The sequence below is a fragment of the Arthrobacter silvisoli genome, assembly GCF_003369445.1.
Classification (GTDB): domain Bacteria; phylum Actinomycetota; class Actinomycetes; order Actinomycetales; family Micrococcaceae; genus Arthrobacter; species Arthrobacter silvisoli.
On the sequence record NZ_QRCU01000018.1, the window covers coordinates 1 to 115,343 of the forward strand.

A 115,343-nucleotide genomic window follows, 5' to 3' on the forward strand; every position below is an offset into this window, starting at 1 on the left:
CGGGCCGGTGGTGATCTCCACCCCCGGAGTGTGCTTGTACTCCGGGTGGCCCGGGGTCAGCGCGCCCCAGGTACGCAGCGCCTGCAGGTCCTTCAGCTCCAGGCCGTAGCCGGAGAGGAACAGCTGGATGTACAGGGTCAGCGAGCTGTGGCCGGGGGAGAGGATGAAACGGTCGCGGCCGATCCAGTCCGGGTCCTTGGGGTCGTGGCGCATCAGCTTCTGGAACAGCAGGTATGCCGCCGGTGCCAGGCTCATCGCCGTGCCGGGGTGGCCATTGCCCACCTTCTCCACGGCGTCGGCGGCCAGGACACGCACGGTGTCCACTGCACGCTGGTCCAGGCTGGTCCAAGTCAGTTCTTGCTCTTCCAAATGTGGCACGACGGGCTCTCTCTCTATTGGTTGGCTGGTTGGCGCCATGGGCGCCGGGACGATGTTGGTGGTTAGTCGATTAGAAGGGGACGTCGCGGCACAGTGCGGCGTTGGATTTTGGTTTGGAATTCGTGGCCATTGGCCACTCATTCTCACTTTTCATGTTAGGAACGCGTTGACGGTAAGGTGATGCTCCGACCTGCGCATGCATCGCACCTGTGGTTGGATTTGGAGGACTTTCGGGAGTCCGTGAAGGATATTTTGCTCACTGCATTGACAGTGTCCTGCATCACAGCTAACTTGATTTATAACACAGCTAGGCCACAAGATCACATATTGATTGGCACGTGGTACAGCTATCTCAAATCCATCCAGAGCATGGCATCGGGCCCGACTGCGGCCCTGCCTTCAGTCCGAACAGGAGCGTCAACGCTGATGCGCGCAATTGTTTTCGAAGAGCCCGGAAAGCTCGCCCTGACAGAACTTCCCGACCCTACTCCGGGGCCGAAAGACGTTGTGATTGAGGTCGCGGCCGTGGGTATCTGCGGCACAGACACGCACGTCTTTGACGGTGAATTCGAAGGCACCGTTTTTCCTCTGATCCCCGGCCATGAGGCCTCCGGAACTGTAGTCGCCGTCGGCCGGGACGTGACGAAGTTCAGCGTCGGCGATCACGTCGCGGTGAATCCGAGCACGACGTGCGGCGAGTGTGAGTTTTGCCTCAATGGCAAGGGCAACCTCTGCCGGGAGTGGAACGGCCTCGGTGTCGTGGCGAGCGACGGTGCAGCGGCTCAATTCCTCAAGGCGCCTGTCGGTAACGTGTACAAGCTGCGTCCGGAGACGGATCTGCACCAGGCTGCTCTCATCGAGCCTCTGGCGTGCGCGATCCGCGGCTACGACATCATGCCCCGCAAGATGGGTGAGCATTACCTGGTGTACGGGTCAGGGACCATGGGACTGCTCATGGCCCAGTTGGCTCCGAGGGCAGGGGCTGCGAGCGTTACCATCGTTGACCTGAACGAAAGCCGGCTCGAGGCCGCCCGCGAGGTTGGTATCGAGAACGTCCACCGCTCGGCCGACGAGGCCGACCGCGGCCAGTGGGACGTAGTCATCGACTGCACCGGCGTCATCCGGGCGATAGAGGACGGGCTCCCGAGGGTCAAGGCCGGCGGCACTTTCCAGCACTTCGGCGTCGCCCCTGCTGAGGCCAAGGCAAACTACTCTCCCTTCCGCGTCTACCGGGACGAGCTGAACATCGTGGGGACAATGGCCGTGTTGAACACTTTCGGCCGGGCTGTTGAGATGTTCGAGGCCGGCGCGATCAAGAGCCAGCCCATGATCAGCCACGCCTTCAGCCTCGACGACTACAGCGACGCGCTGGAGATGTTCCGCAAGGGCACGGGCCGGAAGCTGCAAATCCGGCCGAACGCCACCGAATCCGTCGTCCTCTGAGGTCAAGGCAGAAAAACATGTCTAACGTCAGTACCCCCAGCGCACGATCCAATGCGGTCGTTGCTTCGTCGAGGATTGAGCCGAAGAAGCTTATCGTTCCGGCAGCCTTGCTCGTTCTCCTCGTGCTCATGATCGTCAACACCAGGTTCTTCTTTGGCGACCAGGCGACAAAGGCCGCCCCGAGCACGTTCAGCCCGGCGTCCTATGCGCAGGAGAAATACGAGTCAGAGATCGCCCCGGACATTGACAAACGCGCCAGCGACCTGGCCACGGTTGTCAACGCCATCAAGGCAGATCCTGCAGCGGCAGCCAAGCAGTATGGCGTTGCCACCGGCAGTTCCACGCCGGTCTACTCGGTGAAATTCACTGGGACGGCCACCAAACCCGACGCCAATGGCCTGATGCAGGTCACTATCCCGGGCGCTCCGGCCGACGTCAAGATCTTCGTCCAGACAGGTCCGGCGGTCAACGGGACTGCGATCCGTGATGCGACGGGCAAGGTTGATTTCTCACAGTTCAAGAACCAGATCGACTACCAGAACGTCGGCGCGGAATTGAACAACCAAGTCAAGAAGCTTGTCTTGGCGAACTTGGACAAGACGACGATCGAAGGCAAGCAGGTGAGCGTGGTCGGCGCTTTCCAGCCGATCAACCCCACCTCCCTCGTCGTCACCCCCGTGAAGATTGAAGTGAAGTGATGAGCACCGAGAGCACCACTGCCATTGGATATCCCATCCTCAAGGCGAAGGAAGTTACAAAGCGCTATGGCGGCACGCAGGCGCTCAAGGGTGTCGACTTCGAAGTACTGGAGGGACGGGTTGTCGGCCTCTTCGGCGAAAACGGGGCTGGCAAGTCCACCCTGATGAAGATCCTGTCGGGCATCGAGAGTCCCACGACGGGCCGCCTTGAATTGCGGGGCGAGCCGGTCGAGTTTGCCAACACGGTCGAGGCCCGCGACAAGGGTATTTCGATCATTCACCAGGAACTTAGCCTGTGCGCCAACCTCACCGTGCGGGACAACATCTTCATGGGACGCGAGATCGTCGGCAAGACCGGAGGTGTTGACTACAAGGCCGAATCGAAGGTCGTCGAGCAGCTTATGGATCGGCTCCAGGAAAAGATCGACCCGGACACGCTCCTGGCCGACCTCCGCCTGGGCCAGCAGCAGATCGTGGAGATCGCCCGGGCTCTCTCCACTGAGGCCAGAATCCTCATCATGGACGAGCCGACGTCGGCACTGAGCGCCGCCGAGGTCGACGTGCTGTTCAAGGTCATCCGGGACCTGACCGCCCACGGGGTGTCCATCGTCTACATCTCGCATCACCTCGAAGAGGCGATGGAGATCTGCGACCACGCCGTGGTTCTGCGCGACGGCGAGATCGTGGCCCAGGCCGAAACCAAGGACGTCAGCCTCGACTGGATCGTGGGCAACATGGTCGGTCGCAACTTCGATCTCGGCACGCCGCCTGCGGTGGAATTCGGAGATGTCGCCCTGGAAATTGACGGGGCCAAGGTCGCCGACCCCTCCAACCCCGAGCGGCTTTCGGTGAAGGGCGTCTCGATCAGGGTCCGGACGGGCGAAATCGTCTGTATCTACGGGCTCATGGGCGCCGGCCGCACCGAGATGTTGGAGGCCGCCGCGGGACGTGTCCCGCTGGCGGGCGGCCGGATCGTCGTCCACGACCGCGACCTGGCAGGCATGACCATCGCACAGCGAATCAAGTGGGGCCTGACCCTTGTCCCGGAGGACCGGCAGCGGGACGGGCTTGTGCAGACCATGTCGGTCGGAAGGAACCTCTCCCTCGCAAGCATCGGCACCTTCGTCAAGGGGTTGTTCCTCTCGCCCTCGGCCGAGGCAAAGCTCGTGCAAAAAGGTATCGGTGACGTCCGCGTGAAAACCGCCGGACCGGGGGCTGCGATCGGCTCCCTCAGCGGCGGCAACCAGCAGAAGGTCGTCATCGGAAAGATGCTGGCGACCAACCCGAAAGTCATCCTGCTCGATGAGCCAAGCCGCGGCATCGACATCGGCGCGAAAACGGAGGTCTTCAATCTCCTCAGCGAACTTGCCGAGCAGGGTCTGGCCGTCGTCTATTCAACGTCCGAGGTCAACGAATGCTTCGGCGTCGCCAACCGCGTGATCGTTATGAGCAAGGGCAGAATATCCGCCGAGTTCGACGCCGCAACAACCACCAAAGAGCAAGTCATGGCGGCCTCCGGGGAATCCGCCACCGCATCCACCATGAACGGACACTAGACATGAGCACCACGTCAGCTCCCGCGGGCACCAAGGCCGCCCGCTTCAGCGGCGGCCTGGACATCCCACGGCTGCTTCTCGAAGGCCGGGCATTCATCGCCCTCATCGTCATCATCGTGGCCTTCTCTTTCCTCTCTCCCAACTACTTCACGGTCAACAACCTCCTGACCATGTCCTCCCACGTTGCCATCTTCGCGATACTGGCCGTCGGCATGCTCATGGTCATCCTCAATGGCGGCATTGACCTCTCGGTGGGCTCCACCGTAGGCCTCTCCGGCGTTATCGCGGGCTTCCTCCTTCAAGGAGTAAACATCCCGGCGCTCGGGATCGCCTTCTACCCGGCGGCATGGGTATGCGTCGTCGCCGCTGTCGCCGTGGGAGCTTTCGTCGGCTGGATCAACGGCACGCTGGTCTCCCGCTTCGGCGTCGCCCCGTTCGTCGCCACGCTCGGCACGCTCTACGTCGTGCGCGGAGCCGCCCTCCTCATCACAGGGGGTCTGACCTACCCCAACCTGCGTGGCGAGGCGACCCTGGGCAACACAGGCTTCGACTGGTTCGGCTTCAACAGGGTTCTCGGCATTCCGGTCGGCGTCCTGTTCATGATCGTAATCGCTGCCATCGCCGCCGTCGTGCTTAGCCGCAGCCCCTTCGGCCGCTGGCTCTACGCATCGGGCGGCAATGAACGCGCCGCGGAACTGTCGGGCATCCCGGTCAAACAAGTCAAGGTCCGGATCTACGTCATATCCGGCATCTGCGCCAGCATCGCAGGGGTGATCGTCGCCTCAGAACTGACCTCGGCGAACCCGACTGCCGGCAACTCCTTCGAACTCACGGCAATCGCCGCCGTTGTCATCGGCGGCGCTGCCCTCTCCGGCGGCCGCGGCAACATCCGCGGCGTGCTCCTGGGCGCGTTCGTGATCGGCTTCCTCTCCGACGGCCTGGTGATCGTTGGTGTCTCCGAGTACTGGCAGATGGTCTTCAAGGGAGCCGTCATCGTCGTCGCCGTCATGCTCAACCGCATTGAATACCGCACCAAGCGCATCAAACCGGGCAATACCCCAGGCAGCGGCCAGACCTCCAAGCTGAGCAACGGCTTCGAAAATACCCCTGCACCCACCGCCTAAACACAACATCCATCCACACTCTTTGCTCAATTCTTAATGAAAGGGATCATCATGTTCCGTAAAGCTGCAGTCGCCGCCGCTGCCGGCGTGGCCATCTTCGCACTCTCGGCCTGTGGAGGCTCCCCGGGCCAGGGGTCCACAGGATCAGCCTCCGGAGGCTCGGGGGGCAGCAAAGTCCTTACCGTGATCGTCAACGACCCGGCCAACCCGTACTGGAAAACCGAAGGTGACGCCGCGAAGGCCGAGGGCGAGAAGCTCGGCTACCAGGTCACCGTGACAAGCCACAAGGGTGACACCAAAACCGAGAGCGATCTGGTCGACGCCGCGATCACCAACAAGTCGGCGGCCATCCTTATCGATCCGGCGAATGCCGATGGGTCGGTCGGAGCCGTCCAGAAGGCCGTCAACGCCGGGATCCCTGTTTTCACGATCAACGCAGAAATCAACCAGCAGGGCCTCGCCAAGGGACAGCTCGTGTCCAACAACGCCCAGGGCGCGGCCCTCGGTGCCCAGGAGTTCGTCAAGGCCATGGGCGGCAAGGGCAAATATGTCGAACTGAAGGGGGCGCCGTCGGACAACAACGCAGCGACCAGGTCGAACGGCTACGCGACCGTCCTCTCGCAGGTCCCGGACATGAAGCTGGTGGCCACCGAGGTGGCGAACTGGGACCAGAAGCAGGGCCACGACAAGATGCAGACCATGCTCCAGGCCAACCCTGACATCCAGGGCGTCCTCGCCGGCAACGACCAGATGGCCCTCGGCGCGATCGCCGCCCTCAAGGAAGCAGGCAAGCTCGCCACAGTCAAGGTCGGCGGTTTCGACGGGGCGCCCGACGCGGCCGATTCGGTGAAGGCCGGCGAACTCTCCTACACCGTTCTGCAGCCAGTGGTCGCTTTCGCGAAGAAGGCCGTCCAGGAAGCCGATGAGTTCATCAAGACGGGCAAGACGGGCGTCGACACGGAGAAGCAGGCCTTCGACTGTTCTCTGGTCAACAAGGACAACATCTCCAAGTACACCTCGGCTTTCACCCTTTCGTAGTACACAGGCGGCCGCCCGCGACACAGCGCGCGGGCGGCCCCGCCCGGCCGGCCGATTCCACGGCCAAGGAGACCGTTCACATGGCATATCTTTACAACAATCCCTCGGACTTCGCAGATGAGCTCACTGCCGGCTTCGCCGCCGCCTATCCGCGTTGGGTCCGGCAAGTCCCCGGAGGAGTGGTCCGTGCGGCCACACCCAAGCCCGGCACCGTCGCCGTGATCACCGGCGGAGGGTCCGGACACTACCCCGCGTTCGCCGGACTGGTCGGCCCAGGCATGGCGCACGGGGCTGCGATGGGAAACATCTTCGCATCTCCCTCGGCCCAGCAGGTACACGCTGTGGCCAAGGCAGCGCAGGCAGGGGGAGGAGTGCTCCTCACCTACGGCAACTATGCCGGGGACGTCCTGAACTTCAACCAGGCCCAGGAACGCCTCATCGCAGAAGGCATCCGGACCGTCACGGTCGCCGTGACTGACGATATCTCCAGCGCACCTGCTTCTGAAAGCCACAAACGCCGCGGCATCGCCGGCGACCTGGCCGTGTTCAAGGTCGCAGGTGCCTGCGCTGACGCAGGCCATGACCTGGACGAGGTCTCCCGCATGGCAGCTCTGGCCAACAGCCGGACCCGGTCCTTCGGTATCGCCTTCTCAGGCTGCACGCTGCCGGGCTCCACGGCTGCGCTGTTCACGGTTCCCGAGGGAAAGATGGCAGTCGGGATGGGCATCCACGGCGAGCCGGGTATCCGCGAAGAGGACCTGCCGACAGCTGATCAGGCGGCAGAACTCCTGGTTTGCTCCCTGCTGGAGGAAGCAGTCCAGGAACCGCGCGGCAGCCGGGTCGGCCTGATCCTGAACGGCCTCGGTGCTGTGAAGTCCGAGGAATTGTTCGTCGTTTACCGGAGGATCGCCGAATTGCTTGAGGAAGCAGGCATCACCGTGGTCGACCCCGAAATCGGGGAAATGGTGACCAGTTTCCAAATGGCAGGCGTATCTCTCAGCCTGCTGTGGCTGAACGATGAACTCGAACACTACTGGAAGGCCCCGGCGAGCACCCCGGCGTACCGCAAGGGAGCGGTCGAGGAGGCTGACGAGGCTGCCGTGGTCCCGGTGACCGCCCAGGAGCCCACACGGGAGGCCCTTCCGCCCTCGTCGGAGACATCCCGCCGCGTAGCAGCGCGTGTTCATGACATCCTCCAAGCTGTCAAGAACGTGATAGACGCCAACGTCGAGGAACTCGGGCGGATCGACTCGGTCGCTGGCGACGGAGACCACGGCATTGGTATGCAGCGCGGAGCCGCCGCCGCAGTGGAGGCAGCCGCAGAAGCCTTGAACCGGGGTGCCGGTGCGCGAACCCTCCTGGTCTTCTCGGGAGATGCCTGGGCTCACCGGGCCGGGGGCACATCGGGAGCCCTCTGGGGAATGATCCTGAACACGCTGGGTGAACGCCTCGGTGACCAGGACGCTCCTTCGGCACCTGCAGTGGCAGGCGCCATCAGGGACGCCGGACGAAAGATCATGGAGTTCGGCAAGGCCCAGTTGGGCGACAAGACCTTGGTAGATGTCCTCGTGCCGTTCGCCGAGGCGCTTGGCCACGAGGTTGCAGCCGGCAAGCCCCTGTCAGCGGCCTGGAGCGATGCAGCCGTCGTTGCACAAGAATCCGCTGATGCGACTGCCACACTCATTCCCAAAATGGGCCGCGCCCGGCCGCTGGCCGAGAAGAGCCTCGGCACGCCGGATGCAGGAGCGGTCTCGATGGCCTTGATTATCCGCACGGTCGCAGACCGGCTCACCACGAAAGAGAGCATCAATGACTGAGAAGCTGCGCATCGTCGTCGGAAGTGACGATGCAGGACTGGCCTATAAGAACGCACTGAAGGCCGATCTTGAGAAGAACGACCTGGTTGAATCCGTCACGGATGTCGGAGTCGATGAAAACGGCACTACGCCTTATCCGACCATCGCCATCGGCGCGGCGGAACTGATCGCCGCCGGCAAAGCGGACCGGGCTCTCCTGGTCTGCGGAACCGGGCTTGGCGTGGCGATCGCGGCCAACAAGGTGGAGGGGATCCGCGCAGTCACCGCTCACGACAGCTATTCCGTTGAGCGGTCGGTGCTGAGCAACAACGCCCAGGTGCTCACCTTTGGCCAGAGGGTCATCGGGCTTGAGCTGGCTCGCCGTCTCACCCGCGAGTGGTTGACCTACCGTTTCGATGAGTCCTCGCCGTCGGCGGCGAAGGTGAAGCTCATGAATGATTATGAAGCCGACAGCGATGGCTGAGGAATCCGTATTGCATGCACGGCCAGGGCGGATGACGGCTGCCGCAGGACCGACCCTCCTGGGGATCAGTTTGAAGCTCTACTTCAGCCACCGGGAGACGATGGACTGGTGCCGGCAGGTAGCCCAGCTGGCGCGGGAGCATCCTGCGGTGCAGAGGGGGAGCGTCTCCCTGTTCGTCCTGCCCAGCTTCCCTTCCCTGGCCTTGGCCAGCAAGGTCTTCGCTGACAGCCCGGTCCAACTCGGTGCGCAGGACCTCCATTGGGAGGACCGGGGGCCATATACCGGAGAAGTCAGTGGCCTCAGCCTCAGAGAAGTCGGCTGCACGTATGTCGAAATCGGTCATGCCGAGCGGCGGCAACTCTTCGAAGAATCCGACGAGATCGTCAGGGCCAAAACGGTAGCAGGGCTCCGCAACGGCCTGACACCCGTTATCTGCGTCGGTGAGATTCAGCGCGGATCTGCGGAGTCGGCGGCCGAAGCTTGCCTGGCCCAGCTGGCCTCAGCCCTCGTGGGCAGCGAGGAACGTGCCCGTTCGGCCCGGTTCGTGGTCGCCTACGAGCCTGTCTGGGCCATCGGTGCGGAGGAGCCGGCGAGCACCGAGCACATCCTTGGGGTCTGCCAGAGGGTGCGCGAATGGCTTGCTGAGCGCGGCTATGGCGAAGGGCGGGTGATATACGGTGGAAGCGCCGGTCCTGGCCTGCTGACCGAACTGGGTGGAGGCGTCAACGGACTCTTTCTCGGCAGATTCGCACACCGCATAGAAGCACTGGCGGACGTGATCGATGAGGCCACCCAGGCCATGGTCTAAGCCGTGGGGCAGTAAGAAAGGAAAATCAGGAGGGCCCAAATGAATGCTGAAGCGACGAATCACGTGGGCAGGCTGTCCCGTCAGCAGGAGCGGCAACGGGCCATATCCGAGATGGTGATGGCCGAGGGGGCAGTGCGGATCGAACAGTTGGCTGAGCGCTTCGGCACCAGCCAGATGACGGTTCACCGGGACCTGGACGAGTTGGAGGCTCGCGGCCTGCTACGAAAATCCCGGGGAATGGCCACAGCACTTTCATCAAGTCTGGTGGAGTCCAGTGATGTTTACCGGGCCGGTCAGCAGCAGGAGGCCAAGAAGGACATTGCCCACAGCGCCCTGGACTTCCTGGAACCCGGGCAAGCCGTATTCCTCGACGATTCGACAACCGTCCTGCAAGTGGCGAAGCTGCTGCCCTTGCGCGCCCCCCTTACCGTGATCACCAACGTCTTCACCATCCTCGAAGAACTAAAAGGTGTCCGGGGCATCTCCTTGATCGCCCTCGGTGGTTCGTACTACAACTGGTGCAGTTCGTTCATGGGCGGAATGACAACGGAGGCCATCCGGAAGCTCCGAGCTGACGTCTACATCATGTCCACGGCCGCCATCACGGACGATACCTGCTTCTTCCAAAGCCAGGCGACGGTAGACATCAAGCGGGCCATGTTCGATTCGTCGGCCAAACGGATCCTGCTGGCCGACCATACCAAATTCGACAAGCGGGCCCTCTATGCCCTGGCGCCACTGGCGGACTTCGACGCAGTCATCGTTGACGCCAAGACCAGGCCGGACGACATCCGCCGCCTCGAAGCTCAAGGCGTGCCCGTCGTAGTGGCACACCCCGCCCGTTCCTGAACCGGGCGGTACCCGAAAGGATAAATTCTGTGACAAGCCTTGCCCAGACCGCCGCCGCTGATGCCGCGCTGCCCAAGTCCATGGCGGCCGTGGTCTGCCACGGTCCTGAGAATTACACCCTCGAGGACGTACCTGTGCCCTCGCCAGGACCTGGGGAAATGCTCATCCGTGTGGAAGCCGTCGGAGTCTGCGCAAGCGACGTTAAGTGCTATCACGGAGCCCCTAAGTTCTGGGGAGACGAAAACCGGCCGGCGTGGGCGCAGCGAGGGATCATACCCGGCCACGAGTTCGTCGGTACAGTGGTGGCCGCCGACCAGAACGCCACCGTCCAGCGCCGAATGAGTATCGGCGACAGGATCGTCTGCGAGCAGATCGTTCCCTGCGAGGAGTGCCGTTACTGCCGCCGCGGCCAGTATTGGATGTGTGCTCCACACGAGATGTTCGGGTTCCGCGGATTCAACGGAGCCATGGCCCACTACGTTCTGGTGCCGGCCCGGGCCCGCGCCCACAGGGTCTCCGCCTCCATTCCACCTCAGCACGCAGCCTTCGCCGAACCGCTCTCCTGCGCCCTGCATGCAGTCGAACGCGCAAACATCCAGTTCGACGACGTCGTCGTCGTCGCTGGCTGCGGCCCGATCGGGCTCGGTATGATCGCGGGTGCACGCGCCAAAAACCCCATCAAGGTGATCGCCCTGGATATGTCCGACGAGAAACTGGCGCTTGCGCGGAGGTGCGGAGCCGACCTCATTATCAACGTCGGCAGGGACGACGCAGTGAAGATCGTCAAGGACCTTACAGACGGATACGGAGCGGACGTATACCTCGAAGGCACCGGGCACCCCGCCGCGGTCGCCCAAGGCCTGAATCTCCTGCGCAAGCTCGGTACCTACGTGGAGTACTCCGTCTTCGGATCCGAAGTCAGCGTCGACTGGTCAATCATCGGCGATGACAAGGAACTGGACATCCTCGGCGCCCACCTCGGACCTCACTGCTGGCCCGCGGCCATCAAAATGCTCGAGAGCGGGGAACTGCCAATGGACGGGATCTGCAGCCATCAATTCCCCCTTGCCGAGTTCCAAACCGCAATCGACCTCGTGGGTAATCCCTCGGGTGGCTCGGTGAAGGTTTCCATCCTGCCCTAAAGCGTCGGTGCGCATCGTCGTTCAAACGAGGATGGACTGTACCGGCCTCTCTGGATTTTGATGCAGGCCCTGTGGGAAGAAGATTCCGCATTTCCGCAATTCCGATGGGCCAGTGTGTCGTTTGGTCTCCTGTTCGGAACCACGTGAGGGGCGGCGTCCTGGCTGGCGCTTGCGGCGGTGGCGGACGACTCCCGGAGATTCCGGTAGAGAGACCACAGTGAGGCACGCCTCCTGTGGCTGTTATGACCGCCAGTGTGTCGGAGGAAAATCGAATATCCGGGCGATGATCGCGCTGGCCAAGCGTTCCCTCAATGTCTTCTGGACCATTTTGTGCGACGCCACGGAGTATTACCTAACAGGGGCGCGGCTTGCGCAGTTAAGAGCCTGACCGGCGAGCCCGCCGCTAAAGTGTGGTCGAATCCCGGTATTGACCTGGTTTTGTTCGGGCGGATCCCAGAATCCGGGGGGCGACAGCGTCGAGTCGGACCGACTCCGAGGGCCGGTTCTGCTGTCGGGCGACTTCGTGGGCGATGACGTCCGTGGCCCGTGAGATCGGCCAGGCCGAGACCTTGGTGCCGTAGATCTCTTCAAGGTGGGAGCCGATGTCCCGGGTGCTCATTTCGCGGGTATTAGAGCGAGAGGACCATGTGGCTGCAGCGTTGGAGTTGAGCCAGTCAGGGGAGAGGTCGTAGTCCGAGGCCATTTACTTGGGGGACGGCGTCGTTAGCGGTCTTGTCGGCGTAGTCGGCTGGGTTCCTAGAGGAGGGCGGGGACTTGTGTGGCGTTGAGGTCTCCGCTGCTCATGCGATGGCCAGGCTGCGTTCGCGGAGTAGGAAGGGCTCCCCTTGGGAGCCCTTCCTACTCGGCTGCGAGTGGTTAGCCTATGGTGTGATGGCGGTGAATACGGTGTCGGTCCTGTTGGAGGTGTTCGCGTCATTGGCCCGTACGGAGAGCGAAGCGAAGGACGAGCCAACGGAGGCCAGGCCGGCGTAGTCGCCCACGAAGAACCCGCGAGCCACGGGGGCGGTCATCATGTCGAACGGGCCGTACACGTGCGTCTCGCCCCCGAACGCAATAGCGCCAACTGGGGACGCGGTGAACCAGTAGTCCGTAGGCAGCGTGTCAGTGTTCCCGATGGTGAGGTTCCGGAAGTCGTAGTACGTGATGCCCACCTTCCCACCGGCAACGCGAACGCTCGGAGTGAAGGCAGGGACGCCCTTCGGCGTGTTGGCCCGCGCCGGCGCGCTCCAGGTCGCGCCGCCATTGGTCGACGTCGAGATTGCGACCTCGTCAAAGCGCCCGCCGTTGAACCGTGAGTCCTGCCACACGACGTACAACTGCCCGGTGACCGGGTCGACAGCCGGCTCCGGGATGATGTCTCCGGTCCGGACGGGCGCCCCCGTGTTCGGGTCGGTGACGCCAACGGTGTTGAGCTTCGCGATGACCTGTGGTGCCGTCCAGCTGGCGCCCCGGTCCGTGGACTTGGTGTAGGCCACGTTGAGCCCGTGCAGTTTGTCGACACCGTTCTTGCCCGTGCCCAGGATGAGGTCGAAGAAGTTGTAGAGCGTGCCGTCAGGGCCGACGACGATCTGGTTGCCGATGGTCTGCTGCTTGTTGGCGGTGGGCACGATGACCGTCGGTGAACTCCACGTCGCGCCCGAGTCAGTCGTCTTGGAGAAGAGAGTCGGTCCCGCGTAGGCGGCCGCATGGGCCGTGGCCCTCGGGTTGTCGGTCGGTGAGACCAACCGGTCCCATACCGCGTAGGCCGTGCCCGGGATTGACGGGTCAGCAGTGACGGACTCCTTGTCGTTGAAGAACTGAGGAGAGCCGAGGTCTTCGATCAGGGTCTTCGGCGCAGTCCATGTTGCTCCGCCGTCGTGCGAGGTGGAGGCGAGAACGGCATTGTCGAGGCCTATGCCTTGGAACGAGATGGATACCGAGTATGCCGTGCCGTCCGGCCCTATCGAAACCCACGGGTCCGAGGCGCGGTTGTAGCGGGAAGGTCCGCCCGCCGCGCAGGCCGAAAAGGGCTGGGCTACCTCATTCCAGGTCGAGCCACCGTCCATCGAGTAACCGGCTACAAGGCCACGTGCGCCGCCGTCGGACCAGCGGTCCTGCTGCCACGCGCCGATGATGTTGTTGGAGTTGGCCGGGTTGACGGCGACCCATGGCTCAACCTCAGCGTTCGGGGAGTTTACGGCGCCGGGTGCGGAGCCCAGTGTGCAACCCGAGAACGGGCTGGCCCCGCTCGCGACGACCAGGGGGCTGAGTGTTGCCGCGGAGGCTCCGGACATGTTGAGCATGAGCGCGGCCAGCAGCATAGTAAATAGTGCGGCGTCGCGCGGGCGTCTGGCGATCATTAGTTTCTCCTGCAGTGGGGGTGCTGTGGGCTGGTGCCAACCAGCCAATGGGCCGCTACGGGTCTGTGCGTTCCGGGAGACTCCAACTCACCGGGTCCTCGAGCGGCGATGCCGTCCGGGGATGCCTGGCCAGATCAGCGCCGGTCTCGACCGACGCCATCCCCCGCCGGGCAGGGTGGGGGGCTCGGAAACCCATCGTTGTCACCTCCGGATCTTGAATCCACAGGTTGCGGCCGAATACTTCTGAACGGGACCCGGAAACTCGGTGCCGGGGGAAACTGTGCGGTGAGCCTAGTTTGAACTTCCGAGCCGAGGAATGGAAGATCTCGGGAACAACGCTGTAGTTGACCCGCTCTGCATGCGACCGCCGAGGTGAGCCGGGAAGGCAGTGAGCGTTGGGCCGACTCGGCTGCCGGTGGTGTTCCGCAGCGTAATTGTGGTTGATGCACCGTCGAAACTCGCACCGCCATGGCTGTGCTTGCCGCCGACAACACCCTCGCCGTCCTCCGCAGCGAACAACCAACCGACGCCGATTAACGAAACGGAACAAGACAAAAGCGGGTGGGTGGGGCTTCCCCCACCCGCCCGCTTGAGATTCGCTCGAGTTGTGGTTCGCTATTGCTGTCGAGATTACGTTCGACACGACAGCGGTAGTCAATGCCATGGACAGCGACACATGTCTTCAGCCAGTCTGAGTGGTTTTCAGCAGTCGTTTGCATGATCAGGGGCCGTCTACACCCTAGCCGAAGAGGTCCTGCAGGGAACCTTAATCTACTGAAGTCGAAAGGGTCGAAGGGGGAGGGGCGCTGTGAAGACCCAAGAGACGAAGATTGGCGCGCGGGCTGCGCAGATATCCCGCAGCGAGTTAATCTATTCCTCGGTTGCGGCGGTGTGGACCCTCCGGTCGGTCCCTTATCGTACTGAAAATGAAGAACCGCGCCCCGCCGATGCGCAGCGCGGCAAGTTGGCGTTAGTTCCATGAACTGGAGAACTAGGTGTGTGCACAATGTGCACACTTTGTCTGCCGGACCGAGCCGTACATTGGCCGGACTGGCCCGTACTCGGCATGTTTTCGGAAGTTCCCTGTGTTTCCGGGGGCTGGAACCCGGTTCGAGTCCCACCTCGGGCACAGCATGACCCCTCGCAAGAGGGGCTTTTGCTTTTAACGCGTTTACAGCCTTGCGCTGGCGTGCCTCTGACGCTACGGGTGCGGTCTCCGGCTTGGCTGCCGCTGAGCCTATCCAGGTGTGTGGGGTGGCGGGGTCAGTGCCATGGCTGGTGGGCGCTCCGCCTGCTGAGCTGGGGTTATGTGGTTCCTCGTTCCGCCTTTATTGGGTGGGCCGGGGTGGCCTACACCTGGCGGGCGGCTAGGGGAACGCCTTTCGCGGTGAAACTCGCAGGAGCGGAGATTCGCCGCAAGGGCCGTGCAGAAGAGTCCCCAGTTGCCAGCCGGCCGCCGATGGCCGGGTCACGCCGAGGCGATGAGGCGGGGGAGGTTGGAGAGCGCTCCGGCGGCATGGGCTCGGCTGCGCTCGCGAGCCTCGGGGAGGCGTGGGTCGTCGGCGTAGCGCTCCAGCTCGGCGAAAGGATACAGCCGGCTCGTGCGCGACCAGGCGGACACGGCCGGATGCTGGCCGCGAGCCCGGGCGTTCGCCATCAGCGCGGAGTAGGCGATGAGGAAGTCGACATTCCGATCCCAGAGGTGCAGCGGGCGGCACAGCTCGTTCTTCTGGCCGTCGTCGTGGAGTTCGGCTTCGACGACGCCAAGCATCGCGTACTGGAACGAGACGGTGCCCCAGAACATCGGCTGAAGCGTGATGCGGCCGGGCTCGAAGATCGGACGAAGTGGCGGCCGGACGAGCCCCGGCGCCGCGCAGTGGAGGTGCAGCGTGTCGCGTGTCGTGGGGATGATGCCGTCGTCGAGGATGATGCGGTCGCGCTCGACAGTACGCACGTGACCGAGGCGGACCACATCCTCGATTCGCCGGAGGAGGGCGATCTCGGCTTCTCCGACGATCGCGCCGTGGAACATCGTGGGCGGCACCGAGGGATCGACCCGCAGCAGGATTCCCTGTTCGTCGAGCCGTGCGAAGAGTTCGTCAACCGTCGTCGCTTGGGCCATGGCCTCGATCTGTGCGGCGTTCGCGATGTACTGGTCGACGACGAGGTCGTGCGGCTGCAGGTAGCGTCGATTCGGCCACCATCCCTCGCGCGGTTTGATCCACGTGAGGTCGGCGGGGTCCACACCCCGCTCGAGAAGCCACACACACGTGTCGAGGGCGGTCTTTCCCGCGCCGATCACCGTGAAGTGTCCGGCCGGGTGGGCGAGTCGGGCGAGCCCACCGGTGGGGATGCAGCGGACTCCCTCGGCCACGGCGAACGGCGGGGCGGAGGTGGCGGGGATGCGGCCCTCGAGGTACCTCGCATCCACCACGCGGCGGCGCACGGTGACGGGCACGGTGCGGCCGTCCAGGCGGGAGACGATCCGACCCTCGTCAACGAACTCGCACTCGGGCAGGTAGACCACACGACCGGTCGGCAGGAAGACCCGCGTCATCGCCTCTTCGAAATGCGCGCAGATCTCGCTCGGGCCGGCCAACTCGTACATGCCTGCGTTCGTGCCGCTGACGTCGCGCCTGTCGGCTCCGAATGGCACGGATTCGACGCCGTAGAGGTTCGCGGGCTGGTGCAGCCGAACGAACGGATATGCGTCCTGCCAGTGCCCGCCGGGTGCGTGCCGACGATCGACGATCGCAACCGTGGCATCCGAATGCGCGAGGATCCGGTCGGTGAAGACCATCCCCGCTGTCCCCGCGCCGACCACCAGATAGTCGGCTTCGATACGCCCGCGCACGCACTCACAGTAAAAAGATTCACGCCGAATGGCCAGCACCTGCGTACCGAATTCGCTGACCACATCATTTGCCAGCAGGAGAGAGAGTGCCATCAGCAGAGGCGTGAAGATGAACGACTTCCAGGCGGAAAACCCAGCGCGAGCAGAAGCGGCACCCCAAGCTTCTTCACGCTCACATTCAGGGCATAGGTGAGTGAACGCCGGTGGATCCTGCGGTTCTCCTTGACAAGTGCCACGATGTCCTCCGCGGGCCAGGACCGCCCCGGCAGCGGCCTTGGCCACGTCAGTGGCGCCCTCGACGGCGATCCCCACTTCGGCCTGCTTCAAGGCCGGGGCGTCGTTGACGCCGTCGCCCGTCGGTCGCGGCGAGGGCCGGGTGTCGCGCGTGAGCCCGAACGTCTCCACGAGGAAACCGAGCTGCCGGTAGGTCTCCAGCAGGTCGTAGTCCGTCCGGGCCCGGGGCTGCCGTCCCGGGGTAGGTCCACGCCCCGCCCGCTCCCTGGCGTCGCACGATCCGGCGTGGGACCGGAGGGCCCCAGAGCGCCTCCCTAGGCGGGCTCGCGGAGCCCGGGAGCAGCTCCCGGATCGCCCAGTAGCGCACGGCCGGGTGCCCGCTCGCCAGAAGCGGGGCGATCGGGTCGAAGGGGAGGCCGTCCAGCCAAGCCATGATCACCATGATCGCGGATCGGTGGGCGCACCGCGCGTCACGGCCGTCGACCGGGCCTTGGTCCCTTCCGCCCCCTCTGATGCCACGGTCTACTGATGTTCATGGACAGAGGGGGCCGTTAGGCTGGGTTTGTCGGCTGCCGGTGGGGGTGGCCACGTGCCAGGGGGTACGCCGTGGGTCATGCTGGAAAACTCGTTGTGGTCGGCGCGGGCGCTGTCGGGAGCTCGACGGTGTACGCCGCGCTCATCCGCGGATCTGCTCGTGAGATTGTTCTCTACGACATCGACGCGCCCAAGGTCGAGGCTGAGGTGCTCGACCTCGCCCACGGAACCCAGTTCACGGGCGCGTCGAGTGTTACCGGCGGGACGGATGTCGCGCTGGCGTCGGGGGCCGACGTCGTCGTGATCACGGCCGGGGCGAAGCAGAAGCCGGGCCAGACCCGCCTCGAGCTGGCGGGGACGAACGCGCGCATCCTGGAGGACCTGCTCCCAAGGCTCCTCGATCAAGCGCCAGACGCCGTCTACATGCTCGTCACCAACCCGTGCGACGTGCTCACCGTCGTGGCGCAGCGCATCTCGGGTCTGCCGGCCGGGCGCGTCTTCGCCTCGGGCACGGTGCTTGACACTTCCCGGCTGCGGTGGCTCGTCGCCGACAAGGCGGGCGTCTCGCCGTCGTCGGTCCACGCGCACATCGTCGGCGAGCACGGCGACACGGAGTTCCCCCTGTGGACCAATGCGAGCATTGGCGGGGTGCCGCTCAAGGACTGGACCGCGCCCGACGGCCCGATGCCCTTCACACCGGACGCACTCGACGATCTGGCCCGCGAGGTGGCGCACGCGGCGTATCGTGTGATCGCGGGAAAAGGCGCGACCAACTACGCGATCGGGCTATCCGCGGCACGCATCATCGAGGCTGTGCTCGGGCGTGAAGACGCGGTGCTTCCCGTTTCCACGGTCCTCGACGGTCCGTATGGGATCAGCGGCGTCGCCTTGAGCCTGCCGTCCGTCGTGGGGGAGGGCGGTGTGCGGCGCGTCCTTGAGGTCCCTATGGACGACGGCGAACTCGCGCACCTCGCGCGGTCGGCGGAAGCGCTGCGGGCCTCGGCCGCGTCGCTCGGGTACTGAGGCCGCCGCGCCGCGCCGGTCACGAGATGCAGATCCCGTTGCCCCGGGATCCGCCATCGTAGGCGATGAGGCTCCGCAGACCAGAGGGGTAGGTATCTGCCTGCCAATCGATTGACTTATGACAGCAGACTCGATTGGACGATGCCGGCCTCACGGGCCGTGGACAGGCTTCATCTCAGATTCGGGCCAAGCCACGGTTTCTTGGGTGTTGTGTTCGCTTATGGAGACTCTCGGGTTGGGACGGCGGGAACACCCGCAGGGAATCCGGGCAGCACCCCGTCCGGGGTGTGGAACAAGCCATAGCGCGAACCCGCGTTATGGGTCCCAGTCCCTGTCGAGGACACGCAGCGACGCGGTGAAGGTTTCCTTGGAACTCATCCAGACCCGAACAATCTCCAAGGAAATCGGTTCGGCTCCTGGTAGTGCCAGGGGGCGGCCCCGGCGTCGCGGAGCGCCTCGGCCCCTACCTGTACTGCGGCGCCACCCATGGAGAAATCCACCAGTTGTCCCGGGACCCCGGCAACCTTGATGGGCACATCGAGAGGGACCCTGTGGGCGCTCCTTCGTGAGGTGGCGAATTCAGCCGCCCGGATCCGCAGCGTTCCCAGGACAAGGACCACTCCGAGGAGCTGCGCCTTGAGACGGTTGATCGTGCGGGTCCGGTCCGCTGCCTTGTCGGCCCTGGGGGCTGTTAGGAGCCGAAGCCCGGTGCTCGTTTTGTGGCCGGCACAGCAAGCATGTGGTCCAGGATTTACATAGAGGGCCACGGAATCAGGCCTGAAGGGTTTACGTTTGCCGATGTTCCCACGATCAAAGCCTTGGGGTCCAAATACATGCTCATGGGCGCATTCTTTGCAGTGGGCGGGCTCAGCTTTTCATTCTCATAATCGAATTTGAAGTTCCTGCGCGCAGCGGCCGCACCCACGCTGCCCAATCCCGATTGGCGGCGTCGTCCGGCCTTGTCGATGGGAGCGGACCGAGGTACCAGACTGGTACCTCGCCCCGGCAGTGGTGGCGGTATTGGGGATCACGGCCTACCGGACTGCCTTCGCCCGGCCTCAGGCGATGGTCTGGCATCAGCCGGATCCACTGGGCAGCGTTCCAGTCTGGGTGGTCCCGAATCCGAGCGGCTTGAACAGACGCGCGAGCCTCGTGACCGAGCGAACGCCTACCGGGAAGTCGCCAGCGTGGCCGGGATCGAACTGTTGACAGGACCGGGATGATCTGGGGCGCCTGCCGGATCTGATGGTCGGCGCTCGCCGACCTCACAAGCCGTCGACGCTGCCGTCGATGACTGCCCGGAACCTTTCCGATGGCCCACCTGCCTTGACGAGCACGCTAAGCCCGACCATGGAGGCCAGCAGTTGGCTGGCCGCAGTGTCAGGAATCTGGTCCACGTCGAATTCCCCGGACTCCTGCCCCTGCGCGATTGCTTGCCGAAACACTTCTTGGATGCGCGTGAAAAGATCGTCCGCGATGCTGTTCACGTCATTGTTGGCGGCGCCGAGCTCCGCGGCGGCATTGACCATGACACATCCCCGCTGGTGCTTGCCCACGCCGGCAAGGACAGTCATCGCCTCTTTGAGGCGCGGCCGGATCGGCCCAGGGGCGGAGAACAGCCCCGTCAGATACTCGAGTCGCGTTTCGCTGTAGCGCCGAAGGGCACGCATGAACAGCTCGTGTTTGCTCTCAAACGTGTTGTAGAGACTGCCTTTGCCGATCCCCAGCTCACTTGCCAACTCCTGAGGCGTCGTTCCGGAGTACCCCTGACGCCAGAACAGGTCCATCGCCCTCTCGACTGCCTCATCGGCCTGGAACTGCATCGGTCTACCCATAGAAAAAGCGTAACCCGGGTGATATTGTACTTCAAGGTCAAAAACTCCTCATGCGACCAATCCCGGGCCCTGCACCCCCTATAAGGAAGGCACTCCATTGCCTGCTCAATTCCTCTCAGCGCACGTCACTTCTTCGACGGGCGTGCGCACGCGCGTCCCGTTGAACACGCTCGCCATCCCCCTGGGACTCGCCGGCCTCGCCCAAGTCTGGACCCTCGGGACATCGGCGCTTGGCCTCCCGCCCGGAATAGGACAGGCGTTCTGGCTGATCGCCGCGATCTCCTGGGTCTGGACTCTCGCGGTGCATGTGCATCGCGGAACACGAACCGACCATTCTCTCTCGCATCAGCTCAGGCACTTCGCTCAGGGTCCGCTTGCGGCGTTGCTTCCCATAGCCGCGATGCTGATCGGAGCGGGCCTGTACCGCACGGTCCCGATTGCGGGGACCGTGCTGACGTTCATCTCTATGGCTGCAGCAGCCGCGTTCGCCGCATGGATCCTCGGCTTTTGGATGCGCGGGGAGATGTCACTGGAATCCGTTCATGGCGGATACTTCCTGCCCATCAGCGCAGCCGGCTTAGTGGGTGCACTCACCGCAGCTGAGACGGGACTCGACTGGCTCGCAGTTGGAAGCTTCGCGATCGGCATCTTCTTCTGGCTGGTGATCTCCGTGTTCTTCTTTCTCCGGCTCGCGCTCCGACCGGCTATGCCTGCCCCCCTCATTCCGACGCTGGCGATCATGATCGCGCCCCCAGCCGTCGCGGCAGCAGCATGGCTCCGGATCTCAGGCGGCCAGCCCAATCACCTGTTCGAGGGCTTGTCGGCGATGACGGCGTTCATGGTGCTAATCCAGATAATGCTCTTGCCGCGCTACCGCGCACTGCCGTTCTCGCTCGGCTTCTGGTCATTCACCTTCCCCGTGGCCAGTGTCGCCGCACTCGGCATCACCTGGCTGCGCCAACTCGAACCGTTTGCCTGGCAGGCCATCACCGTTGCAGTGCTCGCCGCCGTTACGCTCCTCATCGTGTTGATCGCGGCGAAGTCGATCCTCTTGCTTATCGCCACTACCCTTGCGGCACGGCGACAGCCGTCAGCCGCCGAAAAGCAGGCGATCGGGTGACCTGAGCCGGAGTGATCACACTGCATGCAAGAAATCATGCTTGCGAATCTGAACGCATCACTTCCCGAGGTCGCCTTCGCAAGCTCTCGCACACGCCCATTAGCGGCCCAATAACAGGCAACCAACCATGAACGAATCACAAGCCCCGACACTACCGGGGCAGCCCTATTCGGCATGTTTCCAGGACCTTCCCAGGTCTTGCAGGGCTGGAGCCCGGTTCGAGTCCCACCTCGGGCACAGTGTTTCCGCAGGTCAGAGCTTTTTACGCTTCTGAGCGTTGACAGGCTGTTGACGGATGGCACTGGGGGTTCATCCCGTTCATGGCCGCCGGCCTTGCCGCTCTGCACTACTCTGTGATGTTCGGTCCCGTTGAAGCGGCCGTTACCAGGGGCCAGCGCGTCGAGGGCGGCCAGCTGCTGGCTACCGCGGACCGCGCAAGCATCGCGGAAGCGGGCTATGACGCCACGACACTCATGGTGGTTACCAACACGAAGAACCTCACCGCCGTCATACCGGTGGGCGAAGGGCACGTGGCGCACGGCGTCCCGGCGCTCGACGTCGAACTCTAATTCGCAGCGAACAGGAGAGAACCGCATGAGCCGCGCATCGGTAAAGGCTGCCAACGGAAACCAGCTGGAAGGTGCCCACGCCGAGGGCGGCAAGGGCCTGTCCATCCAGGACGCCATGCCCCAAGGCAATCATGACTCTTGGCGTGCTTCCTTGCGCACCGGAAGGCCGGTGGCCTGATCCAGACAGGCCAGCCGCGGCATCCGGTAGCGGGTCAGGACTTTGCCGACGGTGGAGCGGGCCAGTCCCAGATGGGCGGCGATGCGGTGAGGACCCCAACGGCGCGTGAAGCGCAGCGCGACAATCCGCCGCTCAGCGCGGGCAGGGGTACGGTTCGGGTTCCGGCTCGGCCGGGACGACAGGTCAGTCATGCCGTCTTTTCCGAGGACCCGGTACCGGTCCACTCATTTCTTGGCTGTGGCCGGCGAGCATTGGTTCCGCTCCGCGGCACGGCGCAGGGTCCAGCTTTGAGTGTGGTAACCCAAATCGATACCGGAGGCCCTCCCCCTTGATATCACGCCACGCTGTTCACAACGTCCATGGGAAGTACACCTAGGACGTGGCAGGAATGTCCTGACATGCTAAGGGTCAAGATCCCGGGACGCTTTGGCAACCGCTTTTCCGTAGGGAAGAAGCGTAGAGAAAATGATCATTTACTCAGGCGCAAATCGTGCAGCGCTCGCTCTGCGGCGGCTTCGACTGACTTAGCGGCTTGTGCCAAAGCTGCGCTTTCCGACTCCGAGAGGGTTCCTAGTGTCGGGACGAAGCGATTTTTTTCGAACCGGGTAGGCATGGACACGAAGCTGTCCGGAAGGCCTTCGATGCTGCCGGTCCACGCGGTGGCCGGGTGAATCGCTCCTGTGCCCATTGCCTTCACGACCTGAGCGACGCCTTGGGGAGTGGTCCAGCCACTGCTGCGACCGGGCTTGAGGGCCGACCATCTGGAGAACCAGCCGGTGATGTCTGCGGTGATCCGTGCACGTTGCTCGGACTTGAGCTCGAGGGGCTTCCCATCCAGCGTCAAGGCGCTGAACAGCGGGACTTGCCCATCGCCGTGTTCACCGAGGACGATTCCCTCTATGCGCTCCGGAGCGATGCCGAGTTCGCGACCCACTGCGGCGCGGAACCGGACAGAGTCGTTAAGGCTGTATCCGACGATGCGGTCGGGACCGATTCCGGAAAGTCGCCTCAATGCCTCTCCCAGAATGTCCACTGGGTTCGAGAGCAGCATGACGATGCCTTGTTCGCCGGCCAGACGCTCGACGTCGGGAAGGAGAAGCCGCAGCAGTTCGAGATTGGCCCTGAGGAAATCCCGGCGGTCGCCGTCGGGCGTTTCAGGGGCTGATGCTGCCACGATGACAAGGTCGACGCCAGACCCCTCTGCGGGTGGGCCGACGACGAGTCGGGTGCGCGTGTTTCCGGTGAGGATCTGTGTTTCCGAGACGTCGATGGCGTGGGCCTGCAAGACGTTCTCTCGCAGGTCTGTCATATACACGGTATCGACGAGGCCTTCAACCGCGAGGCGTTCGACGACACCGGAGCCGATGAGGCCGGCGGCTCCTATTACTACGACACTTCGTGGCCAGATGTGCGTGTCTTCGGTCGTGCTGAGGTGTTCAGTCATGATGTTTCCTGTCGAAGTTGATGTGTCTTGCCCGCCTGCGGTGCCGCTTCGGGCTCGAGGATCGTTACAGGGCGGGAGATACTGCGGCTTCTGCTTCGGAGTAATGGCGAGCGTTGAAACCCTGCAGATGGCGGTTTCGGATGGCGAAAAGGCAACCAATCGACAGAGCCATGAAGACCATGACATAGACGGCAATCGCCAGGGACGTCCCTGTGGTCTGGAGTAGTTCCTCCGCAATGGCGGGTGCGAAGCCACCTCCGAGGATGCCTCCCACGGCGTAGGGGAGTGAAGCCGCGGTGTAGCGGACGCGCGGCGGGAAGAGGGCCGCAAAGAGCGAACTTTGCGGACCGTATGAGACACCGAGCCCGACCGCAAGGACGAACACCGCAATCGCAAAGTTCACGAGAGACCTGCTGTCGATCAGCACGAACATCGGAATAGCCCAGGCTCCGATGAGGATATAGCCGTACATCATGGCCTTTTTAGCCCCGATGCGGTCGGCCAGAACACCACCCCAGAACGTGCTTGCGATCCAGATCAGGGACGCGAACATCAGGATGAGGAGTACGGGGCCGGCATCCATCTTCAGTCCGGTCGTGGTGTAGGGCAGGAAATAGCCGATGAGCAACAGCCCGGCAAGAATGTTCGCCATGAAAGCGCCTGCGCCGAGAGCCATATGCAGGGTGTAGCCATTGAAAGCTTCCTTGAGCGGTATGCGCGCTTCGCTATGATCTTTCTTCACTTCCGCGAAGGCGGGAGTTTCCTCGATGGAGGTCCTGATTTTCAGGCCGACCAGGACAAGGGCCACGCTGATGAAGAAGGGGATCCTCCAGCCGAACGCATCGAACTGTTCTGCGGTTGTCAGTGCCTGCACGATGAAAAAGCTTCCGGTGGCCAGGACGAAGCCCGCGGGTGTTCCGACCTGCGAGAAGACACCATAGAAGCCGCGTTTCTTGGCCGGAGCGTACTCCACCGCCATGAGGGCTGCACCTCCCCATTCACCGCCGGTGCTGAGGCCTTGGACGAAACGAAGGACGACCAGAAGGATGGGGGCGGCCATGCCGATCTCAGCGTAGGTGGGCAGCAGGCCCATTCCGAGGCTGGCGATGCCCATGACAGCGAGCGTGCCAATCAGGGTTGCCTTCCGGCCATAGCGATCGCCGAAGTGTCCTGCGATGATGCTGCCCAGGGGACTGGCGATGAAGCTGGCGGCGACCGATCCGAGGGAGACAATCAGCGCGTCCGGCCCGAGGGCGCCGAAGTACTGCTTGCTGAAGATCAGGCCAGCGGCGGAGATGTAAGCGAAGGACAGGTACCACTCGATGGTCGAACCGATGCCGCTTGCAAGACGCACGTTGCGTAGTTGCCTACGGGTGGGAGCGTTCTTCTGTTCTGGAACTGTTGTCATTTGTGATCCTAGGGTGTGGGGAAGGTGTGGGTGGTGGGAGAAGGTGACACGACGGCGTGAAGGTCATTCTTCGTACCGCCACCGTTTGGTGCAGGCGAAGCCCGCGTTACCCCATGAAGGGTTCAAGGCCAGGCAGCCCGCTCGGTGGGGTGGCCTCGGATATGTGAGGCACTATGGTGGCCACGAGTGCCAGGAGTTCTTCGTCGGTGCCGGGTGCGGACGAGAACTCCATGCCCACAGGAAGGGCGGAGCGGGACCCTGTGCCGACTGGAACAGAGATGCCGGGTAGGCCAAGGATTCCGCCCAGGTCGGAATGGCGGATAAGGGTGGAAAACGTCGGAACGGTTTTTCCGTTTAGTTCCAGGGTTTTGTCGTGGTCCATGGCCGGCGCCACGACAGGCACGGTGGGGAACATGATGGCCTGAACCCCAAGCTCGTTGAGTCGGCGTCGCAGCTCGTCGCGGAGCCGCTGTCGGATCCGGAGTGCAGCCTGATACTGGTCCGGCATTACAGAACCCAGCCCGGTTACCAACAGATGCCTGACGTCCGGGCTGGCCACCTTTCGGACCAGGTCCTGCAACGTGAGGTCTGTCCGTGAGCCTAGGTAGCTTTCGAGGCTATTTGCCGCTTCGCCCCACAGGATGGCGGTTGCTATTTGTCCCGCGTCGTGGATGATGTCGTCGATATCGACGTCGACGAAGGTGACGCCGTGACGGATCAGCGTCGCGCGCTCCTGGGCATGCTTCTCGGCTACATCGGGGTGAAGGTCTTGGCTGTGGCAGGGGCTCAGGCCGATGCGCATATCCTGCGCTGCGCCGTGTCCTGCTATCAAGGGACGTGCCGCCAGCACCGAATCCACGAGGAGAAGGTCGACCATGGTTCGGGTCACGGGACCGGCCGTGTCCCGTGTCGGTGTCAGCGAGAGCATCCCGCCTTTGGGGTACCGGTCCGGTGAGGGGCGGAAGCCGTAGAGTCCACACAGGGCGGCAGGCATCCGGACAGACCCGCCGGTGTCCGTCCCTATTCCTACCGGAGCCAGGCCGAGAGCGACGGCGGCGGCTGTTCCGCCGCTGCTGCCCCCGCACATTCGGTTTCGGTCCCACGGGTTTTTCGGGTACCCGTACGTGGGATTGTTCGACGTTCCGCCCAAAGCGAGTTCGTGCATTATGTTCTTACCGACAACCACCGCGCCTGCGTGGACGAGGCGTTCGACCAGCGGGGCGTGGCGTTCCGCCAGATTGTCCGTCAGGGAAGGGGTCCCTCCGGTGGTGGGCAGCCCTGCAACATCGATATTGTCCTTGACTACAACCGGAACTCCCGTTAGAGGGCCGGCCTCATGGGTGGGAGAGGGGGCTGACACAGGCTGCATCATGGCCTCGTAGCGCGCCAGTCGCAGCGAACGCTCCTGCAACTCCCTGAAGTGCCGCTCAAGATCCATCGATCCGCTCGCCACGGCGGTAGCGGTGGCCGTGGCGCTTAGGTCACAGCCGGGGGCCCGGGTCAGATCGGAGGCCGGTTGGCTGAAAGGCGTCGACTTGGTCATTTCTATTCTGATTTCTTCGAAGGGTTATCGGCTCGGCATGGGTGGGATGCCAATTCAATGACTAGTGGCGTGCTCCTGGATGCCCTGCCTGACAAAGCCGGGCCGGGGGAGGAGAATAGGCAGTCGTCCAAGGCAAGGGCATTCACAGATGATGGGTATGCCCTTTGCCTTGGCAGGAAGAGGGGCCCGAGCCGCTAGGTCGAAAGCGCTCTGGTTGGAGGCTTGTACAGCTACGTACCGCTGGCAATTCAAGTTGAGGAAGAGTCGGGCGATGGGGCGTTCAGCGTGCCGCGGCGTTCCCCGAGGGAGGATGATTCCCGCATGGCCGTCTCCGGTCCTTCCCCGCGGTCGCCTACCGCGTCGGGATCCTGAGGCTCGGCGCCTGCCTGACCGGTTCCCAACATGGTTACCGGTACTGCCGCCTTGTTGTTGAACACCAGACGCAACACGTCCGGCCGCGCGTAGTGACCCGCAGGGTCCAGGGTGTTCTTCGCAAGGACGATGGACGCCAAATCCAGGTCGGCGTAAACGATGCCCTCCTGGGACGGGTCGAGATCCGTGGTCATTTTTGCCGAGTTGGGCCCGTACACCCGTGCAAAGCCGCCCCCGCCGGTGTATACCGGGGTCGGTCCACCGTGAGTATCCGGGAAGGCCAGAGCGCCCTCGTCGCTCATGATTTGCGAGGTCGTGATGACAAAGGTGCCGCCCTCGAGCGCGTAGGTCTGGCAGGCGGCCATGATTGACTCGGGACTTAGGGCGGGTTCATTGGCGAGGATTCCCAGACAGGGCCAGGCCGCAACGTGGATCTGCTCGCTTTGAGAGTACATCGCGTACTTTGTCAGGGGCTGCAGGTGCTCGGCACAGTTCAGTGCTCCAAGCCGGCCCAGAGGGGTGTCGATCACCTTGATTCCGCTGCCATCGCTTTCGCCGAAAAGAGTCCGCTCCACGTGCGTAGGCTTGAGTTTGCGCCTGTGCAGTAGAATTCGTCCGTCCGGGCCAATAATGGATTGCGCCATATAAAGCGAGCCTGCAGATTTCTCGCTATAGCCCACAACTACCGTAATTGCATTTTCTCTGGCAGCCGCCCGAATGCGATCAAGCTGTTCGCTGTTGACGGAAATTGAATTTGCGTAATAGCGGGCCACGAACTCTTGCTGGAGATAGACCGGATAGCTCCAAAGGAAGACCGGGTATCCTGGAATCCAGGTTTCCGGAAACGCAACAAGCTCGGCGCCGTTGTCGGCGGCTTCCGCAATAAGATCAACCGTCTTGCGGACGGTCGCCTCCGCATCAAGCCAAACAGGTTCGGCTTGAACTGCGGCAACTCGGACGGTCATGTGTTCCTCCTGTTCAAATGGGAGCGGCTGGACATCAACCGGTTTTCATTCCCTGGTGTCGTGTCGTGTTTAGAAGGGATACTGGCGGGGGCTGCTCTGGACACTGACCCAGTGGTCGGTCGTGAACTCCTCGATGGCCCATTCGCCGTTGAAACGGCCAAGACCTGAGCTCTTCTCGCCGCCGAAGGCTACGTGTGGTTCGTCGTTGACAGGGATGTCGTTGATGTGGGTCATCCCGGCCTTAATGCCCCGGGCGAAAGCGACGCCGCGTTCAGGACTGCCGGTAAAGACGGCGCTTGAGAGACCGAAGCTACTGTCATTGGCAAGCTGCAGCGCGTGCTGTTCATTCCGGGCGCGGAGGATACCGACCAAGGGCCCGAAGATCTCCTCGCGTGCGATTTCCATGTCCGGGGTAACGTCGGCGAAGATGTGCGGCGGCAGAACATTGCCGGAGACTTGTCCATCGAGCACTACACGGGCGCCCTGTTCCCGGGCGAGCTGGATTTTTTCGCGCAGGCCCTGAAGTTGTTTGCCGTTGATGACCGGTCCGATGACCGTGCCGGGGTCGGCGGGGTTCCCCACAGGCAGGGAACACGCGTGAGCGGCGAATTTCTCCACGAATTCGTCATGGACGGCGTCTTCGACGATGATCCGGTTGATGGCCATGCAGATCTGTCCCTGGTGCAGGAACTTGCCCATCGCGGCGGCTCTGACGGCTTGGTCCAGGTCGGCGTCGGCCAGGACGACAAAGGGGCTGTTGCCGCCGAGCTCCAATGCCACATGCTTGAGGCGCCCGTTGCTTGAAGCCAAACGTGCCACATTTTGTCCCACCGGAGTCGAGCCGGTAAACGAGATGAACGACGGAACCGGGTGTTCGACGAACGCATCGCCGATTTCTGAACCTGCACCGATGACGACGTTGAGGACGCCTGCCGGCAAGCCTGCTTCTTCGAAGACCTTGGCCAGAATCAGTCCGCCGGTTACCGGGGTGTCGCTGGCTGGCTTAACCACGACGGCGTTTCCCAGGGCAAGGGCCGGGGCAATGGAGCGCTGGGTCAGGTGTAGAGGGAAATTCCATGGGCTGATGACACCGACAACACCCACTGGACGCCGGTAGACCCGGTTCTCTTTGCCGACGGTATTGGATTCCAAAATCCGTCCCTGCACCCGGTGTGGGAAGGATGCGGATTCGACGGTGATTCCGATGGCAGCGCCCAGTTCGATGTTGGCCTTCAGGACGGTACTGCCGGATTCAGCCACAAGCCAGGCGATGATGTCCTCGCGCCGTTCTTCAAGGATTCGTGCCGCTTTCAGCATGACCTGCTGACGGTCAGCCGGGCTGGCGGCCGCCCAGGTCTTCTGGGCAGTCTCGGCGGCTGTGTAGGCGGCGTTTAGATCCGTGATGTCCGCCTGCCGGATCGAGACCAGTCGGTCGCCGCTGTACGGGTTTGAGACGTTCAGCTCCGTGGAGGAGCTGCCGTCCCGCCATTGGCCGCCGATGAACTGGTGGCCTGTGATCCAGGCGGTCGAAGTGAGGGGTTCTTGGACAAGCTGGTTGGTCATGGCTCTATCTCCTAAGGGCGGCTGAAGGTGTGGTTGTTGACTGCAAGGGTGTTTTCGCGACCGGTGCTGGTGCTGGCCCGATGACAAGGAGGAAGGCGAGCGTGGCGATGGCTCCGGGTACTGCGAATATATGAAACTTGTTCAACGGGGCTCGTGCCATTGCCGAGCCGGGGGTGGATTGCGTCATTGCGATTCCTTGCCTTCATTTTCTAGAAGGTGACTCATAGTGAGGGGAATTCGATGCTTAGTCAGCAACGATCCGTGCGTCGATAAGAAACGGGCCACGTCCTGCCAATGCCTTTTTATAGACAAGTTCGAATTCCTCGCGCGTCTCGGTTCTCTCAGCCGGCACGCCATAACCTTCAGCAATAGCGACGAAATCGATCCTGCCCAGTTGGAGTCCAGGAACATCGGGCACGCCCATGCGCTGAGCGAACGCCGCCAAGGCACCGTAACTGGAGTTGTTGACGATGACGAACACGGTTCGCGTCTGCCGCTGGGCTGCGGTGTACAGGGCGGTTATCCCATAATTGGCCGAGCCATCACCAACCGTTGCGACAATAGTCTTCTCCGGGTCACCCAGCGACATCCCCACAGCCGCCGGGAGGCCGAAGCCCAGACCCCCCGATGCCGGGAAGTGGTACATGCCGGGGCACTCGATGGCGATTCGCCCGAGGTATTCCAAATCCAAGGTGGTTGTTTCATTTACGTAGGCCACATTGGTCTTGCTGTGGGCGTTCAGTACTTCGAGGATTTCAGTACCAGTCATCCCATCTGACGAAGTTTTGGCCGCGGGCAGGGTACGCGACCCGCGTAGCCCGCGCCGCTGTCCCCGGTCCTTTACACGTTCGGACAGGGTCCTTGCCGCGTGGGCAATGTCGACGACGGCCGCCCGCCCGTAGGGTGCCCGTGTTGCTTCACGGGGATCCTGAGTCAGGTGTATGACCTGTGTCCCGGCCGTCAGGTAGTTGCCTGGTTCCCAACGGTGGTAGCGGAAGACCGCGGACCCCAGGACAAGCACCACGTCGTGGCTGGCCAGACGCTCCCGCACCGAGGTGATACCCGGAACGAGGACGCCGGCGAAATTGGGGTGCGTGGTGGGAAAGGGACAGCGTGACGGGGATGGCGCGACATAAACCGAAGCGTCGACCTTTTCCGCCAAGGAAACGACCGCCTCAAAGACGGCGGAATCCTCTACGGCAGCGGCGTCAACCTGGGGGCCGACGACAAGGGCAAGGCTCTTTGCCCCATCAACGATGGAGATTAGTTCATGCACCAATGCGTCCGTCAGGCCCCCCGCAACTGACACCGAGCGTTCGTTCAGCAGAAAGTCGTCCTCTAGGGCGATCTCAGCCCAGTCGTCAAGCGGCACCGAGACATAGACCGGACCACGCGGCTGCGCGGAGGCCTCGAAAATTGCCTGGGCCAAGGTCCGTGGGACATCAGCAGCGGCGAGGGGCTCATGGGAATACTTCACAAGCGGCATGGGAAGTGTGGCCGCATCTGCGCTGGCGAGCATCGTTTCCTGACCCACGGTGCGCCGGACCTGCTGTCCAGCCAGAATCACCATTGGAATGTGCCCGTAATGGGCATTGGTCAGAGCCCCCATTGCATTGCCGGAACCCGACGCTGCATGAATGTTCACCAGCGCAGGTTTGCCTGTAATACGTGCATAACCCTCTGCCATGCCCACGACTACCTGCTCATGCAGGCCTAGAACAAAGTCGAAGTCTTCGTCGAGGCCCGCAAGGAACGGAAGTTCGTTGGATCCGGGGTTTCCAAAGATGGTAGTCACGCCGTGGGAACGAAGCACATCCAGGCTCGATTCCAGAACGGTCTTCTTGGCTGTCACGGGTCCTCTTTCGATAAAAACTGCCAGCAGCATGATTTAGGGCAAGGCCCGGAGGCAGCCCAGAACGGCTTGGACGGGCCGGCCCATTCCACAAACTCTCGACCCGGATCAGCGATGCTTCCGAGTCCGCAATGTCCGGAGGGGAGGTTCCCGCGGGGACAGATTCAGGCTAAGTGACACCCATCACGTAGGTCTAATAAAGAATCGCATCCATTTTCATAGGCACCGCTTATGGGAACTTGCATGCAGGGAGGAGGCGGGTCCACCTGCTTCAAGATTGGGGTAGCGCCCCGCCCCAGCACCGTTTAGGCCGCGCGCAGCGTTTCGATCGCCCAGTCTACAAACCAGACTGTTGCCGATGACGAAGGGTCGAGGGCTGCGTGGGCGCGAACGGGGGTTGTGAACTCTTCGCTCCTTAACGGTCTGACCTCAAGGCCCCATCGGGCGGCCCACTCCGCGGTAACCACCTCCGGGACGAACGCAACCAGGTTCGAGGCTGCCACGATCCCAGGGATGGCCGCGAACCCCGACAGATGAACGGAACCCGCCACCGGAGGCGGCAGGAGGGACTGCATGAGGGCGTGTCCGGTCGTCCCTCGCACGACCACTCTGGGGAGCGAGACCAATTCTTCGAGGGCTGGAGTCCTATCTCCGAAGCGACCGCGCTTTGCCACACAGCAGTAACGGTCCCAGCGAATTACCGAGGTGCGCAACGCCCCTCCAAGTAGCGTGGACGAGACGGCGAGGTCAAGGTGTCCTGATACAAGGCCCTCGCCTGCCATCTCGGTGTCCAGATTAACGACGTCCAGGCTGCAATAGGGGGCGATCGCCGCGAGGCCGGACACCAGCGTCGGAAGGAACACCGTCTGGCCCAGATCAGTTAAGGCAATACGAAATGTGGTCCGCGACGTGGCAGGATCAAATCGTGAGAGCCGGCCGATTGCCGCGTCGGCGGCCTTCGGAAGGCCGCCGATCTCCTCATACAACTGCAGCCCGGCACGGGTGGGGACGATTCCGCGCCCTTCACGCTGGAAGAGGTCGCTCCCCGATGCTCGTCGCAACCTGTTCAAACCTTGAGTAACGGACGGCTGGGACGTCTTCAGTCGCTCCGCCGCTGCCGTGACCGACCCCTCCTCGATGACGGCCGCAAATACCCGGATGAGGTTCAAGTCCACCATGGATGGCTCCTGCGTCTTATTCCTACGGGCGGCGGAGAGCGGGCAAAATATGCCCGGCGCTGATATGCGTACCAATGAACGGACGCGGCAGCCCAACGTTTCTTGTGCCCTTCGAAATCGATCATGCCATGGAAAACCCCTCTGTTGAGACCCCTATGCCGTGCAGTCATACAGAGAATCCACATCCACAGTCCGACTCACGGTGCCTCAAGTGCTTCTGGCGCCCGCATCAACAGTCGGATACCCCGGAAGCGCGGCCCTTGGGGATCATTCGCTGGATCTACATTGGGAACATGGCGATTTACGCCGCAAGATTCGATGGTGGAGGGGACTGCAAAGGCAATTCGTAGTGCTTGTCTTGGGGCTCGGCAGTCCGGCTCGTGAAAGACATCCGACATGCTAATTAGTAACTGACACGCTGAATGCGAAAACTGAAAACCGGAATGAGAACGGATACATTAGAAAATAATCAGCCATTTCAGGCTGATTGCCAGGGGCCGATAATGGACGTCCCGCCAGCTGGGACGTTCCTCTTAGCAGGGTGCGAGCGGTGGGGCCTGCCTACGTTCCGGACTTTCGAACCGTTCCTGCCTATTCTCTAAAGAGCGGTCCTCCACATGTTGAACCTTGGGGCTGGATAACGAAGATTGCGCCGGGACAGCTGGACGTTAGTCATCAGAGAGAGCGTGCCGGATGATGCACATGCCTCTGGAACCATCGACTGGTGGCTGTGAAAAGAACGCGACCCATGTGCGTTACGTTGACACGGGCCATCTTTCAAGGAATCCAAGCCCTGCTACAAACTGTCTCGGAGGTTTAGAGCTGTCCAGGCAGATAGTTGGTTGCTCTGCCATCGACATCGACGAGGGTGAACGGAATTGGACTGTTTACGGTGACGTTGTTGCCGCTTAACGTGATCTCAATGTTCCCGTAGGGGGTGGGCGTTCTTGCTTCCAGGCGGTCGATGGTTCCGTATGCGGGAGAGATTTTGGCGTGGGTAAATCCCGGTTCGGCTGGGGTTACTCCGGCGATGTGTTGGATGAGGTCGCGTGTGGGTGTTGAGCTCCAGCCGTGTGCTGGTGTTCCCCAGCCCCAGCATTCACCGAAGGTATCCCATCCGTCCTGCAGGAAAGTGGACCAGCGGCGGATGCTGCTGAGTACGAGATCGGGCCGTTGCGCTTTGGCGTAGGCGTCGTGAACGAGGAAGGATGCGAACGGTTGGGCTACTACTGTCTGGGTTTCAGGGTTCCAGTCAACGTGCCGGTCGCCTTTGATCTGCCGGGCAATTTTCTCCTCATCGTATGTGCCGTCGCCGCCGATCCAGGATCGGGTGACCTGACGGGCTTGGTTACTTATCCAGTCAATGATCCGGGGAGTTCGGTGTGCAGGGACAAGGCCGCTGATGATGGCGAGGGCTCCAGCGATTTGCGACGCCGCGGGTTGAGGCGCTCCGTCCACGATGTGGTCGATGTAGGTTCCGCGTTTTTCGTCCCAGAAGGCCTCATAACCGCCGCGCACCCTGTCATGCTGGGCCTGTGCCCAGGACGCGTCACCGGCGTTGCCAAGGAACTCAGCGATTTCTGCATATTCGAGCAGTTCTGCTGCCCAGAAAGCCGTGTCTATGGAGCTTTCGCCATTGAGGAAGATACTTGACCAATCAGTCAGGGTCCATTCGGGCAAGTTGGCCAGTACCCCGCCGTCTGTCAGGTACGGAACAAACCATTCCAGAATGCGGCGGGCGGTGGGAGCGGCCGCTGTCAGCGTGTCTCGGTCGGCGCTGTAGCGGTAGATGTTGTGCAGGCCGTGGATCCAGTAGAGTGACCACTCCGGGATGGTGAATCCTTGGCTGTGTTCCAGATCCCCGACAACGCTCATCGGCAGAATACCGTCCGGGCGGGGTGAGTTGGCGAGTTCGATGTACCAATGCGGCAGCCGCCAGTCCGCGGAGGTGGTGAGGTTTACCATCTGGTGTACCACGGCGTCGCCGACCCACGAACGCTGTTCCCTGGTGGGGCAGTCAACGTAGGCATCCAGTGAGTTGAGTGCCACGGTACGGATGCCCGCTAAGTAGAGTTTGTCCAGTTCGGGGTCACTTGATCGGAAGTATGAGTTTCCTGTGGGCTGGGACAAGTACTCGCGAACGCGGAGTTCGCTCAGCCGGACCGTGCCTGCTTCCGGAACGGTGATGATCATGTTGATCCAGCGGAGGCCATTGATGTCTTGGGCAACGTAAGTGTCGTCTCTGCCCCGCGCGATGTATCTTGCGCCGGTCCTTGGTGCATGGTGTTCGGCTGCTTCGGGTGTGGTGTCGGGCGCTTCACGGTAAAGGATGTCGATGGTCGTGCCGGCGGGCGCATGCAGCGTGAACGCTGTGTGACCAGCAACGATGCGGCCGAAGTCGAAGGAAACGGCGCGGGTTACCGGGCCGGTCGCCGCAAAGCTCACGTCACCGGGTTGCACCGCGGCCATGGTGGAAGTCAGGTCGTGCCAGAGGGTCCGTACATTGTCTACGGGGTCTTCTGCGATGGTGGCCAGAGGCATGCTGTTGCCCATAGAAGCGGCAACAGGTGCTACTTCGTCGCCGCCGCAGGCGCCTATTGGGCGGGGGAGCAGGGCCCCGAAGGGGTCGGTGGGCGGTCTCGTGGCTCCCAGGCCCGAGAGGTGAACGACCGGCTGCACCTGCGCTGCACTCCAGTTTCCGACGGTTCCCTCCTTCCACTCGGGTTCCAGGAGGCGGGCATCGAAGACCTCGACTGGAACCCCTCCGGCGAAGCCCCTGCGGGGTGGTTCGGACCAGGCTGTCGCATGTTGGACCTCCCAGTCTTCACCGCTAACGAACCAGCACTGGCCAAGTTGCATTTCCAGGGCCAGGACACCAACGGAACCGAAGTTTCCGGTGCCTGCTGCTGGCTGCCAGAAGGAATTGGCTGCACCGTAGTAGGTAACCAGCACAACTACCTGGTTGCTGCCTTCCCGGAGGAGGCTGGCGACGTCGTAGGCGTCGTAGTGCAGTTTTCTTGGCTGGGAGCGGACCGGTCCCCGGCCGACTTCTTCACCGTTGACGTACAGGACGTAGCGGGAGTCCGCGGTTAGGCGAAGCGGAGCTGTTTCGGGAAGGGAATCGATGGTCAGGGTTGACCGGTAGAGATGTCGTGAGAAAGGGGCGGTGCGGGCACCCCGCGCCATCCTGTCCTTCGAGGAAGCCACTGGCCGCGGGCCGATCCATTCCCCATGCCATTGACGGGCCCATGGATAATTCTCCAGCAGGTACCCTGGGGTTCCGGTCAGGGTTGCAGCGTCGGTGCGTGCCATTGGGGTTCTCCTGTTTGTAACGGCCTGAGGCCCGCCAAGTGATGTTCTCGAACGTGGCGGGCTCAGGACTTTTGGTGCGGCTCGGACGAGCAGCTGCTACTTCTGGGGGTTGCTGTAGGCAGTCTCGTCCACGGTGGAGATCTCGACTTCGGCAAGTCCTGCTTTCGGCAGACGTGATGCCCAGAGACCGAACCCGCCGGCGATGATGACGAGGCCTGAGAGGGCCGCAAGGAGTGCGTTGGGGCTCACGGCGAGCAGGCTTGGGGTGAAGAGGGCGGCAACTGCAGCGACGACGCGTGCGACGGCGACAATAGTTCCCTGCGCGGTGCTCCTGAGCAAAGTCGGGAATGATTCCTGGGTCCATACCTTGAGGATTCCTTCGAACGCGAAGGCAAGTCCGATGGTCCCGAAGGCGTATCCGAAGGCCAATGTCCAGACGGTCACGCCCAAGGTTGCCGGGATGGCGAATTGGAGCGCAGCGAAGAATATACCCAAGATGAACAAACGGAGACGGTGCGGGCCATCAACAAGTCGAATGAAAAGGATGGCAAACGCGATGCTGACGAAAAGCAGCGCAAGCGAAATCGCGGAAGCTGTCTGAACGCTGGTTCCAGCGACGGTGACATACATGTAGATGCCAAACTGGCCTTTGGTGTTGGCCGCGATGTTAAAAGTTGAGTAGAACAGCGTGAGCGCGACGAGTGAAGTCAACAGGGGCTTCCTGAAGAGCTGGCGGAAGGCTCCAGGAGTCTTTCGCACCACGCCGATGTCGGCTTTAAGCTCGTCCCGCGCAGTGATCCACTGACGGGACTCCGGGATCCGGAGCCGGAACAACAGCACAACAACAGCCATGAGGACGATGTGTGCGTAGAGTAGACGTGCGCCCGTTTCGCCGAGGCCGCCAACGAACAGGCCCATGGTCTGGGCTGCAATCAGGCCCAGATACCAGAAGACCTGGCTGAACGCCACAAGCTTGCCGCGTGCACCCTGGGGAGCGATCTCAGCAATCAGAGCCAGGGACACCGGCAAGTCAGCGCCTGCGGCCAGTCCGAGCAGCACTACCCCTAGATAGAGCAGCGATTCGCTGGATGCCGTTGCCATGATTGCCGCGCCTATTACGAGCAGGATCATCGTTGAGGTGAATACGCGCCGACGACCGAAACGGTCCCCGAGAGTGCCACCCACGATCGATCCCACTGCGATGGAGATCGTCAGCAGCGAAGACAGCAACCCAATCGACATCGGCGTGAGCCCAAGGGGTCCTTTGAACAGAACCAGCGCCGTTCCGGTAGAGACGATTGCAGCCGCATCCAGGTAGGACGCCATTCCGGCGACCCCAGCCCGGAACCAGATTTTGCCCGCCACTGCGGGAGTCTTTGTAACCATGTACTCGCCTTCGAGCATTAGGGGGATCCACAGGATCCAAGGTGATTTGGTGTATCGGTTCACTACTACTGCAGTTTGAAGCACTTCCACGGTAAGTGTATCGATTCAATTTGCGGATGACAAGAGTTTAGCCTCACTCGGATCAAGGGCATAGAGGTGAGGCTGTGACAACATTGCGTACGGGCGGTGCGACGGCCACGCGAGCATGAAGGCTAGGAGTTGTTGATGGGAAGAGTGGCGATCACGGATGTGGCATCGGCCGCCGGAGTATCAAAAACCACCGTATCCAACTTTTACAACGCTCCGCACAAGCTGTCCGAGCCGGTGCGGGCCCGGGTCTCGGCTGCCATCCAGAGCCTTGGGTATGTGCGCAGCGACGCGGCGCGACGGTTGCGCGCCGGAAGCAGCACTGTTATCGGTCACTTGACCATCGAGATTGGCAGTGCCTGGTTTTCCGAAGTTGCCAACGAGGTTGAGAAACTAGCCGCCGAGGCGGGGTTTCACGTTCTTGTAGCTAACACAGCAGGGAACAAGGAGCGGGAACGGCAATATTTGGAGTTGTTCGCAGCGCAGCAGGTCCGCGGTGTCATCGTCGCCTCTCAGGGAGATGTGGAGCCTCAGCTCCAAAAGCTGCAGGGCTTCGGGATCCCATTTGTACTCACTGGCCAGAAATCCGAGTCACCATTCCAGGCCTCTGTCTCCGTAGACGATCGAGCCGGTGGATACCTCGCCGTAAAGCATCTGATTGAGCGCGGAAAAAGACGCATCTGCTTTGTTGGTGGGCCGCTCGAAATCCGTCAGGTCAGCGACCGATTCCATGGCGCGTCACAAGCGGTGAGTGAGACACCGAAGGCGACACTGGAGATCGTCCTTGTTGAGGAGCGAACACTGTCTGAAGGTAGGAATGTTGCGCAGAAGCTGTTGAGTCGGGGGCCGGAAAGAGTGCCTGATGGAATCTTCGCCGCGAACGACCTTCTGGCGATCGGTCTGCTGGACGGGATACTGCGCGATGGTCGACTGGGAGTCCCCGAAGATGTAGCCGTCATAGGATACGACGATCTGGAAGTTGGCAGCACCAACTCAGTGCCCGTCAGCACGATCCATACCTCTCCGAGAGCCTACGGCCGGGCGGCCATTAACTTGCTCCTGCAACAGTTCGACGGCCCTGGCAATACCGAACAGCGTCACGTGGTCTTCGAACCACAGCTCATCATCCGATCGTCCACGTAACGGCACGACCAGGGGTCGACGAGACCAACCGTTCCTTGCGAGCTACCCGCCGAATGCCGCCAGGAACTCAGGCTAGTTCGAGTGGTCGCATCGGTTGCAGGCGTCGGGTTTTCAAGGGTGCGCAGTTTTGTGTATCCGGTCACTGACCGGGCATCGCCCGGCGGACGAAACGGACCGGGCCTTTAGGGCCGGTCAAGTACCTGACTGGGCCTTCGCGCTTCGTGATTCCGTCCAACCGGACCGCACTTCAGCTGCGCGAGCCTGCGGTACTTTCGCGGACCACCAATTCAGGCGTGAAGACGACGGCGCGGTGCTTGGTGCCGCCGCTTTCCTGCTCCTCGTTGAGAAGTTCGATGGCGGTCCGCCCTAGTGCCTCGGTGGGCTGCCGGATGGAGGACAGAGGCACGACGGCGGAAATGGCAAAGTCGATGTCGTCATAGCCGATCAAAGCGACATCTTCCGGAATGCGGATTGTCCTCAACATGGCCAGGGACTGCATGACGCCCAAGGCAAGCAGATCGTTGGAGCAAAAGACAGCATCGGGGCGGCCCGCCGGACCGCGTTCCACCAAGGCGTTGCCCACTTGCCGTCCGGCCAGAACCGTTTGGCCGGCGGAGTCGAGCACCTCCATGTCAGCGCCTTCAACTTCGCCGACGGCGCGCTGAGCCCCCTTGAGCCGGTGCGCCACCTGCCTGATGGTAGGGCTTCCTACGAATGCCAAACGACGCCGGCCAATGTCCAGCAGGTGCCTGGCGGCGAGGTAACCGCCCCCTTCATCATCAACGGACACCGAACTGCAATGGTCTTCGTCGGCCAACTGGTCCAACAGCACGGTGGGCACCCCGCGTTCGCGGAGGGTGCGGATCCGTTCTGCGACATCGCCCACGGGGGAAAGGAGCAGCCCCTGCACACGCTGCTCCTGGAAGAGATCCATGTAATGCGCCTCGCGCGAAGCATCCTGGCCGCTGTCCCCCACCAATACGACGCTCCCCAGCGCAGCAGCGGCGTCTTCGGCTGCGCGGGCCACGGACGAGAAGAAGGGGTTTCCCACGTCGAGCACAATCAGGCCGATGGTGCGGCTTTGGCCGGCACGGAGTTGGCGGGCGGCGTCGTTGCGCACAAAACCAAGTTCCGCAATAGAATTCAGCACGCGTTCCTTGGTCCTCTGCGACACCCGATCCGGATAATTCAGCACATTCGAGACGGTACCCACGGCAACCTTGGCGTGGGTGGCAACGTCTTTGATGCTGGCCGTTTGGGACATGCTTTCCGTTCTCGCTGTCTTCTCGTCTTGCCTTGGGAAACGCCTTGACACCCTCCTTCTTCAGAGGTAATTTGAATCGTACCAACTGAAACGATTCAAAGACATATGAAACCCGCGAACGGCGAATAAGGGTGTGTTTCCGTCCCTCGGCCCCCGCGTTATGGGACGAGTTCAAGCGACGCCCGGCATGCCGGGGATGGCCGTCTCTTCGCGGACAGTGATGTCCGGCCGCACGAGGGATTCGAAATCGTCGAACAAGTTTCAACCTTGAAGACCAACTGGCTGCGGCCAGCAACGGTACCACCCACCAGAAGGAAGAAGCATGAACACTGCAGAATCGGCACTGGGCCGCTTGGGAAAACTGGCCATCGAAGTGCCGTCCTGGGCCTATGGGAATTCGGGGACCCGGTTCAAGGTCTTCGGCACCCCGGGCACACCGCGTACCGTACAGGAGAAGATCGCCGACGCGGCCAAGGTTCACGAGCTCACAGGTCTGGCGCCGACTGTTGCGCTGCACATCCCGTGGGACAAGGTGGAGGACTACTCCGAACTCCGCTCGTACGCCGCCAGCCTGGGTGTTGGCTTGGGCACGATCAACTCGAATACGTTCCAGGATGATGAGTACAAGTTCGGCTCCCTGACCGCCTCGGACGCCGCCGTCCGACGTCGGGCGATCGAGCACCACCTGGACTGCATCGGGATCATGGACGCCACGGGTTCGCGGGACCTGAAGATCTGGCTGGCTGACGGCACCAACTACCCGGGCCAGGACGACATGCGCGGCCGCCAGGACCGCCTCGCGGAATCCCTACGTGAGATTTACGCGGCGCTCGGCGAGAACCAGCGTCTGGTGCTGGAGTACAAGTTCTTCGAGCCAGCTTTTTACCACACCGACGTTCCGGACTGGGGTACTTCCTACGCGCAGACGCTCGCCCTGGGGGAGAAGGCCTTTGTCTGCCTGGACACCGGCCATCATGCCCCGGGGACGAACATCGAGTTCATCGTGATGCAGCTGCTGCGGCTTGGCAAGCTAGGTTCGTTCGATTTCAACTCCCGTTTCTACGCCGACGATGACCTGATAGTGGGCGCGGCGGATCCGTTCCAGTTGTTCCGCATCATGCACGAGGTAATCCGTGGCGGTGGGTTCGGCAAAGAGTCCGGCGTCGCGTTGATGTTGGACCAGTGCCACAATCTGGAGGAGAAGATTCCGGGCCAGATCCGTTCTGTACTCAACGTCCAGGAAATGACCGCCCGCGCCCTGCTCGTGGACACCGCCGCCTTGACCGAGGCCCAGCGTGCTGGGGATGTCCTGGCTGCCAACGGCATTTTCAATGATGCCTTCTACACCGATGTCCGTCCTGCCCTGGCCGAGTGGCGCGAATCCCGCGGCCTGCCCGCCGACCCGATCGCTGCCTACAAGGCCAGCGGCTACCAGAAGAAGATCAACGAGGACCGCGCAGGCGGCCAGCAAGCCGGATGGGGCGCCTAAGAGCCATGAGCACAAACAAGACTGTTGAAGAATTGATCACCCGTTCAAACCGCCTCGGCGCGGACAAGCGGAACACGAACTTCGCTGGTGGCAACACGTCGGCGAAGGGCAGCGCGAAGGACCCAGTCACGGGCGAGGACATCGAACTCCTGTGGGTGAAGGGTTCCGGCGGTGACCTGGGCACCCTGAAGGCCGAAAACCTTGCGGTGTTGCGGCTGGACCGGTTCCAGGCACTCAAGGATGTTTACCCCGGCGTCGAGCGTGAAGACGAAATGGTGGCTGCGTTCGATTACTGCCTGTTCGGCTTGGGCGGCGCGGCACCCTCGATCGATACCGCCATGCACGGGCTGGTGGATGCGGCCCACGTGGACCACCTGCACCCGGACTCGGGCATCGCCGTGGCCACCGCCGCGGACGGCGAAGCGCTGACCGCCAAGATCTTCGGCGACAAGGTGGTCTGGGTGCCCTGGCGCCGGCCCGGGTTCCAGCTGGGACTGGACATCGCCGCGATCAAGGACGCCAACCCGCAGGCCATCGGCACCGTCCTGGGCGGGCACGGCATCACCGCCTGGGGCGCCACGAGCGAAGAGGCCGAGGCCAACTCGCTGTGGATCATCGACGCCGCCGAGACCTACATCAAGGACAACGGCAAGGCCGAGCCCTTCGGCCGGGCACTCCCGGGTTATGGCGCCCTTCCCGAGGCCGAGCGCCGCGCGAAAGCAGCAGCGCTGGCACCCGTGATCCGCGGCCTGGCCTCCACAGACAAGCCGCAGCTGGGGCACTTCAGCGATGACGCCGTCGTGCTCGACTTCCTCGCCTCGGCAGAACACCCGCGGCTCGGTGCGATGGGCACGTCCTGCCCAGACCATTTCCTGCGCACCAAGGTCAAGCCCCTTGTCCTGGACCTGCCCGCCGACGCCTCTGTTGAGGACTCCGTCAATCGCTTGAAAGAACTGCACGCCGAATACCGGGTCGATTACCAGGCGTACTACGACCGCCACGCCGACGCCGATTCCCCGGCCCTGCGCGGCGCGGACCCCGCGATCGTGCTGGTCCCGGGCGTGGGCATGTTCTCCTATGGCAAAGACAAGCAGACCGCCCGCGTGGCCGGGGAGTTCTACCTTAACGCGATCAACGTCATGCGCGGTGCCGAGGCGATCTCCACGTACAGCCCGATCGAGGAGTCCGAGAAGTTCCGGATCGAGTATTGGGCCCTCGAGGAAGCCAAGCTCACCCGGATGCCCAAGCCGAAGTCCCACGCCACCCGCATCGCGCTGGTGACCGGCGCGGCGTCGGGCATCGGCAAGGCGATCGCCACCCGTCTGGCGGCCGACGGCGCGTGCGTCGTCATAGCCGACCTGAACCTTGAGAACGCCCAAGCCGTCGCCGAGGAACTGGGCGGTGCCGACGTCGCCATCGGCGTCCAGGCCGACGTGACCGACGAGGCCCAGATCAACGCCGCCATCGCCGAAGCCGTGATCGCCTTCGGTGGCCTGGACCTGGTGGTCAACAACGCCGGCCTGTCCATCTCCAAGCCGCTGCTGGAAACCACCGAGACGGACTGGGACCTCCAGCACAACGTCATGGCCAAGGGCTCCTTCCTGGTCTCCAAGGCCGCAGCGAAGGTCATGATCGAGCAGGGCCTGGGTGGAGACATCATCTACATCTCCTCCAAGAACTCCGTCTTCGCCGGCCCGAACAACATCGCCTACTCCGCCACCAAAGCCGACCAGGCCCACCAGGTCCGCCTCCTCGCCGCGGAACTGGGTGACCACGGCATCCGCGTCAACGGCATCAACCCCGACGGCGTGGTCCGCGGCTCGGGCATCTTCGCCGGCGGCTGGGGCGCCAAGCGCGCCGCTGTCTACGGCGTCGAGGAGCAGGAACTGGGCAAGTACTACGCCCAGCGCACCCTGCTCAAGCGCGAGGTCCTGCCCGAACACGTCGCCAACGCCGCCGCCGTGCTGACCAGCAACGAACTCTCCCACACCACCGGCCTGCACATCCCCGTGGACGCCGGCGTCGCGGCAGCCTTCCTACGATGAGCACCGCGCACACCGGGACCGACAGCGTGATTTCTGCCCCCGGCGTTTTCGTCGCCGTCGACATCGGGGCGTCCTCCGGCCGTGTCATGCTCGGACGCGTCTCCACTGCGACCGGCGTTTCCCTTGAGCCCGTCCACCGTTTCCCCAACGGCGTAGTAGAGCTCGACGGCGGCTTCCACTGGGATTTCGACGCCCTTTTCGCCGAGGTGCTCAAGGGACTTGCGGCGGCCGCGGAAACGGCCGCCGCAAGCGGGGAGCGGATCGCGAGTATCGGAATCGACACCTGGGCCGTCGACTACGGACTCGTGGATGCCTCAGGCGCCCTGCGAACGCAGCCGTTCAGCTACCGCGACGAGCGCGGACGCACGGCCGTTGCGGACGTCCACAAGGAGCTAAATCCTGCACGGCTGTATGCCACGACCGGCCTGCAATTCCTGCAGTTCAACACGCTCTACCAGCTTGCAACCGAACGTGAACTGCGCGGCGTCCAAGCGTTGCTCATCCCGGACTTGATCGCATTCAAACTCACCGGGCAACGCCGTACCGAGGCCACCAATGCCTCCACCACTGGGCTTTTTGACGCCATCGCGGGGGAGTGGGCCACCGAATTCTTCAAGCCACTCGGTCTGTCCAAAGGCCTGTTCCCGGCCATCATCCAGCCAGGCGAAACCGTGGGCACGCTACTGCCGGAGATCGCGGCCCTGACGGGCCTAGAAACGGAGGCGACAGTCGTCGCCGTGGGATCGCACGACACCGCCTCGGCCGTTGCGGCCGTGCCTGCCCGGCAGAAAGAGTTCGCCTACATTTCCTCCGGCACGTGGTCCCTCGTGGGCGTTGAGTTGGAGCGCCCGGTCCTGGACGAGTCAAGCCGCCTAGCCAACTTCACCAACGAGCGGGGGGTCGACGGAACCATCAGGTACCTGCGCAACGTGGGCGGCCTATGGTTGCTCAGCGAATGCCAACGCACCTGGGCCGCCGAACGGCACCCACAGGAACTCGCAGCGCTCCTGGAGTCCGCGGCGGCACTTCCCGCCGACGGACCCCAAATCAATGCCGACGATCCGGCCTTCATCGCTCCCGACAACATGCCGGACCGCATCCGGGCTGCGGCGCGCGCCAGCGGTGCCGTCCTCCCGGAGCGGCCGGCCGCCGTGGTGCGCTGCATCCTGGACAGCCTCGCGGCAGCCTACGCGAGGACCCTGGCGCGCGCCGAAGAGTTGTCCGGCAAACAAACGTCGGTGGTCCACATCGTGGGCGGCGGTTCGCAGAACAGGCTGCTGTGCCAGCTCACCGCAAATGCTACCGGCAAGGAGGTTGTCGCTGGCCCCGTGGAAGCCACGGCGCTCGGGAACGTGCTGGTCCAGGCCCGGGCGGTCGGGGCCGTGACGGGAGGCCTGCCCGAGCTCCGGGCACTCGTGAGCGCAAGTGCCGGGCTTGAATACTATCGACCCGTTGGCGCGGTCGACCGCCAGTCGGCCGGACTTTCCGAACACCACTAATTCGATCCCGCGAGTAATTCACTGGACGTACCCGCCATGGATCTCGGCGTATTCATGATCGGGCTGGTTCAGGGTGAAGGCAAGGTTCGTCAATGCGCTGGCACGCGCGCTTCTACCGCTCCCGAACAGCGCCCTGAACCGTTCGTGCGCCTCGGCGTCGAGCGCGAGTTGGATGTAAAGCTGCTTTCGCCTTAAGGCCTTGACTTTGAGGGTTTCGGATTGATTTACGGGGGAATGATCACGACGTAGCTGCCAGATAGGCCTTATGGCCCGTCCGGTCAAGGGTGGCACGTTCGAAAGCAAGTCTCGCGAGTCCGGCCTCGGAGTCTTCCCATTCGGGGCACCGTGCCGTGGACTCCGAGCCCGAGGCGTGTGGTCAGAAGGGCGGTGATGCCGCGTGCCTCGACTTCCTTCACGAGGATGCGGAGCATTGTCTCGGCCATGGCCCGCGGTAGTTCGCGGTTTGCGTCCAGGTACGCCATCTGGCTTCTGCCTGCGAGGTAGACAGGGGAGCAGTAGTTTGCGGTGTATTCCCCGGTGGTTGCTGCTTGGAGTGTGCACCTGCGTGCGCGCAAGGCCAGTCGGCAATGCGCTGGGCCGGGTCCTGGATTCGGGGACGCAGGCCGAAGGCGTCCATGCAGAGGATGACGCCAGGGACAGGGCCGGCTGCGGTGGAGCGACAGGCCTCGAGGGCCTCGGCGGCGCCTTCTGCTGCAGGGACTTCGACGGGCAGGAACCCATGCTGGAGCTCAGGAGTGCCGCCGGGTCAGGATTCCGTCCCTGTCGGGGCAGTTCTTGGAACGGCCGTCATAGCGGTGTCCGGCTTTTATGTGCTTTTTCGTGATTCCGTGGTGGCTGCTGCCCGGCTGGCGGGTCAGCTAAAGCCTCTTTTTGCTGGCTCCCGGCTTAGCAAGTCTCGCAATTACGTACCGCTCACTGGAACAGTGCGTTCCTTCTGCAGTGTGAACCCTGCCACTATCTCCTAGGCCGTTGCCGAGCATGCGCGCAACGGCAAATGGAAGGAGTCGCAACGATGCGAAGAGGGAACCCCCAGCGGACGCTGACCAAAACCGGACCCCGCGAAACCCGGGTTGACGTTGCGGTCTGAACGGCTGGTCCGCGAAAATCCGGCGGAGGAGCCAGCCGCCTTGGACAGCCCGTCGATAGCGGACCTGCGCCGGCCGGCCTATCTGGTCGGGCTCATCGGTGACGGAGTCCTGCCTTCGCTGAGCCCGCCGATGCATGAGCGGGAGGCTGAGTTTCATGGGATACGCCTGGTCTACCGCGCGATTGACTTTCCCAGCCTGGGACTGGGAGCCGCGGATTTGAAGAGCTTGCTCCACCACGCCCGGCTCTTGGGCTTCAACGGGCTGAACATCACGCATCCGTACAAGCAGGCCGTCCTCGGGTTGCTGGATGAGGTCTCCGATGACGCCCGGATCCTGCGCTCGGTGAACACCGTGGTCTTTGAGGGCGACGGCCGGATGACCGGCCACAATACGGATCATCTGGGATTCCAGCGGGGCCTGGCAGAAGGCCTGGGGGACGCTCCGCGCGAGCATGTGGTGCAGCTCGGCGTCGGCGGCGCCGGTGCGGCCGTGGCCTTGGCGCTTGTCCGCTCCGGTGTGGAGCGCCTGACAATCAGTGATCTGTTCCCGGAGCGGGCCCATCTCCTGGCGGTCACGCTTAACGCAGCTGCGGACCGGGACGTGGTCCGCGTGGCAGACGGCGGCCAGCTACGGCAAGCCATCCATTCTGCTGACGGCGTCGTCAATGCCACGCCTCTGGGCATGGCCGCCCACCCGGGAACCTCCTTTGATGTCGGCCTGCTCAGCCCCAGCCAGTGGGTGAGCGACGTCGTGTACCGGCCGCTGCGCACCGAGCTGCTCGCCAAAGCTGATGCCATGGGGTGCAGGACGCTGGACGGGGGACGCATGTGCGTCCACCAGGGTGCCGAGGCCTTCAGGCTCTTCACCGGCCGCGAACCGGACCCGCAGCGCATGCGCCGCATTTTTCTTTCGCTAATTGACGCAGAACAACGCAGTTCCGATCTAGAGAAATGAGCCCCGAAATGACCATCTCGGTAAAAGGCCAGGCGCCGTCGCCCGGCCACGCCCCAACCCCCGTCAAAGCAGCCCTCGCGTCCTTCCTGGGCTCGATGGTGGAGTACTACGACTTTTTCATCTACGGCGTCATGGCGACCCTGGTGCTGAACAAGGTCTTCTTCACCGCCGCCGACCCGGCCACCGGAACACTGCTCGCGCTGGCCACCTTCGGCGTGGCCTACGTGGCGCGACCCGTCGGTGCCTTCTTCCTCGGTCACTACGGTGACAAGTTGGGACGCCAGAAAGTCATGGTGTTCTGCCTCCTCCTGATGGGGATTTCCACTTTCCTCATCGGCGTCCTGCCGGACTACAACTCCATTGGTCTGTGGGCCCCCGGGCTGCTGGTCTTCCTGCGGCTTTGCCAGGGTTTGTCCGCGGCGGGCGAGCAGAGCGGTGCCAGCTCGCTGACCATCGAACACGCGCCGATGGGCCGGCGGGCATTCTTCGCCAGCTGGACCCTCAACGGCACACAGGCAGGCCTGATCCTGGCCAACCTCGTGTTCCTTCCCTTCGCGGCCCTCCCGCCCGAACAGCTGTACAGCTGGGGCTGGCGGGTACCCTTCCTGCTCAGCGCCATCCTGGTAGTCATCGCGTTCATTGTCCGCCGCACGCTCGATGACGCGCCGATCTTCACCGACCTCGAAGAAAGTCACAAGGTTGAGGGGCTGCCCATCAAGGCACTGTTCCGCGACCAGTGGCGCGACATCATCCGTGTCATCGGCTGCACCAGCCTCGGCGTGGTCAGCTCCGTCACCGCAACCTTCGGCGTGGCCTACGCGTCCAAGCCGGAATACGGGCACGCCAACGTGGTTTCCTCCAGCACCATGCTGTGGGTGGTCATCGGCGCGAACCTCGGTGCCCTCATCGTCCAGCCGCTCGCCGCCATGCTGTCAGACCGGATCGGCCGCAAGCCTGTTCTGATAACCGCTGCGGTCGGATGCACCATCAGCTCCTTCTTCTGGCTCAGCACACTGACGTCCGGCAACGGATGGCTGATCTTCCTGGGCCAGTTCACCATCACCTCCCTGTTCTACAGCTGCTACAACGCCATCTGGCCCTCCTTCTACCCGGAGCAGTTCGCCGCCAGGGTGCGCTATTCGGGCGTGGCGGTCTCCACCCAGCTGGGCGTGGTGCTGACCGGCTTCGCGCCATCGATTGCCGCAGCGGTCGTGGGCAAGGGCGAAATGGGCTGGCTGCCGATCGCGATCTTCGTCGCCGTGGCTTCCTCCATTGCCGCCGTCGCCGTCCTCCTTAGCCGCGAAACCTTCAATGTCCCGCTGGAAGACCTTGGGAAGAAGGACCCCCGCAGGGTGGACCTGAAGGCCGCCCGAGCGGAGCGGATCAAGGTCGGCGCCTAACCCGTGAGAGTCACCTGAATATTTGCGGCCCCGCCCCGGACTTCACGTTCGGGGCGGGGCCGCAGCTCTTTTCCGACGGAGCCGGAGACCTCAGATTCCCTTCAGCATCGTGTTGTTTCGAATCAGGCGGTTGAGGCCCATGGTGGCCGCCTGAACAGCGGGCGCCACCCTTTCCAGCTGAACGACGCCGAGCGGCCCGGAGACGCTGATGGCGGCCAACGGCTCACCATTCTCGCGCAGGATGGCGCTGGCCGCGCAGCACACACCCGGGGCCGACTCCTCCTGTTCATAGGCCACACCGTGGGTGCGCACCGACTCCAGTTCCACCCGCAGGTCCTTGGCGGAGGTGAACGTGCGCGGGCCCATCTGCTCCAGCTGACCACCAAGGATCACCTCCACGGCCGCGGGGTCCGCATGGGCCAAAAGGGCCTTGCCGACACCCGTGGCGTGCGCCGGCATGCGCCCGCCCACCCGCGAGGGCAGCTGAACGCCGTCGCGGCCCCGGAGGATCTCGATGTAGACCACTTCCCGGCCTTCCCGCACTGCCAGGTGCACGGTGTGGCCAGTCGCCTGGCGCAGGTCAGCCATCGTCGCCAACGCCAAACGGCGGAGGTCCTTGGGGCGGCGGGTGACAGATCCGAGTTCGAAGATCCGCAGGCCCAGCCGGACCGACGTGCCGCGACGCTCAAGAAACTCATACTCGATAAGTTCCCGTGCGATCCGCGAAACCGTTGCTTTCGCCAGGCCCGTCCGCCGGGCGATCTCGGAGATTCCCAGGTCTTCGTCGTCGGGGCCGAAGGCACCCAGCACCAGCGAGACCCTTCCGATCATGGACTCGGGGACGTTTCGTTCAGTGGGACACATGGTTGGAGTATGGGGCAGCAACCGGCAGTATTCCAAGTGTTCGTTCCATTCACCGGCCGACCAGGCCGCAGCACCACGACCGACGGAGAAGGCATGACCAGCAGCACCCGCGACAACGACGCCGCGCAGGCACTCCTTGAGGCCCACCGCACCCGTCAGACCATTGCCCCCCTCACCGACACCGCTCCCGACCTGGGGGTTGAAGGTGCCTACGGCATCCAGTTGGCACAGGTCCATGCCTGGAAGGCCGAAGGCCGTACCGTCAAGGGCCATAAAGTCGGCCTCACCTCCCGGGCCATGCAAGTGCAGCTTGGCGTGGACCAGCCCGATTTCGGGCACCTGATGGACGACATGTTCTTCGCGGACACGGATCCCATCCGGGCAGGCCGGTTCATCAACCCCCGGGTCGAGCCGGAGTTCGCGTTCGTGCTGGGGAAGCCCCTGACCGGCCCCGGCGTCACCACTGCCGAAGCCCTCAGTGCCATCGACTACGTTGTGGGCGCACTGGAAATCATCGATTCGCGGATCACCGACTGGAAGATCAAGCTCGCGGACACCATCGCGGACAACGCATCCTCCGGGGGCGTCGTCCTCGGTTCACGGCCGGTGCGGCCAACCGACCTGGACCTGCGGACCACGGGGGTGAACATGTCCCGGAACGGTGAGCTCGTTGCCACCGGCGCGGGCGGTGCGGTGCTCGGCTCACCGCTGAACGCACTCGCCTGGCTCGCAAATACCCTGGGCCCCCTCGGCGTAACCCTCGAGGCCGGCTCCGTTGTTCTTCCCGGCTCCATGACGGGCGCCGTCGCGGCCGCGCCCGGAGACACGATCTCGGCCACCTTCGCCGGCGGTCTGGGCACCGTCACCGCGAACTTCGCCACCGACACCACCAACAAGCCACAGGAGTAACCCCATGGACCACCGTCCACGTCCCATCGCGGCCATTGTCGGCCCGGGAAACATCGGCACCGACTTGCTCGTCAAGCTCCAGCGCAGCGACACCCTCGACGTCCGCTACATGATCGGCGTCGATCCCGCGTCGGACGGGCTGCGCAGGGCACGCGAGCTCGGCGTCGAAGCCAGCGCCGGGGGAGTCGACTGGCTCCTCGACCAGGACATCCTGCCCGACGTCGTCTTCGAAGCGACCAGCGCCAAGGCCCACGGAGCGAACGCCCCGCGGTACCGGGAAGCCGGAATCGCCGCCGTCGACCTCACGCCCGCCGCCGTTGGCCCCTTCGTATGCCCGGCAGTAAACCTCGATGAGCACTTGGATGCCGACGGCGGTACCACCCCGAACGTCAACATGATCACCTGCGGCGGCCAGGCCACCATTCCCATCGTTGCTGCCGTCTCCAGGGTCACACCGGTGCCATACGCCGAAATCGTCGCCTCCATCTCCTCCCGCTCCGCCGGTCCCGGAACCCGGGCGAACATCGACGAATTCACCGAAACCACTTCGCACGCCCTCCAGTCGGTGGGCGGCGCCGCAAGGGGCAAGGCCATCATCATCCTGAACCCCGTGGAGCCGCCGATGGTCATGCGTGACACCGTCTTTGCCGCCATCAGACCTGACGCGGACCACGAAGCCATCACCGAATCCATCCACCGGATGGTCGCCGAAGTACAGCAGTACGTCCCGGGCTACCGGCTCAAATCCGAGCCCCAGTTCGATGACCCGCGCCCGGACTGGGATGGCAACGGACGGGTTGCCGTCTTCCTCGAAGTCACCGGCAACGGCGACTATCTCCCGCCATGGGCGGGCAACCTCGACATCATGACCGCCGCCGCAGCGCGTGCCGGCGAACAACTTGCACTGGCCTGGGCTCTCGCGAAACCGGCCGCCACGAACCAGAAAGTCGCCACGAACCAGAAAGTACAGGTGGCTGCGAAATGACGTCCAACAACCTTCCCGGCACCGGCAACCCGCCCGTCCGTATTATCGACACCACCCTGCGCGACGGCAGCCACGCCGTCAGCCACAGCTTCACCGTCCAACAGGTCACCGACATCTCAAAGGCACTGGACAATGCCGGGGTACCCATCATTGAAGTCACCCACGGTGACGGGCTCGCCGGGTCCTCCTTCAATTACGGCTTCTCCGCGGTCCGGGACATCGAACTGGTAGCCGCAGCCGCCGAAGCCGTCACCGATGCGAAGATCGCCGTCCTGCTGCTTCCCGGACTCGGTACCGTCAACGATCTCCGTGAAGCCCGCGCCGCCGGGGCAGGCATGGCACGGGTCGCCACCCACTCGACGGAGGCCGATGTCAGCGTCCAGCATTTCCGGGCTGCCCGGGACCTGGGCATGGAAACAGCCGGGTTCCTCATGCTGTCCCACCGCACAGAGCCCGCCCAGCTGGCCAAGCAGGCCCGGATCATGGCCGACGCCGGCTGCCAGTGTGTGTATGTCGTGGACTCCGCGGGGGCGCTGCTTCCCGACGGCGTCCGGACCAGGGTCGATGCACTGGTCCAGGAACTGGGCGACGACGCCATGGTGGGCTTCCACGGACACCAGAACCTGTCCATGGGTATAGCGAACTCGGTGGAAGCCTACCGTTCCGGGGCGCGCAGCATCGACGGAACGCTCCGTGCCCTCGGCGCCGGTGCCGGCAACACCCCAACCGAAGTTCTGGTCACTGTCCTGGACGCCATGGGCATCCCCACCGGCGTTGACGTCGAAGCGGCCCTCGCCGCCGCCGAAGAAGTCCTGGCCCCGATCGTGACGCGCATGCCGGTGATGGACCGCTCCTCGATCGTCCAGGGGCGCTACGGTGTGTACAACTCCTTCCTGTTGCACGCGGAACGGGCAGCAGCCCGTTATGGAGTTCCCGCCTACCAGATCCTCCGCCGGGTCGGCGAAGCCGGCTACGTCGGCGGGCAGGAGGACATGATCATCGACGTCGCCATCGAACTGGCGGGTCTGCAGCGCCAGGCAGCCGAACACAACGAAAGAGTCCCCGCATGAGCAACGAACCCACCTCACCGTCCGCAGAGGGCAGGGCCTGGACCGAAGAGCGTGTCGCGGACGTGCTGTACAAACGGGAACTGGACCGGAGCGACGGCGGAAAGATCACCGACGAATACCCCGAGCTTGATCTCGACGCCGCGTACCGCGTCCAGCGTAGGCTGATCGACCTCAAGGTAGCGGGCGGAGAGCGCGTCATCGGCGTCAAGCTCGGCCTGACGGCCAGGGCGAAGCAACAGCAGATGGGCATCGATTCACCCCTCACCGCCGTGATCACCGACAAGATGGTCCTGGAAGCCGGGGTTCCCATCCCGATGGACGAACTCATCCACCCAAAGATCGAACCGGAAATCGTTTTCGTGATGAAGGAACGCCTCGCCGGACCCGGCGTGACGGCCGCAACTGCCATGGCCGCCGTTCAAAGCGTCCACGCCGGCTTTGAGGTCATCGACAGCCGCTACACCGACTTCAAATTCACGCTCCCGGACGTGGTGGCGGACAACGCCTCATCCTCACGGCTCTTCATCGGAGCAGACGGCACCCAGCCCGCCGGCCTTGACCTCGCCCTCGAAGCCGTGGTCCTGTCCGTCAACGGCACCGTGGTGGCCACCGCCACCGGGGCCGCCGTCCAAGGACACCCCGGAGAAGCCCTGGCCCTGGCGGCCAACGCCCTCGCGGAGCGCGGAGAAAGCATCGAGGCCGGAGCCATCGTGCTGACCGGAGGACTGACCGACGCCGTCTTTGTCCGCCCGGGTGAACAGATCACCGCAGAGTTCACCACGCTGGGAACACTGACGGTCACCGGCGCCTGAACCGGCGCCACGGCACGACCCAGACACACACGACGGAAAAGAGAGAGACGGCCATGACCGCTACCGAAGGCCAGAACCGGCAGATCGATGAATTCCTGGACACCTACCGCGAACTGATGGGCTTCGTACCCCCGCGCATCCAGGCCCGTTTCGACCGGCTCCGGGACACCAACCCCGAGCTGCTGCTCGCCGAGGAGCAGGTCCGGAACCTGATCTGCTACACGGACAAGCTCGACCAAAAGACAGTCCAGCTGATCCTCTTCGCGGTCCTGGCCGTCAACCTGCGCGACGCGGCCAAGCTCCATGGCCTGGCAGCCCGCCGGGCCGGCGCCAGCTGGGACGAACTCCAGGCCACCCTCGATCTCGCCTACCTTTTTGGCGGGCTGTCCGTGGCCAACCATGCCCCGGCGATCCTGGACGGAATCGCGGAGCTTGAGCAGAAAAACGAGGCCGGTCTGGGCGCAACTGCCGCGCCACGCTGACACCCGCAGCTGATCCATCCACAGAAACACCGGGCGGCCCCGCCGGGCCGCCGCGTGCAAAGGAGCACCATGGTTGACATCTCGCACCACGCCGAACGGCTCACTGACCCCGGAGAGGACACATACAAAGAACCGGTCTACGACGTCGCCCAACTGGGGCACGTGGAAATCCTCAGCCCGGACCTCCAAGCCACGGCCGATTTCTTCACCAGGGTCTACGGGCTCTACACCGTGGAGGAGACGGCTGACTCCGTCTACCTGCGGGCGTGGAACGACGATGTGCTCACATCGCTGAAGGTGACCGCCGCGGCGCAACCCGGGCCCGGACACGTGGCGTGGCGCTGCACCAGCCCTCAGGCACTGCGCCGCAGGGTGGCCGCCCTCGAGGCCAAGGGTATCGAAGGCCAGTGGATTGACGGGGACGTCGGGCACGGCGCCGCCTACCAGTACCGCGGTCCCGGCGGGCACCTTCAGGAGATCTACTTCGAAACGGAAAAGTTCCTCGCCGCCGTGGGACAGAAGCCTTACTTGCCCAACCAGCCCCAAAAATACGATCCCCGCGGCGTGGCAGCTGCCCACCTGGACCACATCAACCTGCTGGTGCCGGACGTCGGCCAGGCCAGCGCCTTCGCGCAGGAAGCCCTCGGCTTCAAATTGCGGGAGCGTCTGGTCCCGGCCGGTACAGAGCAGGAAATCGGGGCCTGGCTCTCGGTCATGACCAAGGCGCACGACCTTGCCCTGACCCGGGAGCCCTACCCCACGTTAGGCCGGCTGCACCACCTGGCCTACGCCGTCGAAAGCCGCGAAGACGTGCTCAAGGCAGCCGACATCTTCATGGAGAACGGAGTGCCGATCGATTTCGGCCCCGCCAAGCACTCCCGCACCCAAGGGTTCTTCCTCTACGTCATCGAACCCGGCGGCAACCGGATCGAGGTGTTTTCCGGAGGCATCCACATCTACTCTCCGGACTGGGAACCGGTCACCTGGGACACCGAAACCGGCGGGCGCAGCACAGCGTGGGGTCTGGCCACCCCGCCCAGCTTCAAGGAATACGCCACCCCGCCCTACTTGCCCACGCCCGCGCAGGTCGGCTGAGCAGTGACAACGCGCCAGAACGGACCCGACGCCGACTGCTTCGTAGCGAGCTTCTTCACCCTGTCCGGGAGCGGCTTCGGGCAACCGCCCCGGCATACGTTCACCGACCGGGTTCAGGCAGCAGCCGATGCCGGCTACGCCGGCATCGGCCTGCACCTGAACGAACTCTCCGACCCGGACTGGAACGAACTCGGCACGGACGACCCCTCGGCGGTGCTGGCCCACATGTCCGGAGTTCTGCGCGGAACCGGGCTGGACGTCGTCGAAATCGAGTTCATGGGGGGCTGGTGCGACGGACCCGGCAACCCCGCCGTCGCCAAAGCCGCTGACCTTGTCGGTGAAGTGGCGGGGCATCTGGCCACCAACACTGTCGGCGGACATCACGTGAGTGTCGGGGAGTTCGGCGCCGGACCGGCAGCGGATCCGCAGCTTGCCGGCCGCGGACTCGCCGAACTAGCCGCGTTCGTGGCCGGTACCGGCTACGCGCCCGCCGTCGAGGCCTTCGCGTGGTCAAAGATCCGGGACTACGGCCTGGTCCGCGAAATCCAGGCTATTGCGGGCACCGGGGGAGCGCTGGCTGACACGTGGCATGCCTTCAACACAGACTGCAGCACTGACGGGATCGCCAAAGGGGAGATGGGGCCGATCACGGCTGTCCAGCTCAACGGCGGATACCGCGTCCACGAAGATTTCCTGGCCAATGCACGCTCAACCCGCCGGTTGCCCGGCGACGGTGACCTCGACGGCGCAGGCTTCGTCCGTGCCGTCCGCACCGCAGGCTTCACCGGGCCGTGGTGCGTGGAAGTCAACTATCCGGAATTCCGTGCGCTCGATTCCACCGCCGCGGCCCGCAGCAGCATCTCCGCCGCCCGCACGCTCGTCGCACAGGCCCTGGAACCTTCATGAAACACCAAACCCTTTAGGCCTCGAGCAAGAAAGCAGCCCCCCATGACCAACCGTGTCCTGGTCCTGAACGGACCCAACCTGAACATGCTCGGCACCCGCGAACCGGAGATCTACGGCAGCGACTCGATCGCCGATGTGGAAAACCTGGTCCGCGCTCGCGCCGCCATCCACGGATTCGAAGTCGACTTCCTGCAAAGCAACCACGAGGGTGACCTCATCGACGCCCTGCACCGTGGCCGCACCGACAACGTTGGCTGCGTTATCAACCCCGCCGGCCTGACACACACCTCCGTCGCGCTGCACGACGCCATCAAGGCATCCGAGTTGGACGTCGTCGAGGTCCACATCAGCAACCCGCACACCCGCGAAAGCTTCCGCCATCACTCCTTCGTCTCGCCCGTGGCCGCCGCCGTTATCGCCGGGGCAGGAGTGAGCGGTTACGCCTTTGGCATCGACATCATCGCTGCCCGGCACGCCCAGCGCTCCACGCCAGAAACTACGGCCGCCAAGGAGAACTGACATGCCGCCGCGAACAACCCGTGGGCAATGACTCAGGATCCGGCATCAGCGAATCCGACACCAGCGAAAACCAACGGCGCTGACGGCCTGGGCTCTGCGAAGTACTCCGGTTCTCTGCGCCGCAGGGGCCGCGGACATCATCATCGCCCCCTGAGGGAGCGGCGCCGGAACCGGCCAACAGCGGCACCGTGACAGCTGAACGCTGCACCACCCTTCCGGCAGGCTCCGAGTCAGACTGGCGTGAACTCCACCGTCGCTCCTACGACGTCCTCGATCTGCTCCGCGGTCGTTCTCAGTCTGTTTCGGGGCCGCAGCAGTAGAAGCAGTTGCCCGCGTCGCAGTCTTCGTCGATATCCTGGCTTGCCTGCAGTTCAGTCATTTCGGTTTCCTTGTGCATTGGCTTGGTGACCTTGTCCGATTAGTTCCAGGCCAGGGGCGTGGAGCTGCTGCGGCGTTCTGCGGAGGTGCAGCGCCCCGCTGAGGGCCGCCAAACTCATGATCCATGCGGGTGCTGTGATCAGGTTTTCGCTTGGCCAGGGCTTGGGCTCAGCGGTCGTGTTCCCTTTCCTGCGCGCCTGTAAAGGTTGATGCCGTCACTGCGCAGGAAGAGTGCGCGGTCGTTTCCCTGCTCTTTGAGGATCCAGACCATGCTGCCGTCAAGGGCGAGCATATCGATCCGGCCGGCAGCGATGAAACGGCCGTTGCGGCGTACTTCGACTTCGTCCGAACGGGACAACGTGGACCAGTTGTGGACGGGTATTGCAGGGGAGCGGCTGCGGAGGAATCCGTTGCCTTTGCCGTCTATATCCACTGCCCGTGAGCCCTTCCGTTTGTGCTCCTTGCGCCGGGGCCTAGTGCGCCATGGCCGGCTCGGTGAGCTGTACCTTTTCTGCCTCGGTCGGCACGAAGCCGGCCTGGAGTTCGGAGCGGAGCTTGACCATGTCCAGCTCACCCTGCCACTTGGCAATTGCAACGCAGGAGACGATATTGCAGACCGTGCTGGTGAGGGCCCGTGCCTCGCTCATGAAACGGTCGATGCCAACGATGAGGGCCACGCCGGCGACCGGGAGGGTGGGCATTACCGTCAGTGTCGCCACCAAGGCCACGAAGCCGCTTCCGGTGACGCCCGCCGCGCCCTTGGAAGTGAGCAGCATCATGCCGAGCATCAGCAGGATCTGGCCCCAGCTGAGGTGGATGTCGCAGGCCTGGGCGATGAACATGGACGCGAGCGTGAGGTAGATGGCCGTGCCGGTGAGGTTGAAGGAGTAGCCAGTAGGGACCACAAGGCCTACGACACTGCGGTCGCATCCGATCCGTTCGAGCTTGGACAGCAGGCGCGGCAGGACGGGTTCACTGGATGACGTGGCGAGGACGATCAGGAATTCGTCCTTGAAGTAGCGCAGGATCTGCCACAGGCTGAAACCCGTCACCTTTGCCAGAACACCGAGGCCAACCACCACGAAGACGATGCAGGCGGCGTAGAAGGCAAGGATCAGCATGCCGAGGTTTCCGATGGAGTGGGTCCCATACTTGCCAACCGTGAAAGCCATGGCACCGAAGGCGCCCAGGGGAGCGACCTTCATGATGTAACCAAACATGATGAAGAGCAGCTTGTTGAAGCTGTTGACCACGTTCAGTGCCAGCTGGCCCGGCGCGCCGAGCTTGCTGAAGGCGAAGCCGCACAGCAACGCAATGACAAGCACGGGCAGGACTTCACCGTCGGCGAAAGCGCCGACGAACGTGGTGGGAATGATGCTCAGGATGAAGTCCACCGGATTACTGCTGGGCAGTTGGGTGGTGTACTTCTCGGCCACCGAGGAGTCAAGGTGGGTGGGGTCGATGTGCATGCCCGCTCCCGGCTGGAACAGCATCACAGCGGCCAGGCCCAGGGCCAGGGCGAGTGCCGTCAGCGCGTAGAAGAGGCCCAACGAGCGCGCCAGAGTCGGGCCCACCTTCCTGGTGTCCCGCAGGGATGTGATCCCACCGACGATGGTGCAGAACACGATGGGCGCGATCATGAACTTCACGAGTTTGACGAAGCCGTCGCCGATGGGCTTGAGGGACGCACCGAGGTCCGGCCACAGTGCGCCCACAACAACGCCCACGGCAACCCCGACAAGTACCTGGACATAAAGGTGTCCGAGGATGGATTTGATCTTCATTGAACAACTTCCTGCTTGGTGCGGCCCCATTAATGATGGGGCAAAGAAAATGGGATTAGGCGGACAGCTCAGTGGCGGGGGCCACGTCGATATCTGCAGTGGCGATGTGCCGGGCCGCCCGGTGGAGTGCCACTTCGCTGACGGTGCCGGTGTTATCGGAGATGATGTCGGCGGTGATCACGCCGGCAGGCGTCCCTATCCGCAGCACGCGCGGACTTCCCGCGCTGGTGGAGGGTGACTGGCCTGCAGCGCTGGCTACCACCGATGACTGCAGCGAGGCCGCAAGGGCAACTGCCACGGCTGACGTCAGGCCGATTGCGGGGTGGGGCGCGAGCATCGACAGCATCCGCACCCGTACGTCGTGGCTGTCCGCGCTGATTGTTGTTCCGTCCGCGGCGATGTAGTCGCCGGCCGGTGCCACAACGCCAACTTTAGGCACAGCATTCTGCGGCGGATCCTCAGGCTTCCGCAACCCCATCATGAGGCCGGCCGATGCCCGTGCCGCAATGAGGTCGGGCAGGTGCCCGGCGAGGTCGTCGATCATCGAGGAAAGTCCGACGCCGGCCTCGTCGGCAGAAAGGAACACGGCAGGGGCGCCGGCGTCCACCAGCGTTGCGCTGAGCGTCCTTCCGTTCACCTCGAGCTGGTCCACTGTGTTGCCGGTAGGCAGGAGCGCCCCCGTGCTCTTTCCCCAAGGACCGTGGAAGGAGAGATTAACGGGAACACCCGCTGCACTGCTGCCCGGAACCCTGGCCAAACCCGACTTGGGAATGCGGCCCCCGGGAGTGGGTACCGTTCCGGTAAGTACTGCTCCGGAGGTGACGTGGCGCATGCGGACCTTCGTCATGCCGTCCTGGGCGGCGATCACGCCTGCCTGCACCGCGAACAGTGCAATTGCCGTTGCGCAGTTGCCGCAGTTTGACCCCAGCTCAACCGTTGGGTCACCGATCCCGACCTGCGCGAAGAGATAGTCAAGATCTGCGTCGGCATCAGGGGTTGCCCAGATGACTGCGGCCTTTGACGTGGTGGACGTTCCGCCGCCCACTCCGTCCAGCTGTCGCGCATCTGCCGCGCCGAAGGCGGCTGACAGCAGGGCCGGAATGTCTTCGCGGGTGGGTGCATGGAGGGTCACGTCCTTGGCGTCAAAGAGCCAGCATTTGCTCGTGCCGCCCCGGTACCAATGTCCTCGCAGTACCACGGTATTTCTCCCTCGTAAATCGCAGGTGCTCTAGTTCACAGCACCTTGTGCTTCTACGATCCGTCATCGTTGGCTTCAGCACAATCACAAGAAAATCGACGACTATCTACTTTTGCTAAACTCGAGGCATGGCAATCCTTGATCTCCATCGGCTTCATGTGCTTCGGGAGGTGGGCCGTTCCGGTTCGTTGACCTCCGCTGCTGCAGCCCTGTCCTTCACGACGTCCGCCGTCTCGCAGCAGATAGCCAAACTCGAGCAGGAGATGGGCGTTGTCCTTATCGAGCGGCATCCGCGGGGCGTGGTCCTGACGGAGGCGGGACACGCCCTCCTGCACTACGCCGACGACATAGATAGGACCGTTGAAGCTGCCCATGCTGAGATGGGGGAGTTCGCGGGCCTTCGGCGGGGTCAGTTGCGCCTCGGTACCTTCCCCACCGGCGGAGCCTCCTTAATGCCGGACGTTGTGCTTGCGTTCCGCGCCCGCCACCCCGAAGTGGCAGTCACCGTTGTCAGCGCCCGTCGGGACGGCCTGCTGGAACGGTTGCGGCGGCGGGAAATTGAGCTCACGCTGCTCTGGGACTATCCCTGGCAGCAAATCGACGATCCTGATTTGACCCTGGTCAAGCTGATGAGCGATCCAACCGTGCTGCTCGTACCCAGAGCGCATCCCATTGCGGGTCACCGGTCAGTCCGCATCGACACGCTGAGTGACCAGGAATGGGTTGTGCGCGACGAACACCCAGTGGCTGACGTCCTTCGCCGTGTGTGCCGTGACGCAGGGTTCGAGCCGCAGATAGCCTTTGCAGCCAACGATTACCAGGAGACGCAGGGCATGGTGGCAGCAGGCATTGGTATTGCCCTGGCACCCAGGCTGGCACTGACCGCTCTGCGCCCCGATGTCGTCGCGGTCCCGCTCGCCGGTTCCCCAAAGCGGCGGATCCTCCTTGCCCATCTTGCAAACCGACGTCTCAGCCCCCCTGCACAGCAGGCAACGAAGGTGTTCCGGTCCATCGCCAAGGGCCAGCCCTCCTGACAAAGGAGGGGCCGGCGTCGTGCAACGTTCTTCCCCTGTTGCTTACCGGGCCAAGGGCCGGTCAACGAGTGCTCGGTGAGCGATGACGCTGCCGGCTGCCGGCAGGACCAGCAGGAACTGGCCGTAGTTGCCCGCTGCCAGGAACGCACCCTCCCACTCCGGGCCCTTTTCCCGGGGCAGCCACCAAAGGTAGCCGTAGTCGCAGTCACCAAAACCGGTAGCGGGCGCCATGTCTTCGCGCCTGACGTGGGTGGCCAGGCTTTCCCAGGTCCACTCCCGGGGTATGGCCTGCTGGTCCTCCCACTGTCCGCGGGCCGCCATGAGCAGCCCGATCTTTGCCACTCCAGCCGAACTGGCCGCAGCGAACCGCACGTTCCATGAACGCATCTGGGCGGCAAGCCACAGTGCAGCTCACCTTGACCTGTTGGACCGGATCCTGGTGCATTTCATCCGCTACCCCGGCACCACGCTTTCCACCAGGAAGCGGTGGGACCATGTGCTGAAGGAGCATGAGGAGCTGCTGGTCGCCATCCGCGCGCGGAACGCCGAGGAAGCCGGCCGAATCGCTAGCGCACACATGGATGAGGCAAAGAACATCCGGATCCAGATATACATCGACGGGCGGGAAATCAGCCATCTCTGGGGTAGTCTCCAAGTCCCGGACCTCTACTGACCCTGCACGCCTTGAGGTCCTATCGTCATTCCCTATTACACAGGTCGGCATACGTATGTATACAATCGTGTACAGCGATGGAGCTGAGGAGATGGATGATGATCAGAAGCGACGTTTTGGTGGTTGGCGGCGGCAACGCCGGATTTGCGGCAGCACTTGCAGCCGCCGAGCGCGGACGCAAAGTCGTCCTGCTGGAAAAGGCCCAGGAAGCCGCATTGGGCGGCAACAGCTTCTTCACCGCCGGCGCCACCCGCATCTCCCATGATGGGCTCGAGGAACTCACCGAATTTGTGGAACCTGATGAGCGGCACGCCGTCAGCGAAGTCCCCGCCTACACCGCTGACGAATACCTTGCGGATCTGTCCAAAGTCTCTGAAGGGCGCAACGACCCCGAGTTGTCCGCGGTCTTGGTCAGCGAAAGCAACCCGACTTTGCGCTGGCTTCAGGGCATGGGACTCAAATATCGCCTCATGTATGAGCGCCAGGCGTACCGGACCCAGGATGGAGGGTATCTGTTCTGGGGCGGACTGCACGTGGGCAACGTGGGCGGCGGCAAAGGACTCATAGCCGACCACCGGGCCGCGGCGGAACGCATGGGCGTGGAGGTCATCTATGGTTGCGCAGCCACCGGACTCATCCAGGAGGACGGCCGCGTGTGCGGGGTCCGTTACCGCACCTCATCCGAAGAAGGCGAGCTCCGGGCTGAATCGGTCATCATCGCTTCCGGAGGTTTCGAAGCCTCGCCTGAGCTGCGGCGCCGGCACCTGGGCGAGGGGTGGCAGAACGCGAAAGTACGCGGCACGCCTGGCAACACGGGGGAGATGATCCTCGCCGGCCTCGATGCCGGGGCGGCCAGGGGAGGCGATTGGTCCACCTGCCACAGCGTGGCCTGGGACGCCTGGCACCCGGAGAACGAGAGCAACCTTGAACTCACCAACCAGCTCACCCGCGGCGGTTACCCGCTGGGCATCGTGGTGAACAGTGAGGGCAAGCGGTTTGTGGACGAGGGAGCCGACTACCGCAACTACACTTACGCGAAGTACGGTCGCGACATCCTTGCCCAGCCTGGGTCGAGCGCGTTCCAGATCTTTGATGCCTCTTCCCGTCCCATGTTGCGGGCGGAGGAATACGACATGCCGGGCGTTTCGGTGGTCACCGCGTCGACTCTCGCCGAGCTGGCCCGGAAAGCCGGCATCAGCCCGGAGGGCCTGGAGGAGACGGTCCAGAACTTCAATGATTCGATCATTGAGAGTGCGCCGTTCGACCCCAACGTCAAAGACGGACGCCGCGCTGACACCCAGCCCCCGAAGAGCAACTGGGCCCGCGGCATAGCCTCCGGCCCGTTCTACGCCTTCCCGGTTACCTGCGGCATCACCTTCACTTTCGGAGGCCTGAAGACCGATACCTGGGGCCGCGTCCTGAGCGAGAACGGGGGGCCGATTGAAGGGCTCTACGCCTGCGGTGAAGCCTTGGGTGGCCTGTTCAGCGGAAACTACCCCGGTGGCTCCGGGCTTGCAGCAGGTGCAGTCTTCGGACGCCGGGCAGGGTCAATCGCCTAGAAGGCAACGCTGCAGTCCCGACAAGCAACGGAAAAGAGGAAAAGTGGCCAGTCCCATCCATCAGCGGCTTCGCGAAGATGTTCTCGCCGGTGTCTTTGCTCCTGACGAGCCGCTCACGGAGGCCAAGCTCACCGAGCGGTACGGCACATCCAGAACACCCGTGCGGGAGGCGCTCCAGCGGTTGGAACAGGACGGGCTCGTCGAACGGCGCGGCAAAGCAGTGGTTGTCCGCACGCATTCGGCTGAGGAGATCATCGACATCTACGAGTCGAGGATCGTCCTGGAACAGGCCGCCGCTGCGAAGGCCGCCGTCAAGGCAACCGCCTTGGACCACCAGTTGCTCAGGGCGCTGCTGCTGCAGATGCGGCAATTGGATGCCGGCGACGGTCGGGTGCTTGCGGAAACCAACAGAGCCTTCCACGCCCAGCTTTGGCACGCCACGCACAGCCCATCGCTCATCGGACTGCTGGAACGACTGGATCAGCAGGTACGTCGGTACACGCTCACCACGCTGACCTATCCGGGCAGGTGGCCGGTGGTGCTGGCGGACTACGCCGAACTGCTGGCCGCCGTCGAGGCCCGGGACCCGCAGCGCGCGGGGGAGATCGCCGCCCGCCACATGTCGGACGCCTTGGGCATCAGGTTGAAAATGTACGCTGAGGACCCTAGGACGCTCTAGGTCGTACCCGCGACCCAGGGTTGTCCCCAACCGAGCCCGCCGGCCGATGTTCCTGCATACTCCATCGCAACAGGTAACCCGAAAGTCGGGCGCAGGACATGGGTCGGCGCAGAGGTGGGCCAGGCTCAAAAAGAACCTGGCCCACCTCGCATTTCAAATTCTTAGCCGTGTCCCGGTGCCGATCTCAAGAAACCCGAGCCTGATTGTGCCAACTTCATTGGAGCCCACCATGACGGGCCGTACGATACCCACCTGAGAGGCGCTTCGAGGACCTTGGCCTCTGTCCTCTTTAGCGGTCGCGCTCTTAGCGTGAGGCGTGGGGAAGTGGTGGCAGCATCGGTTCGGAGGAAGGTTGCCGTGATGCGTTGGGATCTGGGGTTTGCGGGGTTGACGGTCCTTGCCGGCATGTCGCTCGTGTTCGGGATGGTCGCTCATCTGATCATCGGCAGGACGGCGATGCGGTGGGTTTGGCTCATCGCAGCGGGGGCGTACTTCATTGCGGGGCTTCTGGTCAGCGAAGTGTGGTTCGGCTGGGCCACCGGTGAGGAGCTTCAGCCCAACATCGATGGCCTGTCGTTCGACGAAGTGAATCTGGTCACCTTGTTCGGCATCATCGCGGCCGTGGTCCTCAGGTACCTGCTCCGCAGGAAAGGGCCGTCCTCCGGAGCTCCCGGCGATGTGCACAAGCGCCCTCGACAGGGCATCTAGGGGCCCTTGTTCGTTGCGGTATTCAGGGACGTGCCATCCGGGAGCGACCGGGATCCGATGGCGTGCCATTGTGCGACTCGGCCCGGAGGATCGCGATGCCGGGGATGAGGAGCCAGAGGCTGTGGAGCCCGCCGGTGACGGCGCTGATGTAGGCGGATCGCTCGCGGGATTGCCGCCGTTTATCAAGGTCTGGAGGAAGTCATTACCTGCGTAGACAGCGGGAACCGCGACCAGGTTGAGGACCGCGACGAAGTAGCCCGCCCAGCCGAGCGGCCGAGACATCGGTGGGCAGGCTGACGGCGGTCGAGGGCAGGCTGTCGGCGGTCGGCGCGTTCTGTCGGCTCTTGCTGGTTCTGCCTTCTAGTGTGCGGGGGCAATGTTGTCGTCGCCTGTCCTGAGGGCCCGGAGGCCAACAGCGGTGATCTTGTATTCGGGGCAGCCGGTTGCTTCGTCTTCGTGCTGGGAGGTGAGGCTGTTGACGGCTGCATCGGGGAAGTGGATCGCGGTGAAGAGCTGGCCGGGCTGGATGTCATCGGTGATGTTGGCAGGGAGGACGGTGCGCCCGCGGCGGCTGGTGACTTGGATGAGGTCCCCGGTCGTGATTCTCATGGCGGCTGCGTCCTGCGGCGCCAGGTCAAGGGTTTCCCGAGGGAGGAGGCTGATGTTGGGGGTGTCTCTGGTCATGCTGCCGGTGTTGTAGTGTTCGGCCCGCCGGCCCGTGATCAGCAGGAATGGGTATTCCGGGCCGGGCTCCTCGCCGGGGGGCAGGTAGGGGCGTGCCGCGAACCGCGCCCGGCCGTCCGGAGTGGCGAAGCGTTTGGTGTAGAGCCGTGGAGTTCCCGGGGACCCGGTGTGGCAGGGCCAATGCAACGCGCCTTCCCGGTCCAGGCGGTCATGGCCGATGCCTCCGAACAGTGGGGCCAGGGCCGCGCATTCGGCGAGAGCCTCGCTCGGGGTAGGACATCCGAGCGGGCTGCCCATGGCGGCGGCGACGCCCTGCAGGATATCGAAGTCGCTCCGTGTCCCCTCGGGTGCGGGAACCGCCGGACGGACGCGCTGGATACGGCGGTCGAAGTTGGTGAATGTCCCGTCCTTCTCCGGCCAGGCGGCGACGGGGAAGACAACGTCGGCGGCCTTCGCGGTGGGCGAGAGGAACATGTCATTGCAGATGACCAGGGGGCATGCATCCAGGGCCGCCCGCACGGCGGAGCTGTCGGGGTCGGTGGTGAGCACGTCCTCGCCGATGATCCACAGGGCTCTGAGGGCCCCGTTGCGTGCTGCGGCGAGCATCTGGGGGATCCTGAGCCCGGGGGTGCTGGGGACGGTTGCATGCCATGCCTTGCTGAAGCCCGCACGCACTGCTGGGTCGGCGACAGGCTGGTACCCGGGCAGCTGGTCCGGCAGCGCTCCCATGTCGGAGGCGCCCTGGACATTGTTCTGTCCGCGGAGCGGGTTTATCCCTCCGCCTGCTCCCGGTCCGACAGCCCCGCGCAATAACGCGAGGTTGGCCAGGGACCGCACCCCGTCGGTTCCGTGGAGGTGCTCGGTCACGCCAAGCCCATAGAAGACCATTGGGCCCCGCGCCTTGCCGTAGATCCGGGCGGCGGCGGTGAGGTCCGCGGCAGGCACGCCCGAGATCTCCTCCACCGCTTCCGGTGTATACCATGCGACTGTCTCGGCCATCTCCTCGAATCCGCTGGTGTGGGCGCGGATGAAGGTGTGGTCGGTGAGCCCGTCCCGGATGAGCACGTGGGCGAGGGCGTTGAAGACGGCCACGTTGGTGCCCGGCCGCGGGGCCAGGTGGACGTCTGCGTGGCGGGCCAGCCGTGTCCGGCGAGGATCGATGACCACGAGCCGGGCGCCGTTCAGCACGTGTTCGAAGATGCGCGATCCGACGACGGGGTGGGCGTCGGTCGGATTCGCCCCGACGACCATAACGGCGTCGCAGCCGTCGAGGTCCTCGAAGGGATTGGTTCCCCCGGCGAGCCCGAAGGCTGCGGTGAGGCCGGCGGCCGAAGGAGCGTGGCAGAGCCGGGAGCAGTTATCGATGCTGTTGGTGCCCATGACGGTGCGGGTGAACTTCTGGGCAAGATAGTTCTCTTCGTTGGTCGCCCGGGCGGAGGAGATCATGCCGAACGCGTCCGGGGCTGAGACGCGGACGGCCTTGAGCCGTTCGGCGACGTATCGGATGGCTTCGTCCCACGATGCTTCACTGAGGGTTCCCGCGCGTCGGATCAGCGGGGTTACGAGCCGGTCGGACGAGCGGAGGAACCCATGAGAGAACCTGCCTTTGACGCAGGCGTGACCCCGGTTGACCGAGCCATCTGCAACGGGGCGGACGGTGGCAATGTCCCCGTCCCTGCTTGTGATGTCGAGTGTGCACCCGACCCCGCAAAACCCGCAGGTGGTCCGGGTGGTCGTCTCCAGCGGACGGGCATCGAGCAGACCCGGCTCCGACAACGCCCCCGTCGGGCAGGTGTCCACGCAGGCCCCGCAGGCCACACAGTCCGAATCCACCCAGGCCCCGCCCGTTCCGGGCGCCACCACAGTGTCAGCACCGCGCCCGACCAAGGTGAGGGCGAAGGTACCTTGGATTTCGGTGCAGGCACGCACGCACCGGCCGCAGGCGATGCACAGGTCGCGGTCGAGCTTGACATACGGGTGCGAGCGGTCAACCCCTCGTACCGGCAGCAGCTGAACACCCGGGGGCGCGGTGACACCGTGGGTGGCGCACTCCCGTACCAGCTCGCTGCGGTCGCCGGGCACGTCCAAGGCTCGTGCGGGCAGGCCCGCCACGATCGCCCCCAGCGCCTGCCGCCGCAGGGGTACCGTGCCTGCAACGGCGACGATGCACCCTTCGCTAGCGGGCGTGCTGCACGCTGCGACCACACCGTGGCCCGATACCTCCACGAGGCAGGTCCGGCATGAAGCCGCTGCGCTGAGCCGGTCGTCGTGGCACAGGGCGGGCACGTGCAGCCCCGCCGCACGGACGGCGTCCAGGATGGTGGCCCCGGCCGGAAGATCGACAGGGATGCCGTCAACGCTGACCTTCATCCCGTCCACCCGTCCAGTCTGTAGACCCGGGCGAGGCTGCGCACGGCGGCCGGCACGCGCCGTCCGAACGCGCACAGGCTGCCCACGGCCATGGTGTCCAGCACCTGCGTTCTCGACGCCCGGGTTTCCTGCGTGCCGGGCAGCGCAGCCAGCACGCGTCCGCGGCGTGAGCCGACCCGGCACGGGGAGCACTGGCCGCAGCTCTCGGAGTCCGCGAACTCCCAGAGGTTGCCCAGGACCTGACCGCCCGAGACGCTCTGGTCAAAGGCGACGATCCCGGCATGGCCCAGGGCTGCGCCGTGCCCGGCCAAGGCCGAATCGGTCAGAGCCACGTCCAGATCCTCCGGACTGAGGAAACCTCCCAGCGGCCCCCCGAGCTGCAGGGAGCGCAGCTCCGACCCTGTGCGGAGGCCGCCCCCGAGGTCTTCGACCACCCGCCGGACCATGGTCCCGGTCTCGACCTCGTAGGCTCCTGGCCGGGCGAACCGCTCCGACAGGCACACCACGATCGTCCCGGACTCCCCGGCAACGCCCATCCGGGCATACGCGGCCCCGCCATGCCGGATGATCCACGGCAGCGCGGCGAGGGTCTCGACGTTGTTGACCACCGTGGGCCGGCCCGCCAGACCAGCCTCGGTCGGGTATGGCGGCCGTGCCCTCACCGCCCCGCGGAGTCCCTCAAGGCCGTTCAGCAGGGCCGTCTCCTCCCCGGAGACGTACGAGCCAGCGCCCTCCGCAACACCCACCTCCAGAGTGAATCCGCTGCCATGGACACCCTCGCCGAGATGGCCTGCGACCTCTGCTTCCCGGACTGCCTCCCGCATCCGGGCGACCGCGCGCGGATATTCCGAGCGGACGAACACCACACCTTTGCCTGCGCCCACTGCGAAACAGGCCAGGGCCAGCCCCTCGAGAACCCGGTGCGGGTCCTCCTCCATCAGCAGCCGGTCCACGAACGAGCCAGGATCGCCCTCGTCCCCGTTGGCCACCACCACCCGAGGACCCTTGTGGTCCAAAGCGGAACGCCACTTCAGGGCCACAGGGAACCCCGCACCTCCGCGGCCCTTGAGTCCGGCCGCTTCGACCTGCCCCAGTACCGTGCCCGGATCGGCGGCCGCCACAACCTCCGGCCACACCGACCAAGGCTGCGAGAGGCCGAGCAGACCGGCCATCACCACCGGCTCGCGGCTGTCACTGTGCCAGGGGATCCCGGGGTCGAGCCGGGGAGCGCGGCCGAGCAACTGGTCCACGTCATCGGCTCCCACACAGGCCTCATTCCCGTCGAGAGCAGCGGGAGCGGCATAACAGTAACCCAGGCAGTGCACTGTTTGGACCGATGTGCCAGCCTCCGCGCCGAGCGCTTCGCGAACTTCTTCCACATGGGATCCGGCTGTCGCCGCGAAGCACGCGGCCGCCCCGCAGACACGAACATGGCGCAGCTCCCTGGGCGCGGAAAGGTCAGAGAAGAACGAGGCCGGACCCGCCACGGCGGCTGCAGGGAGGCCCAATCCGAGGGCAACAGCCGTGGGCGGATCGCCGCCCCGCAGGCGCTCCCGCGCATTGTCGATCGGCCGATTGAAGCGGTCCGCATACCGGCGGAACCTATCCTCGCCGACCGTCTCCGGTCCCGCCTTCGGCTCCTGCTCTTGCATAGACTCAACCTTCCCGCCCCGTGTCAGCCATTTTCAAGAGCCCCGTGGCCCGGTTTTCCCACCGGCCCGCCACAGACCGCCGACGCCCTGAACGTTGCCGCCCGTCAGGCCTCGAGGTTCCGGACCGGGCAGCCGAGGAAACGTTGACAGGTAGCGTCGGGGGAGGGAGCCAGGCGCCCGCCCCCATGTCTCCGGTTCGGGAACCGTTTTGCACCTTCGTTGTCCCCGTACGGGAATGACCCCTAGCCCACGTGGACCCATGGTCGTCGGGTGACGTCCGCTTCGGCTTCGCGGAGGACTTCGCGGGTGACGGGGGCGATTTCGCCTTCGCCGAGGAAGAGGAACTTCAGGAGGTTGACTATGGGGTTGCCCTCGGTCCAGCGGAAGTAGATGTGCGGCATCAGTCCGGTTACGTCCCGGATGTGCAGGAGGACCGAGGCGATCGTGTTGGGAACGACAGGGCCGTGGACATCCAGGATCTGGTAGCCGTGCCGGGTGATGCCGCGGACTTCCAAGGCTGTTTCGAAGTCGGAGGAGTCATCGACGGTGACTTCCAGGAAGATGGCCTTGTGTTCCAGGGGCAGGTGGCTGACCTCGATCGCGGAGGTGAGTTTCTGTCGGTATGCCTCGGCGCTGATGCGGAGCGGCTCGTGGGCAATGATGGAAATGGGCCCCACAAGGTCGGTGGACATGAACTCCAAGGCGGCCCGGTCCATGTGGACGTGGGTGGCGTGCAGTTCAAAGGAGCGCCGGACCCGGGAGAGCAGGGAGAGCAGGATGATGCCGAGGATGAAGAACACTGCGATCCGGATGCCTTCGGGCCGTTCGATGACATTGGCGATGGTCGTGTAGATGAAGACGACGGCGATGGTGCCGAAGCCGATCGTGCGTCGTGGCTGTTTGTTGCGGCGGGCCGAGAGGGTCACGGCGATGGCAGCGGAGGTCATCAGCACGAGAACGCCGGTGGCGTAGGCGCCGCCTTGGGCATCGACGTCGGCGTCGAAAAGGAAGGTGATCAGGAACGCTATGAGGGTGAACACCAGCACGAGGGGCCGCACGGCCCTGGCCCATTCCGGGGCCATGCCGTACCGGGGGAGGTATCTCGGCACGAGGTTGAGCAGCCCGGCCATCGCGGAGGCGCCGGCAAACCAAAGGATGGCGATCGTGCTGATGTCGTAGACGGTACCGAACCCGTTCCCGAGGTACTCATGCGCCAGGAGCGCCAGGGCACGGCCGTTGGCTTGGCCGCCTGGCTGGAACTCCTGTTCCGGGATCAGGACGACGGTGATGAAGCTGGTGGTGATGAGGAAGGCGCTCATGATCACCGCGGCGCTGGTCAGGAGCCGGCGAGTCCCTTTGATGCGTCCTGCGGGCCGCTCCTCGGTGTCCGCGGCGCTGCCCCTGATCTGCGGCATGACGGCGACCCCGGTTTCGAAGCCGGACAAGCCGAGGGCCAGTTTGGGGAAGACGATCAGGGCGATGGCGATGACCATCAGCGGGTCGCCGTGTGAGGTGGTGAGGGACTGCCACCAATTGCCCACGGCTATTGGCTGGGTGAACACTTCGAACAACGTCACAGCCACGACCACGACGTTCAAGCCCAGGTAGAGCACGACAAGTGCGACGGCGACCCCGATGGCTTCCTTGAATCCGCGAAGGAACACCGCGGCCAGCAGTGCCAGCAGGAACAGCGTGAGCAACACGTTTTGGCCCTGCAGCCAGCCCGGCATGAAGGGGTTCTGGATCGCGTGGGCGGTGGCGTCGGCGGCGGACAGGGTCATGGTGATCATGAAGTCCGTGGCGGCGAACCCGAGCAGCACCAGTACCAGCAGCTTCCCGCCCCAGCGGGGCAGCAGCTTCTCGAGCATCGCGATCGACCCTTCACCTCGCGGGCTTTCCCCGGCCACGCGGCGGTAGACGGGCAGCGCTCCAAGGAGCGTCACGGCGATGAGCACGAGGGTCGCCAGCGGAGAGATCACGCCCGCGGCCAGGGCCGCGATGGCCGGCTGGTAGCCGAGGGTTGAGAAGTAGTCGACACCTGTGAGGCACATGACCTGCCACCAGGTGTGTTTCTTCAGGTGGGCATCACTGACGGCACCCGGTCCCTGGTGGATTCCCCGGGCGTCCTGGAGGCCGAACAACAACCAGCTGCGGAAGGCGGCGCCGGGACCGGGCCGTGAAGCCGATGGATCCGCCGGGGGACGGCTCAGCGTGGTCATGTCAGCCTTTCCTGGCGGGACACCATGCCCCGGTCACTGCCGACGGTAGCACCGGCGATCACCCGTGCGGCCGGGTTGCCGGAATCCTTGATGCTTCCTTAACGGCCTCCGGATCCGGGGCCCTTATCGAGGTTGCCACTGCGGGTCATCCGTCGCTTCACCATGGCGACGGGCCGATGCTCCTGCTGGCAGCGGCCGGGCTTCCCACGCACTCCGTGTTTCAATTGGCTCAGACGCTGCTCGGTCACTTCGCGGTACGCACTTATGCGTGGAGGGCAGCGGGGACATTGAACCGCACCCCATTGGATGACGGCTGGTAGTTGACTGTATATACATGGAAGATATTCACGACCGAAGGTACTCACCGTTTGGCAGACGCCAGGCAGGAAGCTGAACAATGCGAGTAGGACTGCGGCTTCAGGGAACCAGCTGCCGGGCCGTTGTATTGGATGGGCGGAATGTAGTTTCCGCCCCTCGGGAGGTGCTCGCGGGCAGCTTGCCGGAAGCTTTGGATTTGTCCCTCTCAGGGCTCCGCCGAGAGTTCGGCTCGGGCATCACGGAGATCACTGCCGACGTCGGGCGGGTCCTGGCGGAGCGGAAACTGTCCGACGTGGTGGCCATCCGCATTTCGCCCCGTCCCCCCGCGGATGCCTTCCACATGACCGTGCTGCCACCCCTTGTTGAGCCTGCAGTGACACGGACGGTGCATGTCCGCGGGGGGCACGACCTGCGGGGACGACCCCTGGCCCGGTTGGACCTGGAGGCGTTCCTGGCCGATCTTCCTGGCATCCTTGCCGGTGACGTACGGAACGTGGCGATCACGTCCGTGGGTTCGACGGCGTCAACGGACCATGAAACCCGTATAGCCGATGCCATCCTCAGCCACGACAGAGACCTGCGGATCAGTATTTCCAGTGACTTCTATTCCAGTGTTTTCCGGGACCGCGACTACACGGCCATCCTTAACAGCGCCCTGATGGAGACAGGGGAAGAGCTGGCTGCGATGCTTGAGGAGGCAGGCCGGCGGCAGTTCCCTGCCGCCCACCTGTCGTTTGCGAAGAACGACGGCGGCCGCGCACCTCTCGCACGCCTGACCGTGGCGCCGGTCCATGGGTTGCGCGCCGAGCCCGCGATGGGAATCCTTGGCGCGGCCACGTTGGCGGGAATCCCCGAGGGGGAAGTCATTCTCTGCCTGGAGGCCGGGGCCACGGTGGGCCACACCCGCGGAGGCCTGCCGGTCGCCCGAAGCCTCATTCGTCAGGGATTTGACGCAAGCCTCGCCAGTAACGCCGCCATTCTCGAGCCGTACACTGTCCACCACCCGGTTCGCACCGAAATCCCCTCCGTGATTGCCGACCTCCGCGAGTCGCAGGAGAGCGCGCTGCCTTTCGGCCTCGTGCCGACTCTACCGGCGGTGCAGGACGCCGCACTGGTGGGATGTGCCGCGGCGCCGCTGACGGCCTGGATTGACAGGCTCGAGACCGTCAGCGGCCGGGTTGACCTGAAACGCGTACAGAACCTCGCCGAAGAGGACGCCCACTCAGCGGCGGTCCAGCTAGGCGCCAGCCCCGGGCAAACCCGCATCCTTGAATCGAACGTCTACGCCATGCCCTACGGCAATCCCGGAATCGTTCGAATCCGGGTCCAAGCGGCGGGAGAAACGTCGGCCGACGACGAAGGCTTGCTGCACGCAGGCGCGCGGGGAACCACCCCGTGAGTACCGTACTCACCACGGAGGACATCCGGAACCTCCGCACAGGGGCCCACTTCCTGACCTGCACCATCGACCCGACGGCCATCTACATCTACGCTGAGATGATTCAACGGGCGATGGAGGACCGGTCATTGGAACTCATCACCGTCGACGAGCTTGCTCCCGACGATCTGGTGGTGGCTGTCGGAATGGTAACGCAGGGCCTTTTCATCGCCGACATGCCTCCCGTGGGCGATGAGTTCCTCGGCTGCATCCGTGCCATCGAGGCCAGCCTTGGCCGGTCGGTGCGGGCGATCTATTCGCTCGCCGCCGCCAACATCAACGGAATCGTCCCCCTCATGGTGGGCCTGCAATCCTCGCTGCCCGTCATAGATTCCGACCCCATGGGCCGCGTCTTCCCCTTGATCAGCCAAACGACGCTGAATATCGGCAACGTGCCGATCGGCCCCATAGCGCTTATGGGGGTAACCGGAGAACGGGCGGTTGTCGAGGTCGAAAGCCCGCAAAGGGCTGAAACCCTGGTGCGTGCACTGGTGACCGAACTGGGCGGCTGGGCAGCCACCGCCATGTACCCGTGTTCCGCGCAACAGCTGAAGGAGCATGGCGTCCACGGCTCCATCAGCCGGATGATCCGGATCGGGCAAATCCTCAACGCGAACACCCCGGTTGAGAAAAAGCTCTTGATGCTCGCTGAGTTCCTCGGCACGACGCGCATCGCCCGGGCCCGCGTGAGCCACATCGAAAGCCTCTCCCGGCCCACCGACCTCGGCCTGCCGGCGCAGCCGTCGAGCGTAACGCTCGACGACGAAACCACCGGACGAATCATCCGTCTTGAAATCCAGAATGAGATCCTGCTGGTCCTCGTGGACGGCGCAGTAACAGCAGCCGTCCCGGACATGGTGACCCTGCTCAATTCCGAGCAGGGCACAGTGGTCAACATCGACGACGTCCAGGTGGGTGACGTCATCGACATAGTGAAGATCACGGCAGCGGCGCAGTGGTACACGGAGGCGGGGCTGGATCTCACCGAGCCGAAGGCCTTCGGCATTCCGATCGGGCATCCGAGGCGGCGACATGCGTAGACCGAAAAATGAAAACCGGCTCGATGTCGCCGGGTTGTTGGCGCATGGCTCCCTCCGTGGCACTACGCCTCTATATCTCACCCCATCCAGCGCGCTGATAGAAAGCGTTGTTCTCGTCTCCCAGCTTGAGGCAATCCGGCAGGTGCGGCCCAATACCGTGGTGGTCCTCTCAGCGGAGATGGGATCAGGAGGCTGGCTGGTGTCCGCGGCACTGCGACACGCGTGGGAGCGGCGGGCCAGCGCCGTCGTCGTGGCCGGCAGCACGTATGCGAGCGCAGCGGTCGGATTGGCGCAGCGGTTGGGCATCACCCTTCTGGCCGCCGACGGGGACCCGGCAGCACTTGCTCTGGCACTGGCGGCTGAGATCGGAGCCGCCCTGTCGGTGGTCGATGCGGAACTGGCCAGGGTTGCCCGCACAGTCGCGAAGGACACCACACTCGGCGATGTCCTCAAGACCATTTCCGGGGAACTGGACGGGTTCGGAGTTTCACTTGAGTACGACGGCGTGGTTCTGGCCTCCACCGGAATGCCTCCACGGGAGACTGATGAAGTCATCACCGTGGAAGTCGGCGGGGCCAACAGCGCCGTCCGCTTCACCCTCACGGCCCGCGTGCCCGTTTCCGGCGTCCACAACCTGCGGCTGGTCCGCTCAATCCTCGAGGTAGCCACCCCCGCGGTGAAGGCTGCCTGGCTGTTGGAGGACCTGCTCAGCACTGCCCGGGCCGTTCCCACGGCAGCGATCGCCGGGCTGGACCAGGACCCAGCCGGGTCAGGCGCGGAGTTCGAGGAAAAACACAGACATCTGCTGAACCAGTTGGGCTGGCGCGAAGGGGAGTTGTACGTGGCCGTGTGGTTCCGCGGCGGGCGAGTGCAAGACCATCGGCCCGAGCTGACGGCCGTGTTACGCCTGCTCTGGCGCAAGGTCACATTACGCAGTCCCTTGGCTGAGGTTGAGGGCGGTTGGCTGACGCTCGTGCCGGCGGGGGATCAGGACACCTCGACCCAGCTCGAGAACCGAATCAGAACACGTCTGGGGCCAGCTCTTGCCGAGCTCGGCCTGGTGGCAGGATTGTCCCGATGGCAGGAGGATACCCCGGCGCTGGCTTCGATCGTGCGTGAGGCGCGGCTGGCCGCTGAATCCGTCCGGTCAACGGGGCCCGGCACGGTTCTGGGTTTCGCCAGCCTCGGGGTGGCCGCTGCCACGGGCTTCGTCAACATGGACGCCGTCGCGCTTGTTGCAGAACTATCACTGCCGCGACTGATGACCTCCCCTGACCGCGACGTGATCATGACCGCAGTGGCCGCCTTCCTCGATCACCGCGGCTCAGTCAGCCTCGCTGCGAACTTCCTCAACCTGCACCGGAACACCCTGCAGGCCCGGCTTAACCGGGCGCGGGAACTCGGTGTCCCGCTTGATAACCCCTCTGAGCTGCTGTCCGTCCACCTCATCGCCCATGTGCTGCGGCGATCCATGCCAGACCAGGCCAACGCTCCAGCGTCCACCTCCGACAGCAGTCCGTGACGGCGTGGTCCATGCTTGAGCCCGACACCCCGGGTCCGTGCCCGCCGGACTGTTCCGCGGGCACGGATCCAGGCGCGTCAGGGCTAGTTTAATTCGACGACAATCTTTCCTGACTGTTCGTTCGACTCCATGTAGCGGTAGGCCTCGAGCACCTGGTCGAAAGCAAAGACCCTGTCGACTCTGGGCCGCAGGGCCCCGGAACTAATCCGCTCGAGGATGAAGTCGACACCTCGCTGCCGTTCATCGGCTCGTCCGACGTGGTTGAACATTGAGTATGGGTGGAAAACCGATTGGGTCCTGCACATTGCGGCCATAGGGATAACGGGCTGCAAATCGCTCAGGGTTCCGTATCCGAAAATGACGGCATTGGGTGCGAGGTGATCGACGTAGGTGCCGAGGGACTCTCCTCCGACAGGATCGAATGCGACCCGCACGCCTTTGCCGTCGGTGGTGCGGTCGATGACCTCGCCGAGGTCATCGACTCCCACGAGGGCCACTTCGTTTGCGCCGGCCTCGAGGAGGAGCGATCGCTTCTTCTCCGACCGTGTCGTCGCGACGACCTTCGCACCCAGTGCTCGTGCGATCTCGATGGCGCCAAGCCCGGCCGAACTGGCGCCGGCAGTGACGAGCACTGTGTCTTCGCGTCCGAGATTGGCTGCCTCCGCGAAGGCAAAGTAGGAAGTGAGATATTGCATCCAAACAGAGCAGGCCTGGGCATCCGAAAGCTCCGGTGGAGCGAGGGTCAGGTAGTCTGCCGGTAGGACGGCTGTTGTTCCCTGCACGCCGTCCGTTGTAGTGAAGAAGGGAATGCTCGTGACGCGGTCGCCGATCTTGAAAGCGGTGACGTTCTTGCCGATCTCGGTGACGGTACCCACTGCCTCGGACCCGATGCGCGAGGGGAACACCGGGATGGTGTAGTGCTCTCCGTGGATGAACATCAGATCTGCCCGGTTGAGGGCGAATGCTGCGACGTTGATGCGGACATCGTTTTCGCCGACGTGACGTGGAGAAGCAGCTTCGACGGTCAGCACTTCGGGGCCGCCTAACTTGCGGAAGACAACCGCGGATTCCGGCTTGCTCATCGCTGGACCAGCGAGCGGTCGGTCAACGCGGACGCCGGAGTCATTGACACCATGTGCTTTGGCTCGAGAGCAGGGAAGAACCGCTGGCGCTCTTGGGCTGTAGGCCCGTCATAGCCCAGGCGCTTGCTGTGCGTCCAACCGAACCGACGAACCGAGTCGACGAGTTGCTCAGCGTGTTTGAGCGGCGCCACAGTCGCGTCGATCACAGGCACGCCGATTTCCTCCTGAACCGTTCGGAAGAATCCGAATTCGGCCGTGCAGCCGAGGATGACGACGTCTGCGCCGTCCTGCTCGACGGCCTTGCGGGCTTCGGCCATGATCCGCTTTTCGGTGAATGCAGGGTCCGCCTGGAAGTCATCTACGCCCATCTCGAGCACGCGCCATGAGGCAAGACGCTCTGATGCGCCGCAGCGATGGACGTTCTCGGCCATCTCCGGAATCCATTTTTTCCGTCCGACGAGGATGGAGAACCGCTCGCCCAGACTTCCGGCGATGCTCAGCGCCGAGTGCGCCGGGCCTACAACCACCATGCGATCGGTGATTTCGCGTGCCGCGCGCAGCGCCGGGTCGTAAAAACAACCGATGACGCAGGCGTCATACCCTTCTTCTTCCGCCCACCGCACCGTTCGCAACAACTGTGGAAGCATGAGTGCCTCGAAAGCGTTGTATTCAACGTGGGAGGGGCCTTCTCCGTCAAGGGAAACGACATCAACTTCGGTGCCGGGACGGACTATCCGGCGGAAGGAATCCGCCATCGCGTGGTTGTACGCATCAGTGAAGAGCGGGTTGATCCACAGGATTCGCGCGCGCTCCGACAGAACGTCGAGGGTGTCGGTGGGGGTGATCATTCCAATTCACTTCCTTCGGTTTCGGGCAAGAACAGGCCGAGGATGACCGTGGCAAACAAGAACATGTTGATAAACAGAATCGTCGAGGTGGCTCCCGTGGCCGAGGCCAGGAGGAAGCCGACGAGACTCGGTGCGACCGTATTTGCAACGCGCTGACCGAAAATCCCGAACCCGTACCCTGAGCCACGAAGGGCCGAGGGATAGAACTCACCCATCCACGTGTCCCAGACACCCCAGGCTCCCAGGGCGAAGAACGCCAGAGAAAACATGCCGAGATACATCTCGGCCTCGGTTGAGGCTGTCGCGAAGAAGAAACCGCCGCCAGCCGCGGCGAGGACGTAGGCCGTGAAGATCCATTTGCGGCCGAAGCGTCCGGTCAGATAGGAGGCCGTCATGTATCCGGGGATCATGAGGACCGCGCTCAGGGCGATGAAGGAAAAGCTTGATGAAGCGCTCAGTCCTCGCCCTTCAAGCAGGGTCGGCATCCACGATTGAAGTCCCCAGTAGCCCCAGGAGAAGGTGAAGTTGATGAGGACTTGAATGACCGTGATCCGGCCCATCCTCCCCTTGAAAAGGCCCCAGATGGACTGCTTCTTACCGTCCGACACGGTGAGAATGGTGCCACGGGAGATGCCGCGTGCTCCCAGCTGGCCGAGGACATCATGCGCGTCGTCGTTCCGCCCCCGCCTCGCGAGCCAGTACGGAGATTCCGGAACGACCTTGTACAGAACGATGCCCCACAGGCTGGCAAATGCGCTGGCAGCAATAACCCAGCGCCAGCCGTGCCCGCCGATCAGCGCAGCGGTGCCGAGGGCGGCCAGGATACCAATCGGCCACCCTGCGGCCAGATAGACCGTGGCCCTTCCGCGGGCCTTGACCGGGAGCAGCTCTTCAAAGTAGGGGAAAGTCACGGTGAAGACGCCGGAGAACAACAGCCCGGAGACGAAGCGAGCCGCCGACAGGGTCTCAAAGTTCGGTGCGAAGCAACTCAGGAGCGTGAAGACGCCATAACCGGCGAAGCTCCATGCACACGTTGCTTTCCTGCCGATCCGGTCAGAGATGGGCCCCCAAACTATTGACCCGGGGATCATGCCCAGGAAGAGCGCCGAGATGGCGATGCCTACCTGTGTCATGCCGACCTGCAGGTTAGTGGCCAGATCACCAGCAACGTAGGTGAGCATCAACATCTCCCAGGCTTCGATTGCGAAAGCGAAGAAGAGGACCGCGCAGATCTTGAAGTGGATGGACCCGAAAGGCATGTCGCGGAACGCGTGCCCGACGGCCATGGAGCGAGGCGGGCTTGCGGTCCCGGGCGGTTGCGCTGAAATGAGTGGGTCGATATGGGACATGACTTGACCTCCGAAATATTGAACGGGATAAGGAGTACACGCAGCGTTTCTGTGCACGGAGAACAGTCCGGATATCAAGGAATTCACCTCGGAGCAGCTCACCCGAGCTTCCACTCGGAGCGGCTCTTCCTGGCCTCCCGCGAGTGATTGCAATCACACTACAAACGGGGAGCATCCAGGCGGTGTTCACTTTGCACTTTCTTGATCCGCCCGTTTGGGCGTAAAGCACTACCCCTCTCAAACCGCACCCCGAGTGCAGGGGCAAAAAGGCCTTTGCCTTCTTCGGGATAAGGAGAGGCTCTCTATTGGCCGCTCTTGTTTTGCCTCTTGGGCTGGAGAAGCCGCCGGCCTCGACAACTCCGGTGTCCACACGGCACTGTTATGCACTCTGCCCAACTGGCTGCAGCCCAATCATGCAGTATGCCCACCAACGTGGTTGGCGCCGTATGTACCGTGATCTTCCACACACAACCTTCCATTCCATGAGGAGATACACATGCCGAACTACAGGGTGTCGATGGATATCGGCGGAACCTTTACGGACATCGTGGCGTACGATCAGGACGCCGCAAGCTACGTGGCTACGAAAGCGTCAACGACGCCGGGAAACCTGAGTGCCGGAGTCATCGCAGGCCTCGAATCGATAGTTGATGATCTATCGGACATCGAGTTCCTGGTCCACGGCACCACCCAGGGCCTGAATGCGTTCCTTGAACGTCGTGGGGTTCCCGTGCTGCTGCTGGCAACCGCCGGCATCGAAGATACCTATCACATCGCCCGCGGCCCCCGCCTTGAGCTCTACAACGCCCAGTACCGCAAGCCTGCCCCGCTTGTTGAACGCAAGGACGTCATCGGCGTCGGTGGCAGGCTGGACAGCCAAGGCCAGGAGCTCCGGCCCTTGGACGAACTGGCGGTCCGCCAAGCGGCGCGCCGGGCAGTCGAGGAGGGCTACGGCGCCGTCGCCGTTGCGTTCCTGTTCAGTTACAAGAACCCCTCGCACGAGCTCAGGGCCCGGGAAATCCTGATCGAGGAACTCGGGGAAGAATTCACAATCTCCCTCTCGCACGAAGCAGCCAAGGAATGGCGCGAATACGAACGCACGTCCTCCGCCGTCGTCGAGGCTTACACAGGTCCGGTCGTACGCAACTACCTCCTGGACTTGGAAGAGAAGCTCGCTGAACGGGGAGTGGAAGCCCCGTTGCATATCATGCAGTCCTCCGGCGGCGTGCTCACCGCCGAGTCCGCCCGTAAGCGCCCGCTGCAGACACTGCTTTCCGGCCCCGTCGGCGGTGCGATGGGCGATGTCGAACTGGCCGGCGTCTCCGGAAACCGCAACCTCATCGGTGTGGACATGGGCGGCACATCCTTTGACGTTTCCTTGGTGGTCGACGGCAAGCCGGACGTCTCCACGGAAGCCCACCTTGAAGGCCTGCCGATGCTCATGAGTGTCGTGAACATCCACACCGTCGGCGCTGGCGGCGGCTCCGTCGCGTGGCTCGAAGCCGGCGGCCTCCGGGTGGGACCGCGTTCCGCGGGGGCCAACCCCGGACCCGCCTGCTACGGCCGCGGCGGGACGGAACCCACGGTAACCGACGCCAACCTGGTGCTCGGGCGAGTCGACCCCGACTGGTTCGCCGGCGGACAGGTCGCCCTGGACCGCGAAGCCGCGATAACGGCCCTGAAAACAGTCGGTGACCAGCTCGGCCTGGACCCCATCGCCATGGCCGAAGGCATCTGCGATGTCGCCAACTCCCAGATGGCCCAGGCCATCCGGACCATCACCATCTCCCGCGGCATCGAACCCCGCGACTTCGCCCTCGTTGCCTTCGGCGGAGCCGGACCCATGCACGCCGTTTTCCTCGCCAAGGAACTCGGCATTCCGGAAACGGTCGTTCCCCGCTTCCCCGGAGCCTTCTCGGCCTGGGGCATGCTGCAAACCAACATCCGTAAGGACTTTTCCGAGCCCTACTTCTACCTCGACGAAGACATCGATGGGGCAGATATGGCCGGCATCCTGCGCTCGATGGAAGTCGAAGGCCTGTCGTCACTGGTCTCGGAAGGGGTCCCGGAGGAAAGCCGCACCACGACGGCGTCCGTGGACGTCCGTTATCAATCCCAGGAGTTCTCCCTGAACGTTCCCCTGACCTCCGCCGACGAACCCGAGTCTGCGGACTTCGTCGCCAACCTCGCTGTCCGCTTCTCCGCGATGTACCACGAGCGCTACGGCCACTCCAACCTCGGTGCCCCGATTGAAATCGTCACGCTGCGCACACAGGCCGTCGGCGACCTGGGACGGCTGGAAGCTCCCAGTTACGTCACCGCAACGGGCCCGGAGTTCAAGCACGAAGTCCGCCGGGTGATCTTTGACCACATCGAGCAGGACACCATCGTGGTCCGCCGGGACGACCTCGGCGCCGGCCACACGTTCGAAGGACCGGCCATCATCGTGGAGCAAACCGCCACCACGGTGGTTCCCCCCGGGTTCAATGTCAAGGTCGACGAGCTCGGCTCGCTGGTCATCCGCTCTGAAGACGTCGAAGGAAACTGAGGTACCAAAAAATGACAATTGCAGCAGTCAAGACCCTGGATCCCGTTACCGTGGAAATCATCCGCAACGCGCTCACCAGCGCCGCGGATGACATGAACGCCACCCTGATCCGTTCCGCCTACTCACCCATCCTCTACGAGGGCGGGGACTGCGTCGTGGCCCTGCTGGACACCGAACACCGCGTGCTCGGGCAGTCCGCCGGCCTGCCGCTGTTCCTGGGCAACCTCGAAACCTGTTCCATCGCTGTGGAGGAGATGTACGGCCGCGCGGTCTGGCAGGAAGGCGACATCTGGATCCTCAACGACTCATACCTGGGCGGCACGCACCTGAACGATGTGACCCTGTTTGCGCCGATCTTCGACGACGGGGCGGTGGTCGGATTCGCGGCCACGCGTGCGCACTGGATGGATATGGGATCCAAGGATGTCGGCGGCTCGATGGACTCGACGGACATCTTCCAGGAAGGCTTCAGGATGGGGCCGGTCAAGCTCGTCGAAGCCGGAATCGAGACTTCGGTTGTGGAGCTGATCCGGACCAACGTGCGCTTCCCCTACCAGACCATCGGTGACATGCACGCGATGATCGCAGCCCTCCGGATGGGGACCACCCGGATGAAGGAACTCGTGGACAGGTACGGGATGGAGCAACTGGATGCCGCCCGGGATGAGATCTTCCGCCAAACCGAGGAAATCGAGCGCGCGACCGTCCGCAACATCCCGGACGGGGTCTACGAAGCCGAGGGCTTCCTGGACAACGACGGCATCGATTTGGACACTCCCATTCCGATCAAGCTGCGGATCACCGTGGCCGGCGACACCGTGGACTTTGATGTCACCGGATCGGCTGACCAGACCATGGGTCCGGTCAACTGTGGCGCCGCCCAGGCCGTCTCGGCACTGCGCGTGGGCTACAAACTCCTCATCAGCCCGGAATCCAACTCCAATGGCGGTTCCTTCCGGCCAATGACCACCCAGGTGCGTTCCGGCTCAGTGCTGGGCGCCGTGACGCCGGCCCCGTGCCAGTGGTACTTCTCCCACCTTGGCCTGCTGATCGACCTCGTCTCCAAGGCGATGGCCCCTGCCATGCCGGAGCGCGTCGCCAGCGCCAGCCATGGTGACTCAATGATCATCACCGCCGCCGGATTCGACACCCGCTTCGGCCGGAACTTCGTCACCATGGAAGCAACCCTGGGCGGCTGGGGTGCATGGCAGGGCACCGATGGTGAATCAGCCATGATCAATAACGTCAACGGCTCCCTCAAGGACCTGCCCATCGAGATGCTGGAAACCCGCTACCCGTTCCGGATCAACGAGTACTCCATCCGCCCCAACTCCGGAGGACCCGGGCAGTACCGCGGCGGCAACGGCGTGGTGCGCGAATACGAGTTCCTGGCCGACTGCGTGGTGGGGCTCTGGTTCGAACGGTCGAAGACCCCCGCCTGGGGGCTCTTCGGCGGATCAGACGCGAAGGGCCCGGAGGTTGTGATCAACCCCGGCCGCGCTGATGAGGTCCGCACGCTGAAGGCGAACGCCCGCAAGGTCAAAGCCGGCGACGTCGTCCGCCTCGCCGTGGGAGGCGGCGGCGGCTTCGGAGAAGTCTCCAAGCGCTCCCGCGAGGACATCACTTATGACATCGTCAACGGGTTTATCACCGAGGACTTCGCCAAGTCGCACTACGGCTACTAGACACCGCCGCCAGCTGATGGGTTGCCATCCAGAAAGGAAAGGACTTTATGAGTTCCCAGTTTGAATCCTTTGACGACGTGTACGCTCACGCCCGGGAGGCAGTCGGCGTCACTCTCTTCACCGTCTCTGTCCTGGCCGACGAGGGCGCCAGTATGGCTCGCGTCTACACCACCCATCCCGATGTCTACCCCGTGGGCGGGAAGAAGACCCTGGCCGGGGACACGAACCGGGTGTGGCTGGAACAGGTGCTCAATGGACAGCAGCCGTTCCTGGGAGCGGATAAGGAAGCGGTCCGCTCATTCTTCTTCGACTCGGCAACCATCGAGTCATTGGGCTGCGGGGCTATCGTGAACGTCCCCGTCGTGAGCAGTGGCCGGACTATCGGATCCATGAACTTCCTCGGCCCTGAGGGCAGTTACGACCGTAGTTCGGTGGATGCAGCGGTTGACCTCGCACGGCGGTCTGTCCGGCTGCTCGAACAAGCACTTACCAACGCCAACTAGTTCCTTCGCGGGGCGGCACGAATTGGGGGCCGCCCCGCGAAGGACCACAGGAAGGAAACACCCGTGACCACTCCGGGAAGTCTGACGATACGGAATGCCCTCATCTTCGACGGTGAATCACCTGAGCTGATTGAGGGATCCATCAGCATCCGGGATGGCCGGATCACCGCCATAGGGCGGGAGGTGGAAGAGGCCGGTGCCGTGCTTGACGCCGGCGGCCGCACCGTGATTCCAGGACTTATCGATGCCCATTTCCACGCTTACGCAATTAGCCTGACATCTGCCAGGAATGAGACGGGACCACTGAGCTATTCCGCGCTTGCCGGGGCAAGGCGCCTCGCGGCTGCGCTGCTCCGAGGGTTCACTGCTGTTCGTGACGTGGCAGGCGGGGACGTTGGCCTTGCCAGCGCCATCGAGGAGGGCCTGTACCCTGGTCCACGCTACTTTTTCACCGGACCGGCGTTAAGCCAGACAGGCGGCCACGGCGATATCCGGGCCGCGAACCACGGAGGATGCTTCCATGGCGGCCACATGTGCGAAGTGGTGGACGGCGCCGAGGACCTGCTGCGGGCTGTGCGTCACCGGTTCCGTACAGGTGCCTCGGCGATAAAGCTCATGACCTCCGGAGGGGTCGTCTCACCGGTGGATCCGATTCGGGTTCCGCAATACAGTGCGGAGGAAATCCGCATCGTAACGGACGAGGCGTCCCGGCGGGGCAGCTACGCCACTGCTCACGCATATTCGCCCGAGGCCATTCGCCATTCAGTACTCAACGGGGTTCGCTGCATCGAACACGGGAATCTGCTCGATGCGGAAACCGCGCAGCTCATGGCTGACAACGACGTCTATCTGGTTCCCACCTTGGTGACCTACGAGGCGATGGAACGACGCGGAGAGGAAGTCGGTCTCACCAAAGTGGGAGCGGCCAAGAACCGGGAAGTGCTGCAGGCAGGGAGGAACGCTGTGGCACTGGCCCAGGACGCCGGGGTCCGGATTGGGTTCGGAACGGACCTTATGGGTGAACTGGAGGACGAGCAACTGGCCGGACTCCGCCTGCAGTGTGAAGTGCTTGGCGTTTACGGCGCCCTCCGGTCGGCAACATCAGTCAACGCCGCTCTGCTTCGGCGCGATGACCTGGGAAGGATCACCGGAGGGTCCTGCGCGGACTTGGTGGTGCTGGACGGGAATCCCTTCCGCGACGCCTCGATCCTGTGGGACGAAAACACGGCGCGGACCGTCATCAAGGATGGGCAGATCATCTCCAGTGGTGCCCTTCGGGGTGCGGCGGACTTAACGTTGAACGTTCCGGTTGCCTGAGAAAGCCGGACGGCGCGCAGTCCACGCCCGGGGCGGCAGATAACCCCGATTAGGAAAGGCCTGCCACGGCCCCGGCCCGGCCCGGATTGGCGATGTTTCGGGGGAGTGGCATACTCGGGGCGTGTCCGCCCGGTCGGGTTCAGCTCCTTCGTACGGCAACTATCATCAAACGTTGGGCTCCTGATTTCGGGCGCCAGGCATAGCGATAGCCGCTTTGCAATGATTTGACGCTGAAGGATACGCATGGACCGGGCAGGCCTTGACCAGATTGACCATCGGATCCTGGAGGAACTCACCAGGAACGCCCGCATCAGCCACGCCGAGCTGGCAGCCAAGGTCCTCCTCTCCCGCAACGCCGTGCGGCAGCGGATCGACCGGATGGAGCGGCACGGCCAGATCCAGGGCTACACCGTGGTTTCCGGTTCACCCGGGCAAGCTCCCGTCGCGGGATATCTGATGATCTACCGCAATGACCGGGTTCGCGGCTCCGATGTGGTCGTGGCGCTGCAGGCGATTCCTGAGGTGGTTTTCTGCGATGTGGTCAGCGGGGACTTCGACCTGATCGTCCGGTTGGAAGCCCGTTCATTGGAACGGATCCAGGAAATCTGGGAGAGGATAGCTGCCCTTCCCGGCGTCAAGGACACGGTGACCGCCATGTCGCTCTCCAACTATGTAAGCCGAGGCCCGGCCTCCGGTTCGCTGCTTTAGACCGCCGGGCGCTCTTCTTCCGCGCCGAGGGCGCGTTCACGTCATCGACAGGATGCACATGCTGGCGGCCGCAGGAAGCGTCGTTCGCTTCGGCCCGGCGATGGTCGAGAGCACCGGTCCGGGCAGTGGCCGGCGCGGCAGCACGTTTGACCATCGCCAGGCCTCGCGCGAGATGGGGTTGATTCGAGACCGGAATCCCGCTTACCGTGAAGTTGTCCAAGGCCCGCGCCGCACGGGCCCGCCCCAATAGGCGCCGCCGGGCGCCCGGACCGGGCCCAGGAAATCCGTTTACGTCTGAAAGCTCATGCCACGCCGCGCTTGATGCAGACGACCTTGGGCTGGGTCATTTCTTCGTAGGCGAACCGGACGCCTTCCCGGCCCATGCTCCCGTATTTCGAGCCACCGAACGGCATGCCGTCGAAGCGGTAGTCGGAGGAGTCGTTGATCATCACGCCGCCGGCGTCGAGCTTGTCCGCCGCATCGAGTGCTACGTTCAAGGCTTCGGTGAAGATCCCCGCATGGAGGCTGAACTCAATCCCGTTGGCCATCGCGAAAGCTTCCTCCACGGCATCGAATGCCTGCAGCATCACCACCGGGCCGAAGACCTCCTCTTGCCACAGCCTGGAACCATGAGGCACATTTTCCAGGACAGTAGCGTGGAGCACGTTGCCCTCGCGGACATTACCCATGAGACAGTGCGCACCCGCAGCGATCGCCTCATCCAGCTTTTCCTTGACCTCTGCCACGGCGTTCGCCGAGATCATGGGACCGATATCGGTACTTTCCTCCATGGGATCGCCGGCAATCAGGAGCGATGCCCGTTGGAGGAACCGACGGCGGAACTCGGAATAGAGGGAACGCGCCACCAGGATGCGCTGGACTCCAACGCAGTTCTGGCCCGCTGCCCAGAACGCTCCGGAGACGCAGGCATCCACGGCGGCCTCAAGGTGTGCATCGTCCAGGACAAGCACCGGGGCATTGCCGCCCAGATCCATGGACAGCCTCTTGAGCCCGGCCGAACGGGCGATGCTTTCCCCGGTGGTGAATCCGCCGGTGAAGGACACCATCCGGACATCCCGGCTCCGGACAATCTCCTCTGCGAGCTCCCGGCCTCCGTGCACCACCGTGAGCACGCCTTCCGGCAGCCCCGCGCTTTCAAGGGCAGCTGCCAGCATCTGTGCCGAAAGCGGCGTCAGCGCAGACGGCTTAAGGATGACGGCATTGCCGCCCGCAATGGCCGGGCCGAGCTTGTGTGCCACCAGGTTCAGGGGGTCGTTGAAAGGGGTGATGGCCGCGATGACTCCCAGTGGCTCACGGGAGAACCATCCTTGGCGGTCTTCGGATCCTTCAAACGCATCAAAGGGGATGACTTCCCCCGAATTCCGCCGGGCTTCGGCAGCGGAAAGCCGCAGCGTGTTGACCGCCCGCAGTACTTCCTTGCGGGCCTGGCGGATCGTCTTTCCGGCCTCTGCGGTGATGGTCCGGGCGAATTCCTCGCGGCGTTCTTCAATCGCAGCTGCCGCTGTCTCCAGGATCCTGCCGCGCTCGTGACGGGACAGGCTCCTGGCCGTGGCCGCGCCTTCACGGGCTGCGGCAAGGATCCCGCCGACCTCTGAGGGAGCAGTGAGCGGCACAGCGCCGAGCAAGCGGCCGTTGTAGGGACTCGTGACTTCGCAGACGGCTTGCAGTGTCTCAAGCATGTGCGGCCACTCCCGCCTTGGCAGCGTGGATGGCGATGATATCCGAGAGCAGGGCGTAGGCGGTTTCCACCCTTCCGGCCCCGGGACCGGAAACCGTCACGGGACCCAGCAGGTCCGTGGAGAATGAGACTGCGTTGGTGGCGCCGGAAACACCGGCGAGGCCATGGTCCAGCGGCAGGGCGACGGGTTCGACTCCCGCGCTCACGGTGCCGTCGGGGTTCCGTTTGGCCGAGCCCACGAGTTTCCAGCGCCGGCCCGCCAACGCCGCGTTCTTCACTTCCTTCGCGGAGAGCCCGGAGATCCCACGCCGCGTGACATCGGCGAGGGTGATGCCTGCGCCGAGCAGCTCGTTGGCGAGGATCAGGACCTTGAGCTGGACGTCGAAACCCTCGATATCGGCGGCGGGGTTGGCTTCCGCGTAGCCGAGCTCCTGCGCCTCGGTGATGGCCTTGCCCAACTCCATGCCCGTTTCCATCCGGCCAAGGACGTAGTTGCTGGTTCCGTTGAGGATGCCCTCGAAGCCGTCCAGTTTAAGGCCGGCAAACATTTTCCGTGCCAGGCGGATGACGGGCGTACCGCTCATCACCGCTCCTTCGAATTCGAAGTGAACGCCGTTGCGTTCGGCCAGGGCAGCCAGTTCCGGGCCGCGCAGCGCCACGGGCCCCTTGTTCGTTGTGCAGACGCTTTTGCCTGATTCCAGCGCCCACCGTACGTGGGACACGGCAGGCTCGCCGTCGTCGGGGTTGGTGAACGTTGCCTCGCAGACAATGTCCGCGCTGCAGCTGCGGATGACGTGCTCGTTGTCCGGAGTTGCGGATCCGCCGTGGTCGGCGAAGGTCTCGTTGCCGCTTCCCAGCCGGAGGGCCACCGAGAGGTCGATGCCGTCATCCTTGACCAGGGAACCCAGGCGCAGGTCCGTGATCGCGACGACCCGCAGGCCAAAGCCGAGTTCATCTGCAAGGTCGCTGCCCCGGTCGTGGATCAGTTGGGCGAGGGTCCTGTTGACGCCTCCGAACCCGATCAGCGCGATGTCATAGGTGGTGGTCATGGTGTTCCTTAGTTTCGAGGTGGGCTGTGATCCCATCGTGCGGCCGGCCGCTGTCCGTCGAACCATGTCCAACAGCCCGAATACCTGGTCGGAACGACCAAGCTAAGAGCGAAGAGGCATAGTGACGAATCGCAATGTATGTGCAACATAAGCAAGTCTTGATGTTTTTGATGACTAGCAAGCGGCATTCGTGTTACTTTCGTCACTGTTGACGCGCCGGACCCTCTCCGTCCGCACGATGACGTGAGCGTTGCACACACTCCCGGTACCCACTCCCAACACTGGAGGCACCCTTGGAACCTTTAACCCCGCTTAAGCCAGCTGTCCGGCAGGACGAACCAGATACAGCTGAATCAGGCCTCCGCCGCTCCATGGGGCCCAGGCATCTGATCATGATCGCCATGGGTGGAGTCATCGGGTCCGGGTTGTTCCTCAGCTCGGGCTACACGATCTCGCAGGCCGGACCGCTCGGTGCGGTCATCGCTTACCTGGTGGGAGCATTCGTCGTGTACTTGGTGATGGCCTGCCTCGGCGAGCTGGCCATCGCCTACCCGGTGTCCGGTGCCTTCCATATCTACGCCGCCCGCTCGATCGGCCCGGCCACCGGGTTCACTACGGCGTGGCTCTACTGGCTGTGCTGGGCGGTGGCGATCGGTTCGGAGTTCACGGCGTCCGGACTGCTGATGCAACGGTGGTTTCCCGGGGTGGACGTGTGGGTCTGGTGCCTGGTTTTCGCCGCCGTGCTCTTTGGCCTGAACGCCGTCTCCGCAAGGTTCTTCGGGGAGTCCGAGTTCTGGTTTGCCATCGTGAAGGTCGCCGCCATCATTGGGCTCATTGTCCTTGGCGGCGCGGCGCTTCTGGGATTCCACCCGCTGAGCCAGGGCGGCAACCACCCGTTCCTGTTTGAAAACTTCGCCACTGACGGCGGGCTGTTCCCCAACGGTTTCACCGGCGTCCTGGTCACGGCCCTCGCAGTCTTCTACGCGTTCTCCGGCTCCGAATTGATCGGCGTTGCCGCCGGGGAAACCAAAGACCCTGGCACGAGCATTCCGAAAGCCATGCGGAGCACCGTCGTCCGGCTCCTGGTCTTCTTCGTCGGAGCCATCGCTGTCATCGCCGCGACCATCCCCTTCGACGAGGTAGGGCTGGATGAAAGCCCGTTCGTCACCGTCTTTTCCTCCCTCGGAATCCCCTTTGCCGCAGACATCATGAATTTCGTCATCATCACCGCCCTGCTTTCCGCGGGCAACAGCGGCCTCTTCTCCTGCGCCCGCATGCTGTACTCCTTGGCCGACGAAGGACATGCACCCCAGGCCCTGAAGAAGCTGACACGGCGGGGGATTCCCTTGATCGCCCTGTCCGTCAGCATGCTGGGCGGGTTCGCGTCCCTGGTCAGCAGCGTGGTGGCGCCGGAAACGGTCTATCTGGTGCTTGTCTCCGTGGCCGGCTTTGCCGTGGTCGGCGTCTGGATGTCCATCGCTGCGTCACACTTCTTCCACCGGCGGGCGTTCGTGCGGAACGGCGGGGACGTGGCCGGGCTTTCCTACAAGGCACCGCTGTTCCCCTTGGTACCCATCCTGGCCTTCGTCCTCTGCCTCGTTTCGCTCATAGGCATCGCACTCGACCCCAACCAGGTCGCCGCCCTGTACTTCGGTATTCCCTTCGTCGCGGCCTGCTACGGATACTTCCACGTCAAGTACCGGACGAAGGCCCGGCAGGTGCCGGGAGCCTGAACCTCCCCGCGCCGAAGCGGCGGCAGGCAGCGTTTGCTGCCGGCCGCCGTCGTGCATGGCTCTCCGCCGTCGAAACTGTGTGAGGATAGGCTGGTTGCCAGTGCGGGAGGAGCAGCGGGAAATGGAGACTTCCCCGGAAGCGTCAACCATGGCGCAGGGACTCAGAATCGTACGACTCGTGACGGAACGTGAGAAGTCCGGCAGGCAGCTTCTAGGAGTTTCGCAGCTTGCCGCCGAATTACAGCTGGACCAGAGCCGGGTGTCGCGCCTGACGCAGGAACTGTGCGACATCGGATTGCTGGAGCGCGAGGAGCGCGGCCCGTTCAGGGCGGGCCCCCGGTTCTTTCGGCTTGCAGCCTCACTCAACAATGGCTGGTTCCGCGGAGCCGGGCCCGAATTGGAAAAGCTGGTTTCGTCGCTGGGCCTCCGGGCCCGCGTTTCAGTCCGGGTGGGATTCCGGGTGCTCCTGGTACGCGCGTCCAGTAACGACATGGCAGCCGGAAGCTTCGCGTATCCCGGGATGATCACCCCCGTATGGTGCACTGGGGCAGGCCGGGCCCTTTTGTGGGACCACAAGCGCAAAGGGCTTGATGCGCTCCTGCAGGACGTCAGCTTCATCGGCGTGGGGGGTCCGCAGGCAGCCCATTCAGTGGCCGAAGTCTGGGAGTTGATGGTTCGGGACCGGCCGCAGGGCTATGTGGCTGCCGCCGAGGAATTCGAGCACGGCATCCACGAGCTTGCCGCCCCGGTTCGGGATGACCATGGCCGCGTCACGGCAGCATTGAGCGTCCTCGGCCAGTACGAGCAGCTACGGGGCGACCTTTCCCGGGTGGCAGGCGCGCTCCTGGATAGCGCCGCGCGCCTCAGCGGTGTTTCCCGGATGGCAGGCTAAGCGTGGCCCAGGCGGGACTGCAGCCAGTTCCCTTTGTCCACCAAGGCCTCAGCGCACATCTGCTGCTTGGGCTCGAGGCGTGATTTCGGTCCCACGATCTGGAGTGCCGCAACAACGTCTCCCTTGAAATCCCGGACCGGGACCGCCAATGAATACAGGCCGGGCTCGGCGGCCTCATCCACCACCGAATAACCGCGGGACCGGGCGGCTGCAAGGCGCTCAAGGAAATCGGCCACGTCAACGGGTGTGTTCGGACCATGACGGACAAAATCCACGCGCGAAAAGATCCCGCGCACCTCGTCGTCGGAAGCCTCCCATAACAAGGCCTGCCCTGCGTCGCTGCAGTAAGCCGGATAGGGCCTGCCGATCCAGGAACCCACGAGTTCGGTGCTGTCCGGCACGCTTTCGGCAATAGTCACGGTACTGTCGCCGCTCAACACCCCGAGGTAGCAGGCTTCATCGGTCTGCCTGGACAACGCGTCGAGCGCGGCGGCGCCGTCCGTGGCGAGCCGGCGCCGGGTGAGCACCAGGGCATCGGTCATCACGGACCAATCGGGGGTGAACGTACGGTATGGCGTGCGCTGCAGGAATCCTTCCTGCTCGGCCGTGCGCAGGCTGCGTGAAACCTGGCTGCGGTCCTTACCCAAATCGGCGGCAATCTCGGCGACGGTCCCGCCGGGCAGACCCTGCGCCTGGCGGGACGCCGCCGCCAGCACGGCCATGATCCCACGGCCCATGCTGGAGGTTCTTGACATGGACTCGATCTTAGACGACCCCTTGACCATGCAACGGAAACCTCAGGAGATGGCGAAGACCCTCGCCGGGAATCCGCTGCCTCCCAAGGGCTTGGCCCACGAGGCAACAACGACCGCACCGGCCTCAGGAAGGTTCCCAAGGTTGGCCAGCAGTTCGATTTGCCACCGGTCCTGGGCCAGCACGTACGTTTCCAGGCTGAAGTCGTGCCGGGAGGTCGCCTTTCCCGGATCGGTGTCCGTCTGTTCGTGACCGACGGCGGCCACGCGCCGCTCCTCGATCAGGAAGGCGAGCACGTCACGGGACCAGCCCGGGGTATGGCTGATGCCCTCCGGATCACGGTTGGCCATCGCCGCGGCGTCGGGCCAACGGCTGCTCCATCCCGTGCGCAGGGCCACGAAGGACCCCTCGGGAACAGCGCCGTTTCGCTCCTCCCACCGGCTGATGTCTTCCATCGTGGGCGTGGCGTCAGGGTCCGCCGCTACGGCGTCCGTGATGTCCAGGACCACCAAGGGAAGGATCATTTCCTGTACGGGAATCTGGTCCAGGGTCCTTCCGCCCCGGATAAAGTGCGACGGCGGGTCCACGTGCGTACCCCATTGGCCGATGATGGAGTACCGGTGCGCGGTGAAGCCGTCCCCGCGTTCGAGGTCGAACACAGCCTCACGGGTTTCGTCCGGGAAGGCCGGGAAATGCGGTTGGCCCGGGTGGAAGGCGTGCGTCAGGTCCGTGTACTTCCGGCCGGCAAGGGTTGCCTTCAGCGCATCCCACAAACCGATGGACATGGTTTCCACTAGGCAGCCTCCCCTTCACGGCCGCCCGCATGTGAATGGGCAGCGATGGTCACCGGTCCCGTCAGCTCAATGACCGGCAGTTCCCACGGGTGGATGCCTGCCAATTGGTGCATGAATCCCTCAACCGCGTCGTCGGGGAGCATGGCGTCGAAGTACGTGGTGAACACAAATGTGGGTGAGATGGTGCGTTGCCCCACTGCGCCAAGGGTCGGTCTGGCTCCCTGCGCGCAGGTAAAGCCTTCGAAACCAACAGTGGACTCGAAAACATGCTTGTAGTTGCCGAAATCGCCCAGGTCTTGGAATTGCTCCACGGCTTGCAGAAGCGACGCCACACCCTCGTCATCTGACAGAGCGTCCAGGTCTCCGCCTGCGGCGCGGTTGAAGGTTTCTGCGCTGATCGGCCAATGCACCCGGAGCTTACGGGCCGCCTTCATCTGGATACTCAAGGTTTCTCCTTCACGGTACGTGTTGCATGTCATACTCGCACAGCCAAATGAGCATTACAAGCATAAGTTAGTGCTAATAATGAACATTGCCTCTCCACACACTGCTCGTCGGACGGGGGGCGCACATCCGCCTCGTGGGCGAAGCGGATGCCGTTTTCGTCGAAGACGTCCAGGATGGAGTTCCAGCGGTCGGCGAAGTCGTGGTATCCGGCGTCGATCACCTTTTCCGGGACGGGCGGGAACATGGCCACGTACTCCAGCAGCTCCAGCTTGGAGTGTCGGAGGTCAGATCAGGGGAGTGAGGGGAGTTACTGAGAACGGTACGGCCAAGAAGGGTTCCACGGCCTTCACGAAGTCCTTGACGTGGGCTTCCTCGTTATGGGCCTTGAGGTCTTCCTGATGGGCCCATCCCTCGATGAGGACGAATGTACCGGGTCTCTGATCGTCGGAGAAGACGGTGTACTCGAGACATCCTGGATCTTTTCGGCTTATCGCCTGCAGGGCACTGAGCGCTTCCTGGAGCTCGGTTTCGTGCCCCGCTGTGGCGATGAAGACCGGCATCAGCCAGACTTCTGCGGTGTCCCGCGGAACTGGGAGGGTGTTGGGCATTTTTCCGTCCTTGGATGGTCCTGTAAAAGTGCGGGAGGGACGGCTCGGTGCCGTCCCTCCCGAGTTGGTCAGATTAACTGTTGATCTGGGGGACCTCGACCCAGGCTTCTTTTGCAGCTGATTCGACGATCGCGTCGTCGATCAGGGCGACCTGATAGCCGTCTGCAAAATTGGGGCTTACGCTGCCGCCTTCTGCGATGGCTTTGAAGAAATCGTGGGCCTCGATGATCTTCGTTTCGCCGTAGCCAATGCCGAGCGCAGGAATGGGCCAGAGTCCTTCTCCGTAGGGATGTGCCGGGCCGGTGTAGACGGTGCGGAATCCGCGGCGGTCGGCCTGGTCGGACGCGAAGCAGACCTGCAGTTCGTCGCGGCGTTCGTAGTTGAAGACGATGCTGCCCTCGGTTCCGTGGATTTCGAAGGTGATGTAGTTGTTCCTTCCGTGAGCGTTGCGTGTTGCCTCGACGGATCCGACGGCCCCGTTGGCGAAGCGGATCATGGTCATGACCTCGTCATCAACGTCGACCTGGCCCTTGGGGCCCTCCCCGCCCCGTACGTTGCCGAGTGCGTCGGCCGCTCCGGTCTGCAGCGGTCGCTCGGGGATCCAGGTGGAGAGAACGGCATTGACGGCGCTGAACTCGCCCACGAGGTAGCGGGCCATGTCGATGACGTGCGTGGCAATATCGCCGAGGGCGCCGGAACCTGCGATGGATTTCTGGAAGCGCCAGGACAACGGGGAGTTCGGGTCGGCGCTCCAGTCCTGCAGATAGGTGCCGCGGAAGCTGAGGATTTGTCCGATTGCCCCTTCCTCGATGTATTTCTTTGCCAGTGCGACGGCGGGGGTCCGGCGGTAGTTGAAAGCCACCATGTGGACGATGTTCTTGTCTTTGACGGCGTCGTACATTGCCTTGGATTCCTCGCCGGTGCGGGCCAGCGGCTTTTCGCAGATGATGTGCTTGCCTGCCTCTGCCGCGGCGATGGCGATTTCGGCATGGAGGTGGTTGGGCGTGGCGATGTCCACGACGTGGATGTCGGGGTCGTCGATGATGCTGCGCCAGTCTGCCGTGGAGTTTTCGAACCCGAAGCGGCGGGCCGCTTCCGCGGCGAGATCCGGATTCGCTTCAGCGATGACTTTGCGGACCGGGAGTGCCGGTGCCGGCCAAAAGAACATGGGCATGGCAGCGTATGCCAGGGAGTGGGCCTTGCCCATGAAGCCGCCTCCGATGAGGCCGACGTTGAGGTTTTGCATGTGAATCTTGGTCCTTCCGGAAAGTTCGGGACATGCCGGCTGTGGCTGTCCCTCGCGGTTGAAAAATCAGTTAAAGGAGCTTCTCGAGGTACTTCTTACTCAGTTCTGCTGCGGCCCGCGGGTCACCGTCGTAGCTGTCGAGTTCGACCATGAGCCAGCTGTCGTATCCGCTTTCGCGGATCGCGGCGATGATGTCCGGGAAGTCAAGTTCTCCCTGTCCCAGGGGCAGGAAATTGAAGGGGTCCCTCTGGAAGTCCTTGAGGTGGACGTGCTGGATCCTGTCGGGGTACTTCCGGATAACTGCCGCCGGGTCTGCTCCGCCCGCTGCAAGGTGTGCGGTGTCCGGGCAAAAGCCGATTCGGGTGAGTGGCATGAGCCGGTCCAGTTCCTCCGGGCTCTCGACGATAGTGCTCAGGTGCGGGTGGTAGCTTGCTGACAGACCGAAGCTTTCTGCGATGTCCGTTACGCTGTCCAGCGCCTCACCGAGGCGTTGGTAGTCCTCGTCGGCGGTTCCGGCTGCCCGTCGTGCTCCGCCACCCACCACGAGCCGTTCCGCTCCGAAGCCCGCGGCCAATTCGGCGGCGCGGTGAATGCGGTGCATTTCGTCCGGGAGGATATCGGCGTAGATGAAGTTGGCCCCGGTATACACGCTTGTCAGCGCGACTCCTGAACCGCTGAGGATCTCTTTGAGTTCCTCGGGCTTTTCTGCGTACTCCGCAAGATTCCCGTCGAACATCTCAACACCCTGATAGCCGACAGATGCGATGTCCTTGACGGCATCCCTCATGGAGCCGTGGGTCATGTAAAAGAGGTCCTTGACGCTCGTCACGCCCTGCGGGTGGCCAACGACGCCGCCCCAAGTGATGGAACAGTAACCAAGTTTCATTGCTTCTGCCTTTCGGATACGGAGGAAGACTTGAGTAATTCGAAGGGGGTGGGAATGCCGGGAACGTCTACCCACGACTGCTGCGCAGCGGAGGTAATGAGTGCATCCGTCAGGAGTGCAGCGCGCAGGCCGTCCCGGAAGGTGGGCAGGCCTTCGGGTGGCTGCCCCTGAACGGCTGCGTATACGTCGGCGACGAAGGAGTTGAAGCTGTCCTGGTATCCCTGGGGATGTCCCGGTGGTAGCTTCGCGTACCGTCGGCCGCCGGGCGTGCTGAGGGTCTGCGGACCGACGGTGATCTCAGAACTGGACCCTGTGGTTCCCATGTGAAGGGTGTCCGGTCGCTCCTGGTTGAAGCTGAATGACGCTTCGGTTCCGTCGAAGGAAAACCACAATCGGTTCTTACGGCCCGGGCTGACCTGACTGACGACGAGGGAGCCTGTGGCCCCCTTGTCGGTCTCGAACAGGAGCGTGGCCCCGTCCTCGGTAGCAACGGAGGACAGCTGGCCGCCGGTTGCGCGTTGGTCGTAAGCCCGGCTGGTCTTCGCCACCAGCCTGGTGATCCGGTGTCCGGTGGTGAACTCCATCAGGTCGCACCAGTGCACGCCGATGTCACCGAAAGCCCTGGAGGCTCCTCCGAGTGTTGAATCGACCCGCCAGTTTGTGGCTTCCGCCCCCACCAGCCAATCCTGCAGGTAGGAACCGTGGAGCAGCCAGAGGCGGCCGGCGTCTCCGCGCAGGATACGGTCGCGAGCCTCACGGACCGCGGGATAGAACCTGTAGACGAAGGGCACGCCCGTGACGATGCCTGCCCGGTCGGCGAGGTCCATGAGCTCCCTGGCGTCCTTGACGCTGGTGGCGAGGGGCTTCTCGCAGACAACCGGTTTCCCGGCTGCGATGGCTTTGCGGGCAAGATCGGCGTGGGTCGCGTTCGGGGTGCAGATGTGGATGACATCCACATCTGCCCGTCCAATCAGTGCTTCGGGGGACTCGGCTGCGGTTCGGGCGCCGAGCGCGGCTGCTGCTGCTTCGCCGGAAGCCTGGCTGCTTCCGGCGACTGCGCTGACCTCGCCGCCGGCTGCGCGCACCGCGTGAGCGTGGACTGAGCCCATGAATCCCGTGCCGATGATCCCGGACCGGAGTTTGGGGGTCATCTGGCTTTACTTCTTTCGGGCCAGGGCGACGGCAAGGATGATGATGGCGCCACGGACCACCTGTTGCTGGCTGCTGTCCAGACCGGCCAGGATCAGGCCGTTGTTGATCAGGCCGATCAGGAGGGCCCCGAAGAGAGTTCCCATGATGGAGCCGAACCCGCCGAAGAGGCTGGTCCCGCCGAGGATGACGGCGGCGATGGCGGAGAGCTCATCGCCCGATCCCCACTGGAACCTGCCGGATTGGAGACGCCCGGCGTACAGCATGCCGGCGACGCTCGCGACCATGCCCGAGATGAGGAGCACCTGGAACTTGATGCGCTTGGTGTTGATGCCGGTGAACTCGGCAGCGTTGCGGTTGCCGCCGGTAGCAAGGACCTGGCGGCCGAACTTGGTGCGGTTCAGCACGACGGCGCCGATGGCAACGAAGATGGCGCTCCAGACGACCAGGCCGGGGACGGGTCCGAAGTCGCCGGATCCGAAAATCATGTTGAACGTGTCGTTAAGGATGGGCTGCGGGGCCGAGGCGGTGATCCACTGGGCGACGCCTACAGCGATACCCAGCATGCCCAGCGTCACGAGGAAGGAAGGGATGCCGAGGAGACTGACCAGTGCGCCGTTGATGGAGCCGACCACGAGTCCGACGGCAAGGCCGGCGAGGATTCCGGGGACCAGGCCCCATTGTGACAACGCCATGGCCGTGCAGACGCTGGACAGGCCGGCTACGGATCCGACGCTGAGGTCGATTTCAGCGCAGGAGATAACGTAAGTCATGCCCACTGCAATAACCGTGATGGTTGCCGTCTGCCGGAAAATGTTCAGCAGGTTCTGTGGGGACATGAAGCCCTGGTCACGCAGCAGAACGGCGAAGAAGAGGAAGACGACGACGAAGCCGATGTAGATGACGTAGCGTCGCCAGTCGAGTTCCTTCAGGATCGTCCAGAAATTGCGGTGTGCCGCGGTGTCGCGGGCGGGGATGGTGTTTGCCTTGCTCACTGTTCAGACTCCCTGGACTGCAAGTTGAAGATATTCCTCGTCAGCGATGTCGCTGCGGGGGATGTCACGGATGACGGAGCCGTCCTTGAGGACGAGGACGCGGTCGCTGACCGCGAGGAGCTCGGGGTATTCCGAGGAAATGACGATGACGGCTTTGCCCGCGCTGGCGAGTTCGCGGATCATGTCCAGGATCTCGCTCTTGGTGCCGATGTCGACGCCGGCCGTCGGCTCGTCCAGGATCAGGATGTCCGGGTCGGTGCCCAGCCACTTGGCGATCACCACCTTCTGCTGGTTTCCGCCCGAAAGCAGCCGCACCGGGCGGTTCGGGTGGGCGACCTTCACCGCGAACTTCTTGATGAGGGACGAGGACAGATCCTTGCCCTTCATGGAATCAAGAAACGGTCCCCGCGTGATCTGGCCAAGCAGGGGCAGCAGCAGGTTGTCGCGGACAGAGTGGTCCAGGACCAGGCCCTGAGCCCGTCGATCCTCGGGAATGAGGGCGACGCCGGCGTCAATGGCCTGCTGGGGCGAGTTCAGGTTGACCTTTTCGCCGCGGATAAGGATCTCGCCGCTTTCGCGACGGTCGATCCCGAAAAGTGCCCGGGCGAGTTCGGTGCGGCCGCTGCCCATGAGACCGGCCAGGCCCAGAATCTCCCCCGGGCGGAGCGAGAAGGAGACGTCCCTTACCCGTGGCCCGGCATTCAGCCCGCGGACCTCCAGCAGGGGCGCACCCTCATGAGCGACGTGGTCCCGCTCCCGGTAGGCAAGCTGGCCCTCGATCTTCTTGCCGACAATGCCCTCCACGATCTGTTCCGGCGTCACGGCAGTCAGCGGCTCGGTGAGGAGTCTGGCGCCATCCCGGAGAATCGTGATCCGGTCGGCCAGCCGGTAGACCTCATCCATGCGGTGAGAGATGTAGATGATCGAGATACCACGCTGCTTGAGCCGGTCAATCAGCTCGAAGAGCGCTTCCGACTCGTGACGGGCAAGGCTTGCAGTGGGTTCGTCCATGATCAGCACCTGGGCGTTCTGGGAGAGCGCCTTGGCGATCTCGGTCAACTGCCAGTAGGCCGTGCCTAGCCGGGAGACCTCGGCCTGCGGGTCGACGTCCACCTCCATCTCGGCGAAGACTTCCTTGGCCCGCCGCACCGAGGCGCGGTCGTCGATGAACCCGCCCATGCCGAGCGGCTCAGCAGCAAGGAAGATATTCTGAGCGACGGTCAGGCTCGGTACGAGACTGAATTCCTGGAAGACCATACCGATGCCGGCGGCCTTCGCGTCCTGAATCGAGTTGATGGTCGCCGGTTTGCCGCCAATGACGATCTCGCCGGCGTCGGCCTGATAGACGCCCTGCAGGATCTTCATAAGCGTGGACTTCCCGGCCCCGTTGCCTCCTGCGAGGGCGTGGACCTCGCCCTTCCGGACGTCGAAGCTGACATCCTTCAGAACCGAAACGCCGTTGAAGCCCTTGGAGATCGAGCGCATCTCGACGACATTGTCTGCGGTGTTCATGGTGTGCCCTTTCGGGACGGTGCGGGGTTGGTCCCCGCACCGCCGGGTCTGGCTACTTCTTGTAGGACTCTTGGATGTCCTTCGGAGCGTCCTCGTGGTAGACCTGCTTCCAGGCTTCCAGGACGTTGGAGTGGTCGACCGGGAGGGCGCTCAAGGCCACATAAGCCGGTGCCTTCTTGCCGATCAATGCACCTGCGGCCAGCCGGGCCTCCGTGACTCCCTGGTCGAAAGGAACCTGGGCGCCGAGCCCAACGACCAACTGGTCTTTAGCCAGGGCAATGGCAACGTTCTTACCGAGGTCCTCAGTGGCGATCTTCAGGTCCTGGCGGCCCGCGGCGCGTGCTGCGGCCATGACACCTTCTGCGGGGACATCCCACACGGCCCAGATTCCGTTAAGGTCGGCGTGCTTGCTCAGCATGGCGTTGGCAGCTGCCTGGGCATCTCCGGCGAAATCAGGGCCTGCGATGCCCTTCTCCTCGACAATCTGGACATTCGGGTAGTCCTTGGTGATCGTCTCCTTGAAGCCCTGGTAGCGCTGCTTGGTCACAAAGAAATCAGCCTGGTGGAAGACAACGCCGATCTTGCCCTTGCCGCCGATGGCCTTGGCCATCTGGTGCGCCGCGACGACACCGTTGCCGTAGTTGTCGGCGGAAACGACGGAAACGTAGTCCTTGCCGGCAGTCAGCCCCTGAGGAATGTTGTCCATGAAGACGAGCTTCGTTCCGGCAGCCGCTGCCTTCTTGTAGGCCGAGGCCGTGGCCACGGGGTCAGTGGGGATGGAAACAATGATGTTCGGGTTCTGCGTCATCACGGTCTCGATGTCCGACACCTGCTTGTCCGGCTTAAAGTTTGCGTCCGTTGTCGCGATGACTTTGATGCCTAGCTTTTCGAATTCGCTCTTCAGGCCGTTGGTCTGTGCGGTGGCCCAGTCGTTGCCGCCGTAGTGCATCACGATTGCGGCCTTGGCATTGAGCGCCTTGATCTTCGCAATCTCTTCGGGCGTGAGATCTGCTGTCGATGCCGGTGAAGGCGTCTCGCCGTTGGGGCCCTTGCTCAGGACTTGTCCCTTGATCTTGTCAAGGGCCTGTTGGGCTTTCTCGGACACGCCGGTATCAGGGGCGTTTGAGCTGCCCGAGGTCGAACTGCTGCAGGAAGCGACGGAAATTGACAGGGCTGCGGCCAAAGCCACAAAGGGAAGCCTGCGGATCATCATTGTTCTCCAGTGCTTGTGGGAGGGATAGGTGGGTGGATGGTTGAGGTCAGGTCAGGCCAGGGCAATGGCGAGGGAAGGGGGTACCGGTGACAGGACGAGTCCACCGGCGGCTGCAGCTGTGCGGACGGCGGCAGCCTTGTCTGAAGCCCTAACGAGGGCCTCTGCGTGCTTTTTGTCGACGAAGAGCCCCAGGGAGCACGGTCCATAACGGGCTTGAACCCACTTCACCGCCTGACCCGCCGCCTTGGTCATGTCGCCGGCCGCCTCAGCGACCGAGCCGTCAACGGTCGACAGCCACTCAGGAGCCCCGGCATGGTCGACGGAAACGACCAAGCTGGTCCACAGGCTGTCGTTATCGAATACGCCGACGACAGCCGAGGAGCCTGCCGAAACGAAGGTTCGGACAGCAACTGCGAGATCATCCCGCGCAGCGTCCGCCAGGAGCAGTTCCAAGTTTGCCCACTGGGCCGGGTCGATGTTTCGACGGCCAACGCCCGGATCGGCTAAGAGTGCGTCGGCAGTGTCGCTCATCCCGCTCCATCTCCATTGAGGTGATCGTTTCGTCAACGTTAACGATGGTTCCGTTAACGTTTACGGAAAAGAGCGTAAACGTTCACGGAGATGGGTGTCAAGCATCACAGCGAAAGTTGCTCGGCGGGCCCCGGCGAGCCGCGACATAAGATGGAGGGCGTACAAAACCGTCGCCGGCTCGACCCACGCAAGGAGGACAGGAGGGAGCATGACAGGCATGGCGATCCCCCGCGAGAACAATGGCCGGACTGCCGACGCTCCTTTGCGCCGGAAGCCGACCATCAACGATGTCGCCCAACTTGCAGGCGTCTCGTTCGGGACGGTCTCGAGAGTCCTCAACAATGCCCCCGATGTCAGCGCCTCGACCCGTGAACGGGTCCTTCAGATCATCAAGGACATCGGCTACCGCCGGAACCGCGCAGCCACCGCGCTGGTCACAAGCCGTTCGACCTCCATTGGCATACTGTCGGATGGCTCCCCACGGTTCGGGCCTGTGGGAACACTCATGGCACTTGAGAACGTGGCGCGGAACAAGGGCTACGCCACGACAGTAATCAGCGTCCAAAAACCCTACGAAGATTCCGTCCAGGCCGCCCTCGACAGTCTGGACGATACGGGCGTAGGGGGGATTATCGTCATCGCACCTCTCGTCGAAATGGCAGCGGCCGTCTGGAATGCGTCATGCCGCTTGCCACTGGAGATGATCGCAGCCGGCGCGTCGTCAACTCCAAACGTTTTCACATACTCAGAGAATCAGGAGCTCGGGGCGAGGCTGGCCACGCAGCACCTCATCGACTTGGGCCACACCGACATCGCGCATCTCGCTGGCTCCATGGATTGGTTCGATGGACGGGTGCGCAAGCGCGGCTGGGAAGCGGCGCTCCGTGACGCCGGCCTCGAACCAGGCCTGTGCATCGAAGGTGACTGGAGCCCCCGGTGGGCCTACGAAACCGGCCTTCAACTTGTCCGGGAAGGAAAGGTTCCCCAAGCGATCTTCGCCGCCAGTGACCATACCGCACTCGGGTTGATCCGCGCCTTCGCCGAGAATGGCGTCCGTGTCCCCGATGATGTCAGTATCGTGGGATTCGACGACGTTGAAGGGTCGGATTTTTTCCTGCCTCCGCTGACCACGGTGCGGCAGGACTTCACTGCATTGGCACTTATGAGCACCGAAGTGCTTATCGGTGCCATGGAAGGGCGCGAAGTGGACCGTACGCCGATCGCACCGAGACTTATCGTGCGCAACAGCACCGTCTGCGCCACTTCCCGCTGAGTCGCATCCCCACTTAGGGCGCGATCGCAGAACAGCAGGGGGCGGAGCGGGAAAGCCCGCAGCCGAACGGTTCGAAAACCGCCAGATTGAACTGCGCTTCAGCCGCCTTCTACCTTGCGGTGCGGTGGTGCCCCAGGCGGCGGCGTGCGTTCGCTGGCGAAGGATTCCTCGGGATCGGTGACGTGCCATACGTTCTGGGGCCCAGGCCGGGAAGTGTTTGACGGCCATGCGGGTGCCGTCGGCCTGGCCAGTGTCCACAACGCTGTAGCGGTCCCGGGCGTTGGAATCGACGACGACGACCTCGGCTCTAGGGGGCAGCGTCACCGTGGAGGCATCCAGGAAGTCTTTCATGATGGGTCAATCGCCTCCAAGGTGCGCTGTTGGGCCGGTAGCCCAGCTCGTCATGGCCGCAATGACGTGCCGGCGGGTCACGCCCGCCGGCACGTATCTGCAGCCGGGTCATGGCGGCTGGACCTGAACTCATCTTTCCTGCCTGGTTGCCAGGGCCGCTTCGACGGCAGTGAGGTCAAGGACAATCATCTGAGTTAGCGATAAATCAGCGATCATGACTGAAGCGGTCGAGCGCAAGTATCTCGGATTTCCCCCTATTTTCAGGTGTTTTCAGGGGAAAAGCTAGTGGCTTTCCATATTCAACGAATTTTTTGAAAAGTCTTGATAGTGCGCTAACTCACCATGTAACTTGTCTCACTAAGCCCCAAAGGCGGGGTGGTCACGAACACGAGGGAGTGTTGTTCATGCAGAGAATTGGAACGGGAATCCGTCGGAGCAAACGGCTTGCCACGGTGGCACTGTGCGCTTCCATCCTGACGGTCGGTACGCTCGGGCTGGCTGGCTGCAAAGGTGGCGCTGCCGCGGTCGGCGGCAGTGGGAAGGCTTCCGATGAGAGGCTGGTCATCGGCTGGAGCCAGCGTGGCATCAGCGGCAGCGACTGGTGGAAGACCCTCGTTGAGGGCGGTCAGGCTGAGGCCGGCAAGGTCGGGGCGCGGCTGGAACTGCTGGACGCCAACGGCGACACCGTCCGGCAAAATGCCGATGTTCAGACCCTGATCACCAAGGGCGTTGACGTCGTCGTCATGAATCCGAATGACCCCATTGGCGTCGGTCCTTCAATTCAGGCGTTGAAGGACGCGGGCATCCCGGTTGTGACAGTCAACTCGAGTGTAGATAAATCTCTGGTTCCCGACATGTTCTGTTACGTCGCGGAGGACCAGGAACATACCGGATCGCTCGCGGGCAAGGTGGCCGCCCAGCGGGCACTTGAGAAGTTTGGGGACAAGGGGAAGATCAAGATTGTCGGCATTGGAGGCTTCCCGGGAGATGTGCTGAGCGACCTTCGGTTCAATGGCTTCATGGCGGGCTGGAACAGTGTCATGCAGAAGCATCCAGGCGTCACCACCGTCAAGCTGGACACCAAGTACGGTGAGTGGAAACCGGACAAGGCTCTGGCCCCGATCCGTGATGTTGCGACTGCAAACCCGGACCTCAAGGTTGTCTACAGCATGAGCGATGTCATGCACGGTGGCATCGTGCAGGGCCTGCAGCAGGCCGGCCTATGGGGTGACGGCATCATCATGGCCAGCTACGACGGTGGCATGGGAGCCATCAAAGAGATGGTGGATAACCCGAAGGGCCCGCTCCAAGCCGACGCGTCCAACCAGCCGTGGGATCAGGGGGCTGCCGCAGTGCGCATGGCGATCGCGGCCGTCAAGGGCGACCAGGCTCAATGCCCGGGCAAGACCAAGTACATCGATACGACCGTGGTCACTCCCGCTGATGCGGCCGAATACTACGTCCCCAAAGACACCTACGTCCGCGCCAAAGGCTAAATCCGCCGGCCCGGTCAGCAGTCTTCAACCCGTTCGGCCTCGAAGTCCTGGTTCGAAAGTACTAGTTAAGGAACATCTATGTCCGCCAACAACCAAGTCCCGGTGGCATCTGCCCCCGGGATCGCAGGGGAACCGCCTTCACCTGCCCCAGAGCTCGAACTCGAACTTGAGGGCATCACCAAGTCCTACCCTGGCGTGAAGGCGCTGAAAGGCGTCAGCTTCAGCGTCGGCCGCGGATCGATCCACGCGTTGGCCGGGCAGAACGGGGCCGGCAAGTCCACGCTCGTCAAGATCCTTTCCGGCGCCGAATCCCCGGACTCCGGGAGCATTCGCCTGGGTGGCGAGCTCCAGCGTTTCCGGGATCCAATGGATGCCCAGCAGGCTGGAATTCACACCATCTACCAGGAACTTTCGCTCGTACCATCCCTTTCCGTGGCCGAGAACATTTTCCTCGGCAAACTGCCACTGCGCAGTGGTGCGGCCGTGGACTGGCAGCGGATGCAGGCCCAGGCGCGCATCGCGCTGGACCGGGTGGGGTTTGACCTGGACGTGCGCCGTCCCGTCGGCAGCTACTCCACCGCTGAGCAGCAGGCAGTGGAACTGGCAAAGGCGCTGCACAAGGACGCGCGGATCCTTCTGCTGGACGAGCCCACATCTACGTTGCCGATGCCCGATGTCGAGCGGCTCTTCACTGTCCTGCGGTCCCTGTCCGAACAGGGGGTGACGCTCCTTTACATCTCCCACCGCATGGATGAGCTCTTCTCGCTCTGTGATGCGGTAACCGTGTTGCGCGACGGAGTGAACGCCGCCGATTTGAAGACGGCAAGCTCGAAGCCGGCCGACGTCGTTACGGCCATGGTCGGGAAAAGCCTCGAAGGGTCCATCGCCGACGCTGCACTGCGCGGAGAACGCTCGCCTCGACTCGGCCCCGGCCCACGCGAAGGCGTCATCCTCACTACCCGCGGCCTCTCCGAGCAGGGATACGTGGACGAGGTGTCGTTCGATCTGCGTGCGGGGGAGGTCCTGGGCCTCGCCGGGCTAATCGGCAGCGGCCAGTCCGAGCTTGCAGGCCTTATTGCGGGAGCACGGAAGCGCACCTCCGGCGAGATGAGCGTCGATGGGCAGGCTGTGGAATTCCGTGCACCGCGGGACGCGATCCGCCGCGGGATCGGGCTGCTGCCGCAGGACCGGAAGGCCGCAGGCTTCATCCCTGACATGGGTGTTGCCGGCAATATCACTTTGGCCAGCCTGCCCCAGTTCAGCCGGCTGAGTGTGATCCAGTCGCGGCGGGAGCGCAGCGTGGCCGCTGACATGGTCGACCGTCTGGGCATGAAGGTCTCCGGCGTAACCCAGCCCCTGAAGACACTGAGCGGCGGGACCCAGCAGAAAGCGATCCTGGCCCGGTGGCTCGTCCGCCAATCGCGCATCCTCGTATGCGATGAGCCGACCCGCGGAGTGGACGTCGGGGCCAAGGAAGACATGTACGAGCTCATCCGCGAGTTCGCGCAGGCCGGCGGAACCGTCGTCGTGGCGAGCTCGGAGATCACCGAGGCGATGATGTGTGACCGAGTACTGGTCATGGCCCGCGGCCGCGTCGTCGCAGAACTCGACCACGACGACATCGACCCCGCCGGCAACGCCATCCTCGAACGATTTGCCTGACGGCACCCCACCCAGATTCCTACCAGGAGAACAACCATGTCCCGGACCCTGTCGCCCCTGCCCCAGCGCAGTGGCACCCCATCCCCATCCATCAGTATCGGCTCACGCCTGCGGGGCAGCGCCCTCCGCGCCCTGCCGAAGAGCTACCTTATCCTCGTGCTCCTCGCGATCCTCGCGATCGGCTACTACGTCTCCGACGACTTCCTGACGTTCCGCAACGCCGAAAACGTCATCACCGCCGCCTCGATCGTCGTCGTGCTCGCCATCGGCCAATACTTCGTCATCCTGACGGGCGGCATCGACCTCTCCGTCGGGTCGATCCTGGCCATGTCCACCGTTCTGACGGCACTGACCTTGCAGGCTGGAATGCCCGCCGGCGCGTCCGCAGTGTTCGTGCTTGCCTGTTGTGCCGTCGCCGGATTGATCAACGGCATCCTCGTTGTTTGGTTGAACATCCCTCCATTCATCGCAACGCTCGCCATGATGAGTGCCGTCAAGGGCTTCAGCTACATCATCCAGTCAACAAGCCTGATCGAGATCCGCGACCAGGGGTTCATCCAGGTCTTCTCCCGCGGCAGCATCCTCGGCATCCGCAACCCCGTCCTGATCTTCATCATTGTTGCCGTGGTCGCGGCTCTTGTGGCCAAGTACACGACGTTCGGCCGCTCCCTCTACGCGATTGGCGGCAACCCTGAAGCCTCGCGCCTTTCGGGCCTGCCCGTCGCGCGGAACCTGATCGTCACCTATACCATTTCCGGGGTTCTGGCTGGCCTGGCAGGCCTTGTCGCGGCGGCCCAGCTACGGCAGGGAAGCTCGCTCATCGGCGTAGGTTACGAACTCGACGCCATTGCTGCCGTCGTGGTGGGTGGTGCCTCCCTCATGGGCGGAAAGGGCGATCCACTGAACGCGGTGATCGGCGTGTTCATCCTGACGACCATCATCAACATCATGAACCTGGTAGGCATCTCCTCCGAGCCGCAGTTGCTGATCAAGGGCGCAGTGATCATCCTTGCCGTCTTCCTCTCCAGCGCAGGCGGCGTCCAAAGGATCTCAGGATTCTTCTCCAAACATTTCCGGCGCCCGCAGGCCGCCTGACCGGATACCCATCCCCAACTCATTCATCAGCAGAAAGCAGGAATTCATGTCCATTCGTCCCTTCGGCCGCACGGATCTGGCCGTCTCCGATATCTGTGTCGGCACGAGTGCGCTCGGGAGCTTTCCCGCCCAGTACGGCTACGAAGTCGATGAGGACACCGCCGTCGCCACCATCCACCGCGTCTTCGACGGGCCCTTCACCTTCATCGACACCTCCAACGAATACGGTGGGGGCGCCAGCGAAGAACGGATCGGTCGCGCGATCGCCGAGCGCGGCGGCATTCCCCAGGGATACGTCGTCGCTACGAAGGTCGACCCGATTCCCGGCAGCGCCGACTTCTCCGGTGACCGCGTCCGCAGGTCTGTCGAGGAAAGCCTCGAGCGCCTCGGCCTCGATAAGCTCCAGCTTGTCTACCTGCATGACCCGGAGAAGATTTCCTTCGAGGAAGGAGTGGCCAAGGGAGGACCACTCGAAGCCCTCGTCGATCTCCGGGACCAGGGCGTGATCCAGTACCTGGGCGTCGCCGGCGGCCCGATCGAGCTGGAGCTGCAGTATCTTGCGACGGACGCGTTCGACGCCGTCATCAGCCACAACCGCTACACCCTGGTTGAACAGACCGCCGAGCCACTCCTCGAGGACGCAGCCCGGCGCGGAGTCGCCTTCGTCAACGCCGCCCCGTTCGGCGGCGGGATGCTCGTCAAGGGACCGCGGGCCGTTCCTCGCTACTGCTACGCACCCGTGGACCAGGCAACGATCGATCGGGTCCTGCGCATGGAAGCGCTGTGCGAGCAGCACGACGTCCCACTGGCCGCGGCCGCCCTGCAATTCTCGGTGCGCGATGAGCGCGTGACATCCACCATCGTTGGCATGTCCCGCCCGGGCCGGGTCGAGGAGACCCTCCGGCTGCTAAACCATGACATCCCCCAGGAACTCTGGGACCAGCTGTTGCCTCTTGCCAGCGTGGGCCGGAACGGCATTGAAGCCGTAACGGTCTGACTGTCGGGGCGAGTAGCAGGAATTCACGAAAGGAAATGAAGCAATGACCAGGAAGAAGCGGCCCGAGCCGGTCGACGTCGTCATCGTCGGCGCCGGTGCGGGCGGGGCAACTGCGGCAAAGGTGCTGTCCGAGGCAGGCCTGAAGGTGGTGGGCCTCGAGCGTGGGCCATGGCTGAAACCCGAGCACGCTTCGGGCGACGAGCTGAAATTCCTCAACCGGAACTTCATCTGGCAAGACCCGAAGGTCAAGCCCCGGACCTACCGTCCGAACGACAAGGTCGAGGCGGAAATCACCAACTTCTCCGCGACGCCGCAGGTGGTCGGTGGGGGCACCACCCACTGGGGCGGCATGGTCCCCCGGATGGCGGAGAGCGATTTCAAGCTCCGCAGCCTGCACGGCGACGTTCCGGGTGCGAGCCTGGTCGACTGGCCGATCTCCTATGACGAGCTGGAGCCGTACTACACGCGGGTTGAATGGGAGTTCGGCACATCCGGCCTGGCAGGAGCAAACAAGTGGGAAGCGTGGCGGAGCCGCGGCTACCCGACCAAGCCCTCGCCCCTGAGCCAGATCGGCCGGACCTTTGCCACCGCCATGTCCAAGCTCGGCCACAGCACATTTCCCATGCCACAGGGCATGGTGACCGAGACCTACCGGGGCCGCCAACCATTCAGCGAGAACGGCTTCTGGCAGCAGTATCCCGATCCCGGCAACGGCAAGTCCTCTACGCTGATCAGTTTCATTCCCGACGCCATTGCAACCGGCCGTTACGACCTCCGCCCCGACTCCTATGTCAGTGAGATCCTCGTGGGCAAGGACGGCCGCGCCACCGGAGTCCGCTACCAGGACGAGGACGGAGACGAATTCGTCCAGCACGCCAAGGCCGTCATCGTCTGTGGCGGCGGCATCGAAACGCCCCGCCTGCTGCTCATGTCGAAGTCCGGTCTCTTTCCGGACGGCCTCGGCAACGGCAGCGGCATGGTCGGCAAGAACGCCACCTTCCACCAGTATTCCTTCTCCGTCGGCCTGTTCGACCGTGAGGTGAGCGATCCCCTGTACGGGTGGGCAGGCCACTACATGAGCCTGTGCTCATTTGACTTCTACGAAACAGACGAGAGCCGGGGCCACATCCTGGGATCGCTCATTTTCCCTTCAATGATCGGCCACCCGGTGAACTGGAGCTTCCCCGGCCGGCCCACGTGGGGGCAAGCAGCGAAGGACGCGGACCGCGAATTCTTCAACCACAGCATGAAGATTGGCGTCCTGCTGCACGATCTGCCGGTCGAGGACAACAGGGTCGACCTCGACCCGAACGTCAAGGACGCGTGGGGCCTGCCGGTCGCCCGGATTACCCATACGCCCCACTCCAACGACTTCGCCCAGGAACGCTGGCAGGTCGCCAAAAACGGGGAAATCCTTGAGGCCGCAGGCGCGAAAAAGGTCATCCCGGTCAATATGGAGCGGATCACGGGCAACACCTCCCACGAACTGGGCACCGCCCGCATGGGCAACGACCCGGCAACGTCCGTCGTCGACCGCTGGTGCCGCTCCCACGAAGTACCGAACCTCTACGTCTTCGACGCAAGCTTCTTCCCGACCGCGACCGGCATCAATCCAGCCCTGACAATCATGGCCAACGCCTGGCGGTGCTCTGACCGGATCCTCCAGGTCGACCGCCACGGCTGGTCCGAAAACTGATCCATACCTCACAGACACGAAAGGAAAGCTCACATGGGACAGGCGGAATGGGCCACGGTACCCATCTCTACCCGGGACGTTGACGGCCCGGTCTTCTTCACCGAGCACGAGTGGAAGACGATCGAGGCGGCGTCAGCCCGGATCATCCCCACCGACCACCACCCGGGTGCGCGTGAGGCCAAGGTCGTGCGCTTCATTGACCGGATGCTGGCAGGAACGCAGTTCATCTTCGCGGCCGCGGATGGCAACGGGTTCCTCCGGCTGGAAGGCCGCGACGAAACAGCGTGGCAGGAGCGCATCAAACAGCGCCGGGAGTTTTACCGCGAGGGCATCGTGGAGTTGGACCGGCTAGCCAAGGAACGGGCCGAAGCCGAGTTCATCCGGCTTTCGGAAGAGGACCAGGACGCTGTACTCGAAACCCTTTCGGGCAGCCCCAAACCGAACACCTTCTCGCTCGGGCACTCCGAAGTTGGGCTTGGGGGCGCGCCGGCAGGCAATCAGCCCGTCAACGAGGACTTCCTGGAGTTCTTCCCCTTGCTCGTGCTGAATACCCGTCAAGGGTTCTACGGCGACCCGGTGTACGGGGGCAACGAGAACCGGGTCGGTTGGGGCGTCATCGGCTTCGACGGCCCCCCGTCGCTGGCGTCAACCATGGACGGCAGCTACACCACCCGCAAGTACATGGTGGAGGGGGCAGAGTGGCCATACGATCAGCATCCCGAAGTCCTGCGCTTCCGGCGCCCGTGACATTTGGCGCGCCGATCGGCGTCGCGCTACCGGACCGCTCGCGGGTGACCGAGGATAATGGTGTGGTGTCCACGACCCCAGTGCCCTCGGAAACCCGTACCTCCAACGGTCGTGGAGAGCGGCTGGCTTCCAGGTCAAAGGCCCCCCGGATGTCGGACGTTGCCCGGCTCGCCGGCGTATCGCAGCAGACGGTGTCACGGGTTGTCAGGGGAGCATCCAACGTAGATCCGGACATTCGTCAACGGGTCGAGCAGGCCATCGCACAACTGCGGTATCGGCGAAACCCGGCAGCTGCGGCTCTCGCCAGCAACCGGACCATGACGATCGGGGTTGTCAGCTTCGAACTATCCGTCCTGGGGCCAACAGTGGCCTTGTACGGTATTTCCGAGGAAGCGCGCCAACACGGCTATGCGACGCGTTTGGTCACACTGGCAAGTCTCCACCGGGACGATATCCGGGCCGCTTTTGAATCCATCAACTCGGACACGGTTGACGGCGTGATCGTACTCGCGCCCCTCCTGGATGCCATCACGGTTCTCGAGGGCCTCGACATCGGCGTTCCCGTGGTCACATTCCAGCAAGGATCGCAGCCGAGTCCGACCAGCGTTTCCGTTGACGAAGTGCGAGGGGCACGGATGGTGGTCCGCCACCTGCTGGACCTTGGGCACGAAACGGTGTGGCACGTCCAAGGCCCGCCCGGCTGGATGGCAACATCCGCCCGCGTCCAAGGCTGGGCAGCGGAACTGGGGGCGGCTGGACGCTTCGTTCCGACCCCACTCGCAACGTCAGATTGGTCGGCGGCGGAGGGATACCGGGTTGGCTGTGAACTTGCCGCACGGCAGGACGTCACGGCGGTCTTCGCCGCCAACGATCCCTTCGCGCTGGGAGTAATCAAGGCCATGGACGAGGCCGGGCGCAATGTACCTGGCGACGTCAGCGTTGTGGGCTTCGACGACGTCAAAGAAGCGCCGTATTTTCGGCCGGCACTAACGACCGTGAAGCTGGATTTCGAAGCCATCGGTCACATCGCTGTGAGCCGTATCCTGGCCATGATCAAAGAGGAAGCCGAGGGAGACATCCCTCTGCTGGAACCGCGCCTGATAGTCCGCGACACAACATCACCGCCGCGAAGCCAGCGCTGACCTAAAGCTGTACTGGCACCGCCTGCCGCTACTCAAGGCTCGATGCCTTGTCTGAATAAACGGGCCCCGCCCACCTCCAGAAAACCAAGACACCAGGTCTTGCAATTCCCTACCAGATCGCAATACCGTGAGTTAGCGCTAACTCACGTACTCGAAGAAGAGAAAAGAGAGAAAGCAATGGTCGATCCATTTGTCGTCGTAGCGGTTTCGCCGCGGACCATCAATGTGAAGAATCCCGGCGACGGCGTTGCCAACGTCAAGCGCATCAACGAATTCATCGATACGGCAGTGATGGTCGGGACCTGGGAGGGCTCACCGGTCAAGCTGGTTGTCCTTCCGGAGATGGCGATCCAGGGCATGATCGCCAACACGCCGGGAAACCGCGAAAAGGAGCGCCACTTTGCCGTGACGATCCCTGGGCCGGAGACGGACGAGCTGGCGAAAAAAGCCGTGGAACTCAACACCTACATCGCTGCCGAACTGTACATGGTGAAGGACGAGGACTTCCCCGACCGCCACTTCAATGTCGCCTTCATCATCGATCCGCAGGGCGAGATCATCTATAAGCGCTACAAGGCCACCAGTGATGCCTACGAAGGCGGCATGCTCGGCAACATGAACCCGCACGACGTGTGGGACGAGTGGATTGAAAAGAAGGGGAACGGCAACCCAATGGACGCCATCTTCCCGGTGGCGAAGACCGAGATCGGCAACATCGGGTATGCCATCTGCCACGAGGGTGTCTACCCGGAAGTCGCGCGGGGCCTGGCCATGAACGGCGCCGAGATCATCATCCGGGGCACGCTGATCGAGCCGGCCGTCCAAAACGGCATGTGGGAACTGCAGAACCGTGCACACGCCATGTTCAACTCGGCGTACGTCGTCGCTCCGAACCTGGGGCCCGAAGTCCGCGAGGACGGGAGCATGCAGGACCTGTTCGGCGGCCAGTCCATGATTGTCGGGCCGCGGGGGCAGATACTCACCAAGCAGCAGGGCTGGACCTCCGGCGACTCGTTCGTCTGCACCACAATCGACATCGAGGCGCTCCGCCGCGCCCGTGTCTCGAACGGCTTGTACAACCAGTTCAAGGATCTGCGCACAGAGCAGTATCGGGTCATCTACGACAACCCGATCTACCCGAAGAACCAGTACCTCGATGCCCCGCCGAGCGAAGGCTGGCTGGCCCGGGAAGACTCAACACGGGCCGCCAATATCGAGAAGCTCATCGAGCGCGGTGTCCTCACGCCGCCGTCCGGCTACAAGGCCTGACTCCTGCAAGGCCTAAGGTACGGAATTGGCCGGGGAACACGTCTCGTGGACCCCGGCCAATTCCATGTGAGGGCGACCATGCCCCCCTGAGCGGGGACCGCAGGAGCGGCGCCACGCTTCTGCACGTCATGACGATCCCGATAAGTCCGATGCAGCCCAGAATGTCTTCCTCTTACTTCTGCGCCGGTCCGGAACGCGATCCCGTCTGTGGATGAACGGTCACGCGGCCCAGGCTGGGTCGCCGCTTCCACGTCCTGTGCTCCCAAACCGCCTACACGAAATGGGGACTTGACGGACAGGAGATGGCGCTGGGGGAGGGCCGGCTTCCAAACCATCCTGAATGCGGCATTGAACCTTCGGGACTTTGTCCCCGGCTTGCCCCGGACAGACTTGCCCCGGACAGAAATGCACGGGCAAGGACCTGCGTTGGGCTCGGCTGAGCCGGGGATCTCCGGAGTCGGAGCGACCGCGCGCGTCCGTCACGGTAGTCCTTGCCCTCTAAACACTGCACCATACGTGGGGTCGGGCCTCACAATTCGCACAAAACTGGGTGTGCGCAATGTGCACGCCTGGGGCTTTGGATTCGATGGGGGGAGTGGCGGGTTTTCCATGGTTGGCGCCCGGTTCGAGTCCGGCCTCGCTTTCCTGGGCTGGTTGGGGTTCTGTGGTCTTGCTCCTTCATGGCGGGGTAGGAGCAGGACGAGATGACTACTGGCTGATTGGTGGTTTGCACTCCGCGGTCCGGAGGCGGGCGTGACGGTGTCCGTTTGTCCGGCTTCAACTTCACCCCCCGGGCCTCGCCGGCTTCAGAGTCGCGGGTGGTCGGAAGGCCTCCCGGCATGGAAGTTGCTTTCAAACGGATTACCTCTGGGGGTACTCTGGACGGACTTCGCTTTGAGGAGGCAGCCTGAAAGGTGGTATCAGTGCGCGTAGGGCTCAAGGATAAATGGGATCGGCTCGGTTCTGAGGCGAAGACGTGGCTACTGGAACATCCGGCCTGCCTGGTTCTTCCCCCGGCGATATCGGCGGAATTCTGCACGGACCCACTCGAGGACCTGGAGTTCGACCAGCAGGGACGGGTTGTACTCTGCCGGGAGGACCGTGATTTTATCCGGGATAAGGCGGAGGCTGCCGGAACCATCCGCGTCCCGACGGAGGAGTACTTGTTCTTCGATACGGCCCCTGTGCCCGTAGTGCGGGTGCCCGGCGAGGCTTCGCGGTTCAGGTCATAGGTGCGTGGCCCGTCTGCAACCCCACCAGGCCGAAATGCCACGGGTGACCCCGAGCAACGCGGCGGTCCGGCTCAGACCGGGATCGGCTCCGCCAAAGGGGCCAGCGTAACGCGGCGGTGAAGCCGATGGCCGACTTGAAGAATTCAAGGTGATTCTTCGGCTGCCTGATCCCCTCCGCTACTACAGCCTGCTCCAATTCCTGGGAATGAGATTGCCCGGGCGCGAAGCAGCCTCCGAAGGGGAGCTGTTGTGCATCTGCGGTGCAGGCCGTCGTGCTTGGCCTCAGCGACGATCCCGACCCTGATCCTGACGGGCATGTTTGCTCGCCGTGGCCTTGATGGAACGCCGGACGCCTGGCCCATGAGATGGTCATCCTTCCGATGCCGGACGGTGAAGGACAAGGAATCCTGCCCGGTGCTTCCGGGTGGGTGACGGCCACCCTTTCCCCTGGCCGCTATGAACTCATCTGCAACTTTCCGGGCCACTATGTCGCAGGGATGTTCACGCAGCTCACCGTCACCTGAGCCACCTCACCGCACTCACCGCATCGGACCGGGCATCGGATCTGTGGGCACGTGACCGTCGCGATGGTGGACGGGGCCCGCCGCATCCTGACGGGTCCTGCCCACAGCAAGGACTGGGCCGGCGTCGATGTCGGACTTAAGTCCCTGTTCCGGAGGGCGGCTCCGGCGTACTTTGCAAGTGGAGTCCTGCTTATCCGGGGCCCACACCCAAGGGGGCATCATGACCACACGAAGGCTTTCCACATTCAGCATTCTGGGGGTCTGTGCCCTCTTCGCGCTCTCAGGCTGTTTCGGCCCTCCCTCCCCGGCGCCCACAAGCAGTTCTTCCACACCGAGTGCTACAGCAAGCCCCGTCACCACCCCGAGCGCGACGGCGAGTCCGTCCGCGCCGATTAGCCCGTCGACTGAACCGGTTCCGACGACGACCACCGCGCCGTCGCCCGCCCCCACGAGCCCGGCCGCGAGGGAGGAGACCACTTCCCCGGGCCTCCCGGAGCAGGTCGCGCCGCTGACGGTCTACTACGTCGCGATCGGCGACAACGGCACTTCCGGGCCGATGATCGGCTGCGGCGATAGTCTCGTCGCCACGACCACGGCCCCGGTCCGCTTCACGGATCAGGTCGGTCCCAGCATCAGGACCTTGCTCGCAAACAAGAGCCGCGCCGTCGGCATGTCCGGGCTCGTGAACGTCCTGTATCAATCGAAGCTCACCTACCTCGGAGGTGAGCTGGACGGTGGAACAATCACGATCCACCTTTCCGGGCAGTTCATGCTGTCGGGCGTGTGCGATATCCCGCGCGCGAAGGCCCAGTTGGAGTTCACCGCCATGGCTGCTTCCGGGGCCACCAGCGCCCGGGTCTTTGTGAACGGCCGCCCGATCGACGACGTGCTCAGCCTGAAGTAGTGCAGTTCAGGCAACCTGGCGAAGACGAAGAGGGAACGTTTCCGTCCATGAAGTCGGCAAAGTGAACGCTGATCTGTTCCCCCGCCCCATGGGTCCGAAGCGCAGCAGGATGTCGATCCGCCTTCCCTCCGTCGCGGGCTGTCCGCGCAGTTCGGACAGCCTTGTGTGGAACAGGATGGCCGCCGTCGAGCGCTCCCGAGCCGAGCGAAATCGTGGCCTGTACCGACAACAAGGTGACTGTGGAAGAACGGTGGCCGGGAGCGAGCACCCCCGAGTACCAGAGGTGAGTACTTCCTAGGTACCAGAGGGCTTTCCCCTGCCCGAAGTAGGTACTTGTTACTCGTGACACCCGCTTGACCTGGAGTCTAGACTCGTAGTCACAGGGCGGCCGTGGCAACGGTCGACTTTGTGCTGCAGATGCTGCTGGGAATCTGGAGTTCAACTCCGGGGAGCAACAATGCTGGGCTATGGATT

90 protein-coding genes and 5 pseudogenes are annotated in these 115,343 nt (G+C 63.6%); 53 read left to right on the forward strand and 42 right to left on the reverse strand.

All coding sequences use genetic code 11. The annotated features are described in order from the left end of the window. A pseudogene (locus DWV11_RS03960) lies at positions 1-417 on the reverse strand (transketolase); the annotation flags it as partial. A gap of 387 nt (positions 418-804) precedes the next feature. Between DWV11_RS03960 and DWV11_RS03965 the strand changes: the two are divergent. The 10 genes from DWV11_RS03965 to DWV11_RS04010 all read left to right on the forward strand — a co-directional run bounded on the left by DWV11_RS03965 (position 805) and on the right by DWV11_RS04010 (position 11,316). Continuing rightward, positions 805-1,821 (forward strand): zinc-dependent alcohol dehydrogenase family protein, encoded by a 1,017-nt coding sequence (locus DWV11_RS03965; RefSeq protein ID WP_115787598.1) that lies wholly within the window; start codon positions 805-807, stop codon positions 1,819-1,821. Positions 1,822-1,949: 128 nt separating this feature from the next. Further along, on the forward strand, positions 1,950-2,519 hold the full coding sequence (locus DWV11_RS03970; protein WP_168404556.1) for a DUF2291 domain-containing protein: 570 nt from the start codon (positions 1,950-1,952) through the stop codon (positions 2,517-2,519). Continuing rightward, a complete protein-coding gene (locus tag DWV11_RS03975; RefSeq protein WP_115787600.1) occupies positions 2,519-4,075 on the forward strand; it encodes a sugar ABC transporter ATP-binding protein in 1,557 nt (518 codons plus the stop codon). Before DWV11_RS03970 ends, DWV11_RS03975 begins: the two co-directional genes overlap by 1 nt. A 2-nt stretch (positions 4,076-4,077) precedes the next feature. Further along, a complete protein-coding gene (locus DWV11_RS03980; RefSeq protein ID WP_115787601.1) occupies positions 4,078-5,199 on the forward strand; it encodes an ABC transporter permease in 1,122 nt (373 codons plus the stop codon). A 51-nt stretch (positions 5,200-5,250) separates the two neighbouring features. Next, positions 5,251-6,237 carry a D-ribose ABC transporter substrate-binding protein gene (locus DWV11_RS03985; protein ID WP_115787602.1) on the forward strand — a complete coding sequence of 329 codons (987 nt, stop codon included), beginning with the start codon at positions 5,251-5,253 and terminating at the stop codon, positions 6,235-6,237. 80 nt (positions 6,238-6,317) lie between these two features. After that, on the forward strand, positions 6,318-8,054 hold the full coding sequence (locus DWV11_RS03990) for a dihydroxyacetone kinase family protein (protein WP_115787603.1): 1,737 nt from the start codon (positions 6,318-6,320) through the stop codon (positions 8,052-8,054). Continuing rightward, on the forward strand, positions 8,047-8,517 hold the full coding sequence (locus DWV11_RS03995; RefSeq protein WP_115787604.1) for a ribose-5-phosphate isomerase: 471 nt from the start codon (positions 8,047-8,049) through the stop codon (positions 8,515-8,517). Before DWV11_RS03990 ends, DWV11_RS03995 begins: the two co-directional genes overlap by 8 nt. After that, complete coding sequence (locus tag DWV11_RS04000; protein WP_245953418.1) at positions 8,489-9,325, forward strand: triose-phosphate isomerase family protein; 837 nt, start codon at positions 8,489-8,491, stop codon at positions 9,323-9,325. The genes DWV11_RS03995 and DWV11_RS04000 overlap by 29 nt, the downstream gene beginning before the upstream one ends. Positions 9,326-9,364: 39 nt before the next feature. Continuing rightward, positions 9,365-10,174: a DeoR/GlpR family DNA-binding transcription regulator gene (locus DWV11_RS04005; RefSeq protein WP_115787606.1), complete on the forward strand. Its 810-nt coding sequence runs from the start codon at positions 9,365-9,367 to the stop codon at positions 10,172-10,174. A gap of 29 nt (positions 10,175-10,203) precedes the next feature. Beyond that, entirely contained in the window at positions 10,204-11,316 is a 1,113-nt protein-coding gene (locus tag DWV11_RS04010) for an alcohol dehydrogenase catalytic domain-containing protein (RefSeq protein ID WP_342767705.1), read from the forward strand. 403 nt (positions 11,317-11,719) lie between these two features. Here DWV11_RS04010 and DWV11_RS04015 read toward each other — a convergent pair whose 3' ends face one another. The 3 genes from DWV11_RS04015 to DWV11_RS20225 form a co-directional block, all read right to left on the reverse strand. Then, complete coding sequence (locus DWV11_RS04015; protein WP_168404558.1) at positions 11,720-11,935, reverse strand: transposase; 216 nt, start codon at positions 11,933-11,935, stop codon at positions 11,720-11,722. Between the two features lie 262 nt (positions 11,936-12,197). After that, positions 12,198-13,676: a sialidase family protein gene (locus tag DWV11_RS04020; RefSeq protein ID WP_210725664.1), complete on the reverse strand. Its 1,479-nt coding sequence runs from the start codon at positions 13,674-13,676 to the stop codon at positions 12,198-12,200. Between the two features lie 1,468 nt (positions 13,677-15,144). Further along, complete coding sequence (locus DWV11_RS20225; RefSeq protein ID WP_210725665.1) at positions 15,145-16,623, reverse strand: NAD(P)-binding protein; 1,479 nt, start codon at positions 16,621-16,623, stop codon at positions 15,145-15,147. Positions 16,624-17,370: 747 nt separating this feature from the next. On the opposite strand from DWV11_RS20225, the gene DWV11_RS04035 reads away from it, so the two are divergent. Beyond that, positions 17,371-18,321: an L-lactate dehydrogenase gene (locus DWV11_RS04035; RefSeq protein WP_115787608.1), complete on the forward strand. Its 951-nt coding sequence runs from the start codon at positions 17,371-17,373 to the stop codon at positions 18,319-18,321. A gap of 1,265 nt (positions 18,322-19,586) precedes the next feature. On the opposite strand, the gene DWV11_RS04050 is transcribed toward DWV11_RS04035, so the two are convergent. Beyond that, on the reverse strand, positions 19,587-20,144 hold the full coding sequence (locus DWV11_RS04050) for a TetR/AcrR family transcriptional regulator (protein WP_168404560.1): 558 nt from the start codon (positions 20,142-20,144) through the stop codon (positions 19,587-19,589). A gap of 109 nt (positions 20,145-20,253) precedes the next feature. Here DWV11_RS04050 and DWV11_RS04055 point away from each other — a divergent pair, with 109 nt between their 5' ends. After that, positions 20,254-21,276, forward strand: coding sequence for an SLAC1 family transporter (locus tag DWV11_RS04055; protein WP_210725666.1), 1,023 nt, complete (start codon positions 20,254-20,256; stop codon positions 21,274-21,276). Between the two features lie 320 nt (positions 21,277-21,596). Continuing rightward, a complete protein-coding gene (locus tag DWV11_RS04060; protein ID WP_115787612.1) occupies positions 21,597-21,845 on the forward strand; it encodes a PTS glucose transporter subunit IIA in 249 nt (82 codons plus the stop codon). A 150-nt stretch (positions 21,846-21,995) separates the two neighbouring features. Here the strand turns inward: DWV11_RS04060 and DWV11_RS04065 are convergent. The 11 genes and pseudogenes from DWV11_RS04065 to DWV11_RS04110 all read right to left on the reverse strand — a co-directional run. Then, a pseudogene (locus DWV11_RS04065) lies at positions 21,996-22,313 on the reverse strand (helix-turn-helix domain-containing protein); the annotation flags it as partial. Between the two features lie 179 nt (positions 22,314-22,492). Beyond that, complete coding sequence (locus tag DWV11_RS04070; protein WP_168404562.1) at positions 22,493-23,467, reverse strand: lactate/malate family dehydrogenase; 975 nt, start codon at positions 23,465-23,467, stop codon at positions 22,493-22,495. A gap of 64 nt (positions 23,468-23,531) precedes the next feature. Next, positions 23,532-24,875: an MFS transporter gene (locus DWV11_RS04075; protein ID WP_115787614.1), complete on the reverse strand. Its 1,344-nt coding sequence runs from the start codon at positions 24,873-24,875 to the stop codon at positions 23,532-23,534. 106 nt (positions 24,876-24,981) lie between these two features. Then, positions 24,982-26,418 (reverse strand): amidase family protein, encoded by a 1,437-nt coding sequence (locus DWV11_RS04080; protein WP_115787615.1) that lies wholly within the window; start codon positions 26,416-26,418, stop codon positions 24,982-24,984. 248 nt (positions 26,419-26,666) lie between these two features. Next, entirely contained in the window at positions 26,667-27,755 is a 1,089-nt protein-coding gene (locus DWV11_RS04085) for a carbon-nitrogen hydrolase family protein (protein WP_115787616.1), read from the reverse strand. Positions 27,756-27,824: 69 nt separating this feature from the next. Continuing rightward, on the reverse strand, positions 27,825-29,318 hold the full coding sequence (locus tag DWV11_RS04090; RefSeq protein ID WP_115787617.1) for an aldehyde dehydrogenase family protein: 1,494 nt from the start codon (positions 29,316-29,318) through the stop codon (positions 27,825-27,827). A 244-nt stretch (positions 29,319-29,562) separates the two neighbouring features. Further along, positions 29,563-31,170, reverse strand: coding sequence for a benzoylformate decarboxylase (mdlC, locus tag DWV11_RS04095; protein WP_245953420.1), 1,608 nt, complete (start codon positions 31,168-31,170; stop codon positions 29,563-29,565). 305 nt (positions 31,171-31,475) lie between these two features. Further along, entirely contained in the window at positions 31,476-32,348 is an 873-nt protein-coding gene (locus DWV11_RS04100; RefSeq protein WP_115787619.1) for a LysR family transcriptional regulator, read from the reverse strand. Between the two features lie 816 nt (positions 32,349-33,164). Continuing rightward, entirely contained in the window at positions 33,165-34,889 is a 1,725-nt protein-coding gene (locus DWV11_RS04105; RefSeq protein WP_245953421.1) for a family 78 glycoside hydrolase catalytic domain, read from the reverse strand. A 195-nt stretch (positions 34,890-35,084) separates the two neighbouring features. Continuing rightward, positions 35,085-35,660: pseudogene (locus tag DWV11_RS20630) on the reverse strand (alpha-L-rhamnosidase N-terminal domain-containing protein); the annotation flags it as partial. 96 nt (positions 35,661-35,756) lie between these two features. Next, on the reverse strand, positions 35,757-37,025 hold the full coding sequence (locus tag DWV11_RS04110; protein WP_168404564.1) for an MFS transporter: 1,269 nt from the start codon (positions 37,023-37,025) through the stop codon (positions 35,757-35,759). A 246-nt stretch (positions 37,026-37,271) separates the two neighbouring features. On the opposite strand from DWV11_RS04110, the gene DWV11_RS04115 reads away from it, so the two are divergent. Beyond that, on the forward strand, positions 37,272-38,276 hold the full coding sequence (locus DWV11_RS04115; protein ID WP_115787622.1) for a LacI family DNA-binding transcriptional regulator: 1,005 nt from the start codon (positions 37,272-37,274) through the stop codon (positions 38,274-38,276). Between the two features lie 247 nt (positions 38,277-38,523). On the opposite strand, the gene DWV11_RS04120 is transcribed toward DWV11_RS04115, so the two are convergent. Continuing rightward, complete coding sequence (locus DWV11_RS04120; protein ID WP_115787623.1) at positions 38,524-39,540, reverse strand: LacI family DNA-binding transcriptional regulator; 1,017 nt, start codon at positions 39,538-39,540, stop codon at positions 38,524-38,526. Between the two features lie 322 nt (positions 39,541-39,862). On the opposite strand from DWV11_RS04120, the gene rhaI reads away from it, so the two are divergent. The 6 genes from rhaI (at position 39,863) to DWV11_RS04150 (ending at position 48,036) form a co-directional block, all read left to right on the forward strand. Continuing rightward, positions 39,863-41,029, forward strand: coding sequence for an L-rhamnose isomerase (gene rhaI / locus DWV11_RS04125; protein WP_115787624.1), 1,167 nt, complete (start codon positions 39,863-39,865; stop codon positions 41,027-41,029). Between the two features lie 5 nt (positions 41,030-41,034). Further along, complete coding sequence (locus DWV11_RS04130) at positions 41,035-43,074, forward strand: bifunctional aldolase/short-chain dehydrogenase (protein WP_168404566.1); 2,040 nt, start codon at positions 41,035-41,037, stop codon at positions 43,072-43,074. Then, entirely contained in the window at positions 43,071-44,573 is a 1,503-nt protein-coding gene (locus tag DWV11_RS04135; RefSeq protein ID WP_115787626.1) for a rhamnulokinase, read from the forward strand. The genes DWV11_RS04130 and DWV11_RS04135 overlap by 4 nt, the downstream gene beginning before the upstream one ends. A gap of 36 nt (positions 44,574-44,609) precedes the next feature. Further along, complete coding sequence (locus DWV11_RS20030) at positions 44,610-44,768, forward strand: hypothetical protein (protein WP_168404568.1); 159 nt, start codon at positions 44,610-44,612, stop codon at positions 44,766-44,768. 953 nt (positions 44,769-45,721) lie between these two features. Next, positions 45,722-46,636: a shikimate dehydrogenase gene (locus DWV11_RS04145; protein WP_342767706.1), complete on the forward strand. Its 915-nt coding sequence runs from the start codon at positions 45,722-45,724 to the stop codon at positions 46,634-46,636. 8 nt (positions 46,637-46,644) lie between these two features. Beyond that, positions 46,645-48,036 (forward strand): MFS transporter, encoded by a 1,392-nt coding sequence (locus tag DWV11_RS04150; protein WP_115787627.1) that lies wholly within the window; start codon positions 46,645-46,647, stop codon positions 48,034-48,036. 90 nt (positions 48,037-48,126) lie between these two features. Here the strand turns inward: DWV11_RS04150 and DWV11_RS04155 are convergent, their stop codons facing one another. Continuing rightward, positions 48,127-48,900, reverse strand: a complete 774-nt coding sequence (locus DWV11_RS04155; protein WP_115787628.1) for an IclR family transcriptional regulator — start codon at positions 48,898-48,900, stop codon at positions 48,127-48,129. A 93-nt stretch (positions 48,901-48,993) separates the two neighbouring features. Here DWV11_RS04155 and DWV11_RS04160 point away from each other — a divergent pair, with 93 nt between their 5' ends. The 8 genes from DWV11_RS04160 (at position 48,994) to DWV11_RS04195 (ending at position 55,678) form a co-directional block, all read left to right on the forward strand. Next, positions 48,994-49,809 (forward strand): 2-keto-4-pentenoate hydratase, encoded by an 816-nt coding sequence (locus tag DWV11_RS04160; protein ID WP_115787629.1) that lies wholly within the window; start codon positions 48,994-48,996, stop codon positions 49,807-49,809. A 4-nt stretch (positions 49,810-49,813) separates the two neighbouring features. Next, positions 49,814-50,794, forward strand: a complete 981-nt coding sequence (locus DWV11_RS04165; protein ID WP_115787630.1) for an acetaldehyde dehydrogenase (acetylating) — start codon at positions 49,814-49,816, stop codon at positions 50,792-50,794. Continuing rightward, entirely contained in the window at positions 50,791-51,864 is a 1,074-nt protein-coding gene (gene dmpG / locus DWV11_RS04170) for a 4-hydroxy-2-oxovalerate aldolase (protein WP_115787631.1), read from the forward strand. The genes DWV11_RS04165 and dmpG overlap by 4 nt, the downstream gene beginning before the upstream one ends. Next, entirely contained in the window at positions 51,861-52,676 is an 816-nt protein-coding gene (locus tag DWV11_RS04175) for a 2-keto-4-pentenoate hydratase (protein ID WP_115787632.1), read from the forward strand. Before dmpG ends, DWV11_RS04175 begins: the two co-directional genes overlap by 4 nt. A 53-nt stretch (positions 52,677-52,729) precedes the next feature. Further along, complete coding sequence (locus DWV11_RS04180) at positions 52,730-53,158, forward strand: carboxymuconolactone decarboxylase family protein (RefSeq protein ID WP_115787633.1); 429 nt, start codon at positions 52,730-52,732, stop codon at positions 53,156-53,158. Positions 53,159-53,227: 69 nt separating this feature from the next. Next, positions 53,228-54,253 carry a VOC family protein gene (locus DWV11_RS04185; protein ID WP_115787634.1) on the forward strand — a complete coding sequence of 342 codons (1,026 nt, stop codon included), beginning with the start codon at positions 53,228-53,230 and terminating at the stop codon, positions 54,251-54,253. A gap of 3 nt (positions 54,254-54,256) precedes the next feature. Next, entirely contained in the window at positions 54,257-55,159 is a 903-nt protein-coding gene (locus DWV11_RS04190) for a sugar phosphate isomerase/epimerase family protein (RefSeq protein WP_115787635.1), read from the forward strand. Positions 55,160-55,201: 42 nt separating this feature from the next. Beyond that, positions 55,202-55,678, forward strand: coding sequence for a type II 3-dehydroquinate dehydratase (locus DWV11_RS04195; RefSeq protein WP_115787636.1), 477 nt, complete (start codon positions 55,202-55,204; stop codon positions 55,676-55,678). 851 nt (positions 55,679-56,529) lie between these two features. Here the strand turns inward: DWV11_RS04195 and dctA are convergent. Further along, on the reverse strand, positions 56,530-57,840 hold the full coding sequence (gene dctA / locus DWV11_RS04205; protein ID WP_115787638.1) for a C4-dicarboxylate transporter DctA: 1,311 nt from the start codon (positions 57,838-57,840) through the stop codon (positions 56,530-56,532). Positions 57,841-57,895: 55 nt separating this feature from the next. After that, a complete protein-coding gene (locus tag DWV11_RS04210) occupies positions 57,896-59,038 on the reverse strand; it encodes a PrpF domain-containing protein (protein WP_115787639.1) in 1,143 nt (380 codons plus the stop codon). A 128-nt stretch (positions 59,039-59,166) separates the two neighbouring features. On the opposite strand from DWV11_RS04210, the gene DWV11_RS04215 reads away from it, so the two are divergent. Further along, a complete protein-coding gene (locus DWV11_RS04215; protein WP_115787640.1) occupies positions 59,167-60,072 on the forward strand; it encodes a LysR family transcriptional regulator in 906 nt (301 codons plus the stop codon). Between the two features lie 42 nt (positions 60,073-60,114). Here DWV11_RS04215 and DWV11_RS04220 read toward each other — a convergent pair whose 3' ends face one another. After that, positions 60,115-60,393: a serine hydrolase domain-containing protein gene (locus DWV11_RS04220; RefSeq protein WP_245953423.1), complete on the reverse strand. Its 279-nt coding sequence runs from the start codon at positions 60,391-60,393 to the stop codon at positions 60,115-60,117. Here DWV11_RS04220 and DWV11_RS04225 point away from each other — a divergent pair. From DWV11_RS04225 to DWV11_RS04240, 4 genes are all read left to right on the forward strand, one after another. Then, positions 60,392-60,745: an FCD domain-containing protein gene (locus DWV11_RS04225; protein WP_245953424.1), complete on the forward strand. Its 354-nt coding sequence runs from the start codon at positions 60,392-60,394 to the stop codon at positions 60,743-60,745. The genes DWV11_RS04220 and DWV11_RS04225 overlap by 2 nt on opposite strands. Positions 60,746-60,840: 95 nt before the next feature. After that, positions 60,841-62,304, forward strand: a complete 1,464-nt coding sequence (gene tcuA, locus DWV11_RS04230) for an FAD-dependent tricarballylate dehydrogenase TcuA (RefSeq protein ID WP_115787641.1) — start codon at positions 60,841-60,843, stop codon at positions 62,302-62,304. Between the two features lie 43 nt (positions 62,305-62,347). Continuing rightward, positions 62,348-62,983, forward strand: coding sequence for a GntR family transcriptional regulator (locus DWV11_RS04235; protein ID WP_115787642.1), 636 nt, complete (start codon positions 62,348-62,350; stop codon positions 62,981-62,983). Between the two features lie 360 nt (positions 62,984-63,343). Then, positions 63,344-63,691 (forward strand): hypothetical protein, encoded by a 348-nt coding sequence (locus DWV11_RS04240; protein WP_115787643.1) that lies wholly within the window; start codon positions 63,344-63,346, stop codon positions 63,689-63,691. 360 nt (positions 63,692-64,051) lie between these two features. Here DWV11_RS04240 and fdhF read toward each other — a convergent pair whose 3' ends face one another. The 4 genes and pseudogenes from fdhF to DWV11_RS04255 form a co-directional block, all read right to left on the reverse strand. Next, positions 64,052-66,745: a formate dehydrogenase subunit alpha gene (fdhF, locus tag DWV11_RS04245; protein ID WP_115787644.1), complete on the reverse strand. Its 2,694-nt coding sequence runs from the start codon at positions 66,743-66,745 to the stop codon at positions 64,052-64,054. After that, positions 66,742-68,010, reverse strand: a complete 1,269-nt coding sequence (locus tag DWV11_RS04250) for an NADH-ubiquinone oxidoreductase-F iron-sulfur binding region domain-containing protein (RefSeq protein WP_245953437.1) — start codon at positions 68,008-68,010, stop codon at positions 66,742-66,744. The genes fdhF and DWV11_RS04250 overlap by 4 nt, the downstream gene beginning before the upstream one ends. Positions 68,011-68,040: 30 nt before the next feature. Next, positions 68,041-68,397, reverse strand: a pseudogene (locus DWV11_RS20335) (NAD(P)H-dependent oxidoreductase subunit E); the annotation flags it as partial. A gap of 242 nt (positions 68,398-68,639) precedes the next feature. Beyond that, entirely contained in the window at positions 68,640-70,616 is a 1,977-nt protein-coding gene (locus DWV11_RS04255) for an APC family permease (RefSeq protein ID WP_115787646.1), read from the reverse strand. Between the two features lie 514 nt (positions 70,617-71,130). Between DWV11_RS04255 and DWV11_RS04260 the strand changes: the two genes are divergently transcribed. The 3 genes from DWV11_RS04260 to DWV11_RS04270 are packed head-to-tail and all read left to right on the forward strand — an operon-like array spanning position 71,131 to position 74,934. Further along, complete coding sequence (locus DWV11_RS04260) at positions 71,131-72,333, forward strand: hydantoinase/oxoprolinase N-terminal domain-containing protein (protein WP_245953425.1); 1,203 nt, start codon at positions 71,131-71,133, stop codon at positions 72,331-72,333. After that, positions 72,330-73,412: a DUF917 domain-containing protein gene (locus DWV11_RS04265; protein WP_115787648.1), complete on the forward strand. Its 1,083-nt coding sequence runs from the start codon at positions 72,330-72,332 to the stop codon at positions 73,410-73,412. Before DWV11_RS04260 ends, DWV11_RS04265 begins: the two co-directional genes overlap by 4 nt. After that, entirely contained in the window at positions 73,405-74,934 is a 1,530-nt protein-coding gene (locus DWV11_RS04270) for a helix-turn-helix domain-containing protein (protein WP_245953426.1), read from the forward strand. The genes DWV11_RS04265 and DWV11_RS04270 overlap by 8 nt, the downstream gene beginning before the upstream one ends. Positions 74,935-75,017: 83 nt before the next feature. Here DWV11_RS04270 and DWV11_RS04275 read toward each other — a convergent pair whose 3' ends face one another. The 3 genes from DWV11_RS04275 to DWV11_RS04285 are packed head-to-tail and all read right to left on the reverse strand — an operon-like array spanning position 75,018 to position 78,150. Next, entirely contained in the window at positions 75,018-76,016 is a 999-nt protein-coding gene (locus DWV11_RS04275) for a zinc-dependent alcohol dehydrogenase family protein (RefSeq protein ID WP_115787650.1), read from the reverse strand. Further along, positions 76,013-76,864 carry an aspartate/glutamate racemase family protein gene (locus DWV11_RS04280; protein ID WP_245953427.1) on the reverse strand — a complete coding sequence of 284 codons (852 nt, stop codon included), beginning with the start codon at positions 76,862-76,864 and terminating at the stop codon, positions 76,013-76,015. The genes DWV11_RS04275 and DWV11_RS04280 overlap by 4 nt, the downstream gene beginning before the upstream one ends. Next, positions 76,861-78,150: an MFS transporter gene (locus tag DWV11_RS04285; RefSeq protein WP_245953428.1), complete on the reverse strand. Its 1,290-nt coding sequence runs from the start codon at positions 78,148-78,150 to the stop codon at positions 76,861-76,863. Before DWV11_RS04285 ends, DWV11_RS04280 begins: the two co-directional genes overlap by 4 nt. A gap of 559 nt (positions 78,151-78,709) precedes the next feature. Here DWV11_RS04285 and DWV11_RS04290 point away from each other — a divergent pair. The 5 genes from DWV11_RS04290 (at position 78,710) to DWV11_RS04310 (ending at position 84,974) form a co-directional block, all read left to right on the forward strand. Continuing rightward, positions 78,710-80,761 (forward strand): hydantoinase/oxoprolinase family protein, encoded by a 2,052-nt coding sequence (locus DWV11_RS04290; RefSeq protein WP_115787651.1) that lies wholly within the window; start codon positions 78,710-78,712, stop codon positions 80,759-80,761. Between the two features lie 11 nt (positions 80,762-80,772). Continuing rightward, positions 80,773-82,446, forward strand: coding sequence for a hydantoinase B/oxoprolinase family protein (locus tag DWV11_RS04295; protein ID WP_115787652.1), 1,674 nt, complete (start codon positions 80,773-80,775; stop codon positions 82,444-82,446). A gap of 47 nt (positions 82,447-82,493) precedes the next feature. Then, positions 82,494-82,949 (forward strand): GAF domain-containing protein, encoded by a 456-nt coding sequence (locus DWV11_RS04300; RefSeq protein ID WP_115787653.1) that lies wholly within the window; start codon positions 82,494-82,496, stop codon positions 82,947-82,949. A gap of 63 nt (positions 82,950-83,012) precedes the next feature. Then, positions 83,013-84,266 carry a metal-dependent hydrolase family protein gene (locus DWV11_RS04305; RefSeq protein ID WP_115787654.1) on the forward strand — a complete coding sequence of 418 codons (1,254 nt, stop codon included), beginning with the start codon at positions 83,013-83,015 and terminating at the stop codon, positions 84,264-84,266. Between the two features lie 243 nt (positions 84,267-84,509). Further along, positions 84,510-84,974 carry an Lrp/AsnC family transcriptional regulator gene (locus DWV11_RS04310; protein WP_115787655.1) on the forward strand — a complete coding sequence of 155 codons (465 nt, stop codon included), beginning with the start codon at positions 84,510-84,512 and terminating at the stop codon, positions 84,972-84,974. A 302-nt stretch (positions 84,975-85,276) separates the two neighbouring features. Here the strand turns inward: DWV11_RS04310 and DWV11_RS04315 are convergent, their stop codons facing one another. Further along, positions 85,277-86,674: an aldehyde dehydrogenase family protein gene (locus tag DWV11_RS04315; protein WP_115787656.1), complete on the reverse strand. Its 1,398-nt coding sequence runs from the start codon at positions 86,672-86,674 to the stop codon at positions 85,277-85,279. Then, positions 86,667-87,722, reverse strand: a complete 1,056-nt coding sequence (locus DWV11_RS04320) for a homoserine dehydrogenase (RefSeq protein WP_115787657.1) — start codon at positions 87,720-87,722, stop codon at positions 86,667-86,669. The genes DWV11_RS04315 and DWV11_RS04320 overlap by 8 nt, the downstream gene beginning before the upstream one ends. A gap of 293 nt (positions 87,723-88,015) precedes the next feature. On the opposite strand from DWV11_RS04320, the gene DWV11_RS04325 reads away from it, so the two are divergent. Then, the gene (locus DWV11_RS04325; RefSeq protein WP_115787658.1) at positions 88,016-89,455 is read left to right on the forward strand and encodes an amino acid permease; all 1,440 of its coding nucleotides are present in this window, start codon (positions 88,016-88,018) and stop codon (positions 89,453-89,455) included. A 121-nt stretch (positions 89,456-89,576) separates the two neighbouring features. Beyond that, on the forward strand, positions 89,577-90,347 hold the full coding sequence (locus DWV11_RS04330) for an IclR family transcriptional regulator (RefSeq protein ID WP_115787729.1): 771 nt from the start codon (positions 89,577-89,579) through the stop codon (positions 90,345-90,347). On the opposite strand, the gene DWV11_RS04335 is transcribed toward DWV11_RS04330, so the two are convergent. The 12 genes and pseudogenes from DWV11_RS04335 to DWV11_RS04390 form a co-directional block, all read right to left on the reverse strand. Continuing rightward, the gene (locus tag DWV11_RS04335; protein WP_115787730.1) at positions 90,344-91,102 is read right to left on the reverse strand and encodes an IclR family transcriptional regulator; all 759 of its coding nucleotides are present in this window, start codon (positions 91,100-91,102) and stop codon (positions 90,344-90,346) included. The two genes, DWV11_RS04330 and DWV11_RS04335, sit on opposite strands and share 4 nt — an antisense overlap. A gap of 42 nt (positions 91,103-91,144) precedes the next feature. Then, positions 91,145-91,885, reverse strand: coding sequence for a cyclase family protein (locus DWV11_RS04340; protein ID WP_115787659.1), 741 nt, complete (start codon positions 91,883-91,885; stop codon positions 91,145-91,147). An 8-nt stretch (positions 91,886-91,893) separates the two neighbouring features. Further along, the gene (locus DWV11_RS04345) at positions 91,894-92,340 is read right to left on the reverse strand and encodes a hypothetical protein (protein ID WP_115787660.1); all 447 of its coding nucleotides are present in this window, start codon (positions 92,338-92,340) and stop codon (positions 91,894-91,896) included. A 131-nt stretch (positions 92,341-92,471) separates the two neighbouring features. Continuing rightward, positions 92,472-92,597, reverse strand: a pseudogene (locus tag DWV11_RS04350) (sugar phosphate isomerase/epimerase); the annotation flags it as partial. 28 nt (positions 92,598-92,625) lie between these two features. Further along, a complete protein-coding gene (locus DWV11_RS04355; protein WP_245953430.1) occupies positions 92,626-92,949 on the reverse strand; it encodes a putative quinol monooxygenase in 324 nt (107 codons plus the stop codon). 73 nt (positions 92,950-93,022) lie between these two features. Then, entirely contained in the window at positions 93,023-94,195 is a 1,173-nt protein-coding gene (locus tag DWV11_RS04360) for a levoglucosan dehydrogenase (protein WP_115787661.1), read from the reverse strand. Between the two features lie 70 nt (positions 94,196-94,265). Then, the gene (locus DWV11_RS04365; protein WP_115787662.1) at positions 94,266-95,081 is read right to left on the reverse strand and encodes a sugar phosphate isomerase/epimerase family protein; all 816 of its coding nucleotides are present in this window, start codon (positions 95,079-95,081) and stop codon (positions 94,266-94,268) included. Continuing rightward, positions 95,078-96,232: a Gfo/Idh/MocA family protein gene (locus DWV11_RS04370; RefSeq protein WP_115787663.1), complete on the reverse strand. Its 1,155-nt coding sequence runs from the start codon at positions 96,230-96,232 to the stop codon at positions 95,078-95,080. Before DWV11_RS04370 ends, DWV11_RS04365 begins: the two co-directional genes overlap by 4 nt. A gap of 6 nt (positions 96,233-96,238) precedes the next feature. Next, complete coding sequence (locus DWV11_RS04375) at positions 96,239-97,225, reverse strand: ABC transporter permease (RefSeq protein ID WP_115787664.1); 987 nt, start codon at positions 97,223-97,225, stop codon at positions 96,239-96,241. Positions 97,226-97,228: 3 nt separating this feature from the next. Beyond that, complete coding sequence (locus DWV11_RS04380; protein WP_115787665.1) at positions 97,229-98,737, reverse strand: sugar ABC transporter ATP-binding protein; 1,509 nt, start codon at positions 98,735-98,737, stop codon at positions 97,229-97,231. A 52-nt stretch (positions 98,738-98,789) separates the two neighbouring features. Further along, positions 98,790-99,842, reverse strand: a complete 1,053-nt coding sequence (locus tag DWV11_RS04385; protein ID WP_245953431.1) for a substrate-binding domain-containing protein — start codon at positions 99,840-99,842, stop codon at positions 98,790-98,792. Between the two features lie 159 nt (positions 99,843-100,001). Then, positions 100,002-100,481, reverse strand: coding sequence for a hypothetical protein (locus tag DWV11_RS04390; RefSeq protein ID WP_115787667.1), 480 nt, complete (start codon positions 100,479-100,481; stop codon positions 100,002-100,004). Positions 100,482-100,689: 208 nt separating this feature from the next. Between DWV11_RS04390 and DWV11_RS04395 the strand changes: the two genes are divergently transcribed. The 10 genes from DWV11_RS04395 to DWV11_RS20035 all read left to right on the forward strand — a co-directional run bounded on the left by DWV11_RS04395 (position 100,690) and on the right by DWV11_RS20035 (position 114,869). Next, a complete protein-coding gene (locus DWV11_RS04395; RefSeq protein ID WP_115787668.1) occupies positions 100,690-101,754 on the forward strand; it encodes a LacI family DNA-binding transcriptional regulator in 1,065 nt (354 codons plus the stop codon). A 755-nt stretch (positions 101,755-102,509) separates the two neighbouring features. Beyond that, the gene (locus tag DWV11_RS04405) at positions 102,510-103,601 is read left to right on the forward strand and encodes a sugar ABC transporter substrate-binding protein (RefSeq protein ID WP_115787732.1); all 1,092 of its coding nucleotides are present in this window, start codon (positions 102,510-102,512) and stop codon (positions 103,599-103,601) included. A 78-nt stretch (positions 103,602-103,679) separates the two neighbouring features. Then, positions 103,680-105,263, forward strand: a complete 1,584-nt coding sequence (locus DWV11_RS04410) for a sugar ABC transporter ATP-binding protein (protein WP_115787669.1) — start codon at positions 103,680-103,682, stop codon at positions 105,261-105,263. A gap of 36 nt (positions 105,264-105,299) precedes the next feature. Continuing rightward, positions 105,300-106,358: an ABC transporter permease gene (locus DWV11_RS04415; RefSeq protein WP_115787670.1), complete on the forward strand. Its 1,059-nt coding sequence runs from the start codon at positions 105,300-105,302 to the stop codon at positions 106,356-106,358. A gap of 46 nt (positions 106,359-106,404) precedes the next feature. Further along, entirely contained in the window at positions 106,405-107,355 is a 951-nt protein-coding gene (locus DWV11_RS04420) for an aldo/keto reductase (protein ID WP_115787671.1), read from the forward strand. Between the two features lie 43 nt (positions 107,356-107,398). Further along, positions 107,399-109,051 carry a GMC family oxidoreductase gene (locus tag DWV11_RS04425; RefSeq protein ID WP_115787672.1) on the forward strand — a complete coding sequence of 551 codons (1,653 nt, stop codon included), beginning with the start codon at positions 107,399-107,401 and terminating at the stop codon, positions 109,049-109,051. 33 nt (positions 109,052-109,084) lie between these two features. Further along, entirely contained in the window at positions 109,085-109,798 is a 714-nt protein-coding gene (locus tag DWV11_RS04430) for a gluconate 2-dehydrogenase subunit 3 family protein (protein ID WP_115787673.1), read from the forward strand. 149 nt (positions 109,799-109,947) lie between these two features. Continuing rightward, positions 109,948-110,940: a LacI family DNA-binding transcriptional regulator gene (locus DWV11_RS04435; protein WP_115787674.1), complete on the forward strand. Its 993-nt coding sequence runs from the start codon at positions 109,948-109,950 to the stop codon at positions 110,938-110,940. A 177-nt stretch (positions 110,941-111,117) separates the two neighbouring features. Next, the gene (locus DWV11_RS04440; RefSeq protein ID WP_115787675.1) at positions 111,118-112,209 is read left to right on the forward strand and encodes a nitrilase-related carbon-nitrogen hydrolase; all 1,092 of its coding nucleotides are present in this window, start codon (positions 111,118-111,120) and stop codon (positions 112,207-112,209) included. Positions 112,210-114,185: 1,976 nt separating this feature from the next. Then, positions 114,186-114,869 carry a hypothetical protein gene (locus tag DWV11_RS20035; protein ID WP_168404570.1) on the forward strand — a complete coding sequence of 228 codons (684 nt, stop codon included), beginning with the start codon at positions 114,186-114,188 and terminating at the stop codon, positions 114,867-114,869. Positions 114,870-115,343: the final 474 nt, after the last annotated feature.

Coding starts and splice junctions, on each gene's coding strand:
- DWV11_RS04060 (WP_115787612.1), top strand. CDS start 21,597: ATGGCCGCCGGCCTTGCCGCTCTGCACTACTCTGTGATGTTCGGTCCC.
- DWV11_RS04360 (WP_115787661.1), bottom strand. CDS start 94,195: ATGCAAAACCTCAACGTCGGCCTCATCGGAGGCGGCTTCATGGGCAAG.
- DWV11_RS04425 (WP_115787672.1), top strand. CDS start 107,399: ATGACCAGGAAGAAGCGGCCCGAGCCGGTCGACGTCGTCATCGTCGGC.
- DWV11_RS04310 (WP_115787655.1), top strand. CDS start 84,510: ATGGACCGGGCAGGCCTTGACCAGATTGACCATCGGATCCTGGAGGAA.
- DWV11_RS04090 (WP_115787617.1), bottom strand. CDS start 29,318: ATGACCAACCAGCTTGTCCAAGAACCCCTCACTTCGACCGCCTGGATC.
- DWV11_RS04000 (WP_245953418.1), top strand. CDS start 8,489: ATGATTATGAAGCCGACAGCGATGGCTGAGGAATCCGTATTGCATGCA.
- rhaI (WP_115787624.1), top strand. CDS start 39,863: ATGAACACTGCAGAATCGGCACTGGGCCGCTTGGGAAAACTGGCCATC.
- DWV11_RS04355 (WP_245953430.1), bottom strand. CDS start 92,949: ATGCCCAACACCCTCCCAGTTCCGCGGGACACCGCAGAAGTCTGGCTG.
- DWV11_RS04275 (WP_115787650.1), bottom strand. CDS start 76,016: ATGAGCAAGCCGGAATCCGCGGTTGTCTTCCGCAAGTTAGGCGGCCCC.
- DWV11_RS04020 (WP_210725664.1), bottom strand. CDS start 13,676: ATGATCGCCAGACGCCCGCGCGACGCCGCACTATTTACTATGCTGCTG.
- DWV11_RS04160 (WP_115787629.1), top strand. CDS start 48,994: ATGACCAGCAGCACCCGCGACAACGACGCCGCGCAGGCACTCCTTGAG.
- DWV11_RS04330 (WP_115787729.1), top strand. CDS start 89,577: ATGGAGACTTCCCCGGAAGCGTCAACCATGGCGCAGGGACTCAGAATC.
- DWV11_RS04100 (WP_115787619.1), bottom strand. CDS start 32,348: ATGGTGGACTTGAACCTCATCCGGGTATTTGCGGCCGTCATCGAGGAG.
- DWV11_RS04405 (WP_115787732.1), top strand. CDS start 102,510: ATGCAGAGAATTGGAACGGGAATCCGTCGGAGCAAACGGCTTGCCACG.
- DWV11_RS04050 (WP_168404560.1), bottom strand. CDS start 20,144: ATGCAGTTCCAGGCCGATGAGGCAGTCGAGAGGGCGATGGACCTGTTC.
- DWV11_RS04225 (WP_245953424.1), top strand. CDS start 60,392: ATGAGCAGCCCGATCTTTGCCACTCCAGCCGAACTGGCCGCAGCGAAC.
- DWV11_RS04365 (WP_115787662.1), bottom strand. CDS start 95,081: ATGAAACTTGGTTACTGTTCCATCACTTGGGGCGGCGTCGTTGGCCAC.
- DWV11_RS04420 (WP_115787671.1), top strand. CDS start 106,405: ATGTCCATTCGTCCCTTCGGCCGCACGGATCTGGCCGTCTCCGATATC.
- DWV11_RS03990 (WP_115787603.1), top strand. CDS start 6,318: ATGGCATATCTTTACAACAATCCCTCGGACTTCGCAGATGAGCTCACT.
- DWV11_RS04290 (WP_115787651.1), top strand. CDS start 78,710: ATGCCGAACTACAGGGTGTCGATGGATATCGGCGGAACCTTTACGGAC.
- dmpG (WP_115787631.1), top strand. CDS start 50,791: ATGACGTCCAACAACCTTCCCGGCACCGGCAACCCGCCCGTCCGTATT.
- DWV11_RS04135 (WP_115787626.1), top strand. CDS start 43,071: ATGAGCACCGCGCACACCGGGACCGACAGCGTGATTTCTGCCCCCGGC.
- DWV11_RS04435 (WP_115787674.1), top strand. CDS start 109,948: ATGTCGGACGTTGCCCGGCTCGCCGGCGTATCGCAGCAGACGGTGTCA.
- DWV11_RS04255 (WP_115787646.1), bottom strand. CDS start 70,616: ATGACCACGCTGAGCCGTCCCCCGGCGGATCCATCGGCTTCACGGCCC.
- DWV11_RS04430 (WP_115787673.1), top strand. CDS start 109,085: ATGGGACAGGCGGAATGGGCCACGGTACCCATCTCTACCCGGGACGTT.
- DWV11_RS04155 (WP_115787628.1), bottom strand. CDS start 48,900: ATGTGTCCCACTGAACGAAACGTCCCCGAGTCCATGATCGGAAGGGTC.
- DWV11_RS04440 (WP_115787675.1), top strand. CDS start 111,118: ATGGTCGATCCATTTGTCGTCGTAGCGGTTTCGCCGCGGACCATCAAT.
- DWV11_RS03985 (WP_115787602.1), top strand. CDS start 5,251: ATGTTCCGTAAAGCTGCAGTCGCCGCCGCTGCCGGCGTGGCCATCTTC.
- tcuA (WP_115787641.1), top strand. CDS start 60,841: ATGATGATCAGAAGCGACGTTTTGGTGGTTGGCGGCGGCAACGCCGGA.
- DWV11_RS04295 (WP_115787652.1), top strand. CDS start 80,773: ATGACAATTGCAGCAGTCAAGACCCTGGATCCCGTTACCGTGGAAATC.
- DWV11_RS04080 (WP_115787615.1), bottom strand. CDS start 26,418: ATGACCAAGTCGACGCCTTTCAGCCAACCGGCCTCCGATCTGACCCGG.
- DWV11_RS04335 (WP_115787730.1), bottom strand. CDS start 91,102: ATGTCAAGAACCTCCAGCATGGGCCGTGGGATCATGGCCGTGCTGGCG.
- DWV11_RS04195 (WP_115787636.1), top strand. CDS start 55,202: ATGACCAACCGTGTCCTGGTCCTGAACGGACCCAACCTGAACATGCTC.
- DWV11_RS03975 (WP_115787600.1), top strand. CDS start 2,519: ATGAGCACCGAGAGCACCACTGCCATTGGATATCCCATCCTCAAGGCG.
- DWV11_RS04300 (WP_115787653.1), top strand. CDS start 82,494: ATGAGTTCCCAGTTTGAATCCTTTGACGACGTGTACGCTCACGCCCGG.
- DWV11_RS04380 (WP_115787665.1), bottom strand. CDS start 98,737: ATGAACACCGCAGACAATGTCGTCGAGATGCGCTCGATCTCCAAGGGC.
- DWV11_RS04015 (WP_168404558.1), bottom strand. CDS start 11,935: ATGAGCACCCGGGACATCGGCTCCCACCTTGAAGAGATCTACGGCACC.
- DWV11_RS20030 (WP_168404568.1), top strand. CDS start 44,610: ATGGATCTCGGCGTATTCATGATCGGGCTGGTTCAGGGTGAAGGCAAG.
- DWV11_RS04395 (WP_115787668.1), top strand. CDS start 100,690: ATGACAGGCATGGCGATCCCCCGCGAGAACAATGGCCGGACTGCCGAC.
- DWV11_RS04215 (WP_115787640.1), top strand. CDS start 59,167: ATGGCAATCCTTGATCTCCATCGGCTTCATGTGCTTCGGGAGGTGGGC.
- DWV11_RS04070 (WP_168404562.1), bottom strand. CDS start 23,467: ATGACTGAACACCTCAGCACGACCGAAGACACGCACATCTGGCCACGA.
- DWV11_RS04415 (WP_115787670.1), top strand. CDS start 105,300: ATGTCCCGGACCCTGTCGCCCCTGCCCCAGCGCAGTGGCACCCCATCC.
- DWV11_RS04075 (WP_115787614.1), bottom strand. CDS start 24,875: ATGACAACAGTTCCAGAACAGAAGAACGCTCCCACCCGTAGGCAACTA.
- DWV11_RS04185 (WP_115787634.1), top strand. CDS start 53,228: ATGGTTGACATCTCGCACCACGCCGAACGGCTCACTGACCCCGGAGAG.
- DWV11_RS04120 (WP_115787623.1), bottom strand. CDS start 39,540: ATGTCCCAAACGGCCAGCATCAAAGACGTTGCCACCCACGCCAAGGTT.
- DWV11_RS04150 (WP_115787627.1), top strand. CDS start 46,645: ATGACCATCTCGGTAAAAGGCCAGGCGCCGTCGCCCGGCCACGCCCCA.
- DWV11_RS04390 (WP_115787667.1), bottom strand. CDS start 100,481: ATGAGCGACACTGCCGACGCACTCTTAGCCGATCCGGGCGTTGGCCGT.
- DWV11_RS03965 (WP_115787598.1), top strand. CDS start 805: ATGCGCGCAATTGTTTTCGAAGAGCCCGGAAAGCTCGCCCTGACAGAA.
- DWV11_RS20225 (WP_210725665.1), bottom strand. CDS start 16,623: ATGGCACTCTCTCTCCTGCTGGCAAATGATGTGGTCAGCGAATTCGGT.
- DWV11_RS04340 (WP_115787659.1), bottom strand. CDS start 91,885: ATGTCCATCGGTTTGTGGGATGCGCTGAAGGCAACCCTTGCCGGCCGG.
- DWV11_RS03980 (WP_115787601.1), top strand. CDS start 4,078: ATGAGCACCACGTCAGCTCCCGCGGGCACCAAGGCCGCCCGCTTCAGC.
- DWV11_RS03995 (WP_115787604.1), top strand. CDS start 8,047: ATGACTGAGAAGCTGCGCATCGTCGTCGGAAGTGACGATGCAGGACTG.
- DWV11_RS03970 (WP_168404556.1), top strand. CDS start 1,950: ATGATCGTCAACACCAGGTTCTTCTTTGGCGACCAGGCGACAAAGGCC.
- DWV11_RS20035 (WP_168404570.1), top strand. CDS start 114,186: ATGACCACACGAAGGCTTTCCACATTCAGCATTCTGGGGGTCTGTGCC.
- DWV11_RS04320 (WP_115787657.1), bottom strand. CDS start 87,722: ATGACCACCACCTATGACATCGCGCTGATCGGGTTCGGAGGCGTCAAC.
- DWV11_RS04085 (WP_115787616.1), bottom strand. CDS start 27,755: ATGACCGTCCGAGTTGCCGCAGTTCAAGCCGAACCTGTTTGGCTTGAT.
- DWV11_RS04005 (WP_115787606.1), top strand. CDS start 9,365: ATGAATGCTGAAGCGACGAATCACGTGGGCAGGCTGTCCCGTCAGCAG.
- DWV11_RS04370 (WP_115787663.1), bottom strand. CDS start 96,232: ATGACCCCCAAACTCCGGTCCGGGATCATCGGCACGGGATTCATGGGC.
- DWV11_RS04270 (WP_245953426.1), top strand. CDS start 73,405: ATGCGTAGACCGAAAAATGAAAACCGGCTCGATGTCGCCGGGTTGTTG.
- DWV11_RS04240 (WP_115787643.1), top strand. CDS start 63,344: ATGCGTTGGGATCTGGGGTTTGCGGGGTTGACGGTCCTTGCCGGCATG.
- dctA (WP_115787638.1), bottom strand. CDS start 57,840: ATGAAGATCAAATCCATCCTCGGACACCTTTATGTCCAGGTACTTGTC.
- DWV11_RS04180 (WP_115787633.1), top strand. CDS start 52,730: ATGACCGCTACCGAAGGCCAGAACCGGCAGATCGATGAATTCCTGGAC.
- DWV11_RS04115 (WP_115787622.1), top strand. CDS start 37,272: ATGGGAAGAGTGGCGATCACGGATGTGGCATCGGCCGCCGGAGTATCA.
- DWV11_RS04130 (WP_168404566.1), top strand. CDS start 41,035: ATGAGCACAAACAAGACTGTTGAAGAATTGATCACCCGTTCAAACCGC.
- DWV11_RS04280 (WP_245953427.1), bottom strand. CDS start 76,864: ATGATCACCCCCACCGACACCCTCGACGTTCTGTCGGAGCGCGCGCGA.
- DWV11_RS04105 (WP_245953421.1), bottom strand. CDS start 34,889: ATGCCTCTGGCCACCATCGCAGAAGACCCCGTAGACAATGTACGGACC.
- DWV11_RS04410 (WP_115787669.1), top strand. CDS start 103,680: ATGTCCGCCAACAACCAAGTCCCGGTGGCATCTGCCCCCGGGATCGCA.
- DWV11_RS04315 (WP_115787656.1), bottom strand. CDS start 86,674: ATGCTTGAGACACTGCAAGCCGTCTGCGAAGTCACGAGTCCCTACAAC.
- DWV11_RS04175 (WP_115787632.1), top strand. CDS start 51,861: ATGAGCAACGAACCCACCTCACCGTCCGCAGAGGGCAGGGCCTGGACC.
- fdhF (WP_115787644.1), bottom strand. CDS start 66,745: ATGAAGGTCAGCGTTGACGGCATCCCTGTCGATCTTCCGGCCGGGGCC.
- DWV11_RS04165 (WP_115787630.1), top strand. CDS start 49,814: ATGGACCACCGTCCACGTCCCATCGCGGCCATTGTCGGCCCGGGAAAC.
- DWV11_RS04285 (WP_245953428.1), bottom strand. CDS start 78,150: ATGGCCGTCGGGCACGCGTTCCGCGACATGCCTTTCGGGTCCATCCAC.
- DWV11_RS04220 (WP_245953423.1), bottom strand. CDS start 60,393: ATGGCGGCCCGCGGACAGTGGGAGGACCAGCAGGCCATACCCCGGGAG.